Below are 114813 nucleotides of genomic sequence, written 5' to 3'. Positions count from 1 at the left end.
CCGGGGTGGCCCGGGTGTCGTCGACCTGGAGGACCCGGCGGGCGATGAACCGGGAGTAGAAGCGGTAGCCGATCGCATACGAACCGAGGGCCGCCATGAGCAGCCAGACGGCCGAGATCTCCTCGCCCCGGGAGAGGGCGAGCACGGCCCAGCCGACCGCCCCGACGAGAGCGACGGCTATCCAGAGCGCGATCGATTTCGGCGACATTCGGGATCTTTCCGGCGCCCCGGGACCGGATTCGGGCATGACTGACGTAGACATGGCGGCTCCTGACTTCAACGGATGTGCTGCGAGAGAGGCAGAACGAAGGAAGGAAGAGGGGGTGGTGTGGGTGTGCGGCTCAGCGATGTCGGTCCGGACGCGGCCCGTCCGGGTGGCGGCGGTCCGGGCGATGGCGGTCCGTCAGCGCGTACGCGGCGAGCAGGCAGAGGCCGCATCCCGGGACCCAGGCGAGCTGGTACCAGTAGAAGAACGGCGTTCCCGCGAGCCGTGGCTGCGCACCGGCGTACCAGGGGACCCACAGCAGTCCCGCGGCGGGGGCGAGCAGCAGGACGGCGGTCGCGACGCGCCGTAGTCGCTGGTGAGCGTGGTGTGCCATGGGCTCTGCTCCTCTCCCGATCGCTGTGGGTCTGTGCAAGAGTTGCCCACCCGGCGGATTCGGTTGACAGCGCATTTCAGAAAGAATCCCCGAAGATTTCCCGCCGATTCGTGTCATCCGAACCCGCCGTCCACGCAACCAACACGCGAGGGCCGAGGTACAGCCGGGACCCAGGCACACCAAGGACGGTGACCCATGGCGGACGCTGCCATGACCGCGACGTTCCTCGCCGTGATCGGCGGAGCGTCGCTGCTCGCCGTCACCGCGCGCCGGCTGCGCCCCACCGACCGGCTGCCCTCGCTGGAGGGCTGGGCGCTGGCCGACCGGGGCCTCGGCCCGGTGTGGACCTGGCTGCTGCTCGGCGGCACGATCTTCACCGCGTACACCTTCACCGCCGTACCGGGGCTGGCGTACGGCAACGGGGCGCCCGCGTTCTTCGCGGTGCCGTACACGGTGATCGTCTGCCCGCTGGCCTTCGTCCTGCTGACCCGGCTGTGGGAGGTGGCCCGGCGGCACGGGTACGTGACCGCCGGGGACTTCGTGCGCGGCCGGTACGGGTCGGCGCCGCTCGCCCTGGTGGTGGCGCTGACGGGGATCCTGGCGACGATGCCGTACCTGGCCTTGCAGCTGCTCGGCATAAGGGCGGTGCTGACGGCCGGGGGACTGTATCCGAAGGGCGCGGCCGGTGACCTGGTGATGGTCGCGCTGTTCGCGGGGCTCGCCATGGCCACGTACCGGCACGGGCTGCGGGCGCCCGCCGTGATCTCGGCGCTGAAGGCGGTGGCCGTGTTCGTGTCGCTGACCGCCGTGTGCTGGCTGGTGCTGGAACGGTTCGGCGGTCCGGGCGCGGTCTTCGAGGGTGCGGCACGACGGCTCGGTGGCACGAGCGTCGAGGACTCCGCGCTCCTGCTGTCCCCCGGACAGCAGCCCGCCTACGCCACCCTCGCGCTCGGCTCGGCGCTGGCCCTGCTGATGTACCCGCACGTGCTGACCGCCGGGTTCGCCGCCGACGGGCCGCGCACGGTCCGCAAGGTCGCCGTGGCGCTGCCCGCCTGGACGGGGCTGCTGGCCCTCTTCGGCTTCCTCGGGGTCGCGGCGCTCGCGTCGGGGGTCCGGGCGCCCGAGGGCGGTGCCGAGGCGGCCGTACCGATGCTGGTGGACCGGTTGATGCCGGGCCCGCTGGCCGGACTGGTGTTCGGCGCGATCGCCGTGGGCGCGCTGGTCCCGGCGGCGGTGATGTCGATCGCCGCGGCCACCGGCTTCGTCCGCAACGTGTACGTCGAGTACTTCCAGCCCACCGCCACGCCCAAGCGTCAGGTGCGCATCGCCAAGGTGGTGTCGCTGACCGCGAAGGTGGGGGCGGTGGCCTTCGTCTTCGGACTGCGCGACCAGGACGCCATCAACCTCCAGCTGCTGGGCGGGGTGTGGATCCTGCAGATCTTCCCGGCGGTGGCGGTCGGCCTGTTCACCGGGCGGCTGCATCCCCGGGCGCTGCTCGCGGGGTGGGGCGTCGGCATGGTGACCGGCACCTTCCTGGTGGTGCGCGAGGGATTCTCGTCCATCGTCCTGCTGGGCGGCGGCTCGCTGGAGATCTACGCCGGCCTGCTCGCCCTCCTCCTCAATCTGACCGTGGCCGTGCTCGGCACCACGGTCCTCGAACGGCTCGGTGTCCCGCGTGGCGCCGACGCGACCGACCTACCGTCCCGCCTGACCGTCAGGCGGCGCCCCGAGACGGGAGCGAGCAACCCGTGAGACGCAGACCGCACATGCGTATACCGGTCACCCCGGCGGCCTCCGCACCGCTGGCCTCCGCCGAGCCGCTGGGGCAGGTACCGGCTCCGGCCGCCGCCGAACCCCCGGCCCCCCGTGCCGAGGCCCTGTTCCCCCGTCCGGCGCCGGGCCCGGACTCGCCGGCCGCGAACCCCGCGCTGCCACCGGGTGCGCTCGGGGACCCCGCCGACGTGGAGCGCGAGGCAGGTGTCGCCCGGCTGTTCGAGCTGCACTACTCCTCGATGCTGCGGCTCGCGGTGCTGCTGGGCGCCGACGACCCCGAGAACGTGGTGGCCGAGGCGTACTACCAGATCTACCGCAAGTGGCGGCGCCTGCGGGACGCCGAGGCTGCGGAGGCCTACCTCCGCTCCACGGTCTGCAACCTGACCCGGATGCGGATACGGCACCTCCAGGTCGCCCGCAGACATGTGGAGACACCGGTGGTGGAGGAGCCGGTCGCCTCCGCCGAGAGCACCGCGCTGCTCCACGACGACCAGCGGGTGCTGATCGGCGCGCTCCAGCAGCTGCCCGCCCGGCAGCGGGAGGCGCTGGTGCTGCGCCACTGGCTCGGGCTGAAGGAGAGCGAGATCGCGGCCGCGATGGGCATCTCCTGCGGCTCGGTCAAGACCCACACCGCACGCGGCCTCGCCGCCCTCACCCAGGCGATGGAGGCCCGGCGATGAACGACACCACCGGCAATGACACCACCGGTCACAACACTGGTCAGGACCGCACCGAACGGGAACTGGCCGCGGCGCTCGCCGCGCTGGCGGGCGGGGTGCACGCCGCGCCCGATGCCTACCGCACGGCTCGCGGGGACTGGCTGCGCCGGGAACGCCGCCGCCGACTGGTCCTGGCCGTCCTCGTCCTGGTCGTCTTCACCCTGGCCACGCTGCTCGGCCTCTGGGTCCTCAACCAGGCACCCTCCGGCTCCGGGGTGATCTTCTCGGGGGTGGGAGGGACGACGGCGGGCACCGGGCCCGGATGACAGGGGCGCGTCATCGCAGGGGGTGCCATCACCGTGCGCGTCCGCGGGTCGTGTGTGGCTGGTCGCGCCCACGCGGCGGAGCCGCATAGCGACACAGCCCCGCGCCCCTGGAAGTAGGGCTTCGCCCTCTTTCCTGCGGGACTGATCACCCCCCGCCCCGGGAACCCGCATCTCGTGCATCACCACATCGAGGACTACGCCCTGATCGGTGATCACCAGACGGCCGCGCTGGTGAGTCACCACGGTTCCATCGACTGGCTCTGCCTGCCGCGGTTCGACTCGGCCGCGTGCTTCGCCGCGCTGCTCGGTGACGAGGAGAACGGCCACTGGAGGATCGCGCCCGGCGAGGGCGGCGTCTGCACCCGGCGGTCGTACCAGCACGACTCGCTCGTGCTCGACACCGATTGGGAGACGGACGAGGGCGCGGTACGCGTCACCGACCTGATGCCGCAGCGCGACCGCGCCCCCGACGTCGTACGGATCGTGGAGGGCCTGTCCGGCCGGGTCACGATGCGCAGCACCCTGCGCCTGCGGTTCGACTACGGCTCGGCCGTTCCCTGGATGCGCCGGTCGGACGGTCACCGGGTGGCGGTCGCCGGCCCCGACTCGGTGTGGCTGCGCAGCGAACCCCGGGTGCGGTCGTGGAGCGAGGACCGGGCCACGTACGCGGAGTTCACGGTGGAGCCGGGCGAGCGGGTCGCGTTCGTGCTGACCTGGCACCCCTCGCACGAGCCCCGCCCCCGCCTGGTCGACCCGTACGAGGCATTGCGGTCCAGCCTGCACGACTGGCGGGCGTGGGCGGCGCGCTGCCGGTACGACGGCCCGCACCGGGACACCGTGGTCCGCTCGCTGATCACCCTCAAAGCCCTCACCTACGCCCCGACCGGTGGCATCGTCGCGGCGGCCACCACCTCCCTGCCCGAGGAGCTCGGCGGCGTCCGCAACTGGGACTACCGGCACTGCTGGCTGCGCGACTCCACCCTCACCCTCGGCGCGCTGCTGTCCTGCGGCTACCAGGAGGAGGCCGAGGCCTGGCGCGACTGGCTGCTCCGCGCGGTCGCGGGCGACCCGGCCGACCTGCAGATCATGTACGGCCTCGCCGGTGAGCGCCGGATCCCCGAGTACGAACTGCCGTGGCTGTCCGGCTACGAGGACTCGCGCCCGGTCCGGATCGGCAACGACGCCGTCCACCAGCTCCAGTTGGACGTGTACGGCGAGGTCATGGACTCCCTGTTCGTGTCCCGGCGTTCCGGGCTGCCCGGCAGGCCGGACATGTGGCGCATGCAGTGCGCGTTGATGGAGTACCTGCGGACTGCCTGGCGCAAGCCGGACGAGGGGCTGTGGGAGGTGCGTGGGCCGCGCCGTCACTTCACGCACTCCAAGGTGATGTGCTGGGTCGCCGCCGACCGGGCCGTGCGCACCCTGGAGGACGACCCGACCCTGGACGGCGGGGACCTCGAAGGCTGGCGGGCGCTGCGCGACGAGATCCACCGCGAGGTCTGCGAACGCGGCTACGACGCCGACCGGGGTACGTTCACCCAGTCCTACGGCTCCCGCGAACTGGACGCCGCGCTGCTGCTCATCCCCCTCATGGGCTTCCTGCCGCCGGACGACCCCCGGGTCGTCGGCACGGTCGACGCGATCCGCGAGGAGCTGTGCCACGAGGGGTTCGTCCGCCGATACAGCGCCGACCACCTGACCGCGGCGACGGGCTCCGTCGACGGGCTGCCGGGCGGCGAGGCCACGTTCCTCGTCTGCTCGTTCTGGCTGGCGGACGCACTGCACCTGACCGGCCGCACACGGGAGGCGCGCGAGTTGTTCGAACGGCTGGTGGGGTTGGTCAACGACGTGGGCCTGCTCGCGGAGGAGTACGACCCCGTCGCGGGCCGGCAGCTGGGGAACTTCCCGCAGGCGTTCAGCCACGTCGGACTCGTCGGCACCGCCCTCGCCCTCCACGACGGGAAGAAGGCAGGATAGGGGCCATGGATCTTGGGCTGAAGGACCGTGTCTACATCGTCACCGGGGCGACCCGGGGGCTGGGCAACGCGGTCGCGCGGGAACTCGTCGCCGACGGCGCGAAGGTGGTCGTCACGGGCCGCGAGGAGGAGAGGGTGGGTGCGGCGGCCGCCGCGCTCGGAGCGAACGCGGTGGGGGTGGCCGCGGACAACGCGGCCCCCGAGACCGCCGGGCGGCTGATCGCCGCCGCCCGTGAGCACTTCGGACGCTTCGACGGCATCCTGGTCAGCGTGGGCGGACCGGCGCCGGGGTTCGTCGCCGACAACACGGACGAGCAGTGGACCGCCGCGTTCGAATCGGTCTTCCTGGGGGCGGTGCGCCTGGCGCGGGCCGCGGCCGAGGAGCTGGGCGAGGGCGGCGTCATCGGCTTCGTGCTGTCCGGGTCCGTGCACGAGCCGATCCCCGGGCTGACCATCTCGAACGGGCTGCGGCCCGGGCTCGCCGGGTTCGCCAAGTCGCTGTCCGACGAGCTGGGGCCGCGCGGTGTCCGTGTGGTCGGCCTGCTCCCGGCCCGTATCGACACGGACAGGGTGCGCGAGCTGGACGGCATGTCGGCCGATCCGGAGGCGACGCGGGCGGCGCACGAGTCGCGGATCCCGCTGCGGCGGTACGGGCGCCCGGAGGAGTTCGGGCGCGCGGGGGCCTTCCTGCTCTCTCCCGCCGCTTCCTATCTGACAGGGATCATGCTGCCGGTCGACGGCGGGATGCGGCACGGATTCTGACCCGCAGCCGGGGCGGGCCGCCCGACCGGCCCACCGTCAACTCACCCTCTCCGCACGGTGTTTGGCCCCGCGCAGCCGGACCTCCGCCGGCAGCGCGTCCAGTCCCGCCGACTCCCTGGCGTGAGCCAGGGCCTCCGTCGTCAGCGTGTGCAGGGCGTCCCCCGGGTTCAGGTGGGGCTGGAGGAGGAGGCGGACCCGGGCCTCGGGCGCGTTGCGGCGGCCGGTCAGCCGGGCGTGGGCGCGTTCGACGCCGTCCGAGTCGGCCGCCTCGGCGGTGAGGACGCCCTCCAGCGCGCGCCCTCGCAGCAGTGCGCCCTCGCCGTCACCCGTGTCGACGAGCACCTCGGCGAGACGGTGGCGGCGCAGCAGGACCGTCAGCCACCACAGGGCGAGCAGGACGAGGACGGCGAGCACCGCGATCACGGTGGGCCACCACCAGCCGGAGTCGCGCCAGCGCGTCCGGTCGGCGTCGCTGAGCAGCACGTCCCCGCGGCCGTCGTACGGCCACCAGGAGGGCGGGTTCACGCCGAGCCCCACCGTGAGGACGGCGCCGCCGACCACGACCAGCACCAGCCCGACGAGTCCGAGCAGTACCCGGTTGACGATCCTCAGCATCGCGCGTCACCCCTTCCGGCCGGGGCGGCGGACATGCACCGAGAGCGCCGGGGGCCGGGACAGGCCGAGCCCCCGGATGCCGTCGGCGAGCGTGACGTCCAGGTCGGCCCGTACGTCGTCGAGTTCCCGGAAGTGGGACACCGCGCGGACGTCGACCCGCTTGCGCCCGGCCCGGACCCGCACGGACTGCACGCCGGACACCTCCATGGCCCGGTCGCGCAGGGCCAGCGCGGCGGCGCCCCGGTGCAGCCCGGCCCGTACGTGGGGGTGGACGCGGCGCATCGGCAGGACGTCACGCAGCCCGGGGGTGGCGGCCAGGACCAGCAGCCAGAGGCCGAGGAGCACGGCGACCGCGGCGCCGACGAGCACCCAGGCGTCGTCGAGGGGCCGCTCGGCGAGTTCCCGGGCGAGCGAGCGGCGCCACGCCATGGCTGGCCGGTCGGCACGGACGGCGACCACGTCGTACAGGAGGAGACCCGCGCCCGCGAGGAGCAGTACCGCGAGGACACCCGCGGGGACTCTGCGCGCGGACCAGAAGCGCCGCTCGCCGCCGTTCTCGCCCTTCTCGCCGTCCGGGGCGGGCGGCGGGTGGTAGGCGGAGGCGGACGCGGACTGGTCCGGATCGCGGCCGGCCGCCTTCTCGCCGACGGCCGCGTCGATCGGGTCGCCGCCCCGCTCCTCGGGCTGCTGCTCGGCGGTCCTCTCCGCGGCCCCGTCCGTGGCCTTTTCCGTGGCCTTCTCGATGACGGGTAGTCGTCGCGTGGTGCCTTCGGTGCGTTGGGGTTCGCTCATCGCGTCCTCCCCTGTGCCACGTCGTGTGCGTGTGCCAGGTGCAGCCGTTCCACCTGGACGGCCACCTCCGTCACGCGCATTCCCGCCAACGTCCCTACCCGCTCGATGACATGGCGACGCACCGCAGCGCACTGGCCACCGATGTCCGAGGGGTAGGGAAGCCCGAGCGTGACGCGGACGCGCGCGGTCTCATGAAGGACGACCACGGTGGCGTTCGGGGGCGCGGAGGCGGGCGCCGGCGCCTCCAGTGCCTCGCGCGCCGCCTGGGCGGCGATCTTCGCGACCACCCGGTCGGCGATCCGGGTCGCCCCGCGTTCACCGGGCGCGACGGTGCTCGTCTCCCGCGTCTTGGGGGGATGTCCGCCGTCCACCGGGTTCATCGGCGTCGGTCGTCACGCGGGCGGAAGAAGTCGCCCAGCTCCAGGTCCCCCTCCAGGAACCGGCCGACGACGAAGCCGACGGCACCCAGCGCCGCCACCAGCAGGAAAGCCCCGAATCCGCCGAAGTATCCGGCGAAGCCCAGCGCCATCCCGGCGATCATGCCGATCACGGCCAAGCTCATGCTGCGCTCCTAGCGACTCGGAGACTCCTGACACCGGACGAACGGGCTTCGAGGCACCTGTGCGGTGAGGGCGGAAGCTCCCCTCACCGCAGCCGGGACTCCGGCTCCTCGTCCTCCTCGTCCGGCAGCTTCACATCGCTGACGGCGATGTTGACCTCGACGACCTCCAGGCCGGTCATCCGCTCGACGGCCGCGATGACGTTCTCGCGCACATCACGGGCCACATCGCTGATGGACACCCCGTAGTCGACGACGATCTCCAGGTCGAGCGCGGTCTGCACCTCGCCGACCTCGACCTTCACACCCCGGGTCACGGACTTGGCCCCGCCGGGGACCCGGTCGCGCACGGCGCCGAAGGTCCGGGACAGTCCGCTGCCCATGGCGTGGACGCCCACCACCTCCCGCGCGGCCATCCCGGCGATCTTCTCCACGACGCCGTCGGCGATGGTGGTACGCCCCCGTTCCGCCGGATCACCGCCGCCGCGCCGCGTAGCCCTGCGTCCGACCTGCGTCGGCTCCTTGGTGGTGTCGGGCCCTTCCGTCCGGTTCCGCTCCGTCATGTCAGTCATGCCGTCAGTCCCTTCCGGTCGTCCCCCTCAAGCCCACAGTAAGCGCGGTTGCGGCACCGCGCGCCGGGGATGCGGCAGGCTGGAGGAATGACGGCTGACGGTTGGACGCAGGCGGTGCGCCGACAACTCGGGCTCGGCCGCGTACTCCCCCTGGGCGGCCCGCACGACGGCGCGTGGATCACGGAGAGCGCGGCGGGGACGACCCTGCGCCACGCGGCCGCGTCCCTGCGCGGGCTGACCCTCGGCGCACTCCGTATCTCTCCCGTCGACGCCGGTGAGGAGCCGGGTGGGGACGGGAGAGGCTCCGGGCACGAGACGGCGGTGCCGCGGCCCCCGAGTGCCCTGCCGCCCGGTCCGCTCCGGGTCACGGCCGACCTCGGGGCCACGGCGGGCCCGGCCGCCGAGCCCCTCCCGGCCACGGCGGCCCGGCTGCGGACGGCCCTGTTCACGGCCGCCGGGGAACGCCTCGGGCTGGCGCTGGCCGAGGTGGATCTCCGGGTGACGCATCTGGTGGAGGAGGACGCGGGGGTGTCCGATCCACTGGAGGCCGACGCGGCGCCGTCCGGCCCGGCGCCCGAACCGTCGCCCACCGCTGCGGCCGTGCCGACGGGCGACGACGAGGAGTCCCGGGTGGCCGCGGCGGCGCTCACCGTCCCGGGCGTCGCCCGTCTGACCGCCGGCCTCGGGGATGACGGTGTCCCGGCCGGGCTCGGCGGCCTCGGCGGTCTCGGCCGTGCGGTCGACATCGCCGCCGGGCCGGCTCTCCCCCGCCGCCATGTCCGCGTGGAACTGGCGGTGACGGGGGAACGACGTGCCCTGGACGTGGCCCGCGGGGTACGGGCGGCGGTGAGCGACGCGCTGCCGGACCACCCGTCGGTGGCGGTTCTCATCACGGCGGTCGACACCTGATCCCGCGTCCCGCGCCTGATCCCGCATCCCGCGCGTCCCGCATCGGACGGTCGGCTCGTGATCTCTGATCGGACGGTCGGCGTGTGCGCCCGAAGCGCGGCGGTCGGCCCCTGAGCCCCAGGGGCCACCGACCGGCTACTCGCCGATTCCCGCGAGGTCCCGCAGGCGTCGGGCCTGGGCCGCCCGCTCCGCCGCCCGCTGTTCGTCGTAGTCGCGGCCCTGGGCACCGCGCAGCAGCGCCTTGGTCTCGACGACCGCGTCCCGGGGCGCGGTCACCAGCGCCCCGGCGAGGTCGCGCACCGCGTCGTCGAGCTGGTCGGCGGGCACAGCGAGGTTCGCAAGGCCGATCCGCTGGGCCTCGTCCGCCTGGACGAACCGTCCGGTGAGGCAGATCTCCAGCGCGCGGGCGTACCCGACGAGGCTCACCAAGGGGTGTGTCCCGGTGAGGTCGGGCACGAGTCCCAGGCTGGTTTCGAGCATGGCGAACTGCACGTCGTCGGCGACGACGCGCAGGTCACAGGCGAGAGCAAGCTGGAAGCCCGCTCCGACGGCGTGTCCCTGCACGGCGGCGACGGACACGATGTCGTTGCGCCGCCACCAGGTGAACGCCTCCTGGTACTCGGCGATGGTCGCGTCGAGCCCGGCGTCGTCACGACGCGCGAGCTCGATGAACGACGGCTCCCCTTCGATGCCTTCGGGCGTGAACATCTGCCGGTTGAGTCCGGCGGAGAACGATTTGCCCTCGGCCCGCAGCACGACCACGCGGACGGAGCCCGGCACCGACCGCCCGGCCTCGGTGAGCGCCCGCCACAGGGCGGGGCTCTGCGCGTTGCGCTTGGCCGGATTGGTCAGCGTCACCGTGGCGATGGCGTCGTCGACGGTGAGCCGTACGCCGTCCTTGTCGAGCAGCGGTTCGAGCGAAGCCATGGTGCGCCTCCGATGGGTGCGGTCAGCAGAGCGATGGAGCATCACTAAGTGACTGCACAGTAACCACCCGGTCGATCAGCCGACCGACCGGGTGGCCACCATCGAAGCCGATGGGCCGCCCGGCGTCAGGCCGACGCGGCCTTCTTGCCCCGCGTCGCGCCGCCACGCCCTCGGAGCGTGACGCCCGACTCGCTGAGCATCCGGTGTACGAAGCCATACGAGCGGCCGGTTTCCTCGGCCAGCGCCCGAATGCTCGCACCGGAGTCGTACTTCTTCTTCAGGTCTGCCGCGAGCTTGTCGCGCGCGGCGCCGGTAACCCGGCTGCCCTTCTTCAGAGTCTCGGCCACCCGGTCCTCCTCATGGGAAGTGCGCTCTGGTCTCCTCATGATCACCCCTCCGGGGCGGGTTGGCCACCCATTCGGCAAGGTCCGTGCGACAAGGTTGTGACGACAGGAGCGCGTCCCCACGAGCGGAATCTGCGATTCCGCCCGGTCGTGTCCGTACGGCCGAACGGGTTGTTCCGTGAAGCCCCAGGTCAGAGACGCACGACGGCCGAGCCCTTCGCACAGAAGGGCTCGGCCGTGAAATCGATGTAGGACACACCTCGGTACGAGGAGATCTCACACAGATGATGGATCACCGATGGGCCGAATGATCCAGCGGCAGTTGATCAACGCATTGGATCAACGCATTGGATCAGGCGAGTGCGACGAGATCCGCGTAGTCCGCGCCCCACAGATCCTCGACACCGTCCGGCAGCAGGATGATCCGCTCGGGCTGGAGCGCCTCGACCGCCCCCTCGTCGTGGGTGACGAGGACGACCGCGCCCTTGTAGGTGCGCAGGGCGCCGAGGATCTCCTCGCGGCTGGCGGGGTCGAGGTTGTTCGTCGGTTCGTCGAGCAGAAGGACGTTCGCGGAGGACACCACCAGGGTGGCGAGCGCGAGACGGGTCTTCTCGCCGCCGGAGAGGACCCCGGCCGGCTTGTCGACGTCGTCGCCGGAGAACAGGAACGAGCCGAGCGTCTTGCGGATCTCGACCAGGTCCAGGTCGGGCGAGGCGGAGCGCATGTTCTCCAGGACGGTGCGCTCGGGGTCGAGGGTCTCGTGCTCCTGGGCGTAGTACCCGAGCTTGAGGCCGTGGCCCTCGATCACCTGGCCGGTGTCGGGCTTCTCGACGCCGCCGAGGAGGCGGAGGAGGGTGGTCTTGCCCGCGCCGTTGAGGCCGAGGATGACGACCCGGGAGCCCTTGTCGATGGCCAGGTCGACGTCCGTGAAGATCTCCAGCGAGCCGTAGGACTTCGACAGGCCCTCGGCGGTGAGCGGGGTCTTGCCGCAGGGCGCGGGCTCGGGGAAGCGCAGCTTGGCGACCTTGTCGGAGACCCGGACGGCGTCCAGGCCGGCCAGCAGCCGGTCGGCACGCTTGGCCATGTTCTGCGCGGCGACGGTCTTGGTGGCCTTGGCGCGCATCTTGTCCGCCTGCGAATGCAGGGCGGCGGCCTTCTTCTCGGCGTTCTGCCGTTCGCGCTTGCGGCGCTTCTCGTCGGCCTCGCGCTGCTGCTGGTAGAGCTTCCAGCCCATGTTGTAGACGTCGATCTCCGCGCGGTTGGCGTCCAGGTAGAACACCTTGTTGACGACCGTCTCGACCAGGTCGACGTCGTGGGAGATCACGATGAAGCCGCCGCGGTAGGTCTTGAGGTAGTCGCGCAGCCAGACGATCGAGTCCGCGTCGAGGTGGTTGGTCGGCTCGTCGAGGAGCAGGGTGTCGGCGTCGGAGAACAGGATCCGGGCCAGCTCGATACGGCGGCGCTGACCACCGGAGAGGGTGTGCAGCGGCTGGCCGAGCACCCGGTCGGGCAGGTTGAGCGCGGCGGCGATGGTGGCGGCCTCGGCCTCGGCGGCGTACCCGCCCTTGGTGAGGAACTCCGTCTCCTGGCGCTCGTACTGCTTCAGCGCCTTCTCCCGGGTCGCGCCCTGGCCGTTCGCGATCCTCTGCTCGTTGTCGCGCATCTTGCGGATCAGTACGTCGAGGCCGCGCGCGGAGAGGATGCGGTCACGGGCGAGGACGTCGAGGTCGCCGGTGCGGGGGTCCTGCGGGAGGTAGCCGACCTCGCCGGAGCGGGTGATGGTGCCGCCGGCCGGGATGCCCTCGCCGGCCAGGCACTTGGTGAGGGTGGTCTTGCCGGCGCCGTTGCGGCCGACCAGGCCGATGCGGTCGCCCTTGGCGATACGGAAGGTGGCGGACTCGATCAGAACGCGTGCACCGGCGCGCAGCTCGACGGCGGAGGCGGAGATCACGGACAGACTCCAGGGCGGATTGGGTGGCGGGTGTGGGCGGCTGAGGACGTTCCCGCCGTCTAATGCGCGAGGAGAATGGCCATGGGCCGATTCTAACTGGGGGCAGCAAGCGGTTTTCCGCCCGCGCGACAAGGGATCACGTGGTCTCGGTCACCGGACCCCCCTCCGCGTCCGCTGGGCGGGGCGATGTCAGTGGCGGGTGCAAAGCTGGGCAGTGGGTCCTTTTCCGGACGACAGACACAGACGAGGATGTGATCGGTATGACGGGCAAGGGCGACGGACGCCCGAGCATCTGTCCGACGCTGCTCTACGCGGACGCCCGGGCCGCCGTCAGGCAGCTCACGGAGGCGCTGGGCTTCACCGAGCTCTCGGTGTACGAGGGCGAGGACGGCATCGTGCGGCACGCCGAACTCACCCAGGGCAACGGCGCGGTGATGATCGGTTCCAAGGGCAGCGGCAGCGTCTTCGACGGCGCGATGAAGGGCGCGGGGCCCACCGGCGTGTACGTCGTCGTGGATGACGTGGACGCCCACCACCGGCGGGCCGTGGAGCACGGCGTGGAGATCCTGATGCCCCCGACGGACCAGGACTACGGCTCCCGGGACTACATGGCCCGGGACGCCGAGGGCAATGTGTGGAGCTTCGGCACGTACGCCCCCGAGACCGGCGGCTGACGCCCTCAGGCCCCCTTCCGGGTCAACTGCCCCCGGTGTGCACCTGGAAGGCGGCCCGGCGCACGGCCTTGGCGAGGGCCGGGTCGGGGTGGGCCGCGGCGAGAGCCACCAGGACCTGGACGGTGCGGGGGTGGCCGACCGCACGGACCTCGTCGAGCAGCGCGGGGACCGTGGGCTGCACGGCGGACTCCAGATGCCGTACGAGCAGGGGTGCCTCGCCGTGGTCGGCGACGGCGGCGGCGGTGTCGACCCAGAGCCAGGTGGACTCCTCCCGGGTGAGGACCTCGTGCGCGTCCTCGGGGTCGGCGCCGTCGTGCTCGGCGAGCCACAGCAGGGCGTAGGGGCGCAGCGGGGTCTCGTCGGCGACGGTGCGGACGTCGGGTTCCGCGGGGGCGCCCACGACCCTCAGGGCCTCGAAGGCGAGGCCCCGGATGAGGGCGTCCTCGCCCCGGGCGGCGTCGATGAGTTCGGTGACGGCGCCGCCGACGGGGCGGGCGGCGAGCCAGGCGCGGTATTCGGCGCGGGCCGCGTTCGGGCGGAGCTGGGCACAGCCTCTGAGCATGTCCTCGGCGGAGACCTCGATGTTCCCGGCGGGGCTCTGCGCGGCGACACAGATCTGTTCGAGTTTGACCCAGACCGCCCAGCTGCCGAGCGGGGTGAGGGTGGCCTGGCCGTCGCCGTAGGTGAGGGCGCCGACGGAGGCGAGGGCGCGCAGCGACCAGTCGAGGAGCGGGGCGAGGGGGGTGTCCTCGGCGGTGGGTTCCGCGCCGGGCTCGGGCTGCGGCCCGTAGGGGACCTCGCAGCGCTCGGTGCGCAGTTCGGTGACCCGCTGTTCCAGGAGGTCGAGGAGCTGCTCCACGGGGACGGGCCCGGCGGAGAGCTGGAGGAACGAGAGGACCTGGGGCATGGCCGAGACGACCTCGGCGACCGCCGCCGGCTCCCGGTCCTCGGGTTCCGGGTAGGCGATGGACCAGGCGTCGAAGAACGCGACCCAGCCGCGGAGTACGGCGCTGTCGTCGCGGTTCCAGGCACGCAGGCGCCAGCCGGGGCGTGCGCTGTCGCCGTGCACCTCGACGAGTCCGGCCAGGCGCGCCGTGTCCCAGTCGTGGCGGACCTGATCCGGGGTCAGCCCCAGGTCGGCGGCGGCCCGTTCGGCGGTCGCGACGGAGAGGGTGCCCTTGCCGTCGGGGCTCGCGCCCTCGCGGCCGGGGCGCAGCGCGGCATCGGCCCAGCGGGCGACGCGGGCCGCGTCCGACAGGACGGCGCGGGCCATGCGGGCGAGTTCCACGGGCGGCGGTGTGCCCTCCGGGGGCCGGGGAGCCGGTCGGCGGCGCTGGGTCACTGCTGCTCGGGGAGCGGCGGCCAGGGTTCGCGGGCCGACGAGTCGGAGCCTGGAGTCGCGCGGATTACGGGACGTCACGGGGGCAGTCTTCCGGTTGACGGTCCGAAAACCCAAACGGAATGTCACAGCGGGCGACAGGGGTGGCCAACGCACGGGTTCTCCCAGGGGCCCGCACCGAGGCGGATCGCCTTGGTGCGACGCTAAACGGAATGTGGCGTACCTCTCCCTGACGGTCCGGCCGGGGCCTTCCCCGGGTCCCGCGCCGACCGTGCCGTGGACGTGCCTCGGCGGACCTACATCAGGGGGGTGAGGAAGCGGCGGAGCGCCTCTTCGTAGGCCTCGGGGTCGGCGTTCCACATGGCGCCGTGCGGGGCGTGGCGGACCGTGCGGAGGCTGACCCGGTCGGGGCGGCGCGCGGCGAGGCGCCGGGAGGGGCCCCAGGGGGCGACGGTGTCGTCGGGGCCGTGGAAGAGCAGGGTCGGGGTCCTGAGCCCGGAGGCGTCGGAGCCCTGGTCACCGGAGGCGACGCGCAGTCCGGTGCGGCCCTGGGCGGCGCGGACCGCGAGGGGCAACAGGGCACCGGGGGTGCGGCGGGCGGCCGCGAGGGCGCGGAGGGTAACGGTCCAGTCGAGCACCGGTGAGTCGAGGACGAGTCCGGTGACGCGGTCGCGCAGCGCGGAGCGGGTGGCGGCGTGCAGGGCCATGGTGGCGCCGGTGGACCAGCCGAGCAGCACGACCCGTTCGGCGCCGAACCGGACGGCGTGGCGGATGGCGGCGTCCACGTCGCGCCACTCGGTCTCGCCCAGGTGGTTCAGGCCGTCCGGGGAGCGGGGGGCGCCCGGGTCGCCGCGGTAGGCGAGTGTGAGCACCGGGAAGCGGTGGCGGTGCAGGAACTCCAGGAGGTTCAGGGGGTGTTCGCGGGTGGTGCCCAGGCCGTGCACGGCGATCACCCAGATGTCCCGGTCCGCGGGCGTGAACCAGGCGGGCAGGGTGCCGAGTTCGCCGGGGATCTCGACGTCGTCGTGGTCGAGGCCGAGTGCGGTGCGCGGGTCGCCGCGGTGGAGGGCGGGGGTGAGCCACACCTTGTCGCCGGGCTCCAGGGTGCCGTGGGTGACACGCTCCAGGCGGCGTACGACCGTGTCGGGGGCGTGCGGGGCGCCCTCCAGGACGGCGCCGACGACGGCGTGGGAGTCGCCACCGGTGAGGCCGTAGGTGCCGGGGCGCCGGGAGGCGAAGGCGCGGGTCAGGGCGATGCGGCCGGCGGCGGTGGCGTGCACGGTCAGCCGGGGTTCCGTGGGCAGCGGTTCGCCCGGCGGCGCCTTCAGCGCGACGTCGCTCGCCAGCCGGCCCGCTGCGACACTGGCCGCACCGGCCGCGAACGCGACCCCGACCGCGGCGACCGCCGCTTTGACTGCACCCACGCCTCCAGTGTCCTGGCCGCCCCCGCCTCAGGCCAGTGGGCACCGACACCGGAGTGACCGGGGTGGCGGGTGCGGGACCTGAGGCGGACCTGATACGCGCATGCACCCGCGTGCTCGGGTGCCTCCGGCTTCCCGGCACCGGTCCACGGGGACCGGACGCGGGCCGGCAGGTGCTGGTGGTCTAGGCCCTGTCGTCACATTCCCGTCGTCGCCCGAAGGGCGGCCCCGCGGCGTCGTGGGGGTACCTCCCGGTCGAGCGCAGCCGAGACCGGGGGAGCGTGCTCTCGGCGTGCCGGGCACTGACCCGCGTACCGGACGTACTCGGGTCGGCGCCCGGTGCGTCGAGAGCACGTGCAGGGCGCCGCGGGGCAGGCGGGAATGTGACGACAGGGCCTAGGAGACCGCTGAAGATCTTGCTCTGGCCGCCCGACTCACCCTGGATTGCCGGTAAATGTCAATTGCCATCAAGTAGGGCAAGCCGGGCGCATTTTCAAGATCTTCAGGACGCTTCTAGCGCGGCTGGCCGTAGTCGTGGAGGTGGGTGGCCGCTGTCGCCAGTTGGGCGGGGGTCAGGAGGTGAGGAGTGCGGCCCGGGACCGAGGACGCCGTCAGCCAGACTCTGGACATCCATTCGAGCTGGGCCGTGCGGTCGTAGGCCTCGGAGAGCGTGTGACCGTAGGTGATCGTGCCGTGGTTCTGGAGGAGACAGCCGGTGCGCCCTGTCAAAGCGCGGAGCATGTTCTCGGCCAACTCCGGGGTGCCGTAGGTCGCGTAGGGGGCGACCCGGACCGGTCCGCCGAGGGCGGCGGACATGTAGTGGATCAGCGGGAGCTCGCTCACGAGGGTGGAGACGGCCGTCGCATGGACCGCGTGGGTGTGGACGACGGCCCGCGCATCGGTGGTGTTGTGGATCGCCAGGTGCATGGGGAGCTCGCTCGTCGGGCGGAGCGTGCCGAGGACCTGCCGGCCGGAGAGGTCCACGCCCGTCACATCGTCCGACGTCAGACGGTCGTACGGCACTCCCGTCGGGGTGACCAGGACGGTGTCCCCGACCCGCACGGACACGTTCCCGGAGGTGCCCACGACCAGGCCGTCGGCCACCGTCCGGCGGGCCGTCCCGACGAGGTCGTCCCACGCGCGCGCCACGTCCTCCGGCACTCCGCCCCGCCGCGCCTCCCACACGCCCCGTGGACCTTCGACCGCGTCGCCCCGCTCGCCGCGGGCGTTCCCGTTCCCCTGCTGCTCGACCATGCCGCGATCCTGCCAGGCGGCGGGCGACGGCGGGCCGCGGCCCGGCGGAGGGCCAGGCCTGCATGCGCAGCGGGGCGCGGCCCGGCGATGGGTTCATATGCGCACAGGTCATGGGGAGTTGGGATTGGCCGGTGATCGACCGGGATCCAGCGATCTTCCAGTAATCTCCGGGTGTTTTGTCACACAAACGCCATTCCGGGGGGAAGTATGGCCACCGATCCCAAGTCGTCCCGTCTCCGCAACCGCGTGTTCGCCGCCTCCGTCGCGGCCCTGGCCCTGGGGGGAACCGCGCTCGCCGAGCCGCCCGCCTCGGCCGCCGCCAAGCCCAGGGGGCACGACGTCTCCTCGCACCAGAAGACGGTGGACTGGTCGAGCGCGAAGTCGAAGGGCGCCCGGTTCGTCTACGTCAAGGCGACCGAGTCCACCACCTACCGCAACCCGCACTTCGCCCAGCAGTACAACGGCTCGCGCGAGGCGGGCCTGATCCGCGGCGCGTACCACTTCGCCCTGCCCCACCGGTCGTCCGGGAAGACCCAGGCCCGCCACTTCGCGGGCAACGGGGGCGGCTGGCGCGCGGACGGCTGGACGCTGCCGCCGGCGCTCGACATCGAATACAACCCGTACGACCGGAAGAGGAAGCGCTACGGCCTGAGCGACGACGCCATGGTCGGCTGGATCCGGTCGTTCAGCGACGAGGTGAAACGCCTCACGGGCCGCCGTCCGGTGATCTACACGACCACCCACTGGTGGAAGACCTGCACCGGCAACAGCCCGGCCTTCGGCGGGAACCACGCGCTGTGGCTGGCCCGGTACGACTCCGCCGGGGCGGGGGAACTGCCCGCGGGGTGGAAGTTCTGGACGATCTGGCAGTACGACAACGGCAGCGGGAACCTGCCGGGTGACCAGAACCTCTTCAACGGGTCCACGAACCGACTGAAGGAGTTCGCCCGGGGGTAGCGGACCCCGGTGTTCCGCCTCCGTTCGAGGGCCGGACCGCCGCTCCGCGTAGCCCCGGTCTCCCGCCGGCCGATAAGCGGAGTGGCGACACCTCGTTCATTACACCCGTACGCCTGCCTCAGTTCATCTTCCGTTCACCCAGGTTGCCTACGGTCCACATGCCACTGACGTCCGAAAGAAGCCCGGGTAAATGGAAAACTTCTCGCTGATCCTCGCGATCGTGGTCATCACCGCGCTCGCGTTCGATTTTACGAACGGTTTCCACGACACCGCCAACGCGATGGCCACCACCATCTCGACCGGCGCCATGAAGCCCAAGGTCGCGGTGGCCATGTCCGCCGTGCTCAACCTTGTCGGCGCGTTCCTGTCCATCGAGGTCGCCAACACCATCTCCAAGGGACTCGTCGACGAGTCCGGGATCCAGCCAGAGGTCATATTCGCGGCGCTCGTCGGCGCCATCCTCTGGAACCTGCTGACCTGGCTGGTCGGGCTCCCGTCCAGTTCCTCGCACGCCCTCATGGGCGGTCTCGTCGGCGCCACCATCGCCTCGGTCGGCCTCGGCGGTGTGCACGGCGACGTGCTCGTCACCAAGGTGCTGATCCCCGCCGTCGCGGCCCCGCTGGTCGCCGGCATCGCGGCGATGCTGGCCACCCGGCTGACGTACAAGCTCGGACAGCACACGAGCGAGAAGGCCTCCGGCAAGGGCTACCGCGCCGGTCAGATCGCCTCCGCGGGCCTGGTCTCCCTGGCCCACGGCACGAACGACGCCCAGAAGACGATGGGCATCATCACCCTCGCCCTGGTGGCCGGCGGCGCCCTCGCGCCCGACTCCGACCCGCCGGTGTGGGTCATCGTCTCCGCGGGTCTCGCCATCGCGCTCGGCACCTACCTCGGCGGCTGGCGCATCATCCGCACGATGGGCAAGGGCCTCACCGACCTCCAGCCGCAGCAGGGCTTCGCTGCCCAGACCAGCGCGGCCACGGTCATCCTGGCCTCCTCGCACCTCGGTTTCTCGCTCTCCACGACGCACTCGGTCTCCGGTGCGGTGATGGGCGCGGGTCTCGGCCGCAAGGGCGGCGTGGTCCGCTGGTCCACCGCCACCCGGATGTTCGTGGCCTGGGGTCTGACCCTGCCGGCCGCCGCGCTGGTCGCCGCGCTCGCCGAGTGGGTGACGTCGTTCGGCAGCTGGGGCACGGCCGTCGTCGCGGTCTTCCTCGTCGCCTCCAGCGCCGCGATCTGGGTGATCTCGCGCCGCGAGGTCGTCGACCACACCAACGTCAACGACACCGAGGAGCCGCCCGGTGTGGTGACCACGGCGATGGCCGCCGTGACACCGCCGCCCGTCGGCACCGTGACCGAGGAGCTCTCGGCGACCATCCCGGTCCCCGCGGCCGAGACCACGGCCCCGGCGAACTCGTCCACGCCGACGCCCGCCGTCTGAGCCCCGCGACCTCCCGAGGAAGAACACCACCATGCACATCGACTGGGCAGCCCTCGGCTCCGTCTTCGGAGTCAGCCTCGTGGTCACCGTGGCCCTCGTCGGCCTCTTCACCCTGGGGATCGTCGGCCTCTCCAAGCGAGAGGCGGCGACCGCCGCCGGCACCTCGCCCGCGCTCGCCACGACAGCGGCCTACGCCTGCTTCGCGGCCTGCACGGCGGCGGTGGGTTTCGGGATCTACCTGATCATGGCCTGAGGCCCCGGCACCCCCTCCCACCTCGCACGACACACACAGACAAACCCCTCGTACCGTTTGACCCGGTACGAGGGGTTTGTCTATTGTCCAAGCAAACTGTGACCCTCGTCGAAATGACACATGTCATTCAGGAGGTGGCTGTACGACGATATCCCAATCGGCGTAAGCTATCAGATACATGCCGTTTCGACGATGGCCACCCGACAGCTGAACAGGGGAGCGCCATGCCCAGGGACATCGATCCGAGCCTGAATCGACGCAGGCTCCGAGTCGAACTGCGCAAAGCCCGCTACAAGTCCGGGTTGACCAAGCAGCAGACCGCGGACGCCCTGGAATGGTCCCTGTCGAAGATCATGCGCATCGAGGCCGGCACGGTCGGGGTCAGCGTCACCGATGTCCGGGCGCTCATCCAGCAGTACGGGATCACGGACCCGGCGCTGGTCGGTGAGTTGGAGGAGGCCGCGCGAGGCTCGAAGGGGCCGTCGTGGTGGGCCCCTTGGGGCAACCTGGTCTCCCAGCCGTTCGCCCAGTACCTGGGCTACGAGGGGGCGGCGACCTCCATCCGCATCTACAACCCCATCGTCCTCCCGGGCCTCCTGCACACCGAGGACTACGCCACCGCCCTCCTCTCCCCCACCTCGGAACCCACCGCCGTGCGACGGTCGGTGGAACTCCGTCTCGCCCGGCAGGAACGGCTGATCGACTCCGACGCCGGGCCGCGCGTCGACATCGTCCTGGACGAGGCCGCCGTACGGCGGGTGATCGGCGGCCCGCGGGTCATGCGGCACCAGCTGGACCACGTGAAGGCACTGGCCGGACGGCCCCGGATGGGCATCCGGCTGCTGCCGTTCTCGGCCGGGGCACACTTCAGCACCCTCAGCCCGTTCATCCTGCTCGGGTTCCGGGACGACGACGACCTGCTCTACCTGGAGGGCCCCAACGGCGGACTGTCGAACCGCGAGGACCTCGACCTCACGGTCCGCTACCAGGAATGCTTCGCGGACATCAGCGACCACGCGTACGAAGGCGACCGGATGATCGAGTTCCTCGACACGGTCAGGGAGAGCCTGGACAACGACTGAGCACCGGGCCGGGACGCCCGGCGGAATCGGGGGGAGGGCCCATGGCGGTCTTCGGATGGCACGAGTGGTGGAGGCGGCTGACGGCGCGCCGCACCGGTCCCGGCGACGGTGAACCGGACGGCGCCGCCCCGGCCGACCCCCCGGAGGCCGGCGGCCCGGCGCCGCTGGACGACTGCACGCTGAAGGCGTACGCCATGCAGGAGGCGGAGTGGGCCGAGGCCCTCATCCGGGTCGAGAGCGCCCGGGTCGACGGCGAGATAAGGCTCCTGTCCGCCCGCCTGTTGCTGGGCACGTTCTGCGCGAGCGTCCTGCTGCTGAGCATCGCCGTGGCCGGTCGGGTCGTGCCCACGACCGGGTTCGGCGCCGCGGCACCGCTCACCACGGCGATCACCGGAGCGATCGCCGCCGCTCTGCTCACCTCGCTCGCGGCCGGTCTGGGCAAGGTGCTGCGCGCCCGCGCCGACGCGGCGCGGCCTCTCGGCCTCAGCGCTCCTCCGGGCCCCGCAGCCGAGCCCCGACCAGAGCCCGGTCCAGGGCCCTCAGCCGCTCCGTGACCGGGGTGAGCCCCCACCACAGGCCGGCCCCGGTGGCCAGGAGGGCGGTCACCGCCAGCCAGACGACACCCCGCGCCTCCGTCCCCGGCACCAGCAGGGCGGCGAGAGCTCCCACCCCCACGGCGAGGACTCCGGCGACCGTGCTGAAGAGCACCAACGGGGCGGCGGCGGACAACAGTGTCCGCCGATCCCTCGATGCCCGCGCACGCGCCGAGGCGGATCCCTTGGTCCGATCTTCCATCGCGTGTACCTCCCGTCCCCCGAACGGTTCTTCAAGAGCCGTCCGCACCCGGGTCCACAAGCCCCGCCAGAAAACCACACCACGCGGTGTGACGGAAGGAGAGCACAGCGTTCTTCTTCCAGTTCGAGTCACGCACCAGAACCCAGCCCTCCCCGAAGCACGCCTCCACGCACACGGTGGTGTCGCCCGAATAGCTGCTCTTGATCCAACTCCGCGCCGAGGACTCCCTGTCGAGCACCCTGACCTCCACCTCACAAGTCAGCGCGCCGACACGCGTCCACCGCGACGACCCGAGCGCCGTGTCCAGCCGCTGCCGCTCGTCGGCGCTCAGTCTTCGTACTGCCGTTCCCTCAAGTGTTCCCGCCCGACACCGCGGAAATGAGCGCAGAAAGAGCCGATTCGGGCGTCTGGCGATATTTCAGCGATGTGGGGCTGAGCACACCCCTGCGCCGCAGGTCAACAGCAAGTTGACGGGTCTTCCGGGAGCGTGGTGGACTGCCGGGGCCATCTACGACGGCAGGAGAGGAAGCCGGTGCGAGTCCGGCGCGGTCCCGCCACTGTCACCGGGGAAGAACCTCCCGGGAGCCAGGAACTCTCGCCGTCGGTCTCGTCGAACCAGGGCGTGGACACCCTGAGTGAGGACATATCGCCATGCGCGGCTGCCGTCTGAGTCCCCGTACCGGGCCCTCGTCCGATCTCGCGATCGGCTGAACCCGTGCGTGCCGATCGCGTGTTCGCGTACGGCGCCACCGCCGGAATCCTCGGTGACCTGCTGCTCGGCGATCCTCGCCGGGGGCATCCGGTCGCCGCGTTCGGGCGGGCCGCCGGTGCCGTGGAGCGGGTGCTGTGGCGGGACCACCGAGGGTGGGGCGCGCTGCACACCGCCGTGTGCGCGGGTGGCGCCGTGGCGCTCGGGGCCGTCGCCTCGTCCGCCGTGCGGCCCTCGCGTGCCGCCTCCGTCGCGCTGACCGCCGCCGCCACCTGGGCCGTGGTCGGGGGGACTTCGCTCGGACGGGAGGCCCGGGCGATCGGGCGGTCCCTGGAGGCGGGGGACGTCGACGGCGCGCGGGACCGCCTGCCGCATCTGTGCGGACGGGATCCCCAGGCGCTCGACGCGGACGGGATCGCGCGGGCGGTCGTGGAGTCCGTCGCCGAGAACACGTCGGACGCGGTGGTGGGGGCGCTCGTGTGGGGAGCCGTGGCGGGTGTGCCCGGACTGCTGGGGTTCCGGGCCGTCAACACCCTGGATGCCATGGTCGGCCACCGGTCGGAGCGGTACCGGCGGTTCGGATGGGCCTCCGCGCGGCTGGACGACGTGGTGGGGTGGCCGGGAGCACGACTGACGGCGGTGCTGGCCGCGGCCTCCGGCGGGGACGCCCGGGGGGCCGTACGGGCCTGGCGCGCCGACGCGCACAGACATCCGAGCCCCAACGCGGGGCCCGTGGAGGCGTCGTTCGCGGGGGCGCTCGGAGTACGGATGGGGGGCACGTTGTCGTACGGGGGGCGGGTCGAGCATCGACCTGTGCTCAATGGGGAAGGACGCGCCGTCGAAGTGGGCGACATCGAGCGGGCCGTGCGGTTGTCAAGGCGGGTCGGATGGCTGGCTCTGGGGATCGGTGCGGGTGTGTCGCTGCTGCGGTCGAGGAGGCAGGGATGAGTGGCGGGCTGTTGGTCGCCGGGACCACCTCCGACGCCGGGAAGAGCGTGGTCACCGCGGGGATCTGCCGGTGGCTGGTGCGCCGGGGCGTCAAGGTCGCGCCGTTCAAGGCGCAGAACATGTCGCTCAACTCCTTCGTGACGAAGGAGGGAGCCGAGATCGGACGGGCGCAGGCCATGCAGGCCCAGGCCTGCCGGGTGGAGCCCACCGCGCTCATGAACCCCGTGCTGCTCAAGCCCGGTGGCGAGCGCAGCAGTCAGGTGGTGCTGCTGGGGAAGTCCGTGGGCGAGATGAGTGCGCGCGGCTATCACGGAGGGCGGCAACAGCGGCTGCTCGGAACCGTGTTGGACTGCCTCACCGAGCTGCGGGGCACGTATGACGCGGTGATCTGCGAGGGGGCCGGCTCTCCGGCCGAGATCAATCTGCGCCGGACCGACATCGTCAACATGGGAATCGCCCGGAACGCCGGGCTGCCCGTGCTCGTGGTCGGGGACATCGACCGCGGTGGGGTGTTCGCGTCGTTCTTCGGGACCGTCGCGCTGCTCTCCCCCGAGGACCAGGCCCTCGTCGCCGGGTTCCTCGTCAACAAGTTCCGGGGGGACGTCTCCCTGTTGGAGCCGGGGCTCGACATGCTGCGCGGGCTCACCGGGCGGCCGACGTACGGGGTGCTGCCCTTCCGGCACGGGCTCGGCATCGACGAGGAGGACGGGCTGCGGGTCTCGCTGCGGGGGACGGTGCGGGAGTCGAACGTCGCGCCGCCCGTCGGGGAGGACGTGCTGCGGGTCGCCGTGTGCGCGGTGCCGTTGATGTCCAACTTCACCGATGTGGACGCGCTCGCCGCCGAACCCGGTGTGGTCGTGCGGTTCGTGGACCGGGCCGAGGAACTGGCCGACGCCGATCTCGTCGTCGTCCCGGGGACCCGGGGCACGGTCCGGGCGCTGGAGTGGCTGCGGGAACGGGGACTCGCCGAGGCGCTGCTGCGCCGGGCCGCCGAGGGGCGGCCGGTCCTCGGCATCTGCGGGGGCTTCCAGGTCCTCGGGGAGCACATCGAGGACGACGTCGAGAGCCGCCGGGGGCATGTACCGGCGCTCGGGGTGCTTCCCGTCCGGGTGCGGTTCGCCCCGGAGAAGACGCTCACCCGGCCCGTCGGGGAGGCCCTCGGGGAGCGGGTCGAGGGGTACGAGATCCATCACGGGGTCGCCGAGGTGCTGGGCGGCGAGCCGTTCCTGGACGGGTGCCGGGTCGGGCAGATCTGGGGCACGCACTGGCACGGGTCGCTGGAGTCGGACGGGTTCCGGCGGGCCTTCCTGCGCGAGGTGGCCGCCGCCTCGGGGCGCCGGTTCGTACCGGCCCCGGACACCTCGTTCGCCGCGCTGCGCGAGGAGCAGCTCGACCGGCTCGGCGACCTGATCGAGGAGCACGCGGACACGGACGCGCTGTGGCGGCTCATCGAGTCGGGTGCGCCCAGCGGGCTGCCGTTCGTTCCGCCGGGGATGCCGGGATGAGGGCGCCGCCGTCTCCGGCTGTCCCCGCAGGGGCGGGGAGCACACCAGAACGCCGCCCATGCGCGGGCTCATCGCCGGGCCATCCCCGCTCAGGCAGGGAGCACAGCACCAGGTTGACCGCGCACGAGCCGTCGAGCCGCCCGCATCTCACCCATTCACCCGTAGGAGGGCCCACCGCGTGAGCACGCACTTCCCCTTCACCGCCGTCGTCGGGCAGGGCGACCTGCAACTCGCCCTGCTCCTCAATGCGATCAGCCCGCGCATCGGCGGTGTGCTCGTGCGCGGTGAGAAGGGCACCGCCAAGAGCACCGCCGTGCGGGCGCTCGCGGCGCTGCTGCCGGAGGTGGAGGTCGTCGTCGGCTGCCGGTTCTCCTGCGACCCCGTGAAGCCGGACCCGGCCTGTCCGGACGGGCCGCACGAGCCGGCGTTCGAGACCCGGCCCTCCCGCATGGTCGAGCTGCCCGTCGGCGCCTCCGAGGACCGGCTCGTCGGCGCCCTCGACATCGAACGGGCGCTCTCCGAGGGCGTGAAGGCCTTCGAGCCCGGTCTGCTCGCGGACGCGCACCGGGGCATCCTCTACGTCGACGAGGTGAACCTGCTCCACGACCACCTCGTCGACCTGCTGCTCGACGCGGCCGCGATGGGTGCCTCGTACGTGGAGCGCGAGGGCGTCTCCGTACGGCATGCCGCGCGGTTCCTGCTGGTCGGGACGATGAACCCCGAGGAGGGCGAGCTGCGGCCGCAGTTGCTCGACCGGTTCGGGCTGACCGTGGAGGTCGCGGCCTCGCGGGAGCCGGACCAGCGGGTGGAGGTCGTCCGGCGGCGGCTCGCCTACGACGACGATCCGGCCGGTTTCGCGGCCCGTTGGGCGGACGAGGAGGCCGACGTACGGCAACGGATCGTCGCGGCACGGGAGTTGCTGCCGTCGGTGGTGCTGGGCGACGGGGCGCTGCTGCAGATCGCGGCGACCTGCGCGGCCTTCGAGGTGGACGGGATGCGGGCCGACATCGTGATGGCCCGGACGGCGACCGCGCTGGCCGCGTGGGCCGGGCGGACCGAGGTGCTCGCGGAGGACGTGCGCCGGGCCGCGCTGCTCGCGCTGCCCCACCGCAGGCGCAGGAACCCGTTCGACGCGCCCGGGCTCGACGAGGACAAGCTCGACGAGACGCTGGAGGAGTTCGCGGAGCCGCCGCGGAACTCGAACGGCCCGAGCGACTCGAACGACCCGAACGACCCCGACCACTCCGGTGACCCTGGCGACTCGCCGGACGAGGATCCGGACCCCGGGCCGGACGGGCCCGGTGGCGGCGGACGGCCGCCCGCTCCGGAGTCCGACGGGCCGCAGGGCGGCGAGGGTGGCACGCCGCCCGAGTCCGGCGAGGGTGTGCCGGCGCAGGCTCCGGCCGCCGGGGAGCAGTCCGCCGTACGGGCCGCCGAGCCGTTCCGTACGAAGGTGCTCAGTGTGCCGGGGCTCGGGGAGGGTGCCGCCGGGCGGCGTTCGCGCGCGCGGACCGAGCACGGGCGCACGACCGGGGCGCGCAGGCCCCGCGGCACGCTGACCAAGCTGCATCTGGCGGCGACCGTGCAGGCCGCCGCCCCGCATCAGCGGACCCGGGGGCGGTCCGGACCGGGGTTGGTGGTGCGCCGGGACGATCTGCGGCAGGCGACCCGGGAGGGGCGCGAGGGCAATCTCGTGCTGTTCGTGGTCGACGCCTCCGGATCGATGGCGGCCCGGCAGCGGATGGGCGCGGTCAAGGGCGCGGTGCTGTCGCTGCTGCTCGACGCCTACCAGCGGCGGGACAAGGTGGGCCTGGTGACGTTCCGTGGGTCGGCCGCCGAGGTGGCGTTGCCGCCGACCTCGTCGGTGGACGCGGCGGCGGCCCGGCTGGAGTCGCTGCCGACGGGCGGGCGGACGCCGCTGGCGGCCGGGCTGCTCAAGGCGCACGACGTGCTGCGGGTGGAGCGGCTGCGGGACCCCGCGCGCCGGCCGCTGGTCGTGGTGGTCACCGACGGCCGGGCGACCGGCGGGCCGGAGCCCGTCGCGCTCGCCGGGCGGGCGGCACGGCTGTTCGCGGCCGAGGGCCTCGCGTCCGTGGTGGTCGACTGCGAGACGGGCCACGTCCGGCTGGGGCTCGCCGGGCGGCTGGCGGGTGAACTGGGCGGTACGGCGGTGACGTTGGACGAGCTGCGGGCGGACTCCATCGCCGGGCTGGTACGGGATGTGCAGGGAACGCAGGGGACTTCGAGGAGGGCCGCGTAATGCCGCAGGGACAGCCGAGTGTCGTACCGGACGATGGTCTGACGACGCGTCAGCGCAGGAATCGTCCGCTGGTGTTCGTGCACACGGGCATCGGCAAGGGGAAGTCCACGGCCGCGTTCGGGCTCGCACTGCGGGCCTGGAACCAAGGGTGGCCGATCGGGGTGTTCCAGTTCGTCAAGTCGGCGAAGTGGAAGGTCGGCGAGGAGAACGCGCTGCGGGTGCTCGGGGCGTCCGGTGAGGGCGGGTCCGTGGACTGGCACAAGATGGGCGAGGGCTGGTCGTGGGTGCAGCGCGACGGTCAGATGGACAACGAGGACAAGGCCCGCGAGGGCTGGGAGCAGGTCAAGCGGGACCTCGCGGCCGAGACGTACAAGCTGTATGTGCTCGACGAGTTCGCGTACCCGCTGCACTGGGGGTGGATCGACACCGACGAGGTGATCGACGTGCTGCGCAACCGGCCCGGGACCCAGCACGTGGTGATCACCGGGCGGAACGCGCCCGAGAAGCTCGTCGACTTCGCGGACCTCGTGACCGACATGACGAAGGTCAAGCACCCCATGGACGCGGGCCAGAAGGGCCAGCGGGGCATCGAGTGGTGACATCGTGACGTCCTACACCTCGGTTCCCTCCGTGCCCCGGCTGGTGATCGCCGCGCCCTCGTCGCGCAGCGGCAAGACCACCGTGGCCACGGGGTTGATGGCCGCGCTCACCGAGCGGGGGCTCGCCGTGTCCCCGCACAAGGTGGGGCCGGACTACATCGACCCCGGCTACCACGCGCTCGCGAGCGGGCGGGTGGGTCGGAACCTCGACGCGTACCTGTGCGGGCCCGAGCTGGTCGCGCCGCTCTTCGCGCACGGCGCGCGCGGGTGCGACATCGCCGTCGTCGAGGGTGTGATGGGGATGTTCGACGGCGCCTCGGGGCAGGGTGAGCTGGCGTCCACCGCGCATGTGGCGAAGCTGCTGCGGGCGCCGGTGGTGCTGGTCGTGGACGCGTCGTCGCAGTCGCGGTCGGTGGCGGCGCTGGTGCACGGGTTCGCCTCCTGGGACCCCGAGGTGCGGATCGGGGGCGTGATCCTCAACAAGGTCGCCTCGGACCGGCACGAGGAACTGCTGCGGGACGCCCTGGAGTCGACCGGTGTGCCCGTGCTGGGGGTGCTGCGGCGGGCCCCGCAGGTGGACACGCCGTCCCGGCATCTGGGACTGGTCCCGGTCGCCGAGCGGCAGGCCGCCGCGTTGGAGGCCGTGGCGGCGATGGCCGCGCAGGTACGGGCCGGGTGCGACCTGGAGGCGCTGGTGGCGCTCGCCCGCAGTGCCGGGGCGTTGTCGGGGCCGGCGTGGGAGCCGCCCGTCGCGGCCACGGGCCGAAGGAAGGTGGTCGCCGTGGCCGGCGGGCCCGCGTTCACCTTCTCCTACGCCGAGCACGCCGAGCTGCTGACCGCCGCCGGTGCCGAGGTGGTCGTCTTCGATCCGCTGCGCGACGAGCAACTGCCCGACGGGACGAGCGGGTTGGTGATCGGCGGCGGGTTCCCCGAGATGTACGCCGCCGAGCTGTCCGCCAACGAGCCGCTGCGCAAGGCCGTCGCCGAGCTGGCGTTCGGCGGGGCTCCGGTGGCCGCCGAGTGCGCCGGGCTGCTCTATCTGTGCCGGGAGCTGGACGGGCGGCCCATGTGCGGTGTGCTCGACGCGACGGCGCGCATGGACGAGCGGCTGACCCTCGGGTACCGCGACGCCGTCGCCGTGGGCGACAGCGTGCTGGCCCCTGCCGGGACCCGGATGCGGGCCCACGAGTTCCACCGGACGGTCGTCGAGCCGGGGGCCGGGCCCGCTCCCGCCTGGGGCATACGGTCCCCTCGGCCGCGGGTCGAGGGCTTCGTGCGGGGAGGGGTGCACGCGAGCTATCTGCACACGCACTGGGCGGCGGAGCCGGGGGTCGCACGGCGGTTCGTGGAGAGATGCCGGGTGTCGTGAGCGGTCGGTCGGGGGTTGTGAGCGGTTCGTCGGGTGGTGCTCCCGGTGGCCCGTCCCGTTCACTCCGCCACGCCCACCACCATCCAGATGAAGGCCGCTCCGGCGACCGTGCACAGCAGGGTGGAGTGGGCCGGGTGTTCGTGGTGGGCCTCGGGGAGGATCTCGGCGGCGGCGAGATAGAGCAGGGCACCGCCGAAGAAGCCGAGGTAGCAGCCGAGCGGGCCCTCCGGGATCGTGAACAGCAGCGTGGAGGCGGCTCCCGCCACCGGGGCCGCCGCGTCCGCGAACAGCATCGCGAGCGCACGGCGGCGGGCGTTGCCGTACACGCTGGTGAGTGTGTACGTGTTGAAGCCGTCCGCGAAGTCGTGGGCGATCACCGCGAGGGCGACGGCGATGCCCATGCCCTCGCCGATCTGGAAGGCCGCGCCGATCGCGACGCCGTCCATGGCGCTGTGTCCGACCATCGCGGCCGCGGCCGTCAGACCCACCTGGGGTGTACGGCCGTTGTGCTCCTCCGCGCCGTGTGCCGCCTGGCGGACGGCCAGCAGGCGTTCCACCAGGTGGGCCAGGAGGAACCCGGCGACGAACAGCAGCAGCGCGGCGGGGACGCCGAAGATCTCGTCGCCGGCGGCCTCCAGTGCCTCGGGAAGCAGGTCGAGGCCGACCACGCCCAGCATCAGGCCGCCGGCCAGGCCGAGCACGAGGTGACGGCGGTCCGTCACGCGTTGTGCCGTCCAGCCGCCGAGCAGGGTCATCAGGAACGCGCCGAGTGCCACGAAGACCGCCATGGGTCTTTGCTACCGGATGAGTGGACGGTGTCGGCTGCGGCGCCCCGGGTGAGTGGGGAGCGAGAGGGTCCGGTTTTGGCCGCGGGTCGATGGGGGCCGGTCGCGCAGTTCCCCGCGCCCCTGGAAGACGGGGGCGGCTGTGCTTGAGCATGTGATTGACGCGCCCAGGGGTGATGCGGAGTGCGCGGGTCGGATCTCGGGTGCGGGTTCCTGGAGGCCGGTCACGCAGTTCCCCGCGCCCCTGGAAGACGGGGGCGGCTGTGGTTGAGCTTGTGAGCGGCTCTCTCGTAGTGGGTGTGGGGGCCTCCGCGGGGGTGTCCGTGGTGGAGGTTCTCGGACTGGTCTCGGGGGTGTTGCGGGATGCCGGGCTGTCGGTCGAGGCCGTCGTCGCGCTGTCCACCGTCGATGCCAAGGCCGGTGAACCCGGCCTCGTCCAGGCCGCCGAGCGGCTCGGGGTCCCCCTGGTCACCCACTCCGCAACCGAGTTGGCCACCGTGACGGTGCCCAACCCCTCCGACGTCGCCCTCGCCGCCGTCGGTACCCGGTCCGTCGCGGAGGCCGCCGCGCTCGTCGGTGGGGGAGAACTCCTCGTGCCGAAGCGGAAGTCGGAGTCGGTGGACGGGCGGGCGGGGCGGGTGACATGTGCCGTCGCGACGGCGAACCCTGGCTTCACCGGGCCCGGTGGGAGTCGGCATGATGATCGTCGTAGCAGTGGCCGCGGTCGTCGCGAGACATGATGAACGTGTGACCGCCGCCGACCCGCCCCGAACGCCCCCGTGTCCCGACCGCCCCCACCCACACCCTTATTCCGACGCTCGCCCCCTCCCCCGCCCCCACCGCTTCCGAGGAGACACCGTGACCACCCCGCCGCCCGCCCTGCTCATCACCGGTCATGGCACCCGGGACGACGCCGGGGCCGAGGCGTTCCCCGCCTTACTGCGCGAGCTGGGGCGCCGCCACCCCGGGCTGCCTGTCGGGGGCGGCTTCGTCGAGCCGTTCCGGCCGCCGCTGAGCGAGGCCGTGACCGGGCTGGTGGAGCACGGCGTACGGCGGTTCGTCGTCGTCCCGCTGGCGTGGGAGACCGCCGGGCGCGCGGACGCGGACGTGGAAGCGGCGCTGGACCGCGTACGGGAGCGGCACCCGGAGGTGTCGTACGGCCGCGGCCGTCCCCCGGGTCCTCACCCCGCGCTGCTGAACCTGCTGGAGCGGCGGGTCGAGGAGGCGCTGGGGTCGTCCGCGCCGAGGACCCCGGGCGACCGGGCCGAGGTGACCGTGCTGCTCGTCGGGCACGGGTCCACCGATCCCGAGGCCAACGCCGAGGTGCACAGGGCGGCCCGGTTGTTGTGGGAGGGGCGCGGGTACGCGGGTGTGGAGACGGCGTTCGTGTCGTCGGCGGCGCCGGACGTGCCGAGCGGTCTCGACCGGTGCGTACGGCTGGGCGCGCGGCGGATCGTCGTCCTGCCGTACTTCCCGCTCGACGGCGGGCCGGCGGACCGGGTGCGGCAGCAGACCGAGGGCTGGTCTGCCGCGCACCAGGAGATCGAGGTACGGTCGGCCGATGTCATCGGACCGGAGCCGGAGCTGCTCGATCTGATCGTGGAGCGGTACCGGGAGGCGCTGGAGGGCGACCCGCACATGCATCGCGATTCCCACGACTCCACCGTGCCCGGAGGCACTCCGCCCGGCGGCGGGAACAGCCCGGGGCTGCCGCGCCAGCCACGCGTCCGCCCGGACGACGACGGGTACGACGGTCACGATCATCACCACTGGGGACACACGCACTCCCATGCACACTGAATCCGACTCCGGGAGCAGGCACGGCCTGCGAAACGGACATGACGACTCGCGGAACACGGGCCAGGACCTGCCTGCCGCCGGTCATGACCTGCGGCATCACGGCGACGCCGAGGTGCGCGACGACGGGGCGAAGCTCATCGACCTCGCCGTGAACGTCCGGGCCGACACGCCGCCCCTCTGGCTGCGGGAGCGGATAGCCGGATCGCTGACCGGGCTGGCCGCCTACCCCGACGGTCGGGAGGCGCGGGCGGCGGTGGCGGCCCGGCACGGGCTGCCGGTGGAGCGGGTCCTGCTCACCGCGGGCGCCGCCGAGGCCTTCGTCCTGCTGGCCCGTGCCCTGAGGGTTCGCCATCCGGTGGTCGTGCACCCGCAGTTCACCGAACCCGAGGCCGCGCTGCGGGACGCCGGGCACACCGTGGACCGGGTGCTGCTGCGGGAGTCGGACGGCTTCCGGCTGGATCCGGCGGCCGTGCCGGAGGACGCGGACCTGGTGGTCGTGGGCAACCCGACCAATCCGACATCGGTGCTGCACCCGGCGGAGTCCCTCGCCCGGCTCGCCCGGCCGGGGCGGACGCTGGTGGTCGACGAGGCGTTCATGGACGCGGTGCCGGGTGAGCGCGAGGCGCTGGCCGGGCGGACGGACGTGCCCGGCCTCGTGGTCCTGCGCAGCCTCACCAAGACCTGGGGGCTGGCCGGGCTGCGGATCGGCTACGTCCTCGCCGAGCCCGGGACGATCGCCGGGCTGGAGCGCGCCCAGCCGCTGTGGCCGGTGTCCACGCCCGCCCTCGCGGCGGCCGAGGCGTGTGTCTCGGACCGGGCGCTGGCGGAGGCCGCCGAGGCGGCGGGTCACGTCGTCGCCGACCGGGCCCATCTGGTCGCGGGGCTGCGGGAGTTCGCCCCCGACGGCCTGGTCGTGGCCGAGCCCGCCGAGGGCCCGTTCGTGCTGATCCGGCTGCCCCGCGCGACCGCCGTACGACGGCATCTGCGCACCCTGGGCTACGCCGTCCGGCGCGGTGACACCTTCCCGGGGCTGGACGACGCGTGGCTGCGCCTGGCGGTCCGCGACCGGACCACGGTCAACGGGTTCCTCCAGGCGCTGGACCGGGCGATGACGCTGGCGGACCGCTGAGCGGAGGGACTCAGCGCTCCGCCCGCGCGGTGGCCGGGTGGTTGCGGTGTCAGGGCGTGGGCAGGGCGAGGGTCGGCACCCGACGAGCTGTGCTCGCAGTGCATCTTGACGCCCGTCCCGTGGGCGAAGTCCTGCCACTTACCGCGCCCGAACGACGTGTTGGCGCCGTCCGGGACGGAGGGCTTCGCGACGCAGGCCCAGACGTGGAGCATCAGGCAGCCGGTCTTCTTGTCGCGCGTTCCGGCAGCCGAGGGGCCCGGCCGCGCAGGCTTTGCCCCAGTGTCAGTGGGGCCGTCGCCGAGTGGTGCCCGAACGTCCCCTCGGGTGGCCCGGCGTCGTCGGCCACGGCCCAGCACCCATCGCGTACGGGCGTGCAGGCCGGGACGTGGACACGGTGCACCCGCACCTCCCAGGGGCCGTGCACCACGCCGACCGTCTCGAATCGGAGTGAGGGGAAGTCAACACGTTTCCATAAGCCGGTCAACAGCTCCGGCAGAGACGGGAGTTGCACCCGGTGACCGGATCCGGTGCGCCCCGCTGCCGCAGCTTCACACCGTCTCACCCGTCCGTCCAGGAGTTCTCCGCAACGTTCGCAGTCCGGAATTCACCCCTCTATTTGACATGCCATTGACACGACTTTGGGGGGCCTTGGTAGACAGTTGCGCCCGGCGATTCCTGTGCGACCCCTGTGCTCACGGGGAACAAGGAGCCCTTCATGGCAGCCTTAGACCACACCCGCGTCCGTATCCGCCTCCGCCGCGTCCGCCTCCGTCGTTTCCGCCTCCGCGCCGCCCTGGTCGGCACCGTGGCCACGGCCCTGATCATCGGCAGCGCACCGGCCACCCCCGCCAGAACCGGCGAGGCGAGACCCGCCGCCGCGGCCGAACCCGACAGCAGCGACCCCCTCGAGGGCTGGAGACCCGCCAGCGAACTCGCCGAGGACGAGGACGACCCTGGCCTCCTCGATCGTCTCTTCGGTGACGACGAGGACGGCGAGGACGGCGAGGAGATCGACCGAGGCGACGACCACAAGCCGCCCCGCATCCGGCTGGATCGTTCCCGGGGCTCGTCCTCCCTCACCCACCGGGGCGTCTCGGGCGACGCCGACGGTGTCCGCATCGCCGCGCCCCGCACCACGCACGCCACCGGCGCCGACCTCTCCTGGAGCGCGTACCGGGGCAAGGACCTGCGGGAGTACGAGGTCCACCGCGCCACGAAGAAGGACTTCACCCCGACCGACGAGACCCTCCTCGCCCCCGTCGACCGCGACACCCGCACCTTCGCCGACCGCACCGCGCCCCCGGCGCTCGACGACAAGGGCAAGAGCAAGACCTACCACTACCGGATCGTCGTCCGCACCCAGCAGGGCAGGCTGCTGGCCGGCCCCGCCCGCACGGTCGAACTGCCGCCGCCGGGCCAGGTCGCCGAGGGGGCGAAGCTGCTCGCCGCCCCCGAAGGCGAGACCTACTTCCTGCCCTACACGCCGGCGCGGATGGTCCCCGGCGAGAAGGCCACCGTCGAGGCGACTCTCACCAACACCACGGACACGGTGTGGAAGAAGGGCAAGCACGTCCTGTCGTACCGCTGGTACCTGGACGGCAAGGACGTCACCAACCTCCTCAACAAGGACGCGACCGGGCTGCCCGAGGACGTGGCACCCGGTGAGACGGTCACCTTCGACGCGGAGTTGAAGGCCCCGGTACTGGTCGACCCGCTCGACAAGCGGCTGACGTTCGGCCTGGAGTGGGACCTCAGGGACAGGACCACCGGCGACTGGCTGTCCGAGACGGACGGGGTGCCGCCCTCCAAGCACCAGGTCACCGCCGAGTACCCGACCTCCGACCAGCTCGGCCTGGAGGACTTCCACTCCTACGCCGGCAAGAACACGGGCGCGGGCTCGGCGCTGATGAGCAACCTTCACGCGGGCAACGCGGTGTGGTCGTACAACGCCTTCTCGAACCCGTCGCTCGGCTTCTCGACCTTCCTGCGGCTGGCCTACAACTCGCAGGACGCGTCCAGCACTCCGGCCGGATACGGCTGGTCGCTGCAGGCGTCCTCGCCGGTCCGGCTGGGCACGCCGCTGGACTTCCACCCGGCCGCACTGCTGCCCAAGCAGATCACGCTGACCGACGGCGACGGCACCAGCCACGTCTTCAGCAAGAACAAGAAGGGTGAGTGGGACTCCCCCGCCGGCGTCCACTTCCGGGTCAGGCAGCTGGAGAAGGACTGTCTGCTCCACCCCCACCAGCGCGAGGCCTGGGAGTTCCTGCGCCCGGACCGCACCCGGTTCCTCTTCGACTGCCAGGGCTACCCGAGCGCCCAGGTGGACAAGAACGGCAACCGGATGGAGTTCACGTACGAGGAGCGGCTGCTCGGGCACCCGTCGAAGCTGCTGAAGTACGTCACCGACGCCGAGGGCCGGCGCACGCTCACCGTCGACCACTGGGAGAAGGGCGAGGCGTACTCGTACGTCGACAAGGACGGGAAGGTGAAGGAGGGCAAGCACCTCCTCAATCCGTTCATCATCGACAAGGTCCGTTCGGTCACCGACGTCTCCGGGCGCCGGGTCGACCTCACCTTCACGGAGAAGGGCCTGCTGGCGCGGCTGACGGACGGCGCGAACGCGGCCGAGAAGCTGCGCAAGGTCTTCACGTTCCAGTACGGCAAGGAGTTCGACCACCCCGGCGTGAAGCTGGTCGAGGTCACCGACCCGCGCGGCAACTCCTCGAAGGTCGACTACGTCGGCCCGCACGACGACAAGGACCAACTGCACTACCTGGGGTACACCAAGGCGGTCACGGACCGGCTCGGCGGTGTGACCGCCTACCGCTACAAGGACCCCGACGGCCATGACGGCAAGGGGACCGAGACGGTCGTCACCGACGCCGAGGGCAACCCCAGCACCCAGCGGCTGGACGGCTACGGCCGGCCCGTGAAGCTCACCGACGCCAAGAAGCGGACCACGAAGCTGGGTTGGGACGCCGACAACAACGTCACGCGCCTGGAGGAGAACAACGGCGCCGCCCGCACCTGGACGTACGACCCGAAGACGGGCTATCCGCTGGCGAGCCGGGACGCGGAGTCGGTGAAGAACGACCGGCCCGCCGCCACGCTCGCCTACGCGACCGGGGAGAACGGCTACATCGCCGACCTGGTGCGCCGGGTCTCCCCGGAGGGCCGTACCTGGCTCTTCGGCTACGACGCGCGCGGCAACATGACCTCGGTCACCGACCCGAAGGGCGTGGCGAGCGAGCCCGCGGACGACTACACCTCCACCAACGCCTACGACGCCCGGGGACGGCTCGTCTCCGCGACCGACGCGAACGAGCACACCACGAAGTTCGAGGACTACGACCCGTCCGGCTATCCGCGGGTGATCGTCGACGCCCTCGGCAACCGCACGCTGACGACGTACGACGTACGCGGCAACGTCACCGAGGTCGAGGAGGCCGACGGAGCGACGACCACGCAGACGTACGACGTGTTCGCGCGTCCGCTGGAGAACCGCAGGCCGAAGGACCAGCAGGCGGGCGAGTTCATCGTCACGCCCGCGCCGAAGTACGACGCCAACGACAACACACTCGTGTTCACCGCCCCCAACGGGGTGTCGAGCAGCAGCGAGTTCGACGCCGCCGACCAGCTGCTGAAGTCCAGCCAGCCGGGTGACGAGGAGGGCGCGCCCGCACGGGTGTCGACCTTCACGTACGACAAGGTCGGCAACCAGCTCACCTCCACGGAGCCCAAGGGCAACCTGACCGAGGAGCCCGGCGACTTCACCTCGACGACGCGGTACGACGAGGTGTACCAGCCGATCGAGGCGGTCAACGCGGCGGGCAGGCGCGCTTCCGCCGTCTACAACGACGTCGGTGACCTGGTGAAGGTCGTCGACGCCCGCAAGAACGAGACCGAGGACCCCGACGACTACACCACCAGGTTCCGCTACGACCTCGACCACCGGCTCCTGGAGACGACCGACGCGATCGGCAAGTCGACGACGAGCACCTACGACTGGGACGGTCTGACGACCGCCACCACGGACGCCGAGGGCAACCGCACGGAGCTGGTCATCGACGCCCGCGGCGCCCTGGCCGAGGCACGGGTCCCGCACGACGACGGCGTGGTGCGCAAGACCCGCTTCGAGTACGACGAGGTCGGCAACCGGACCCGGGTCGTCACCCCGCGCGGCATGGAGACCGAGGACCCGAAGGACTTCGCCTCCGAGACCGTCTACGACGAGCTGAACCGCGTCAAGGAGACCCTGAGCCCCTTCGACCCGGACGACGACCGCTACAACACCCCCGACCGTACGACGTACGAGTACGACGCGCTGAGCCGGGTGAAGAAGGTCAGCGCCCCGCCGTCCGAAGGACAGAGCGTCCGCAACGAGACGGAGTACACCTACTTCGACACCGGCTGGATCAGGACGTCGGTCGACGCCTTCGACATCAAGAACTCCTACCGGTACAACGACCTCGGCCAGCAGATCCAGAACACCCTGAGCAGCGCGGGCGACGCAGTCTCCCGCACCCTCGACTCCTCCTTCTACCCGAGCGGCGCCCTCAAGTCCCGCTCGGACGACGGGGTCCCGGTGGGCCTCCAGGTCGCCCTGGTCGACAACAGCGACATCAACAACACGGCGCAGCAGGGCACATGGGCCACGGTCGACGCCGAGGGCTCGTACGGCTACGACGCGCAGACGCACGCGGCCGGTGCGGGCGAGGACCGCTTCGTCTGGCAGCTGACGATCCCGCAGGCCGGCGACTACACGGTCTACGTCCGGTACCCGAAGGTCGACGGCGCGGCGAAGGACGCCGCGTACGAGATCAAGCACAAGGACGGCACCGAGACCAAGACCCTCGACCAGAGCGAACTCCCCGGTGAGTGGCGCTCCCTGGGCAAGTACGCCTTCGCCGAGGACACAGGTCAGGCCATCACCCTCACCGACAAGGCGACCGGCACGGTGGTCGCGGACGCGGTGCGGCTGGTCCGCGACTACGAGGGCGACACCGACAACGAGAAGAAGGACTTCTCCTACCGCTACGACGCCAACGGCAACCAGATCGAGATCGTCGACAACAGCCCCGGCGTCGAGACCGACCGCTACACCCTGGCCTACGACGAACTCAACCAGCTCACCGAGGTGGTGGAGCACGACGGGGACAGTGTCCGCGACACGACGGCCCTGACGTACGACGCCAACGGCAACACGCTGACGACGACCCACGACCTGACCTGGAGCAAACTGGACTACGACGAGCTGGACCGGGTCGAGCGCATCACCAACGCGGCGTCGCCGACGGCGGACGACCGCCAGGTGACCTCGGTGGAATACACGGCCAGGGGCGAGCTGGCGAAGCAGACCAAGCCGAACGGCAACGTCCTGACCGTCGACTACTACCTCGACGGCGCGACGAGGAAGACCACGGAGCGGCAGTCCGACGACACCCTCGTCGCCGAGCACGCCCTGAAGTACAACGCCAACGGCCACAAGGTCGAGGACGTCCTGAAGCTGATGGACGCCGACGACCACGGCTCGACGATCGACAACACGTACGCGTACACGTACGACCCGCAGGACCGCATCGCCAAGGTCGCCAAGACCGGCGACGACGAGAAGACGGAGGAGTACCGGCACGACGCGGCCGGCAACGTGGTCCGGCAGACGGTCGACGACACGACGACGACCCACCGCTACGACCGCAACCGCCTCCTGACGTCGACGGAGGACGGCGCGTCGTCGACGTACAACTACGACCCGCTCGGCCGCCTCGACACCGTCTCCTTCGGCGGCGAGACGATCCAGAAGTACCGTTACGACGGCTTCGACCGTCCGGAGTCGATCACGTCGGGCGCCGGTGACGCGGCGCGGACGACCCGTCTGACGTACGACGCGTTCGACCGCACCGTGAAGGAGTCGGTCGGCAGCGGCGACGACGCGAAGACCACGCTCTTCACCTACCTGGGCATCACCTCGAACTCCCTGAGGGAGGAGGTGACGGACGAGGGCGTCACGTCCTTCCAGTACGCCTCCTGGGGCCAGAAGCTCACCCAGATCAAGGACGAAGAGGACAAAGAACCGGAGACCACGCAGTACCTCTACCACCCGCACGGCGACGTGGAGGCGCTGACGGACAAGGACGGCAACACCAAGACCACGTATGGCTATACGGCGTACGGCAAGAACGACACGGCCCAGTTCACGGGCGCGGACAAACCGGGGGCGGGCGGGGAGGCGGCGGAGCCGTACAACGCGTACCGCTTCAACGCCAAGCGCTACGACACCGCCTCCGGCACGTACGACATGGGCTTCCGCACGTACGACCCGGGGCTGAACCGCTTCCTCACCCGTGACATGTACGGCGGGGCCCTGGCCGACATGGGCCTGACGATGGACCCGTACACCGGCAACCGCTACGCGTTCGCCGGCGGCAACCCGATCTCCTTCATCGAGATCGACGGCCACCTGTTCGGCCTCTCCTGGTCCGACATCGGCCATGCGGCGCTGGATGTGGTCGGCCTGATCCCGGTCGTGGGCGAGGCCGCGGACCTGGCCAACTGCGGCTGGTACGCGGCCGAGGGCGAATACGTCGACGCGGCCCTGTCCTGCGCCTCGGCGATCCCGTTCGCGGGGTACGGGGCGACGGCGGCTAAGGCGGCGCGGTACGGCGACAAGGCGCTGGACGCCATCGACACGGCGAGCGACACGGCCCGCGCGGCGGACAACGTGGCGGACGCGGGGCGGGCGGCGGACCCGCCCCCGACGGGCGGCACCCCGGACGCCCCGGCGACGCCGAAGGACCCCGCGCCGGCCGACCCGGCACCCGCCCCGGCTCCAGCGGCCCCGAAGGCCCCGGACGCGCCGCCGGCCTGCAAGAACAGCTTCGTCCCCGGCACCGAGGTCCTAATGGCCGACGGCACGACGAAGCCGATCGAGGACATCGAGATCGGCGACAAGGTCACGGCGTCGGACGTGGAGACGGACGACACGCAGGCGCGGACGGTCACCCGCACGATCACGGGCGACGGCAAGAAGCACCTGGTCACCCTGACTGTCGACACGGACGGCCGGGCAGGCGACGAGACGTCCACGATCACGGCGACGGAGAACCACCCGTTCTGGCTGCCCGACGTGGGTCAGTGGGTCGAAGCCGGCGACCTGGAGCCCGGCCAGTGGCTCAGCACGGGCAGCGGCAGCTGGATTCGCATCACGGCTGTCAAGGAGCGGAAAGCACAGGCGACCGTCCACAACCTGACCGTCGAAGGTCTCCACACTTACCATGTGCTGGCGGGACGGACTTCAGTCCTCGTCCACAACTGCGGAGGACTCGACGATGCCGCTCATGCACGGATCCAGGACTCTCTGGGGAACGACATCGCCGACGGAGTCGACTACAACCTCCAGCGCATGTGCCCGACGTGCAACTCGGCCAGTGATGCCGCCGATCACACTCTCCAGGGAATCGGTGCCAACGCGGACCGCTTGGCCCAGTACCTGGCGGGTCAGCGCAATCTGGGTATGACACACGTCGACCGGAGGAAGCCCGGGACGACCGCACGGCGCGACGAGAGCACAGTGGACGCCAACGGTCGAGGCGTCACGATCGTCCAGAACTCCTACATGGTGCACGCCTACCATCAGTCACTGGACGAGTTCAACAGCATCTTCAACATACTGAGGTGAGATCGGATGTACCGCAGAGTCGGCCTCAGGAGTTCGGACGACGGGTACCTCCTCTCCCTCACACCGACTCAGTTCGAGCTGGTCAGGAGGATTCTTCTCGATCTATACGGCGGTAGTCACGCTCCGGAGGTGATTGCCGTCGTGGTCGGCGAAGCCTCGGCGGAACTACTCGAACTGAGGGGGCGGGAGACAGATTTCCAGGCCCGAAGGAATATCGAGGTGCACGTGAGCCACTCCGACCTTCGCATCCTGTACGGCGCCTTGGCATTCGCCTTCTTGAATCGCTCGTCGGAAGAGGCGTTTCACCACAGATACGGCTTCTACAGCGAGAACGTGCAGGCTGTGGGATGGGCGATCTGTGCGGCGCTTCAGAAGACAGGGAGCCCGGCCCCCTGAGGTGAGGTCCCGCCGGAGGTGATCCGGCAGGACCTCAGCCGACAACCCGCCCGTTCAGCACCACCCTCGACGGGGCCCCCAGCACGCGAACATCCGTGCGGGGGTCCCGTTCGTACACCACCAGGTCCGCCGGGGCGCCCTCGTCCAGGCCCGGGCGGCCCAGCCACTCGCGGGCGTGCCAGGTGGTCGCCGCGAGGGCCTCCACCGGTGGGATTCCGGCCGTGACCAGTTCGGCGACCTCGGCGGCGACCAGGCCGTGGGCCAGGGAGCCGCCCGCGTCCGTGCCGACGTACACCGGGATGCCCGCATCGTAGGCGTTGCGGACGGTGTCGTAGCGGCGTTCGTGGAGGCGACGCATGTGCGCGGCCCAGTTCGGGAACTTGGTCTCGCCACCCGCCGCCATGCTCGGGAAGGTGGCGATGTTGACCAGGGTCGGAACGATCGCGACGCCCCGGGAGGCGAAGAGGGGGATCAGGTCGTCCGTCAGGCCCGTCGCGTGTTCGATGCAGTCGATGCCCGCCTCGACGAGGTCGCGGAGGGACGACTCGGCGAAGCAGTGCGCCGTCACGCGGGCGCCCAAGAGGTGCGCCTCCGTGATCGCCGCCTCGACCGCCTCGCGCGGCCAGCAGGGCGACAGGTCGCCCAGCCCCCGGTCGATCCAGTCCCCGACCAGCTTCACCCAGCCGTCCCCGCGCCGGGCCTCCTGGGCGACGTACGCGACCAGTTCGTCCGGCTCGATCTCGTGGGCGAAGTTGCGGATGTAGCGCCGGGTGCGGGCGATGTGGCGGCCGGCCCGGATGATGTGCGGCAGGTCGTCGCGGTCGTCGATCCAGCGGGTGTCGGAGGGGGAGCCCGCGTCGCGGATGAGGAGGGTGCCCGCGTCCCGGTCGGTCAGCGCCTGTTTCTCGGCGACGTCCTCCGGGACCGGGCCGTGCGGGCCGAGGCCGACGTGGCAGTGCGCGTCGACCAGGCCGGGCAGGGCCCAGCCCTCGACGGTGCGGATGTCCTGGGCGCCGGCCGGGCGGTCGTACGACACCCGGCCGTCGATCACCCACAGCTCGTCCCGGACCTCCTCGGGTCCGACCAGGATCCGGCCCTTCACATGCAGCACCGCGCGCTCGCTCATGCACCGCACCTTAAGTCAGCGCGCCGGTACCCCAGAAAGGGACGCCCTCCTCACTCCTTGCCGCCCACCTGGTCCGACGTCTCCTCCTCCACCTCCGCCATCGCCGGGTCCAGGAGGCGGGAGAGGAAGTGGCGGGTGCGCTCGTGGCTCGGGCTGCCGATGACCCGGGCCGGGGGGCCCTCCTCGACGATCACGCCGTCGTCCATGAAGACGACGCGGTCGGCGACCTCGCGGGCGAAGGTCATCTCGTGGGTCACCACCATCATGGTCATGCCCTCCTGCGCCAGCCTGCGCATGACCGCCAGGACGTCACCCACCAGTTCCGGGTCGAGCGCCGAGGTCGGCTCGTCGAAGAGCATCACCTCGGGTCCCATCGACAGCGCGCGGGCGATCGCCACGCGCTGCTGCTGGCCGCCGGAGAGGGAGGCGGGGTAGGCGGCCGCCTTCTCCGACAGACCCACCCGGGACAGGTTCTCCGCCGCGACCTTCGCCGCCGTCGCCTTGTCCCGACTGAGGACCCGGCGCTGCGGCAGCGTGAGGTTCTCGGTCACCGTGAGGTGCGGGAAGAGGTTGAACTGCTGGAAGACCATGCCGATCCGGCGGCGTACGGCGTCGATGTCGACGTCGGGGTCCGTCAACTCCGTGCCGCCGACGAAGACCTGGCCCTCGGTGGGTTCCTCCAGGAGGTTCACGCACCTGAGCAGGGTCGATTTGCCGGAGCCGGACGGGCCGATGACACAGACCACCTCGCCCCGCCCGATCTCCAGGTCGATGCCCTTCAGCACCTCGTTGTCGCCGAACGACTTGTGCAGACCGCGTACGTGGATCTCGGGCCGGTTCATTTCACGGCCTCCTGGGCCTTCGCCTCCATACGGCGTACGACGAAGCCGAGCGGGATGGTCACCAGCAGGTAGCACAGGCCGGCGACCAGGATCGGCGTGGAGTTGGCGGTGGTGCTGGCCAGGTCACGGCCGTACTTGGACAGTTCGCGCTCCTCCAGGGTGACGCCCAGGAAGAGGACCAGCGAGGAGTCCTTGAAGAGCAGGACCAACTCGTTGGTGAGCGGCGGCAGGATGATCCGGAACGCCTGCGGGATGATGATCGAGACCATCGCGCGGGCGGGCGAGAAACCCAGCGAACGGGCCGCTTCCATCTGGCCCTTGGGAACCGCCTGGATGCCCGCCCGGATCGTCTCCGCCATGTACGCGGCGGCCACCAGACCGAGCGCGAGCGCCACCTTGCCGTACGTGCCGCCGGGGATCTCCGTGCCGGGGAAGGCCAGCGGCACGGCGACGCCGATGAAGATGAAGATCAGCAGGGCGGGCAGGCCCCGGAAGATCTCGATGTACACGCCGGCGAACCAGCGGTACGGGCCCACCGACGACAGCCGCATCAGCGCGATGACCATGCCGAGGACGAGTCCGAACACGAAGCCGGACAGCGTGTACAGCACGGTGTTCTTCAGGGCCAGCGTGATGACGTCGGGGAACATCTGCTCGGCGATGTCCCACTGGGCGAACTGGTTCTTCAGCCGGGCCCAGTCCGCCGACACCACGAAAGCGACGACGGCGGCGACGAACAGCGCGTACTGCGCGCCCCGGGAAAGGGCGCGCTTCTGGCTCCGGCTGAGCCCCCTCTTCTTCGGCTGGAGCGCTGTGTCCGAGTCGGTCCCGCTCATGAGGCCGACGGGGCGACCGAGGCGGCGCTCTCGTCGTACGGGCCGATCCACTGCTCGTACAGGTCCTTGTACGTGCCGTCGGCCTTGGCCTCCGCCAGCGCCTTGTCGATCGCCGCGAGGAGCTTGGCGTTGCCCTTCTTGACCGTGAAGCCGTACTCCTCACCGGTGTTGATCTGCTCGGCCACGGTGTAGGCATCGGCGAGGGTCGCGTCCTTGAGCCAGCCCTGGACCACCGGGTAGTCGATGACGACGGCGTCGACCTGGCCGGCGCGCAGGCCGTTGAGGACGGCGTCGGAGGACTCGAAGGAGACGGGGTCGAGGCCCTGGCTCTTGGCGTAGTCCTCGCCGGTGGTCTGTGCCTGGGTCCCGACCTTGTAGTCCCCGTCGCCCTTGAGGTCCGCGAAGGAACGGATGTCGGCCTTCTTGGCGGCGAGAACGGCCTGCGTCGCCTCGAAGTAAGGGTCGGAGAAGTCGACGTTCTTCTTGCGCTCGTCGGTGATGGTCATGCCGGCCGCGGCGAGGTCGCACTGTCCGGAGTTCAGGAAGGCGCCCGTCTTGAAGTTCTCGAACGGGGTGTCGAGGATGTCCTGCTTCACCCCCAGGTCCTCGGCGACGAGGTCGATCAGGGAGACGTCGAAGCCCTGGACCTTGCCGTCGATCTCGGACTGGAACGGCGGGTACGGCAGGTGGGTGCAGGTCGTGAGCTGACCGGCCTTCACCAGTTCGACCCCGCCGGCCGCGGTCTTGGTGGCGCCGCTGCCGCCGTCGTCCGAGGAACAGCCGGCCACGAGCAGCAGTCCGGCCGCGGCGGTGGTGGCGGCCAGGATGCGGGTCCGGCGTCCGGGGACCGAGTTCACGGGGAGACCTCCTGTAGGGAAACTGAGACAACCGATGATAAGGAAATCTTTGGCCTGCTCAAACTATTCCGATGCCTACCGACCCGTCTGACCTCAGATGTCGCCGGTGAGGGGCGCCAGGTGCCGTCGGTACCCTCGTCACCATCTACCCCGTCAGTGAAGAGAGCACCCCGTGACACACCCGTTTCTGGATCTGGCCCCGCTGAGCGCGTCGCACTTCGCCGCGATCGAGGACCGGGTGGCCCGGCTGCTCTCCACCGAGCAGGACGTCGTGATCACCCAGGGCGAGGCGCTGCTGCCGCTGGAGGGCGCGATCCGCGGGGCCGCCGGGCCGGACACGACGGCGCTGAACGTGATCACCGGTCCGTACGGGCAGACCTTCGGGAACTGGCTGCGGGACTGCGGGGCGACGGTCGTCGACCTGGCGGTGCCCTTCCACACGGCGGTGACGGCCGGTCAGATCCAGGACGCCTTCGCCGAGCACCCGGCGATCGACTTCGTGTCGCTGGTGCACGCGGAGGCGGCGACCGGCAACACCAACCCCGTGGCGGAGATCGGCGAGGTGGTCCGCGAGCACGGTGCCCTGTTCTACCTGGACGCGGTGGCCTCCGTCGGCGCCGAGCCGGTGCTGCCGGACGCGTGGGGAGTCGACCTGTGCGTCATCGGGGCGCAGAAGGCGATGGGCGGGCCTGCCGGGGTCTCCGCGATCTCCGTGAGCGAGCGGGCGTGGGCGCGGATGGCGGCCAACCCGCGGGCGCCGCGCCGCTCGTACCTCTCGCTCCTGGACTGGAAGGAGCGCTGGATCGACGGCGGTCGCCGGGCCCTCCTGCACGCGCCCGCCCAGCTGGAGATGCTCACCCTGGAGGCCTGTCTGGAGCGCATCGAGGCGGAGGGGCTCGACACCGTGATGTCCCGGCACGCGTCCGCCGCCGCGGCGACCCGGGCCGGGGCGCTCGCGCTGGGTGGGGGTCTGGAGCCGTACGTGCGCGAGGCGGCCGACGCCGCGCCGGTCGCCACGACCCTGCGGTCGCCCGCGGGGGTCGACGCCGCGGAGCTGGTCGCCAAGGCGCTCGCCACGGACCCGGCGCTCCCGCTGGCCGCCGGTGGCGGGCCCCTCGCCGCGGAGATGATCCGCGTGAACCACTACGGCCCCGACGCCACCCCGGGCGTCGTGCACTCCGCCCTCGCGGGACTGGGCGCGGCCCTGGCGGAGTTCGGCGCGAGCGTGGACCTGGAGGGGGCCCGGCGGGCGGCGGCGGAGGCCTGGGCGTAGGGAAGCGCTTTTGCCGGGGGAATTGCGTCGGCTTTCGCAACAGGAATACAGTGGGATTCACAGAACAGAATCCCGTATTCTTCTGCCCGCTCTTCTCTCGTCTAAACGCAAAGATTTCACGGACACCTGCGGGCCCGATTCGAGCAGAAGTCGTGAGAGTTACGCACGTGTGACCGACTCCACAACCCGCCCGTTTTGTGCGGTAATTTACGGGCGAAACCTACCATAACGACTAGGCACGCCGCAGGCCTTCACGCCCGCGTGATAACACGAGAACGGCCCATATGTAACCCCGCGCGGCGATGCAATTCGAAATTCCCATGGGTAAATTCAAGCCCCATGACTGCCGCACAAGCAGAACCACTGACGGAAATCGCGGAAGGGATTCGGATCGATCGCCCGGACGTGTCGGACGGCGCGTCGCTCTGGCGCATCGCCGGCGAGTCCGGAGCCCTGGACCTGAACTCCTCGTACAGCTATCTCCTGTGGTGCCGGGACTTCGCGGACACCTCGGCGGTGGCGCGGGACGAGTCCGGGGAGCCGGTCGGGTTCGTGACCGGGTACGTGCGGCCGGAGCAGCCGGACACCCTGTTGGTGTGGCAGGTGGCCGTCGACGAGGCGCACCGGGGGCTCGGGCTCGCGGCCGCGCTGCTGGACGGGCTCACCGCCCGGGTCGCGCGACGGCACCCGCTGACCACCCTGGAGACGACCATCACCCCCGGTAACACCGCCTCCGAGCGCCTGTTCGCCGCGTTCGCCGAGCGGCACGGCGCGAGCGTCGAGCGCACGGTCCTGTTCGAGGCGGGGGACTTCCCGGACGGCCCGCACCAGCCCGAGGTGCTCCACCGCATCGGCCCGCTGACCCCCTGAGGGCCGCCGCCCGGCCGGGTCCCCGCCTGACCGGCGTCTCCGCCCGTCCGGGGTGTCCGCCCGACCGGAGGCACCTTCTCCACTCCCTCACTCCCCCCTTCTCCCCTCACCCCTCCACGCACCGAGGAGCGATTCGACGTGACCATCACCCAGCCCGACCTGAGCGTCTTCGAGACCCTGGAGTCCGAGGTGCGCAGCTACTGCCGCGGCTGGCCCACCGTCTTCGACCGCGCGCAGGGCAGCCGGATGTTCGACGAGGACGGCCACACGTATCTGGACTTCTTCGCCGGCGCCGGTTCACTCAACTACGGCCACAACAACCCCGTGCTCAAACGCGCCCTCATCGACTATCTGGAACGGGACGGCGTCACCCACGGGCTCGACATGTCGACGACGGCCAAGCGGGCGTTCCTGGAGTCCTTCCAGAACCTGGTGCTGCGGCCGCGCGACCTGCCGTACAAGGTCATGTTCCCGGGGCCGACGGGCACCAACGCGGTGGAGTCCGCGCTGAAGCTGGCGCGGAAGGTGAAGGGGCGCGAGGCCATCGTGTCGTTCACCAACGCCTTCCACGGTATGTCGCTCGGTTCGCTCGCCGTCACCGGCAACGCCTTCAAGCGGGCCGGGGCGGGGATCCCGCTGGTGCACGGCACCCCGATGCCGTTCGACAACTACTTCGACGGCACGGTCGAGGACTTCCTGTGGTTCGAGCGTCTTCTGGAGGACCAGGGCTCCGGGCTGAACAAGCCCGCCGCGGTGATCGTGGAGACCGTGCAGGGCGAGGGCGGCATCAACGTCGCCCGTCCGGAGTGGCTGCGCGCGCTCGCCGAGCTGTGCGAGCGGCAGGACATGCTGCTCATCGTCGACGACATCCAGATGGGCTGCGGTCGTACGGGCGCCTTCTTCTCGTTCGAGGAAGCCGGCATCACGCCCGACATCGTCACCGTCTCGAAGTCGATCAGCGGCTACGGGCTGCCGATGTCGCTCTGCCTGTTCAAGCCGGAGCTGGACATCTGGGAGCCCGGCGAGCACAACGGCACCTTCCGCGGCAACAACCCCGCGTTCGTGACGGCGACGGCCGCGCTGGAGGCGTACTGGGCCGACGGCTCCGCCATGGAGAAGCAGACCCGCAAGCGCGGTGAGCAGGTCGAGCAGGCGCTCATCTCCATCACGGAGGAGAACCTCGCCGACGTGAAGGAGTACCGGGGCCGCGGCCTGGTGTGGGGCATGGAGTTCCACGACAAGGAGCGCGCAGGCCGGGTGGCCAAGCGGGCCTTCGAACTCGGGCTGCTGATCGAGACGTCCGGCCCGGAGAGCGAGGTCGTCAAACTGCTGCCGGCCCTCACCATCACTTCCGAGGAGCTGGACGAGGGCCTGCGCGTCCTCGCCCGCGCCGTCCGGGAAACCGTCTGAGCAACCGTCCGGGCAACCGCCCGAGACACCGTCAGAGAAGGCTGAGAAGGAGGCCTGGAACCACCGTGATCGTCCGTTCTTTCAAGGATCTGGAAGGCACCGACCGGCACGTCAAAGCCGCGTCCGGCACGTGGGAGAGCAAACGCATCGTCCTCGCCAAGGAGAGGGTCGGTTTCTCCCTGCACGAGACGGTCCTCTACGCGGGCACGGAGACGTCGATGTGGTACGCGAACCACATCGAGGCCGTGGTGTGCGTCGAGGGCGAGGCCGAGCTGACCGACAACGAGACCGGGCGCACGTACACGATCACGCCCGGGACCATGTACCTCCTCGACGGGCACGAGCGGCACACGATGCGGATCAAGGAGGACTTCCGCTGCATCTGTGTGTTCAACCCGCCCGTGACCGGACGGGAGGACCACGACGAGAACGGCGTCTACCCGCTGCTCACCGAGCCCGAGGAGGTCTGACATCACCATGACCACGACCACCACGATGAACACGGCCACCACCGTCCCCGACCTCTACCCCAGCCGCGGGGCCACCGAGGTCACCGTCCCGCGTCAGGACCCGGTCGTCTGGGGCTCCCCCGGCACGCCCGGCCCCGTCTCCCTCGCCGAACTCCAGGCGTACGAGCGTGACGGCTTCCTCCCCGTGGAGCAGCTGATCGAGCCGGACGAGGTCGCCGTGTACCGGCAGGAGCTGGAGCGGCTCGTCGCCGACCCGGCGATCCGCGCCGACGACCGCTCGATCGTCGAGCCGAAGTCGCAGGAGATCCGGTCGGTCTTCGAGGTCCACCGGATCAGCGAGCTGTTCGCGCAGCTGGTGCGGGACGAGCGGGTCGTCGGGCGGGCCCGGCAGATCCTCGGCTCGGACGTCTACGTCCACCAGTCGCGGATCAACGTGAAGCCGGGCTTCGGCGCGTCCGGGTTCTACTGGCACTCCGACTTCGAGACCTGGCACGCCGAGGACGGGCTGCCGAACATGCGGACGGTGTCCGTCTCGATCGCGCTGACCGAGAACTACGACACCAACGGCGGTCTGATGATCATGCCGGGGTCGCACCGGACGTTCCTCGGCTGCGCGGGCGCCACCCCGAAGGACAACTACAAGAAGTCGCTGCAGATGCAGGACGCCGGCACCCCGTCCGACGAGGCGCTCACGGCCATGGCGTCCGAGTACGGCATCAAGCTGTTCACGGGCAAGGCCGGTTCGGCGACCTGGTTCGACTGCAACTGCATGCACGGGTCCGGCGACAACATCACACCGTTCCCGCGCAGCAACGTCTTCATCGTCTTCAACAGCGTGGAGAACGTGGCCGTGGAGCCGTTCGCCGCGCCGGTACGGCGGCCGGAGTTCATCGGCGCACGGGACTTCACCCCGGTGCGATGAGCCCACCGTCCCCCTGACGGGGCCGGGCGGTCGCCACCCCTGAGCGACCGCCCGGCCCCTTCCGCATGCCTACGGGGCGCGTACGTCCACGAGCCCTAGAGCCAGGCCAACGACGCCGCCCGCTCCAGTACGTTCCGTGCCGCGCTCTCGTCGCCCGTGATGGCCCTCGGTACCTCCTCCGGGGTGTGGCGGCCGCCGACGAGGAGGCAGAAGTCGACCGGATCCAGGCTGAGTTCGGCGTGCACGGGGCCCGTGTCGTCGCCGAGGATCCAGCTGGTGCAGGTGGGCCCGGTGACCTCGAAGAGGACGGGCGGCGCGTCGTGGAGGGCCAGACCGAGGATGCGGACGGCCAGCCGGACCAGGGACCACAGATGCTCGGCGGGGGGCGGCGGCACGGGGAGAGCGAGGGCCCGGCCGATGTCGTCCGTGTGGATCCAGGCCTCGAAGGCGCGGATCACGAAGTGGTCGGCGACCGGCAGCCGCAGGCCCAGCACCGTGACGGGGCGGGCGGCGAGTTCGGGGTCGGCGGCCTCGGGGGTGGCGAGCAGCGCGGCGGCCTGCGCGGCCCACGTGGCGACCGTCTGCGCGGGCGTGCGCCGGTGCTCGTGGGCGATGACGTCGGCGGTGCGCCGGGCCCAGGCGTCCCCGGCGGGGATCCCGTCCGGGATGTGCGAGACGGGCAGCCCTGTGTCGACGCCCAGGCATACGGCCAGGTGTTCGTCGGCGGCGACGAGGTGGGCGACGGTGGCGTGCGCGTCCCAGTCGTGCACGACCGGGACGCCCCAGCGGCCCTCCACCTCCGGTACCAGCGCCTGGAGTCCGGCCACGGCCGCGGCGTAGGGCGCCGCGTGATGGGCGATCTCGGCGGCCCGGGGGCGGCGGGAGCGGAGAGCGAGCGAGAGGACGCCGTCGGCGCCCGCGTCCACGCCACCGCCCGGGCCACCGGCCACGCCACCGCCCGGGCGCCCGTCCGCCGATCCGTCCAGCAGTCGTACCGTGTCGCGCAGGCGTTCCGCCTCTGCCGCGCACGACGGGCAGGCGGCCAGGTGCGGGGTGACTCTGCGCAGGTCGCCGGGCGGGAGCGCGCCGACGGCCCAGGCGGCCAGCAGCTCCCGCACGCCGTCGTGGTCGTTGGTCATCGCGCGCCGCCCTTTCGCCCTGCCACGTCCACGATACGCAGGTGCCGCGCGCTCCGGACGGTCCCGTGCGCCCCCATCACGCGCCCCTTGCCGCTGCCGGATCCGGTGGGTCCGCGAGGGACTCCGCCAGTTTGCGCAGCGCCGAGCGGAGGCGGGTCTTCGCGGTGCCCTCGGGTATCCCGAGCTCGACGGCGGCCTGGCGGTAGGTGCGGCCCGCGAAGTAGGCGAGGTGGACCACCTCCCGCTGGGGGCGCGGGAGTTCGGCGAGGGCGGTGTGCAGCTGCAGGGAGCGCTCGCGCTCGACGACCGCCTCGGCCGGGTCGGGGCCCGCGTCGGGGATGGCGTGCAGCGCCGAGTCGTCCGCGCGGACGTCCTTGCGGTGCCGGGCCTCGCCGCGCACCCAGTCCACGGCCCGCCGGTGGGCGACCATGGACAGCCAGGTGCGCAGCGAGCCCCGGCGCGCGTCGAAGCCGTACGGCCTGCTCCAGAGCTGGGCGAAGACCTCCTGCGCCACGTCCTCGGCGGCCGCCGGGCTGCGGGTGACCCGGACGGCCACCCGCCGGACGAGTCCCCCGTACGCCGCGTACGCCTCACGCAGCGCGGACTCGTCCCCGTACACCAGCCGCCGATGCAACTCCACATCGATGGACGGCTGTTCGAGCGTCGGCTCCACCGGCACCACCACCTAGTGATGCCCTTCCTAGCGTCCTGGGGCGGTCCGCGCCAGTGGGTCAGGGAAGTCGGCCGGACAGGGCGTCCAGAAGCCGGTCGACGTCCGCCGGTGTGTTGTACAGGTGGAAGGCGGCCCGCAGATGGCCCGCGCGATCGGAGACCTCGATCCCCGCGCGGCTCAACTCCGCCTGCCGCCGCCCGAGTCCGGGCACCGACACGATCGCCGACCCGGGCGCGGGCACCGGCTCGCGGCCCAGCGCGGCGAGACCCGCGCGGAACCGGTCGGCCAGCGCCAGGTCGTGGTCCCGTACGTTCGCCACGCCCAGCTCCTCGATCAGCGCCAGGGAGCGGCGGGCGCCCGCGTAGGAGAACAGGCTGGGGCTCTCGTCGAACCGGCGTGCGGAGCGGGCGAGTTCCTCGACCGGGCCGTAGCAGCTGTCCCACGGCTCCTCCCCCGCGACCCAGCCGGCGAAGACGGGGGTGAGCCCGCCGAGGTCCTCCGGAACGACGAGGAAGGTGACTCCGCGCGGGCACAGCAGCCATTTGAAGGCGACGGCGACGACGTAGTCGTACGCGTCCGCCTCGATCGGCAGCCAGCCGGCCGACTGCGACGCGTCGACGAACGTACGCGCTCCCCGCTCCCGGGCCGCCTCACGGATCGCGTCCAGGTCGGCGACCCGGCCGTCGGCGGACTGCGCGGCGCTCACCGCGACGAGTGCGGTGCCGGGCCGCACCGACTCGGCGACGCGCTCCAGCGGCACCTGGCGCACCTTGAGGTCGCCGCGCACATGGAAGGGGTTCACGAGGGACGCGAACTCGCCCTCGGCCGTCAGCACCTCGGCTCCCGCCGGGAGCGCGGCGGCGATCAGACCGCTGTAGACGGCGACCGAGGCCCCGGCCGCCACGCGGCGGTCCGGCACCCCGGTGATCCGGCCGAACGCCGCCCGCGCGGCCTCCACGTCGGCGAACATGTCCTGCGCCTGCCCGGCGGCCACGGACTCCACGGCCGCCTGCATCGCGTCGACCGCTCGGGCGGGCAGCAGGCCCGTACTGGCGGTGTTCAGGTAGGTGTTCTTCGGGACGAACTCGGCACGCACGAGGCTCTCGAAGGTTTCCATGGGACCACTGTGGGGCCGGGCGCATCCCACGTCCATTGAGAAGTTTTGCGCCCTGTCCCCAAGCAACGCTTATGTATGGCGTCTGACCTGCGCCGCCGCGTCCCCTTTAGGGGCGCGGGGAACTGCGCGAGCAACCACAACGGACCCGCGGCCCGCGAGCCACCGCACTCCTACGGCGCTGCCCGGCGCCCTCTATTGAGGCACCGCACACCCCTCCGGCCCACAAGCCTCCGCGCCGTCCGCCGCCACGACAGTGAGCGGCGCGGGCCGCTCTCCCCACGCCTGGGCGAGTGCCTTCTCGAAGACCTCCGCGGGCTGCGCCCCGGACACCCCGTACTTCCGGTCCAGCACGAAGAACGGCACTCCGTTCGCGCCGAGCGCAGCGGCCTCCCGCTCGTCCGCGCGGACGGCGTCCGCGTAGGCGTCGGGGTCGGCCAGCACCTTGCGCGCGGCCTCCTCGTCGAGCCCGGCCTCGACGGCAAGTTCGATCAGGTAGTCGTCCGCGTCGGCGTACACGGACCGCTCCTCGGCGAAGTTCGCCCGGTAGAAGGCCTGGAGCAGTTCGCTCTGCCGCCCCTGTTCCTTGGCGAAGTGGATCAGGCGGTGCATGTCGAAGGTGCTGCCGTGGTCACGGCCCTCCGCCCGGTAGGCGAGCCCCTCGGCCGCCGCCTGCTCCCGCAGGTTGTGCTCACCGGCCTGGGCCTGCGCCCGGCTCATGCCGTACTTCTTGGCGAGCATGGTGAGCACGGGCTGGATGTCGTCCTTGGCGCGGCCCGGGTCGAGCTCGAAGGAGCGGTGCACCACCTCGACGCCGTCACGGTGCGGGAAGGCCGCGAGCGCCTTCTCGAAGCGGGCCTTGCCCACGTAGCACCAGGGGCAGGCGATGTCGCTCCAGATCTCGACGCGCATGGTTCAGCTCTCTCCAGGTCGTACGGGACGGAGACGCCCTCCGCCTCCACCGTGGATGAACGTTCAAGCAGCGCGGCTCATTCCCGGCCGAGGGTCTTTCGCCCCCGCCCCCCTACCCGTCCCGTCCCGCCCTCAAGGGGCTGCGCCCCTTCGCCCCCCACAGCGCGCCTCCGGTGGGACTTCTCGCGCAGTTCCCCGCGCCCCTTTCGGGGCGCGGCCTCAGCTGCCGTTCCTCAGGTCCTCCGGCCAGTTCGGGCGGAACTCGATCTCGTCGTAGGTGACCACGCAGCCCTCCCCCATCGGGGACTGCGTCATGAAGCCGATCAGGGCGGCGCCGCTCTCCCGCTCGCCGGCGAGGGTGAAGAGGCGGACGAAGGTCCACCGCTTGCCGTCGCGGGAGGCGTGGAAGGCGAAGGCGCGCCCGGTGCGGCTGACCCGGAGCCAGACCGAACTTCCCTCGACGGTGAAGGAGTTGGCGTCGTCCGAATGCCCCCGGGTGACCACCGTGCACACGGTCGGCACGTCGGGGGAGTTCTCCAGGCAGAGCTTCGCCCAGGCCCGCTCCCCCACGTGCACGTACAGCACGCCCGCGTCGAACCCGGCGGCGAAGCCGACGGTGACGCGGGCGATCAGCTGGAAGTCCCCTTCCGGCGATCCCAGCAGCCGGGGCGCGTCCGATTTCGGGTCGAGCCCCTCGTCCGTGGGCGGCACGAACCGGTCCTGCCGGGCACCGGCCCATCCGGTGAGCACCCCGTCCTCGTAGGACCAGTGCCCATCGGGGCCATATGTGCGAAGGGGGAAGGGGAGTTCGGGAATCTCGACGTCCATCGGGGGATTCTCGCAGCTCCCGGCCCACATCAGCAGGCTTTTTGGGAGCGCGGGGCTGCATCGATAAGCGGCTCCGCCGCGGGGCGCGAGCAACCACGACGCTCGCGCAGCCCGGACCCGATCCGCGCCCCTGCCTACGGCGCTCCCGCAGAGGGCTAGCGCTCCAGAACCCCGTTGAACCGCCGCGGCAGCCCCAGCGGGTTCTCGTCCCGCAGCTCCGGCGGAAGCAGCGCCGAGGGCGCCCCCTGGTAGGCGACCGGCCGCAGCCACCGCTCGATGGCCGTGCCGCCCACCGACGTGGACGTCGACGTGGTCGCCGGGTAGGGCCCACCGTGGTGCTGGGCCGCGGCCACGGCCACACCCGTCGGCCAGCCGTTCACGAGCACGCGCCCGGCCAGCGGCGTCAGCTCGGCCAGCAGTTCCGGCCCGCGCCCGCCCTCGGCCGCCTCCTCACCCGACACGTGCACCGTCGCGGTGAGGTTGCCCGGCAGCCGGGACAGCACCGACTTGGCCTCGTCCTCGTCCTCGTAGCGGGCCACGACCGTGAGCGGCCCGAAGCACTCCTCCAGGAGCAGGTCGTGCTCGCCCTCGGCCGCCAGCCTGCCGGCCGGGACGGTCAGGAACCCGGGGCTGACGGTGTGCTCGCCGCCCGCGCCGGCGGTCACCGGCGACTCGACGTCCGGCAGCTCGGCGCGCTCGGCGACACCGGCGAGGAAGTTGTCACGCATCCGGTGGTCCAGCAGGACCCCGGAGTCGACGTCGCTGACCGCGTCGGTGAGCGACTTGAGCAGCCGGTCGCCGGCGTCACCGGCGGGCGCCAGCACCAGGCCCGGCTTGACGCAGAACTGGCCGACACCGAGCGTCATCGACCCGGCGAGCCCGGCGCCGATCGCCTCCGCGCGCTCGGCGGCGGCGGCCTCGGTGATGAGGACCGGGTTCAGGGAGCCCAGCTCTCCGTGGAACGGGATCGGCACGGGGCGCGCGGCCGCCGCGTCGAAGAGGGCACGGCCGCCGCGTACCGAACCGGTGAAGCCGGCGGCGGTGACGAGCGGGTGCTTGACCAGCTCGACGCCCGCCTCGAAGCCGTGCACGAGGCCGAGGACGCCCTCGGGGATGCCGTGCTCGGCGGCGGCCCGGCGCAGCACGATCGCGACCAGCTCGGACAGGGCCGGGTGGTCGGGGTGGGCCTTGACGACCACCGGGCAGCCGGCGGCCAGCGCGCTCGCCGTGTCACCGCCGGGAACGGAGAAGGCGAAGGGGAAGTTGGAGGCCGAGTACACGGCCACGACGCCGAGGGGGACCTTGTAACGGCGCAGGTCCGGGATGGGCGGGGTGGCGGTGTCGTCGGGGTGGTTGATCACCACGTCGAGGAAGGCGCCCTCGTCGACGATGTCGGCGAAGGCCCGCAGCTGGTAGCAGGTGCGGGCGAGTTCGCCGGTGAGCCGGACCGGGCCGAGCGCGGTCTCGGCGTCGGCGACCTCGACGAGCTGGTCCTTGGCCGCCTGGAGCTGGTCGGCGGCGGTGCGCAGGAAGGCCGCGCGGACCGTGCGGTCGGTGAGGGAGGCACGGGCGGCGTGCGCCGCGCGGACGGCGGCGTCGACCTCCTGGGCTGTGGCCTCCACCGCAACCTGCTCGCGCTGCTTCCCGGTACGGGGGTCGACACTCCAGACTGGTGCTGCTGCCACCGCGGGTTCCTCCACGTATTTCTGGGTCGATTCCCAGGGGTATATCTGGGTCATTCACCAGCGGCGTTCGATATGCTGAACACCGTCCCTGATGATGAATATTCTGTCGGAGACTATATCTTCAGCTTCTCGCCGAACGAAGGGGTCAAGGGCGATGTCGGCAGTGGAGACGGGCGGCGGGGCACAGGTCAAATCGGCGGTAAGGACCGTTGAGCTGCTCGAATACTTCGCCGGGCGCCCCGGTATGCATTCCCTGGCGGCGGTCCAGGAAGCCGTCGGATATCCCAAGTCGAGTCTCTACATGCTCCTGCGCACCCTTGTGGAGCTGGGTTGGGTGGAGACCGACGCGACCGGCACGCGGTACGGCATCGGCGTGCGGGCGCTGCTCGTGGGCACGTCGTACATCGACGGCGACGAGGTGGTGGCGCTGGCCCGGCCGACGCTGGACCGACTGTCGGACGACACCACGGAGACGATCCACCTGGCCCGGCTCGACGGCACCAACGTCGTCTATCTGGCCACCCGCCAGTCCCAGCACTATCTGCGCCCCTTCACCCGGGTCGGCCGCCGACTGCCGGCCCACTCCACCTCGCTCGGCAAGGCGTTGCTGGCCACCCACACCGACGAGCAGGTCCGCAAGCTGCTCCCGGAGACCCTGCCCGCGCTGACGGAGCACACGATCACCGACCGGGAACAGCTGATCGAGGAGCTGCGCCAGATCCGCGAGCAGGGGTTCTCGGTGGACCGCGAGGAGAACACGCTGGGGCTGCGCTGCTTCGGGGTGGCGATCCCCTACCGCACCCCGGCCCGCGACGCGATCAGCTGCTCCGTCCCGGTGGCCCGGCTGACCCCGGCGCACGAGCAACTGGTCAAGGACGCCCTCTTCGACGCCCGCGACCGGCTGACCCTGGCGACCCGCAGACTCTGATCCGGCGCCGGGCGACCCCGCCCGTCGCGCCGATGGCAAGCCCGGTTTCATGAAGACCCCATGAGAAGACCGGGCGAAGGGAACGACTGATCGCATCCCGCTCGTCCTTCCGGGTGCGATGAACAAGACGATCAGGCGCTCCGCCGTCTTCACCCTGCTGCTCGTGCTCGCCCTGTTGGTCAGGGCGACATGGGTGCAGTTCTACGAGGGGACGGCGCTCGCGGACGACCAGAACAACCGGCGCAACGCGATCCGGATGTACGCCGACCCGCTCGGGAACATCATCGTGGCGGGCGACTCGATCACCGGTTCGGCCCGCACCGAGAACAGCGACCTCGCGTACAAGCGCACGTACAAGGACGGCGAGCTGTACGCGGCGGTCACCGGCTACGCCTCGCAGGCCTACGCGCCCACGCAGCTGGAGGGCGTCTACCAGGATCTGCTCGACGGCACCGACCTGCGGCTGAAGACCGTGATGGACACGGTCACCGGGCAGCACGCCGAGCCGGGCAATGTGATCACCACGATCGACCCTGCCGTGCAGAAGGCGGCGTACGACGCGCTCGGCGACAAGAAGGGCGCGGCCGTCGCGATCGACCCGAAGACGGGCAGGATCCTCGCGGTGGTGTCGACACCCTCGTACGACCCGTCCGCGCTCACCGACGCGGGCACCGCCGGTACGGCGTGGAAGAAGCTCAACGCGGACCCGGACAAGCCGCTGACCAACCGGGCGCTGCGCCAGCCGCTGCCGCCGGGGTCGACGTTCAAGCTGGTCGTGGCGGCGGCCGCGCTGGAGGACGGGCTGTACGGCTCGGTGGACGAGAAGACGGTCAGCCCGGACCCGTACACGCTCCCGGACACCGAGACGGAGCTGTCCAACGAGAACCCGAGCGCGCCCTGCGAGAACGCCACGATCCGTACGGCGCTGCAGTACTCGTGCAACAACGTCTTCGCGAAGATGGCCGTCGACCTCGGTCAGGACAAGGTGCGGGTGACCGCCGAGAAGTTCGGTTTCAACGACCAGGCGCAGGACGTGCCGGTGCGGGCGTACGAGAGCGTCTATCCCTCGGGCATGAACAGGCCCTCCACGGCTCTGACAGGCATCGGTCAGTACGACGTCACCGCGACGCCGCTCCAGATGGCGATGGTGTCGGCGGCGATAGCCAACGGCGGTGAGCTGGTCGCGCCGCACATGGTGTCGCAGATCACCAACGGCGGTGGCGACGTCCTGGAGGACTACGACTCGGGGGCGGACTCGAAGGAGATCATGAGCTCCGACACCGCCGAGCAGTTGCAGTCGGCGATGCGGACGGTCGTCGAGGACGGCACCGGCACCAACGCGCGCATCAGCGGGGCGACGGTGGGCGGCAAGACAGGTACGGCCCAGCACGGCGAGAACAACAGCAAGACGCCGTACGCCTGGTTCACGTCGTACGCGAAGGCCGACGGCAAGGAGGTCGCCGTCGCGGTCGTCGTCGAGCAGTCGAACGCGGCGCGCTCGGAGGTCAGCGGCAACGGGTTGGCCGCGCCGGTCGCGAAGGCCGTGATGGAGGCGGCGTTGAAGGGCTGAAGGACCACGGGTCCACCAGGAACCACCTGAATAGGAAGGGCCGCCCTCACTCCCCCCGGAGGGCGGCCCTTCGCCTTCGGCTTCGGCTACTTCACGCCGAACAGCTGCTGGATCGGGTTGATCGCGAAGTACACCAGGAACAGCGCCGAGGTGGCCCACAGCAGCCAGTGGATCTCCTTCGCCTTGCCGAGGACCGTCTTGATGAGGACGAAGGCGAGGAAGCCCGCGCCGATGCCGTTGGTGATGGAGTACGTGAACGGCATCACCGCGATGGTGAGGAACGCCGGGATGGCTATCTCGTACTTGTCCCAGTCGATGTTCTTGACCTGGGTCATCATCAGGAAGCCGACGGCGACGAGCGCGGGCGCGGCGGCCTGCATGGGGACGATGGTCAGCAGCGGGGTGAGGAAGAGCGCCACCGCGAAGAGGCCGCCGGTGATCAGGTTGGAGAGGCCGGTGCGGGCGCCCTCGCCGACGCCGGCCGCGGACTCGATGTAGGAGGTCGCGGAGGACGAGGAGGAGGCGCCGCCCGCGACGGCCGCCGCACCGTCGATGAGGAGGACCCGGCCGAGGTTCGGGACCTTGCCCTCCTCGTCGAGCAGGCCCGCCTCGGCGGTGATGCCGACGACCGTGCCCATGGTGTCGAAGAAGTCCGAGAGCAGCAGGGTGAAGATCAGCAGGACGACCGTGATGACGGTGGTCTCCCCGAACGAGCCGAAGAGGCTGAAGTCACCGATCAGTCCGAACTCGGGGGCGGCGACGATGTCGTCGGGGACCTTCGGGGTGGTCAGGCCCCAGCTCTTGATGTCGGCCACCGAGTTGATCACGATCGCAACGACCGTCATCGTCAGAATGCTGATCAGGATGGCGCCCTTCACCTTGCGGGCGAGCAGCGCGACGGTCAGCAGCACGCCGGCGCAGAAGACCAGGATGGGCCAGCCGGACAGCGCGCCGCCGGCACCGAGCTGGACCGGCACGGTGGTGTTCGCGATGTCCGGGATGCGGGTGACGAACCCGGCGTCCACGAAGCCGATGAAGGCGATGAACAGGCCGATGCCGACGCTGATCGCCTGCTTCAGCGGCTGCGGAATGGCGTGCATCACGGCCTCGCGCAGGCCGGTGACCACCAGGACGCAGATCAGCAGGCCCTCCAGGACGACCAGGCCCATCGCGTCGGACCAGCTCATCAGCGGGGCTATCTGGAAGGCGACGACCGCGTTGAGGCCGAGGCCCGCGGCGAGCGCGAGAGGAAGGTTTCCTCCGACGCCCATGATGATCGTCATCACCGCGGCCACGAGGGCGGTGGCGGTGACGAGTTCGGCGCCGTCGAGGGTGTGGCCGTACTTGTCCTTCGCGCTGCCGAGGATGATGGGATTCAGGACAAGGATGTACGCCATCGTGAAGAACGTGGCGAAGCCGCCGCGTATCTCACGGGCGAAGGTGGACCCCCGGGCGCTGATCTTGAAGAAGCGATCGACGCTGTTCGCCCCGGGGGGCTCGACTGCGGGTCGGTCGGCCACCTTCTGTGCGTCGGACATGAACGGTGCTCCTAGTGACATGCGTGGACTACGCGCGGATGCTGGCTGGATTGTTCCCCTGTTGAACCCGATTCAGGTTTTCTCCGTGTTACGGAATCGGAGTTCTCCCTGCAAGACGGCGTTCGAAGCCGCGTACGAACCCCCTTCACGATCACTGCTACTCTTCCGGATCTCGTCGGGGGTCGACCCCGGACGATCACATGTCATCCACATGACACGCACAGCCAGCCGGCTCGGCTGCTGTGGCCGCAGCGAGAAGAGAGGTCCCCGTGGGCACAGTCGTCGACGACGCAGCCTCCGTGGAGTTCCACGCCTTCTTCGAACGGCACTATGCCGAACTGTCGCGCCTCGCACACCTGTTGACGGGTGAGGCGGATGCCGCCGACGACCTGGCCGCGGACGCGTTGCTCGCGATGTGGCACCGCTGGGACCGGGTCCGCGCGGCGGACCATCCGGTGGCGTACGCCCGTGGCGTCGTCGCCAATCTGGCCCGCACCCGGATCCGCAGCGCGGTCCGTGAGCGCCGCAGGGTCACGCTGTTCTGGTCGCAGCGCGAGGAGAAGACCGAGAATCCCGATGTGCCCGGCGCGGTCGACGTCCAGTCGGCGCTGCGCAGGCTGCCGTTCCGCAAGCGGGCCTGTGTGGTCCTGCGCCACGCCTTCGACCTCTCGGAGAAGGACACGGCGCTCGCCCTCGGCGTCTCGGTCGGTACGGTGAAGAGCCAGACGTCCAAGGGGATGGCCGAGTTGCAGAAGCTGCTCGGCACCGAGGACGCGCCGCGGCGGATGCACGCGGGCATCGCGGGCGGGGGCGCCACGAAGCCGCGCGTGACCCGCGCGGGAGTGACCGGCACCGGAGGAAGGGACCGATGAGGGACGTGCACGAGGAGCTGCGCGCCCGGCTGCGCGAGTCGGCCGAGACGCACGAGCCCGACCGCGCCCGCATCCTGGCCCGGATCGAGCGCGGTATGGCCGCCCCCGAGGAGCGCCGGAGCCGCGGGGCGACCCGGCCGCCGCTGTGGGGCTGGGTGCGGGTGGTCACCGCCACGGCCGGTGTCGCGGGTGTGCTCGCGGTCGGCGGCTACGCGGTCGCCTCCGCGGTGAAGGGCGAACCGACGCCCCCCGCCGACCGGACGGTCGTGGTCTCCCCGACTCCGGTCGACTCCCCCGGCGCGACCAGCCGCGCCCCGCTCCCGCCGGACCGCCCGACCCCGAGCGCCGACGGGAAGCGCGAGGAGAAGCCCGGCTCGACGCCGTCGAACAGCCCGTCGCCCAAGGGCACGCCGGTGCCGAAGCTGCCCACCTCGAACAGCGAGGAGGACGGGCCGCTCCGGTCCGACGGCGCGGTCGACCCGCACAGCAACGATTTCTGGGCGCAGAGCAACCTCACCCTGAGGACGAGCGAACAGCTCACCGAGCTGACCGTCCAGCTGAGGATCGCCCAGACCGGCGGGGTCTCCTCGTCCGGTGCCTGGCGGTCGTTGCCGGAGCAGGACTTCGACCTCACGGTCGAGGAGGGCGACGGGTTCCTGGTCTACACCTGGGTGCTCAAGGACGGACGCACGGTCCCGAAGGGCGAGTTCGTCTTCGCCGGGCAGTACAACCATGAGCGCGGCGGCCGTGACGCGAGTGACGACCGCTACACGATGACCGCGAAGGCGGGCGGCGAGGACCTCACGGTCGGCGGCGGCTTCGAGGCCCAGGACAAGGACGACGACTCCCCGGACGAGAGCGACTCGTAACTCGAGGTCGAGGTCGAGGCGAGGGCGATGCACGGCTCGAAAAAGTTCCGCAGGCGCGGCAACCCTTTCTCCGCCGGTGGCGACCAGTAGGCGCAAGAGTCACCACCAGCGAGGAATCGGGTACATGACCGCACCTGCAGAACAGCGCGTCCGGCACCGCCGTCGGGTCACCGGCCGGCGGGCCGTGATCGGGTCGGTGGCCGCCCTCGCCCTCACGGGCGGGGTGCTCGCCACGACGTCGCTGCTGTCCTCCGCCGGCGCCGCCGCCACCTGGCCGACGGCCAAGGGCAGCAAGGCCGTCTCCTCGACGATCGGGGTGAAGGGCACGTACGACGGCAGGCTGAGGAAGTTCTTCGGCAAGGGCGCGCTCGGCGACGGCAGCCAGGACGAGGGCCGGGACCCGATCTTCGAACTGGCGGACGGCGCCGTGCTGAAGAACGTGATCATCGGTGTACCGGGGGCGGACGGCGTGCACTGCAAGGGCAGCTGCACCCTGAAGAACGTCTGGTGGCTGGATGTCGGTGAGGACGCGGCCAGCTTCAAGGGCACGTCGTCGAAGGCCGTGTACAAGGTCGTCGGCGGGGGCGCGAAGAAGGCCTCGGACAAGGTGTTCCAGTTCAACGGCGCCGGGAGGCTCAGCATCACCGGGTTCCGGGTGCAGGACTCCGGCAAGCTGGTGCGCTCCTGCGGCAACTGCAAGAAGCAGCACAAGCGCGCGATCGTGCTCAGCGACATCGACGTCGTGGCGCCCCTGAAGGCGATCGTCGGCGTGAACGCCAACTACGGCGACACCGCGACGCTGTCGAGGATCCGCGTCCACGGTGACCCGAAGAAGAAGGTCAGGACCTGCGTGCGCTTCAAGGGCAACAGTTCCGGCAAGGAACCGACGCAGATCGGTGTGGGTGCGGACGGAACCACCTGCAAGTTCTCGTCATCTGCCATCACGTACAACTGAAGCCTCCCGTGCAGACAGGATTCCTGGCTCAGGCCGCCGTCTGGAGCAGCGGAAGTCTTCGACGGCGATGGCGTCGTGGCCGCGGACGACCTTCTTGGCCCACTTGCGGCCGGTGTCCTCGAACATGCCACGCCCCCGCAACCGTCACCTGCACCATTTCGCCCCCCACGGCCCCGGGCCGGCAGCGGTACGGGCGCTCCGCACCCTCACAACTCACTCCCGCGCAGGCCGCCGCCGCGCACACCCTGCGGATCGGTGTCACGGACGCGTTCGCGGGCGGGCGACCGCGGGTATTCATCAATGACCGGGTCCCGCCGGTCCCGGCGGCCCCGAAACAGCCGTCCACCCGTTCGCTCACCACGGGTTCGTACCGGGGAACAACCACACCTTCCTCTACAGCGTCCCTGCAAGTGCAGGGAAGTCGAACACCAGTGAGTACAACGTACTGATACTCGACATCGTCAGTGGTTCGAGCGGCACGGGCTTCGTCAGCCCGGGTACCTCGTTCGACTGCGTGGACCTGCTGGCCTGAGCCCCCCTCGGCCGGCAGCAGGTGCCGACCTGAGCCCCCCTCGGGGTCGGCACGAAAAACGCCCCCCGCCGGTGACGACCGGCGGGGGGCGCCTTCTTCTCGCCCCGTCTGTTCTCGCCCCTCCCGGCGTCTCGCCCTTTCCTGGCGTCTCGCCCCGCGCGGCAGGTCAGTTCATCGTCGCGCCGATGGACTTGGAGCCCGTGGTGAGGAACGTCGTGATCGGCAGGGAGCCGTCCGTCCGCCGGGCCGCGTACGCGGTGGCCGCGTCCTCGGACCGGAAGGCGGGCGCGGTGATGCCGCTGTCCCAGTTGTTGGCAGCCGAGACCGTGCCCGAGCCCAGCTTCGCCTCCCCCGTCCCGTTGCCCACCGCGAGGTTCCGCGCCAGCCGGGCCTTGCCGGTGGCGAAGTAGAACCCGTTCCCCTTGTTGGCGTAGGCCGTGTTGCGGTTCACCAGGATCGCGCCGGTGTTGGAGTTCTCGGTGAACCCGTGCAGCGTGTTGTCCCAGGCCGCGTTGTTGTTGACGGAGTGCGCGACCGAGGCTCCGCCGCCGCCCAGCTTGAACCCGTTGCCGTTGCCCTCGAACGCGGGGTCCTTCCAGCGGTTCCTGCCGTTGCCGAAGGCCCAGGAGTGGTCGACGGTGACGGGCGAGGAGAACTGCCAGAGGTCGAGCCCGTCGTCAGCGTTGCCGTACAGGCGCGCCCCGGTGATCCTGTTGCCGGTGCCCGAGCCGAACTTCACGGCGATGCCGTCGGCGTTCTGGCCGTGGTTCGCGGCGTCGTAGTTGCCGTGACTGTCCAGGTTGCGCACGAGGTTGTCCGTGGTGCCGTCACCGCGCAGGGTGAAGCCCGAGTCGCCGTTGTTCGCGGTGACGAGGTTCTGGAAGACACCGCCGACCGAGGACGTGGCCACGAAGCCCTGGGCCGGGGAGTTCTGGAAGGTGAGTCCCGAGACGGTCCAGTAGTCGCCGTAGATCCCGGCGAGCCAGGAGCCGGCGGGCAGTGCGGACCCGTCGACCTTGACCTTCTCGCCGCCGTACGCGGTGAGCGTGATCCGGGCCGAGGGGGTGCCGTTCGCCGTGGACTTCAGGGTCTTCGTCGGCTTGTAGGTGCCGCCGCGCACCTGGATCGTCGTACCGGCGACGGCGTTCGCCACGGCCGACTCCAGCGCGGCGGTGCTGGAGACCGTGACGGTGTTGGCGGCGGCCTGGGCGCCGTCGTGCGCGAGGCCGAGGTAGACGCCGCCCGCCCCCGCGGCGACGGACACGGCGGCGGCGATCGACAGGGTCCGGGTTCTACGGTGGCGTCCGTAGGTCTGACGCACGGGGTTCCTTTCGCAGGGGACGCGTCTTCGGGAGACGAGGAACGAAGCGGGCCGGAGGGCCCACCCCGGCCCGCTTCTGATCACTGGTCGCCGCCGGCCGGGAAAGGGTTGCCGCGCCCCGCCAAATTGCTCGAAAGTTTCGCTGGGAGTCTTCACACGCACACCGATTGACGCCCTGAACCGCACTGGTGAGACTCCGAGGGGTTACTCGGCACACAGAAACCGTCAGACTCCCACAGGATGTGTCATGCGCCCCACCGCCCGTACGCTCCTGCTGCCCCTCCTGGCCCTCGTCCTCGGCCTCATGGCCGCCCCACCGGGTGCGGCCCAACCGGCACCCGAGCCCACGCACCGGTCCGTGCACAAGCCCGGGAAGAAGCCCGGGAAGAACCCGCAGTACGCCGGCTATCTCTTCGCCTACTTCACCGGCGAGGGCACCGCCGACGGCGAGCAGATCCGCTACGCCCTCAGCCGCGGCGACGACGCCCTGCACTGGCGGGAGTTGAACGCCGGGGAGCCGGTCCTCACCTCGACGATCGGCGAGAAGGGGCTGCGCGACCCGTTCGTGATCCGCGCTCCCGGGGGTGACAAGTTCTACATGATCGCCACCGATCTGCGGATGTACCGCAACAGCAGCGGCAGTTGGGACCAGGTCCAGAGACACGGCAGCAAGTCGATCATGGTCTGGGAGTCCACGGACCTGGTGCACTGGACCGACCAGCGGCTGGTGAGGGTCTCGCCCGACAACGCGGGCAACACCTGGGCGCCGGAGGCGTACTGGGACGAGAGCCGCGGTGAGTTCGTCGTGTTCTGGGCGTCGAAGCTGTACGCCGACGACGACCCGGGCCACACCGGCTCCACCCACAACAAGATGCTGTACGCCACGACGAAGGACTTCCGCGCCTTCGGCGAGCCGAAGGTCTGGAACGACCCGGGCTACTCGGTCATCGACTCGACCGTGGTGGAGCACGACGGCACGTACTACCGCTACACCAAGGACGAGCGGGACCCCACCTCCTCCAGCCCCTGCGCCAAGTTCATCACCGGTGAGAAGTCGACGTCGCTGACCTCGACCAGGTACGACTTCGTGGCGGACTGCATCGGCGACGGCGCGATGGCCCGCGGCGAGGGGCCGACGGTGTTCAAGTCGAACACCGAGGAGAAGTGGTACCTGTTCATCGACGAGTACGGCGGCCGCGGCTACCTCCCCTTCGAGACGACCGACCTCGGCTCCGGCCGGTGGACCCCGTCGACGAACTACCAACTGCCCGCCAGCCCCCGACACGGCACGGTCATCCCGGTGACACGGCGGGAGTACGACCGGCTGCTGGCCGCGTATCCGGTGACCCCGGCCTCGGTCGTGGACGTGACGGCGAAGGGCCAGCAGGGGTACGCGGTCGTCACCGAGGCCTCGTCCGAGGTCGTCCTGCCGATGGCGCCCGGCGCGAAGCTCTCCCGGCTGGCGCCGAAGCTGTGGCTCGGTGAGGGCGCGTCGGTGAGCCCGAGGCCGGGAACCCGCCGCGACTTCCGTAAGCCGCAGAAGTACACGGTCACCGGTGCCGACGGCACGAAGCGCGTCTGGACCGTGGAGGCGGTGCCGACCCCGGCGTAGGTCAGGCCGGCACGCCGCCCGTGGTCCGTTCGTCGGTCACCGTCAGCAGCAGGTCCGCCCTGAAGCCGGTCCCTCCGACCTCGAAGGCCCAGGTGCCGGGCCCACCCTTGTCGGTGGGCCGCATCGGCCACACCTCCGCGATCTGCCTGTCCTCCGCGGCGGCGTGCCCTTCCTCGGTGCTCACTCCCGGCGCCAGGTAACGCTCGGTGGTGTGCAGATACAGCGACCACGCCCCGGAGTCGCCGGGCACCGCCTGGACGTAGTACTGCTTGCGGAAGACTTCGTTGTCGGAGAATCCGATACCGAGGCTGTCCCGCTCGTACACATGGACGCCGAGGCGGAGGACCACCGACCGGTCCCCCGCGCCCTCGGGTTTGGCGGCGGCATCGACCCAGCCCTCCCAGATCAGCCGGTTCCCGTCCGCCCATCCGGTGGTGACGTCACCCGGCGCCGAGAGAGGCTTGCTCAACTCCTCGGCGAGATCGGGCAGTTCGTCGGTGAGGTCGTCCTTGCGGAAGGGGCCGTAGTAGTTCTCGGCCTCGCTGCTCTGGTGGCACAGCTCGAAGTCGACGAAGCGCGGTTTGACGGACACCCCGAAGTAGAACTCGCTGCGGCCGAAGAGGTCCCGGCCCCGGGTCACCTCGGCCCGGTCCAGTCGCAGCTGTACATGGTGCGTGCCGTGGAAGAAGCGCATGGCGATCTCGTACGCCTCGCGCGAGGTCACCAGCGAGTCGTTGCCGCCGTGGCATTTGTGGACGAAGGTCCGGGGCGCGCCCGGGATCTGGGCGGAGGACTGCTTGACCAGGCCGTCGCTGCGGTTGTAGGTGAGCGTGCCCTCGTCCATCAGGCCCGCGATGCGATTGCCCAGGGTGGCGAACTTGGCTCCGTAGGAACGGTAGTCCGTGCCGACCACCGTCAGGATCCTCCTGACGGGGAACGGGATGGCCCGGATGTCCGTGCGGTCCGGGTCGAAGGCGGCGATCTCGTCCGCGACCGCGCCGGGCAGGCACTTGACCAGCGCGTCGGGCATGTACTGGAACGCGATCCCCCGGTGCGGTGTGCCCAGGGTGACGATGCGGTGGACGACGTCCGCGCTCTGCTCCCCCAGGCGGCTCAGGGCGGCCCGGGTGACGAGGCCGCCCATGCTGTGCGCGACGATGTCCACACCGGTGAACTCCTCGCCCGGCCGCATGCCGTGGCGGATGATCTCGATGAGCCTGACCAGCCCTTCCCCGAAGCGGTCGATCTTCCGGGGGACGAGGTCGTAGTAGCGGTAGATCCACAGGGTTCCCATGGCGCCCTGGGCGAGCACCTCGCGCGCCATGGGGACGTCCACCACCATCGTGCCGGTGAGCAGGTGCTCCGGCCATCCGTCGCGCTCGCCCGGTCTGGGTTTCTGCTCCTCCTCGTAGTAGCCGACCACGTTGGTGGCGTCCCGGTACGGGTGGAGCGTCGACTTGAGGGCGCGCAGGACGAAGCCCTCGTAGATGAAGTTCTCGCCGTAGCGCTTTTCGTAGACGCTGCCGTTGTTGAATCCCTGATACGCGTCACGCCGCTCGTCCGACACACCAGGTCCGCCGAATCCGCGAATCAGGATCAGCGGGCGAGGACTACCGACCACGAGGACCACTCCACTCAAGTGCGCATGCGCTGTTCGTCGCGCAACACTGTGTGGGGTCGCACCCGCTCCGAGTCGAGAGAATCGTTTTGCCCGGCGTGCCGGAGAGCTGCACGCCGGTCAGTTCATGGTCGAGCCGATCGTCGTACTGCCCGTGGTGAGGAAGGTGGTCGCGGGCAGGGCGCCGCTCGACGAACGGGCGTTGTACGTCGAGGAGGCGTCGGTGGAGCGGAACGACGGGGTCGAGACGCCGGAGTCCCAGTTGTTGCCGGACGACACGACCGACGAAGCCTTGTTGACGGGGCCGCCGCCGTTGCTCACGGCCAGGTTCTTGCCGAGACGGGCCGCGCCGGTGGCGAAGTAGTAGCCCCACTTGGCGTTGGCGTAGGCGGTGGTCCGGTTGATGACGATGGCGCCCTTGTTGCTGTTCTCGGTGAAGCCGTTGCCCGCGTTGTCCCAGGCCGCCGAGTTGTTGACGACATGGGCCACGGTCTCGCCGTCGCCGCCGAGCTTGTAGCCGTTGCCGTCGCCGGCGAACGCGGCATCGCCCCAGCGGTTCTTGCCGTTGCCCATCGCCCAGGTGTGCTCGACGGTGACGGGCGAGGAGAAGGACCAGAAGTCCAGGCCGTCGTCCGCGTTGTTGTAGAGACGGGCCCCGGTGATGAGGTTGCCGCTGCCGGAGCCGAACTTCACCGCGATGCCGTCGGCGTTCTCCCCGTGGTTGGCCGGGTCGTAGTGGCCGTAGGAGTCGATGTTGCGGACGGTGTTGTTGGTGGTGCCGTCGCCGGTGAGCGTGAAGCCGGAGTCGCCGCCGTTGATGGTCCTGATGTTGTCCCAGACCGTGGAGGCGCAGGACTGGCAGACGACCGCGCTGTCCGGGGAGTTCTGGAAGGTGATCCCGGAGACGGTCCAGTAGTCGGCGGTCAGCTTGAAGATCCAGTCGCCGTCGGGGAGGTTCGAGCCGTCGATCTTCACTGTCTCCGAGCCGTACGGCTGGAGGCGTATCCGGCTGGACGAGCTGCCGTTGGCCGTCGACTGGAGGGTCGCCGTCGGGTAGTACGTGCCGCCGCGCACCTGGATGACGGTGCCGGGGGTGGCGTTCTTGATGGCGCTGGACAGGGCCGTGGTCGTGTCGACGACCACGGTCGCGGCGTGCGCCCGGGTGGGGAGGACGGCCAGGCCGGCGCCGAGCGCCAGGGCCGTGCTCAGGACGAGAGCGGTGCGACGAGACATGGGGAGCGGTTCCTTTCCCGTGCGGGTGGGGGGATGGTTCACAGGACGGCGTCGAGCCAGTCGAAGACCTCGTCCTGCTGGGGTGCGGTGAACACATGGCCGAGGTCCGGCCGGATACGCAGGTCCAACCGCTCCCCGGCGTGGCGTGAACGCCAGACGGCGCGCAGCTTCTCGTGCGCGACCCGGACGCCCTCGCTGGTGAAGAGGGGGTCCTGGCCGCCGTGGAGGAACAGCATCGGCTTGGGGGCGCCGATGCTCGCCACGTCGGGGAAGTCGAGGTACCGGGCGAGCCCGGGGTGGAGCATGTAGTAGGAGGACTGGCCGCGCAGGATGTTGTTGCCGGGGACCATGACGTCCTTGAGGCCGGTCATCCAACAGATGCTGACCGCGGCCGCGATGTCGTCGCTGAGGGCGGCCGTCTGCCAGGCCCTGAACGCACCCATGGAGAACCCGAGGGCCGCGACCCGGTGCCGGTCCACCCGGTCGAGGCCGGCCAAGAAGCCCGCCGCGCGCACGTCCTCCCTGGCCATGAGCCCGGCGAGGGAGGAGCCGAGGTGGTAGAGGTTGCTCGCGAGGGCCTGTTGCTCCTCGTAGGTGACCGGGCCCCGGTCGCTCCAGCCGAGCGCGTCCACGGCGAGGACGACGTAGCCGCGCCGGGCGAGTTCGTCGCCGACGAACCGGCCGCTGAAGTACCGGTCGGCCCAGGCCCGCGCGGAGGCGAGCCTGCTCTCGTCGAACCACGGCCGGACCAGTTTCTCCTTGCCGATGTCGAACTTGGCGCCGTGGTCGTGCAGGAGGAGGACGGCCGGGAACGGTCCGGTGCCGTGCGGGGTGAGCAGGGCGCCCCGGACGCGGCCGTACCGGGTGAGGGAGAAGGCCACCGACTCGCGGCTGTAGCCGTCGCCTTCGTCCCGTTGTCCGCCGTACTCGGGCGCGTACGGGGTGTCGTCCCGGGCGACGAACAGATGCTCCTCGACCTTGGCGCGGGCCGCGCGCCGCCAGGTGCGGAAGTCCCGGATCGGTGAGGTGCCCCAGGCGAGCGGGAAGCGGAGCTCGTCCTTGAGCAGGGGGTGGAAGTCAGGGAGGGCACCGGGCAGGGCGGACCCGGCGGCGGCCGCGGGCTCCGCCCCGGCCGCCGCGGCCGTTCCGGCGCCCGTGAACGCCGCCGCCCCCGCGCCCACGACGAAGGCGCGGCGCCCCACGGGCCGTCGGGTCCCGAGCGGATCCGGGGCGCCCGCCGGTTCACCGGCCGGCACAGGGCCTCCAGTCCCCGAGGTAGGTCCTCGGTGTGTGCTCCCTGGCCTCGGCCGCCGTCAGCCGGGGCCGGTTCTCCGGCACGGAGACGACCGCGCCCGGACCGGAGTTGGCGTACTCGCGGAGGCGCATGGTCTGCCAGGGGTAGGCGTCGCGCATGTTGGTGTAGGGCGCGACGGCGTCGATCCCGGGGCCGATCCAGGTGTCCCGCACGACCAGCGACGGCCAGGCGGTCGTCTCGTACGAGGGCACCCAGGGTCGGGCGATCTTGTACGCGGCGTCCTCGGCGCCGGAGGTGATCCGGCCGCGCAGGGCGAGGAAGCCGTAGAGGTTGGCGCGGGCGGTGGCGGGGGCGAAGACCATGCCCTTGGGGGTGAAGGTCACATCTCGCTGGAGGGTGCGGAAGTGGCAGGAGTCGAACACGGCGCGGGCCCGCCCGAACACGAAGTCGACATCACCTTCGATGTAGCAGTGCCGGTAGTACTGCCGGTCGAAGGCGTCGAGCGCGGTGGTGTCCGCGAACAGGGTGTCCTGGTGGGCGAGGAACCGGACGTTCTCGAAGTGCGAGCGGTCCCCGGTGACGTACGCGGCGACCGCCTGGGTCCCGGTGATGTCGGGGTGGTCGGCGCGCAGCCAGTCGTTGGCGAGGGTCAGGTCGCGTACGGTCAGGCCTGGCGCCGCCGAGGTGAAGGTGGCGGAGCCCGCGGTGCCGTACGTGCCGCCCTCCGGCCTGGGGGTGCCGTTGGCGCGGTCGAAGACGATCACGGCGGCGCGGGGGTCGCGGGACGCGCCCCGCAGTGTCAACTCCCGCTTGTCCGCTGGGATGTTGACGACCTCGCGATACGTCCCCGGGTGGACGACGATCGTCCACCCGGGCCAGGTGACGGCGTCCACGGCGGCCTGGACCGATCCTCCGGGCCGGACGTGCAGGACCCGGCGGCCGCCATGGGCGAGGGCGGGGGCCGCGCCGGCGGCCACCAGGCCGCCGGCGATTCCGCCGAGCAGGGTGCGTCGGCGCATCTCAGCACCTCTCCCACGGGGTCCAGTCGCCGAGGTACGCCTCACGGGTGGCGGAGGCAGCCTCGGCGGCCGTGAGCTGGGGCCGGTTCTCCGGGACGGAGACGACGGCGCCGGGTCCGGTGTTGCGGTACTCGGCGAACCGCTGGTCCTGCCAGGGGAAGCCCGACGACATGTCGGTGTAGGGCGCTACCGCGTCGATCCCGGCACCGAGGCGGGTCTCGCGCACAGTGAGCATGGGACGGGCGGTGGTGTCCGAGCTGGGCACCCAGGGCCGGGCCAGCTTGTAGTGGGCGTCCGGTGCCTCACTGGTGATCCGGCTCCGGGTCACCAGGTAGCCGCGCGGGTTGGCGCCCGCGGTGGAGGGCGCGAAGACGAACCCGTAGGGCGCGGAGGCCAGGTCGGTCCTGGTCAGGGTGTGGAAGTGGCAGCGTTCGAAGACGGCGGTGGCCCGTCCGAAGACGAAGTCCACGTCCCCCTCGGCGTAGCAGTCGCGGAAGTACTGCCGCGCGAAGGTGCCGAGCGCCGTCGAGTCGGCGTACAGGGTGTCCTGGTGCCCCAGGAACCGGCAGCGCAGGAACGCGGACCGGTCGCCCTGCACCTTGATGGCGACGGCCTGGGTGCCGCTGATCCCGGGGTGGTCGGCGCGCAGCCAGTCGTTGGCGAAGGTGATGTCCCGCGCGGTGAACCCGGCGGCCTGCACCAGGGTGGTGGCGGACCCGGTGGTGCCGTAGGTGCCGCCGCCGGGCTTGGGGGTGCCGGCCGCGTTGTCGTACACGACCACGACGTCCTGGGCGTCCCCGGAGGCACCGATCCAGGTCATCTCCGTACGGGCGACGCCGACGGCGACGGTCTCGCGGTAGACGCCGGGCGCGACGACCAGGGTGTATCCGGTGCCTCCCCCAGTGCTGAACGCCTGGGAGGTACCCCCAGCGGCGGTGACGGCGGCCTGGACGGTGGTGAAGTCGCCGGCACCGCCGGCATCCACGTACAGGGTCCGCTCGTCGAGGCGGGCGGCCGGCGATCCGTACCGTCCGAAGACCCGGCGGCCACGGGCGGCGCGGTCGGCCCGGGCCGCCGGTGCCGCTTGGGCCGCTCGGGCCGCTCGGACCGGGGTCGCGACGGCGAGCGCGAGCGCGGTCCCGATCCCGGCGGCCGTCAACGACCGTCTGCTCGGCCCCGGTTGGCGCCCGATCATCAGCAGACCTTCCCGGCGCCCGCGCGGTTCGCGACGACGCCCGGCACGGCGCGCGGCGAGTCGACCTTGGTCCGCAGGGTGGGCATCCAGCCGGCGCCCGACCGGAGGAACTCCGAGGGGATCTCGGCGTTGTGGACGGCGATCAGGTCCGTCAGCCTGCCGTTGACGTAGTTGTTCTCGGCGGTGAGCGGGGAGTCGTTCCACCTCTTCAGGGCCTTGCCGACACTCGCGCCCGACGGCAGCGTGATCGCGTTGTCGCTGGCGTGGAGCTGCGAGGAGAGGCCGACACCGAAGAGGTAGTAGTCGTCCTTCTGCTCCTCGGTCACCACGTAGTGGTTGTTGTAGACGTCGACCTGGCCGAACCGCACACGCGGGGAACGCTGGAGGATCCCGTCGAAGCGGTTGTGGTGCAGGGTGACCTTGAGCTTGCCCGAGTCGAGGGCGGCGGTGCCGTCGCTGTTGCCGATCAGCATGTTCTTGTCGTGGTCCTGGAAGCGGTTCCAGGAGACGGTCACGTAGTCGGAGCCGCGCACGATGTCGGTCAGGCCGTCGTGCTGCTGGAAGACCTTGCCGAAGTAGACCGGCCGCTCACTGTCCGGGTAGCGCCCGTCGGTGAAGGTGTTGTGGTCGAGCCAGACGTGGTCGGTGCCGAAGACGACCACGGCGTCGTACTCGCTGTTCCAGTTGCCGGTGTTGTCGTCGTCGGTCGGGTCCCACTTGGGGAAACAGTCGAGCGGCGCCTCGATGGTGAGGTTGCGCATGATGACGTTCGAGACGCCCTTGATCTGGAGGCTGCCGCCGAGGATGCCGGAGTTCTTGCCGACGCCGACGATCGTGGTGTTGGACGGGATGTCGGCCTTGATCGCCGAGTCCTGGTTGGCCATGGACGCGACCCGCGCGTCCTCCTGCGGCCCCCTGGCGACCTGGTCGTTGCCGTAGACGGCCGGGTCGTAGTCCTTGAGGTACTGCTGGAGGTCGTAGCCGTCGGTGACGAAGGCCTCGCAGCCCTCGGAGACGGCGTCGATCATCCCCTTCACCTTGATGATCTTCGGCGCGTCTCCACCGTCTCTCAGCGCGGCCTTGAACTCCGCCCAGGTGGTGACGGTGTAGACGTGCTCGGCGTCGGCGGCGGACCCACCGGTGGTGCCGCCCTCGGCCGACCCCCACCCGTCACCGGCACCGAGGACCTGCCGCCCGAGGTCACGCACCTGGGCCTGGGCGACGCCGGTGCCGGTGACCCCGAGCACGAGCGCGGTGCAGCCGACGACGGATGTCATGACATGGGCATGCCACATACGAGGACGCATGGATGCGGTTCCTTTCGAAGCAAAGGGGGATGATGCGCCCCTTCAGGGGCGCGGGGAACTGCGCGACCAGCCACAACGGACTCGCAGCCGAAAACCGGCCTGAAAGCGGAGCACTACGCTTCCGGCCAGGTGATCCACGACTCCGGGATCTCCTCGCCCAACCGACGAACATCCCGCGGCGAAAGCACCCGCCGACGCAGCAACTCACCCACCACTAGCCGGGCCACGGCCACGGCCCCCGGCGGATTGAAGTGCGTGTTGTCCTGCTCGGTCGCGGTCCAGTTGAAGTACTTCTTGGTCTCCTCGACCCCGAGTCGCTGCCACAACGCGATGGACAGCGCCTGGATGTCGAGGAGGGCGACACCCTCCTCCGCGGCGAGAGCGATCGCCGCTGCCGGATAGTCGCCGTGGGTCGGCACGGCGTTGCCGCTCGCGTCGAACTTTCTGCGCTCGACGGAGGTGGCGAGCACCGGCCGGGCGCCCCGCGCCCGCGCACCGTCGATGTACTGGCGCAGGTAGTCCTGGTACGTCGTCCACGGCTCGGTGTACCGCGTGGGATCGGCGATCTTGGAGTCGTTGTGCCCGAACTGGACGACCAGGAAGTCCCCGGGCCGAATGTCTCCGAGGATGACGTCCAGGTGTCCCTCGTCGATGAAGCTCTTCGAACTACGCCCGTTCACGGCGTGGTTGGAGACCGCCGCCCCTTGCCGGAGGAAGAACGGCAGCACCATCCCCCACCCGGTCTCGGGCGCGGCGTCGGCGTACTTCTGCGCGGCGGTGGAGTCGCCGGCGAGGTAGAGGGTGCGCTCACGCCGGGCCCCGCCGGGCGAGGCCGCGGCGGACGCGGGCCCGGTGGCGGCTACGGCGAGCGGAACGGCGGCGAGCGCCGCGGTGGTGACCTGTCTACGGGTGAGTGACACGTGCGGGTGCCTTTCCAGTAGGGTCCCGCGCCCCTATAGGGGCGCGGGACTGTCACATATGCGGCTCCGCCGCGTGGGCGCGATCAACCACAACGAACCTTCGGCCGGACACGAACGGACCGGCCCGAGTTCTCAGCCCTTCTTCTGCTCGTTCCACTCCGCCTGAGCCTCGTTCAGCTGCTCGGCCATCGTGTCCAGGAACTCCTTCGCCGTGCTCTTCCCGTCCATCACCTTCTGGAAGGCCGGCTCGTTGTCGGCCTTCGAGATCGTGTTCCAGTCCGGCAGGTAGTACGGCAGCTGCACGATCGTCGTCGACCCGTCGGTCAGCGCGGCGGCGGCCAGCTTCGTCGGCTCGGCCTCCGAGATCCACGTGTCCTTCGCGGCGTCGTTGTTCGACGGCACCTGCCCGGCCGACTTGTTGAACTTGGAGTTCTCCTCGTGCGACGTGGCGAACTCGATGAACTTCCAGGCGGCTTCCTTGTTCTTCGAGCTCTTGAACAGACCGAGCCCGTCGACCGGGTTGGACACCTGGACCCGCTTGCCACCGGGCCCGGTCGGCTGCGGGATGCCGCGGAACTTGTCGCCGAACGCCTTCACATGGTCCTGGTAGGAGCCCAGGTTGTGGTTCAGCATCCCGATCGTGCCGGAGTCGAACTGCGCGACCATCTTGGTGAAGTCGTTGTTGAGGTCGGCCGCGGGCGTGACCTTCTTGTAGAGGCCGACGTACTCCTCCAGGGCCTCCACGTTCTTCGGGTCGTTCACGGTGGTCTTCTCACCGCTCGCGTCCCAGAACGAGGTGATCCCCGACTGCCCGTACATCGCGTCCAGCGCCTGCGCGATGGAGCCGGCGCCACCGCGGATGGTGTAGCCGAACTTGTTCTTGTCCTTGTCGGTGAGCTTCTCGGCGGCGTCGTAGAACTTGTCCCAGTCGGTCGGCTCGGGCAGGCCCGCCGCCTTGAACAGGTCGATGCGGTAGTAGAGGACACCGTTGTTGGCGGAGGTCGGGATCGAAAAGAGGGCGTCGCCGCCGCCGGCGGACTTCAGCGACTCGACCATCGACTCGTTGAGCTTGCCGCTCAGGGAGGACTTGGAGAGCCGGTCGTCGAGCGGCTCCAGCGCGCCCTGCGCGGCGAATCCCGCGGCCATGGCCGCGCCGATACCGCCGACGTCCGGGAGGCCGCCGCCCTGGATGGCCGTGTCCACCTTGGACTGGTACTCCGTGGCGGCGATCCCGACGTACTGGACGTCGATGTCCGGGTGGGCCTTCTCGAAGTCGGCGATGACCTCCTTCCAGATCTCGGTGCGGACACCGCCGTTGTTGTCCCAGAAGACGATCTCGCCCTTGCCGCTGCCCTCGGAACCCTTGTCCCCGCCGGTGCCGCTGCCGTCGTCACCGCAGGCGGTGGCGGTCAGGGCGAGGACGGAAACGAGGGCGACGGCCGCGGCGGCACGCCTGCTTCTGCGATTGCTGATCTTCATCGAACGGCTCTCTCTTCTGGATACGAGGGTTATGAAGTTGCGGGGGGTCTGTGCTGTATCCGGGAACGGGCCCAGCGGTCGGCGCCGGCGTGCGGGCGATGCGATGCCCAACCGTCCGTCCCCGCGAGGTACTTGGTGACCGTGTGGGTAGATGCGTCGGCGCGGTCGAGCTGCGGCCGGTCGGTGGTGACGCCGGATCCCGGCCCGCACCTCCGGTACTCCGTGAACCGCGTGTCCTTCCAGGAGAAGCCGATCATGTCCGTCCACGGCGACGACTCGATCGCGGCGGACAACCCGCAAGGGCAGCTGGGCGACGGCGTGCGGCTCCCCGCCCGGGTGCCAGGGCCGGTCGAGGTGGTGCGTCCGGGCGGGTTCTCCCTCCACCCGGAAAGCGCTTGCTAAGGAGGTGCGTCATTGCGGCTCCAAACAGGCGTACGAGTTACGCGGAAGGGGTGATCCTGAACTGCGTGAACGTGGCCGCCCCGGCGTGGCCCCCGCCGGTGGGCGCGACCGCGAAGAGGCCGAGCAGGGCGCCGACCCAGCGCCAGGGGGTGGCGGCGAAGACCTGTCCCGAGGGCTGCCACCCCTCCCCCACGTCGTAGGAGAACCGGCAGCGCGCCCCGGCCGAGGTCTCGATCCGCAGCCGGGCCCGCCCTCCGGGCGCCGGGCGCGCGTCATCGGCGTCCCGTTCCCGGCCTGCGACGGTCTCGGCGAACCGGTGGACGAGGTGCACGGTCCCCTCGGCACCCCGCTGGAGCCCGATCCAGCGGAAGGCGTCCCCGAGCACCGCGAGCCCGGCACGCGCCCCCGGTTCCTCGCTGTCGAGCCTCAGCTCCACCTCGACGACGGCGGGGATCCCCGGCAGCCGCTGTGTGAGCACATTCGCCAGTTTCCGCAGGTCGTGCGCGTGCACGGAGCGCACGCACGTGAGCCGCAGCCCGTCCCCGGAGTGCTGGGTGGCCCAGCCGTCCTGAGGGTTCGCGGTCCACTGCCACTGGCGTCCGAAGCGGCCGCCGGGGAAGTCGTCGTCGGTCGCGGGCGCGGTCGGCGGCTGGGCCGGCAGCGCCGGCTTGCGGTGGACGGCGACCGGGGCGCCGTCGTCGCCGATCACCGGCCAGCCGTCCGAGTGGTCCCAGCGCATGGGCTGCAGGTGGACGACCCTGCCGTACGCGCCCCGCTGCTGGAAGTGCAGGAACCAGTCCTCGTCGGCCGCCGTGCGCACCCAGCCGCCCTGGTGCGGCCCGTTGACCTCGGTGTCCTTCTGCTCCAGGACGATCCGTTCCTCGTAGGGCCCGAAGAAGTCGCGGGAGCGGAAGGCGCCCTGCCAGCCGGTCTCCACGCCTCCGGCGGGGGCGAGGATCCAGTACCAGCCGTCGTGGCGGTAGAGCTTGGGCCCCTCCAGGGTGAACCAGCCGGAGAGCCGGTCGGCGTCGACGATGATCTTGCCCTCGTCGAGCAGCCCCGTCCCGTCGGGCCGCATCCGGTGCCCGGTGAGCCGGTTCTTGACGCCGGAGCGGGACTTCGCCCAGGCGTGCACCAGATACGCCTCGCCGGTCTCCTCGTCCCACAGCGGGCAGGGGTCGATGAGCCCCTTGCCCTCCTTGACCAGGTGCGGCCGGGTCCAAGGGCCCCTGATCCCGGGGGCGTTGACCTGGAAGATGCCGTGGTCGGGGTCGCCCCAGAAGATCCAGAACCGGTCGTCGAAGTGGCGCAGCGAGGGCGCCCACACCCCGCAGTCGTGGCGCGGGGTCCTGAACTCGGCCGCCGGTTCCAGGAGTTGCAGCGCGTGGCCGACGAGCGTCCAGTTGACCAGGTCCCGGGAGTGCAGCAGGGGAAGGCCCGGGGCCCGGCCGAAGCTGGAGGCCGTCAGGTAGAAGTCGTCGGCCACGCGCAGGACATCGGGGTCGGACCAGTCGGCGTCGAGGACCGGGTTGCGGTAGGTACCGTCTCCCCGGTCGGCGGAGAAGGCGGGTGCGCTCACCGAGGTGGTCACGCGCTCACCGCCTTCCGTACGAGGGCCGCGGCCCCGACCCGGTCGAGGGTGCCGTCGGCGACGACGGTGACGACCCGGCGTACGGCCGTCCCACCCGGCTCGATCGCCAGGCGGTCGGTGTGGGCGAGGGAGGAGCCGACGCCCGGGTACTCGTCGGCGCGGACGAACCAGGGGTCGCGGCGGGTGGTGTCGGTGGCCCCGGCGAAGACGAGCGTCCAGGTGTCCCCGGCCAGGGCGAGCCAGTCGGCGCGGCTGCCGTGGACCTCGGTCTCGCCCTCCGCCCCGGCCGTGAAGACACGGGGTGCGGCGGCCCCCTTGCGGGCCCGCCAGAAGAAGCCGCCGTACGCGGCGCCGGGGCGACCGTTGGTGGCGGGGCTGCCGATCGACACCGGGGCGTCGGTGATGTTGGTGAGGGAGAAGGTGAAGTCCAACGCCCAGGCGGAGTCGGTCAGTTCGGTGGCCGCGACGGTACGCCGCTCACGCAGTATCTCGGTGCCGGACGCCACCCAGCGCAGCTCCTCGACGAAGCCGTCGGGGTCGCGCAGCTGGAAGGCGGTGTGGCGCTGGTAGCCGTGGTTGTCGAGTTCGGTCGGTCCCTGGTCGCGGACGTAGGTGCGTCCGCCCCAGAAGTTGTGCCCCTCGACGTCGGGAACGGCGACACCGACGCCGAGGTGGTGGAGGTGGTCGGCGGGACTCAGCTCGGTGACCGCCGTACCGGACAGGGTGGTGACGGGATGCAGACAGGGGCGCGGGGAGAGGTGTGCCGGCACTTCGGGCCGGGTGAGGTAGCGGCCCACGGGGCGGCCCGCCACGCGCAGGACCAGGGAGTCGTCGGTGATCGTCACGTGCTCACCTCTTTCGCCGGTGGTTCGGGGAGCGCCCAGGGCGCGCCGAGTTCTGAGTAGAGGGCGAGGTCGTCGGCGGCGGCCGCGACCAGGCCGTCGATGCCGTCGACGACCCGGCGGTCCTCGTCGGGCAGCCGGTGCCAGGCGTCGGCCGGCAGCGCGACCGGGTCCGGGGCGACCCGGATCGCCTCGACGACCTTCATGAACGCGCCGGTCACCTCCGGCGGGGCCAGCAGGTCGGTGCCGTCGACGAGATGGTCGACGAGGTTCTCCAGCAGGTCGGTGCGGCCGTACTCGATCTCCTCCGGACCGTGTCCGGCACGCTGGACGAGCACGCGGTCCTGCTTGTACCAGAAGGTGATCCGACCGCTGGTGCCGTGGACGACGTTGTACGGGTCGTCCGGGTCCTCGGCGCACAGCGTGGCGGCCACGGTGACCCGGCCGCCGTCGGCGGTGGTGATCCGTACGCAGGAGGTGTCGTCGGACTCGATGTCGTTGGCGCGCAGCAGCTCGGTCTCGATGGTGGCGACGTCCTCGGCACGGGGCGCGCCGGCGAGCGCGAGCCCGGTGGCGACGGCGTGCGCGAGGGGGTTGGTGAGCGCCCCGTCGATGACGTCCACGCCGTTCAGGCGCCGCTTTCCGGCCCAGGGCGCGCGCTGGTAGTACGCCTCGGCGCGGGCCCAGGCACCGGCGCCTCCGACACCGACGACCTCACCGATCAGGCCGTCCGCGACCATCTTGTGGATGGCGGGCAGGGCGTGCGAGCCCAGCGACTGGAATCCGATCTGGCAGACCACTCCGGCCGCCGCCACCCCGTCGGCCATCCGGCGGAACTCGGCGTACGACGGGGCCGGCGGCTTCTCCAGCAGAATGTGGACGCCCCGCTCGGCGGCCGTCAGTGCCAGGTCGGTGTGGGTGGGGATGGGCGTGCAGATCACGGCGATCGCCGCGTCCGTGGAATCGAGGAGCGCCCCGAAGTCGGCGGACTGCTCGGGCGTGCCGAGTCCGTCGGGGATCTCGTCCGCGCCCAGCGGCGTCAGTTCGCAGATGCCGGCGAGCCGGACGATCCCCTTGTCCGCCATCCGACGGATGTTCTCCAGGTGCCAGCGGCCGTGGCCGCGGGCTCCCGCGAGGACGAGCGGAAGCGGGTTCTCGTACGTCGTGGTGTTCATCGGATCCTCCCGGCGCCCGCGCCGCGTGCCACCTCTCGGTCGGCCTTCCCGGCGCTGTCGATCTTTTGGTGCAGGGTAGGCGTCCAGCCGACGACGGCCGCGAGAGTGTCTCGGCTGATGTCGCGGCCGGTGTCCTGCCCGGCGCCCTGGGCCTCGGCCCCGGCCGGGGTGGTGAGCAGAACGCCCAGGCGCCCGAGCACGACGACCGGTTGGACCTTCCTCATCCCTTCACCGCCCCCGCACTGAAGCCCGTGATGAGCCACTTCTGGATGAAGGCGAAGACGATGACCACCGGGACGGCGGCGATGATGCCGCCGGCCGCCAGTGCGCCCAGGTCGACGCTGTCCGCGCTGAGCAGGGTGTTCAGGCCGACCGGGATGGTCTGCTTCTCCTGGTTGCTGAGGAACATCAGGGCGAACAGGAAGTGGTTCCAGGAGTGCACGAAGGCGAAGGAGCCGACGGCGATCAGACCGGGCCGCAGCAGCGGCAGCACGACCACCCGGAACGCGGTGAACCGGTTGCAGCCGTCGACCCAGGCCGCCTCCTCCAGGGAGTACGGCACGTTCTTGATGAAGTTGCTGATCAGGATGATCGACAGCGGCAACTGGAAGACCGTCTCGGCGAGGATGACACTGCCGAGCGAGTTGATCATCCGCAGCTCGGCGAAGATCTGGAACAGCGGGACCAGGAGCAGCGCGCCCGGCACGAACTGGGAGCAGAGCAGCGCCAGCATGAACCCGCGCTTGATCTTGAAGTCGAAGCGGGCGAGGGCGTAGCCGCCGGCCAGGGCGACGAGCGTGGTCATCAGCAGGGTGACGACACCGACGAGCACGCTGTTCTGGAAGTAGGTGCCGAAGCTGCGTTCGTTCCACACCTTCTCGAAGTGCTCGAAGGTGATCGGCCAGGGCACGAGCGAGGTCGAGCCGGGCCTGCGCAGCGCGAAGAGCAGGATCCAGTAGAAGGGGACGAGGGTGAAGACCAGGTAGATCCCCAGCGGCAGGTAGATCTGCCAGCGCGGTACCTCGTCCCAGGCGCGGCGGACCTTGCCGGGCCGCTGCGGAGGCTCCTCGGCCGCGGGCGCGGACGTCACCGGTACGGTCCTCTCGGCGTCCTTGGTGATCACTTGGACTCGCCTCCGAACTTGCTCAGCCGCAGATAGACCATCGAGCAGAAGAGCAGGATCACGAACGCGACCGTGGTCAGGGCGGACGCGTAGCCGAAGTTGTGGGCGTCGACGGAGGTGTTGGCGATGTACAGCGGGAGGGTCGTGGTCACTCCGGCCGGTCCGCCGCCCGTCAGGGTGTACAGCAGGTCGACGTTGTTGAACTCCCACACCGCGCGCAGCAACGTGGAGAGGATGATCGCGTCCTTCAGGTGCGGCAGCGTGATGTGCAGGAACTGCCGGATGCGGCTCGCGCCGTCGACCTCGGCCGCCTCGTACAGGTCCTTCGAGACGGACTGGAGGTCGGCGAGGATGAGGATCGCGAAGAAGGGGACCCCGCGCCACAGGTCGGCGACGATCGCCGCCGAGAAGACGGTGGAGGTGTCGGAGAGCCAGCTGGTGCCGTACTCCCCGACGCCCATGTCCGCGAGGTAACGGGTGATGCCGGTCTGGGAGTTGTAGAGGAGCACCCAGATCGCGGAGGTCAGCACGCCCGAGACTGCCCACGGGGAGAAGACCAGGGCGCGGCCGACGGCCCGGCCGACGAAGGTCTGGTTGACGATGAGCGCGAGGGCGAGACCGAAGAGCAGTTGCAGCGAGACCTCGACGATCACCCACTTGGCGCTGAAGACGAGGGTGTCCCAGAAGAGGGGGTCCTCGGTGAAGGCGTGGACGAAGTTCTCGAAGCCGGCGAAGCCGTTCCGCCAGGGTTTCGTGGGGTTGTAGTGCTGCAGGCTGTAGTAGAAGACGCTGATGACCGGGTAGGCGATGAAGCCCAGCATGAGCAGGGCGGCCGGGGCGATCAGCAGGTACGGCAGCCTGCGCGGGGTCGTGGAGGCACGGCGCGCACGGCTCCGCCGGGGTGGCGTGGGGGGTTTCGCCACGGCTGCGGCTTGGGCCATGACTGGGGCTCCGTTTCTGGGTACGTCGTGGTGCGTTGTCGCGCAGGAAGCGCTTTCCCCTTGTGCGTGCGTGCGCGGTACGGGACGCCTCTTGGGGTGCGTTGGCGGGTGCGGGTGCGTTGTGGCTTGTCGCGCGGTTCCCCGCGCCCCTGAAAGACCTGGGGCGCGGGTCGGTCGGGTTGTTCAACCGGCGTACGGGTCCGGGACCTTGCCCGGTCTGGCCAGGAACTCGAAGTCGCAGCCGGTGTCGGCCTGGGTGATCTGGTCGTTGTAGAGGGCGCCGTAGCCGCGTTCGTAGCGGGTGGGCGGTGGCGTCCACTCGGCCCGGCGGCGCTCCAACTCCTCTTCGTCCACGTTGAGTTGCAGGGTCCGGGCCTCGACGTCGAGGGTGATGGAGTCGCCGGTGCGGACCAGGGCGAGGGGCCCGCCGACGTACGACTCCGGTGCGACGTGCAGGGCGCAGGCGCCGTAGCTCGTGCCGCTCATGCGGGCGTCGGAGATCCGCACCATGTCCCGGACGCCCTGCTTCAGCAGATGATCGGGGATGGGCAGCATCCCGTACTCGGGCATCCCCGGACCGCCCTTGGGCCCGGAGTTGCGCAGCACCAGGACGGTGTCCGCGGTGATGCCGAGCGACGGGTCGTCGATGCTCCGCTGCATGGTCCTGTAGTCGTCGAAGACGACCGCGGGGCCGGTGTGCTTCAGCAGGTGCGGCTCGGCCGAGATGTGCTTGATGACCGCGCCGTCCGGACAGAGGTTGCCCCGCAGGACGGCGACCCCGCCCTCGGCGGCGACCGGGTTCTCGCGGGTCCGGATCACGTCGTCGTCGTGCACGAGCGCGCCGTCGAGCTGTTCGCGCATCGTGTCGTACGAGACGGTCGGCCGGTCCAGGTGCAGCAGGTCGGTGATCCGGGACAGGAACCCCGGGAGGCCGCCCGCGAAGTGGAAGTCCTCCATCAGGTACGTCTGCCCGCCGGGCCTGACGTTGGCGAGCACCGGGACCGTGCGGGCGATGCGGTCGAAGTCGTCGAGGGTGAGCTCGACGCCCGCGCGGCCGGCCATCGCGATGAGGTGGATGACCGCGTTGGTGGAGCCGCCGAGTCCGAGGACGGTGGTGACGGCGTCCTCGAAGGCGTCGGCGGTGAGGATGTCGCTCAACTTCCGGTCGCTGTGGACCAGTTCGACGATGCGCAGACCGGCGGCGGCCGCCATGCGGTCGTGGCCGGAGTCGACGGCCGGGATGCTGGAGGCGCCCGGGACGGTGACCCCGAGGGCCTCGGCGGCGGCGGTGAGCGTGGAGGCCGTGCCCATGGTCATGCAGTGCCCCGGCGAGCGCGCGAGACCGGACTCCAGCTCGGTCATCTCGCAGTCGCCGATGAGCCCGGCGCGCTTGTCGTCCCAGTACTTCCACATGTCGGTGCCGGAGCCCAGGACCTCGCCTCGCCAGTGCCCCGGCAGCATGGGCCCGGCGGGCACGAACACGGTCGGCAGGTCGACGGAGGCGGCACCCATGAGCAGCGCGGGCGTGGACTTGTCGCAGCCTCCCATCAGCACGGCCCCGTCGACCGGGTAGGAGCGCAGCAGCTCCTCGGTCTCCATGGCGAGCATGTTGCGGTAGAGCATGGGGGTCGGCTTCTGGAAGGTCTCGGAGAGGGTCGAGACCGGGAACTCCAGCGGGAATCCGCCCGCCTGCCAGACCCCCCGCTTGACCGCCTGCGCGCGATCCCGGAGGTGCACATGACAGGGGTTGATGTCCGACCAGGTGTTGAGGATCGCGATGACCGGCTTGCCGAGGTGCTCCTCGGGGAGGTAGCCGAGCTGGCGGGTACGGGCCCGGTGGCTGAAGGAGCGCAGGCCGTCGGTGCCGTACCACTGGTGACTGCGGAGGTTCTCGGGCTTCTTCCTGTCGACGGGCTTGTTCATATCGACCATCCGGCGGCTATGACGGCGACCTCGGCGCGTTCGTCCTCGGGCAGTTGTCTGCTGGGGGCCCGGACGTCACGGCGGCACAGGCCGAGGGAGGCGAGGGCCTCCTTGACCACGGTGACGTTGTCGGCGGAGCCGTTGGCGGCGCGCAACTCCTCGAAGCGGCGGATCTGCTCCCAGACCTTCATGGCGGCCGGGAAGTCACCCGATCGAAGCGCTTCGATCATGTTCAGCGAGACGGCCGGGGCGACGTTCACCAGTCCGGAGGTGAAGCCGGTGGCGCCGGCCGAGAAGTAGGAGGGCGCGTACGGCTCGGCGAGTCCGGCCACCCAGACGAAGCGCTCCAGGCCGGCGTCGCGGGCGAAGGCGGCGAAGCGGGCGGCGTCCGGGACGGCGTACTTGACCCCGATGACGTTCGGGCAGGCGTCGGCGAGTTCGGCGAGGCGTTCCCCGGTGAGCTGGGCGTTGCGGATGTAGGGCACGACGCCCAGTTCGGGTACGGCCTCCGCGATCGCCCGGTGGTAGTCGACCCAGCCGCTCTGCGAGACATAGGGGTGGACCGGCTGATGGACCATCACCATCTGGGCGCCGATCGTGCGGGCGTGCTCGGCGGAGGCGATCGCGGTCGGGATGTCGTGTCCGACGCCGACCAGGAGCACCGCGCGGTCGCCGACCTCGTCCATGGTCAGCTCGGTGACGAGGCGGCGCTCGTCGGGGGTGAGCGCGTAGAACTCGCCGGTGTTGCCGTTCGGGGTGAGAGTGGTGATGCCGCCGTCGAGCAGCCGACGCAGCAGGGCCCGGTGGGCGTCCTGGTCGACGGTGCCGTCCTCGGCGAACGGAGTCACCGGGATGGCCACCACGTCGGCCAGGGCCGTCCGTTGGGTCTCGAACGTCACGCTGCTCATGGATGACCTTCCTCTGCAAGGAGTTCTTGGAGGACTGCGGAGGGCCGGCGTGGCCGCCGCGTCGGGCGGCTCCGCCGTGCCTCGTGGACTCGGGGGCTTACGGGGCCGGTGGGCCCTGTGCTTCCACTCGGGCCTCCGGGAAGGCCCGCTCGACGAACGAGGCGATGTGCGCGTACAGCGCGGCGGCGGCGCCGTCCGCGTCGCCGTCGAGCGCGAGCCGCAGGATCTCCCGGTGCTCAGCGGCCTCCCGCTCCCAGGAGGGGTCGGCGGCCCAGGCGACGGCCGAGACCAGGGCGGCCTGGTCGCGCACCTCGTCGAGCATCCGGCCGAGCAGCGGATTGCCGCACGGTACGTACAGCGCGCGGTGGAACTCCCGGTTGACCAGCGAGCGTTCGGCGGTGTCCGTGGCCTCGTCGGCCCTGGTCAGCGCGTCGCTCGCCGCGTCCCACGGGGCACCGCGCCGCACCGAGCGGCGCAACGCCTCCGGCTCCAGGAGCAGCCGTACGTCGTAGACCTCGCGCGCCATGTCCGCATCGACCATGCGCACCGTGACGCCCTTGTACTGGCTCATCACGACGAGCCCGGTCCCGGCCAGTGTCTTCAGGGCCTCGCGCACGGGCGTCTTCGACACCCCGAACTGCGCGGCCAGTTCGGTCTCGACCAGGGCCTGACCGGGCGTCAGCTGCCCGGTGAGGATGCGGTGCTTGATCCCCTCCAGCACGAACTGCGTGCGGGACGGGATCGGCGTGGGCACAGAGGTCATGCGCGCCTCTCGCTCTCGGATCTCACATATCGCGTCTCATATATGACGTACGAAGTACGACGCGTTGAAGGTAGGAGGGGGCCCGTGCTTCGTCAATGCTTCTGACAGAAGAAGATGTGCGCGCGGTCACATGATCTTGGGTGCCACACCGTCGATACCGGTGTCACACGATGTGGGTGTCCCCCACCCGCGCGCTCTCGGTGGGACCGCCGAAGACCACCGCCGCCCGCCCGGTCGCCCCCTCCGGGGTGAGCGTGGGCCCCACATGGGTGATCAGCAGCCGGCCGGCGCCCTTGGCGTACCGGCCCGCCTCCTCCGGGGTGAGATGCACCTGGGGTTCGCCTTCGCGATGCGTGTCGACGTCCGCCTCGCACAGGAACAGGTCGGCGCTGCCCGCGAGCGCGCCCAGCGCGTCGCACGGCCCGCTGTCCCCCGAGTAGGCGAGGACCCGCCCCTGGCACTCGGCCCGCAGGCCGTACGCCTCCACGTCGTGGACGACGGCGCGGGCGGTGAGCGTGAGGTTCCAGTGCCGGACGGTGTGGCCGTCGTACAGGGGGCGGAAGTCGAAGACCCCGTTCAGGGAGGCGGGGTCCGACCGCCCGAGGAACCCCGCGACGCGGGCGGCGCAGTCGCCGGGCGCGTAGACCGGCAGCGGCGCCGGGAGGGTGAGGCCGCCGTGGGCGAACCCGTACAGCGCGGCCACAAGATCCGCGCTGTGGTCGGCGTGCAGATGGGAGATCCAGATGGCCGTGAGCCGGGTGGGGTCCGTGTGCCGCTGCAATTCAGCGAACGTGCCGAAGCCCGCCTCCACCCATATCTCGGCGCCGCCGCCGCGCAGCAGGTACCCGGAGGCGGGCCTGCCCGGGCCGGGGTGCGGTGAGGCGGTGCCGAGGACGGTGAGGCTCAGGGGCATGCTCGGGAGCGTACGGACGCGGACGGGGGCGTGCGCCGGGTTTGTGCGTTCTTTCGTGGGTTGCTCATGGTGTTGCTCGCAAGGTTGCCGCTATGGCTTCCACTTCGGATCGCGTCCGCTCAGACCGATCACACGGTCGAGCAGCGGCTCGTCGTCCGGGACGGGCATCACGGGGCCGAAGATCTCGCCGCGCGAGGGGTCGTCGACCGACGCCTCCAGGAAGGCGTGCGTCGCGGTGAGGGCCGGCGGATCGGCTTCGTACGGCTGCCCGGTCGCCCGCGCGAGGTCCCAGCCGTGCACGACGAGTTCGTCCGTCGCCACGGCCCCGGCGACCGCCCCCGGCAGCGACACCCCGCCCGCCCGGGTCTCACCCGTCCAGGCGGCCGGGTCCCGCCAGGCTTCCGCCAGTTCGTCGAGCACCTTCGGCAGAGCCTCGCGCCAGCCGGGCCCGATGTCGGGCAGCGCGGACTGCGGGTCGGTGTCCGTCGTCGGCCCCAGATCCCTGCGGCCCGCGTCCCGGAAGGCGATGGCGAGGCCGAGGAGATGCCCGAGGAGGTGGCGCACCGCGTACTCGGGGCACGGGGTGGGGGCGGCGAGCTGGTCGTCCCGGACGGCCGCGACGAGCCGGGCGACGAGGCGGGTCTGCGGGCCGAGGTCGAGGGGGATAGGGCCGTGGTCGGTCATGCGGTACTCCTTCACAGGTCTGTCCTCGTGCGTGGTGCGTGGTTCGGGGGTCGGGGGTCGGGGGTCGGGGTTCGTGTTCGGTAGACCCCCGGCGTCCCGAGAACTCATCGCCGACGGAGCAAACACCTTTCCCGGTGACGTTTCCTAGGGCATCCGCCCGATCCGTGCGCCGGGTCCTTAGCACCACGCTCACCAGCCATGACATCGACTGCATCGACGACGTGGGCGGTGGGACGGGTGCTGCGGGACCGCGACGCGGGGCTGTATCTGGCCGCGGTGGTGGTCTCGGGCCTGGGTTCGTCCGCGCTGTGGCTGGTCGCGGGGGTCTGGGTCAAGGACCTCACCGGCTCGGACGCGCTGGCGGCGCTGTGCGCGTTCGCCCTGTGGGCCCCGCTGCTGGCCGGCCCCCTGCTGGGCGCCCTGGCGGACCGCCCCCACCGCCGCGCCCTCCTCATCACCACCGACCTCGCCCTGGCCGCCCTCCTCCTCAGCCTCTTCACCGTCGACGCCCCGGGTGACCTGTGGCTCCTCTACGCGGTCCTCCTCGTCTACGGCGCGGCGGGCGTCGTCCACGACGCGGCGGAGTCGGCCCTCGTCGCCACCACCGTCGCCCCCTCCCTCCTCGGCGACTTCAACGGCCTGCGCATGACGGCGAACGAGAGCATGAAGCTGCTGGCTCCCTTGGCGGGGGCGGGCCTGTACGCGGCGTACGGCGGAGCGACGGTGGCCCTGCTGGACGCGGTGACGTTCGTGGCGGCGGCGGGGTTGTACGGCTCGGTACGGGAGAGTGCCGGCCGCGCCACCCGCACCGACCCCATCGCCGAAGTCGACCCCACCGCCCGAACCGCTCGAACCGACCCCACCGCCCGAACCGCTCGAACCGTCCGCTCGTCCCGAACCGGCCGCACATCCGCAGGCGCCCGGTACCTGCTGGCCCACGCGCGCCTGCGTCCGCTCGTCCTGGCCGGGGGCGTGACCATGCTGCTGTCCGGCATCAACGGCTCCCTCGTCTTCGCGGTGGTGGAAGCCCTAGGCCGCTCCCCCGCCTACGCCGGCCTCCTCCACGTCGCCCAGGGCGCGGGGTCGATCGCCGTCGGCCTGACCACCGGCCCCCTCCTGCGCCGCCTCGGCGAACGCCGCTTCGCCGCGTACGGGATCGCCCTGACAGGGGTGGCCGTGGCACTGCGCGCCTCACCGGAGGACACCGTGGCCCTCGTGTGCGGCGCGGCGATCGGCGCCGGGCTGCCGTGCGTCCTCGTCGCCACGCTCACCGCGGTCCAGCGCGACACCCCACCCCACCTGCTGGGCCGCGCCACGGCCACCGCCCAGACCCTGCTGTTCGCCCCGACAGCGGTGGGCATGGCGATCGGCGCCGCCCTGGTGGGACCGATCGACCTGCGGGTCCTGGCGGTGTCGGTGGGGGGCGTCTGCCTGCTTCCCGCGGCCGTTCTGCTGCGCCATCGCTGACCCCTGGGGGACCCTGTACGCATGGGCAAGGTGATCTGCGACATCACGATCTCGCTCGACGGCTACTCGGCGGGGCACCACCAGACCGAGGAACGCCCGTTCGGCGACGACGGCGGCGACGGCTCCGGCGCCGCGCTGCACGCCTGGATGTTCGACGCTCCCGAGGAGAACCGGGCCGAGATCGACCGGTTGAACACCGCCGGGGCCTTCGTCATGGGGCGCAATATGTTCGGCCCGGTGCGCGGCGCGTGGGACCGGCCGTGGAACGGCTGGTGGGGCGACGATCCGCCGTTCCACGCCCCGGTGTTCGTCCTCACCCACCACCCGCGCGACCCGCAGCCGATGGACGGCGGCACCACGTTCCACTTCGTCACCGAGGGGATCACCGCAGCGCTGGACCGGGCCCGCGCGGCGGCCGGCGACGGCGATGTCACGGTCATGGGCGGCGCGACCACCGTCAACCAGTACCTGACCGCCGGCCTCGTCGACGAACTACGGCTCCACATCGCCGCGTTCACGCTCGGCTCCGGCACCCGACTCTTCGACGGCGTCCCCCCACTGCCCCTGAGACAACTGACCGCCCGCCCGACAAGCCTGGTCACCCACCTGACGTACGCGGTGCTGCGCTGAGACGGGAGGGCGCGCCGCAATCCACCCGGCCCCCGGCTCACCCCACCGCGGTCAGTCTCCCCGTACCGCCGTCAGCGCTTCCCTCACCGCCGTCAGGTCCTGGTCCGAGGCCAGGCCCGCGTGATACAGGCGGAGTTCCGTCGCGCCCAGTTCCGCCGCGCGGCCCGCGTCCTCGGCCAGGGTGACCGGGCTGCCGCCCATGCCCGACACGATGCCGAAGTTGGCGGCCAGGACGGCGCCCTCCGCACCGGCCTCGGCGAAGGCCGGCAGCAGTCCCGGGCCGCCCGCACACGGGACGACCACGCCGTCCGCCACGCCGAGAATGTGCGCGGGATCGACCCCGGGGTTCGCCCCGCAGTGGTACGTCACCGGGTCCGCGTGCAGCAGGATCTGGAACCCGGCGGGCGCGGCGGCCCGTACCGCCTCGACCGCCGCCTCCTGGAGGGAGCGGGCGATCGCCTCGCGCCACACGCGCGTGGCCGCCGCCCGGCCCGCGCCGAGCAGCTTCTCCACGGCCGGCCAGCCCTCGTCGACGGCCTCCCCCCGCCACAGCGGCTCCAGCGCGTCCCGGACGGCCGCCGCCAGCTCCTCGGGGTCCTGCCCGGCGTCGGCGTAACCGGCGCGGCAGGTCACGCAGAAGCAGAGCGACATCAGGTACTGCCCGGCGTCCCCGAGCCCGACGCCACCCGTCTTGTCGTGGGCGTGGAGGTGGGAGGTCCCGTACCAGCCGAGCGACTCCAGTTCCGTGCCGCGGGCGCCCGGCCGGACCGCCGCCTCCACGGCCAGGTCGACGAGGTACTCGCGGGTCGCCTCCTGCGCGACGCACGGGGCCCACGGATACCGGTCGCCGTAGGCGTTGACCACGGAGGTCGAGGGGTGCTCGGCGCCGAGCCGGGAGTTGTGGGCGAGGACGACCCAGGTGTGCACCTCCAGCCCGGCGTGCGCGAGTGCCGTCGCCGCCTCGCCGAACGCGTCACCCGGCGCCCAGTCCCCCGCCGGGTAGGGCCGCAGTGTCCGGCCCTCCCAGCGCGCCCCCGGCGGGTACAGCACGGCCGCGTGCTCGGCGGTGACGATACGCTGCCGGGGGTGGCGGGGGGTGAGCGCGCGGGTGGAGTGGTACGCGGAGGCGAGCGTCACCTGTCGTACGCCCAGCCCCGCGATGCGTTCCGCGGCTGCCGGGTCCCCGTTGACGTCCCACGGGTAGACGAACGTCGACGCCTTCACATGTCCTCCTGGCACTCTTCCAGCAGCGCGTGTCCGCGCTCGATCAACGGGCCCAGTTGTTCGACGTGTTCCTCGGCAGGCTCGTGCAGCGGCGGCCGTACCCCGCCCACGTCCAGTCCCCGTAGCCGTACCCCGGCCTTGACCAGTGACACGGCATAGCCCCGGCCCTTGGCGCGAAGCTCGACGAAGGGCCGGTAGAACCCGTCCAGGAGCCGTTCCACGATCGCGCGGTCACCGGCTTCGAGCGCCCGGTGGAAGGCGAGGGCGATCTCCGGGACGAAGCAGAAGACGGCCGACGAGTACAGGGGGACCCCGACGCCCCGGTACGCGGGCTGGGTGAGCTCGGCGGTCGGCAGGCCGTTGAAGTAGAGGAAGTCGGCGGTGGCCGGGCCCTCGGCGCGTACCGCGCTGACGATCCGTGTCATCAGGTCCAGGTCGCCGACGCCGTCCTTGAGGCCGACGATCCCTTCCGTGCGGGCCAGTCCGACGACGGTCTCCGGGGTGAGGACCGCGTTGTCGCGCTGGTAGACCACGACCGGGAGGGAGGTCGCGGCGGCCAGTTCCCGGTAGTGGCGCAGCAGCCCTTCCTGGGCGGCCACGACGAGGTACGGCGGCAGGGCCAGCAGGCCGTCGGCGCCCGCCCCCTCGGCGAGGCGCGCGTAGCGCACGGCGAGGGCGGTGCCGTAGCCCGCGCCGGCCACCACGGGCACCCGGCCGGCCGTCTCCGCGACGGCGGCCCGGACGCAGCTCTGGAACTCCTCGGGCGTGAGCGCGTGGAACTCGCCGGTGCCACAGGCGACGAAGACGGCGGCCGCCCCGGCGTCGACGCCCTGACGGACGTGCGCGCGGCAGGCGTCGAGATCGACCGCGCCGTCCGGGCCGTAGGCCGTGACGGGGAAGAACAGCGGTCCGCTGGGGACCCTGAGCCGGGCGGTGAGAGGGGCTGACGTCACGGGGCGCTCCCAAGTCCGAGCCGAAGTCGACCGTCGAGTCGGCTTCGACGCGCATGTCCATGTCGCTGATCAGTGTTTACATTTCTGAACAAGAGCACGCTAAGGCGCCCTCGCGACGCCGGTCAAGCCGGACACCCGCCGCCGCACCAGCGATTTCCCGCCCTCGCGCCGCACTTGACGCCCGCGACCGCACTCCCTAGCGTGTCCATGAATGTGAATATCGGACGCCCATGTGCACGGCTGGCGATGCAAGGAGGATCCACGGATGCCCGCTCCCCGCACCGTTCTGCTCACCGGCGCCGCCGGTGGCCTCGGCACCCTGATGCGGGACCTGCTCCCGGCATACGGCTACGAACTGCGCCTGATGGACCTGCTGCCCGTCGAGGACGCGCCGGACGCGATCACGGCCGACCTCGCCGACCGGGAGGCCGTGCGCGAGGCCGTACGGGGCGTCGACGCGATCATCCACCTCGCGGGCATCTCGCTGGAAGCCTCCTTCGAGAAGATCCTCAAGGCCAACATCGAGGGGACCTACCACCTGTACGAGGCCGCGCGCGCGGAGGGCGTGCCCCGGATCGTGTTCGCCTCCTCCAACCACGCGGTGGGCTTCACCCCCCGCCCCCGGGACGGCGACCCGCTGATCCCGATCGACACCCCGCACCGGCCCGACACCTTCTACGGCCTGTCCAAGTCCTTCGGCGAGGACCTGGCCCAGCTCTACTGGGACAAGCACGGCCTGGAGACGGTCTCGGTGCGCATCGGCTCCTGCTTCCCCGAACCCACCAGCGTCCGCATGCTCTCCCTGTGGATGAGCCCGGCCGACGGCGCCCGCCTCTTCCACGCGGCCCTGACCGCCGAGCACGTCGGCCACACCGTCGTCTACGGCTCCTCCGCCAACACCCGCCTGTGGTGGGACCTCTCCACCGCCCGCGCCCTCGGCTACGAACCGCAGGACGACTCCGAGCCGTACGCCGAGAAGCTCATCGCCGAACAGGGCGAGCTGTCCCCGGGGAACGAGGCCCACGCCAACCTCGGCGGCCACTTCGTCAACGATCCCCCGATCTGGCCGTACTGACCGGACCGGCGAGGACCCAAAAGTTGTCACGGGTTGTCAAGGGTTCTGGGTTCGTACGTCGTACGGGTAGGGCCATATGACGTACGGAAGGAGCGGGCGGGCACCGAACGGGCCCGCCCGCTCCCGCATTCGGGCACGCCCGTTGCCCGATGCCACGTCCGCCCCAGGTCCGCCACGGGCGGTGGCCACCCGAAACGGTCAGGGACGGGCAGCATCGGACCCGTGACAGGCCTGGTCGGCGCCGCGCACCCGCTGTAGAACTTCCCCCAAGGCCCGCAGCGGGCCCGAACGGGCAGCACTACGGCGAGGAGGGCAGGTGTCGGCCATGAGCGCGGAAGAAAGGCAGCGCGAGATCGTCAGGGCCGCCCGCAGCAACGGCGCGGTCGACGTCGCCGAACTCGCGGTCACACTGGGCGTCGCCAAGGAGACCGTACGGCGTGATCTGCGCGCCCTGGAGGACCACGGCCTGGTCCGACGTACGCACGGCGGCGCGTATCCCGTGGAGAGCGCCGGTTTCGAGACGACGCTCGCCTTCCGCGCCACCAGCCACGTGCCCGAGAAGCGCCGGATCGCCGCCGCGGCGGCCGAACTGCTCGGCGACGCGGAGACCGTCTTCGTCGACGAGGGCTTCACCCCGCAGCTCATCGCCGAGGCGCTACCCCGGGACCGGCCGCTGACCGTGGTCACCGCCTCGCTCGCCACGGCGGGCGCCCTCGCCGAGGCCGGCAACACCACCGTGCTGCTGCTCGGCGGCCGGGTGCGCCCCGGCACCCTCGCCACCGTCGACCACTGGACGACGAGGATGCTGGCCGGCTTCGTCATCGACCTGGCGTACATCGGCGCCAACGGCATCACCCGCGAACACGGCCTCACCACCCCCGACCCGGCCGTCAGCGAGGTCAAGGCCCAGGCGATCCGCGCCTCCCGGCGCACGGTCTTCACGGGCGTCCACACCAAGTTCGGCGCCGTCAGCTTCTGCCGGTTCGCCGAGGTCAGCGGCCTGGACGCGATCGTCACGAGCACGCTGCTGCCGACGTCCGAGGCCCACAGGTACTCGCTGCTGGGGCCCCAGGTCATCCGCGTCTGACCCCGGCCCCGACCGACTCCACGGCCCCCGCCCTCCCCTGCCTGCCCGCACAACCTCCCCCTACCTCCCCCTACCTTCACGTGCCCCTTATCTCCCCATACGTCCAGGAGCGATCCATGCGAATCCCGAGCCGACGGAGGCCGCGCGCACTCGCCGCGGTCGCCGCAGGGACGCTGCTCGCCCCGCTTCTCTCCGGCTGCTGGACCGGGGCGGGCGGGGCGGGATCCGGCGGCGACGCCATCAACGTACTGATGGTCAACAACCCGCAGATGCAGGAGCTGCAGAAGCTCACCGCCGCGCACTTCACCAAGGAGACCGGCATCAGGGTGAACTTCACCGTGCTGCCGGAGAACGACGTCCGCGACAAGATCAGCCAGGACTTCGCCAACCAGGCGGGCCAGTACGACGTGGCCACCCTCAGCAACTACGAGATCCCCGTCTACGCACGCAACGGCTGGCTGGAGGAACTGGACCCGTACGTCGCGAAGGACCCGGCCTTCGACCAACAGGACATCCTGAAGCCGATGCGCCAGTCCCTGACCGGCGACGACGGCAAACTCTACGGAGAGCCGTTCTACGGCGAGTCGTCCTTCCTGATGTACCGCAAGGACGTCTTCGCCGAGCGAGGGCTCACCATGCCCGAGCACCCCACCTGGCAGGAGGTCGCCGACCTCGCCGCGAAGGCCGACGGGGCCGAGGACGGCATGAAGGGCATCTGTCTGCGCGGACTGCCCGGCTGGGGCGAGGTCATGGCGCCCCTCACCACCGTCGTGAACACCTTCGGCGGCACCTGGTTCGACAAGGACTGGAAGGCCCGGCTCGACTCCCCCGAGTTCGAGAAGGCCACCAGGTTCTACGTCGACCTCGTGCGCGAGCACGGCGAATCCGGCGCCGCCCAGGCCGGCTTCGCCGAGTGCCTCAACAACATGACCCAGGGCAAGGTCGCCATGTGGTACGACGCCACGTCCGCCGCTGGTTCCCTGGAGGCGGACGACTCCCCGGTCAAGGGCAGGATCGGCTACGTACCGGCGCCGGTCGAGAGGACCGAGTCCTCCGGCTGGCTCTACACCTGGGCCTGGGGCATCCAGCAGGCCTCCCGCAACCCCGACAAGGCATGGAAGTTCGTCTCCTGGGCGTCCGGCAAGGAGTACGAGGAACTGGTCGGCGAAGAGATCGGCTGGTCGAACGTCCCCGCCGGCAAACGGGAGTCGACGTACGCGAACCCCGACTACCGCAAGGAGGCCGCCGCCTTCCAGGAGATGACCCGCGAGGCCATCGAGGGCGCCCGGCCCACCGACCCCGGGGTGCAGCCGCGCCCCGCGCCCGGCATCCAGTTCGTCGGCATCCCCGAGTTCACCGACCTCGGCACCAAGGTCTCCCTGGAGATCAGCGCGGCCATCGCCGGACGCCAGTCCGTCGCGTCGGCCCTCAAGAAATCGCAGGAGCTCGCCGAGCAGATCTCCGAGGAGTACGAGGGACGATGACCGCGACCACGACAGCGCCGAGGGCGGCGACCCCCATACGCACCCAGGGCACACCGAACGCCCGGCTGCGCGCCTGGGCCACCCGCGCCCCGCTCCTGCCCGCCCTGATCTTCATGATCACCGTGACCCAACTCCCGTTCGTGGCCACCCTGGTGATCTCCCTCCTCGACTGGAACTCCCTCTACCCGGACGCCCGCTCCTTCGCCGGCTTCGCCAACTACGGCGAGGTGCTCACCGATCCCGACCTGCGCCGCTCGGTGTGGACGACGATCCTGCTGACGGTCGCCGTGGTCCTCGCCAGCCTGGTCCTCGGTCTGCTGCTCGCCCTGCTGCTGGACCGGAGGTTCCGGGGCCGCGGCATCGTCCGCACCCTGCTCATCGCCCCCTTCCTGGTGGTCCCGGTGGCGGCCGCCCTGCTCTGGAAACATGTGCTCTACAACCCCGAGTACGGCCTGTTCAACGGGCTGTTGCACTACGTGGGCGGCCCCCAGCCGGACTGGATCTCGGACACCCCGCTGCTCGCGGTCGAGGCCTCCCTGGTGTGGCAGTGGACGCCGTTCATGATGCTGATCCTGCTGGCGGGACTGCAGTCCAGGGACCACCAGCAGATCGAGGCCGCCCGGGTCGACGGGGCGAGCGACTGGCAGATCTTCCGCCATCTGACGCTCCCGCACCTGCGCCGCTACCTCGAACTGGGCGCCCTGCTCGGCTCGATCTACATCGTGCAGAACTTCGACGCGGTCTTCACGATCACCTCGGGCGGCCTGGGCACCGCGAACCTGCCGTACACCGTCTACCAGACCTTCTACCAGGCCCACGAGAACGGCCTCGCCTCGGCCGCCGGGGTCCTGGTCGTCATCGGCTCGATCATCATCGCGACGTTCGCCCTGCGCGTGGTGTCGTCGCTGTTCCGCGAGGAGGTGTCGCGCGGATGAGCGACACGACGACAGACATACGCGACACGACGGCGGATGCGCAGGGCACGGCGGCAGCCGCGCGCCGCACGACGAGGCGGACACGACCGGCGCGTGCCCGCGGGGCCCGGGGCGCCGGCCTCGGGGTGGCCGCCTGGCTGCTCGGCCTCCTGTTCTTCCTCCCCATCGCCTGGATGGCCCTGACCTCGCTGCACTCGGAGCCGGACGCGGCGACCAACCCGCCGTCCTGGGCGGCCTCCCTCACCCTCGACGGCTACCGCGAGTTCTTCGGCGTGGACGGCGGGGCCAGCCCCTGGCCGGCCCTGATCAACTCGACGGTCGCGTCCCTCGCCTCGACCCTGCTGGTCCTGCTGCTCGCCTTCCCGGCGGCGTACGCGCTGTCGATCCGCCCGGTGAAGAAGTGGACGGACGTCCTGTTCTTCTTCCTCTCCACGAAGATGCTGCCGGTGGTGGCGGGTCTGCTTCCCCTCTACCTCTTTGCGAAGAACACGGGCCTGCTGGACAACATCTGGCTCCTCGTCCTCCTCTACACCTCCATGAACCTGCCGATCGCCGTCTGGATGATGCAGTCCTTCCTCGCGGAGGTCCCGGTGGCGGTGATCGAGGCCGCGCACCTGGACGGCGCCCGGCTCCCCACGGTGCTGGCCCGGGTGGTGGCGCCGATAGCGGCCCCCGGCATCGCCGCGACCGCCCTGATCTGCTTCATCTTCAGCTGGAACGAGCTGCTGTTCGCACGGGTGCTGACCGGCGTCGTCGCCGAGACCGCGCCCGTCTTCCTGACCGGCTTCATCACCAGCCAGGGCCTGTTCCTGGCCAAGGTGTGCGCCGCTTCGCTCGTGATCTCCCTGCCGGTGCTCGCCGCGGGGTTCGCCGCCCAGGACAAGCTGGTCCAGGGCCTCTCCTTGGGAGCCGTCAAATGAAGGCCGCCGTCATCGAGTCCGTGGGCAAGGCCGTCGTCGCCGAGGTCCCGGACCCGACACCGGGACCCCGCGAGGTCGTCGTCGAGGTCGCCGCGTGCGGTCTGTGCGGCACCGATCTGCACATCCTCCAGGGCGAGTTCGCGCCGAGGCTCCCGATCGTGCCGGGGCACGAGTTCGCGGGCGAGGTGGTGGGCGTGGGCAGCCGGGTCACGGAACTCTCCGTGGGCGACCGGGTGGCCGTCGACCCGTCCCTGTACTGCCACGAGTGCCGCTACTGCCGGACCGGCCACAACAACCTCTGCGAACGGTGGGCCGCGATCGGGGTCACCACGGCCGGCGGCGCCGCGCAGTACGCAGTGGCGCCGGTGGCCAACTGCGTCCGGCTCCCGGAGCACGTCCGCACCCAGGACGCGGCCCTGGTGGAACCGCTGTCCTGCGCGGTACGGGGCTACGACGTCCTGCGCGCCCGCCTCGGCGCCCATGTCCTCATCTACGGCTCCGGCACGATGGGCCTGATGATGCTGGAGCTCGCGAAGCGGACGGGCGCGGCGAGCGTGGACGTGGTCGACGTGAACCCCTCCCGGCTGGAGACCGCCCGCCGGCTGGGCGTCTCGGCGTCCGCAGCCGGCCCCGACGAACTGGACCGCCCGCAGGGCTGGGACGTGGTGATCGACGCGACGGGCAACGCCGCCGCCATCCAGGACGGCCTGGACCGGGTGGCCAAGGCCGGCACGTTCCTCCAGTTCGGAGTGGCCGACTACGCGACCCGGGTCACGATCGACCCGTACCGCATCTACAACCAGGAGATCACCATCACCGGCTCCATGGCCGTCCTGCACAGCTTCGAACGCGCGGCGGAGCTCTTCGCGGGCGGCGTCCTGGACCCGGACGTCTTCATCAGCGACCGGGTACCGCTGAAGGAGTACCCCCAGGCACTGGAGCAGTTCGCGTCGGGGGTGGGCAGGAAGATCGTGGTGGTGCCGTAGAGCCGGGTGCCGGGGGGCGGCCGCGGGCGGCCGGGCGCTCCGTCGGGCGACCGAAATTCGCTGGGCCGTCGCCGCTGCCACCCCTACCATCCGGGACATGCCACGCCCCAGCGGATTCACCTACACCGAGCACTCCGACAACACCGTGACGATCGACCACCACGGCCGCGCGGCCACGACGCTGCGCGGCCCACGAGCCGCCCGGTTCCTCGCCGAGGTCGCGGCGGGCGACCCACAGCTGGTCATGGCCCGCTGGACCGGGAACTACCGACGGGGCAACGAACGCACGGCCCGGGAGCACCCCCGCAACCGCCGCTGACCCGAACGGCCGCCCGGCACGCCTGGGTAAGGGAACGGTAAAGCGGCTTGAATCGTTCACCCGGCATGACCGCTATGACCCCCGGCTCGAACATCCCGCTGCCCGTCACCCGCGTCGCGGTGGACGTCGCCGCGCCCGTGCGGCTCGACGTCTCGGGCCTGCTGCTCACCGCCGACGGCAAGGTGCGCTCGGACGACGACTTCATCTTCTACAACCAGCCGAGCGGCCCGGGCGTGACGTACCGCTCCGGCGGCGGCACGACCCCCGACTCGATCACGGTGGACACGACGGCCGTGCCCCCGGGCATCGAGAAGATCGTCGTCACGGCCAGTCCGGACGCGGCCGGCCAGACCTTCCAGGGCATCGAACCGACGGCCACGATCCGCGACGCGGCCAGCGGCGCGGCGATCGCCACCTTCACCCCGCCGCAGCTGGGCTCGGAGACGGCCCTGGTGATCGTGGAGGTCTATCTGCGCAACGGCGCGTGGAAGGCCCGCGCGGTCGGCCAGGGGTACGCGAACGGCCTCGCGGGCATCGCGACGGACTTCGGCGTCACCGTGGAGGAACCCGCCCCGGCCCCGGCCCAGCCCGTCGCCCCGCCCGCCCCCGCCATGCGGCCCCCGGCCGCCCCGCCTGCCCCGGCCGTGGACCCCCGCGTCGCCGCGCCCCCGGCGCCCCCCGCCCCTCCGGCCCCGCCCGCGCCCGGTGCCGGGAAGATCAACCTGGACAAGGGTCGCGTCAGCCTCCAGAAGAATCAGACGGTCTCCCTGGTCAAGGGCGGCCGCCCGCTCCTCTCGCAGGTCAAGATGGGCCTCGGCTGGGAGCCGGCGTACCGGGGCAAGGACATCGACCTGGACGCATCGGTCATCGCGTACGGCCCCCAGCGCAACCACATCGACAGCTGCTACTTCGGCAAGCTGTCCATCGTCAATGGGGCGATCAAGCACTCCGGCGACAACCTCACCGGTGAGGGCGGGGGCGACGACGAGGTGATCGTGGTCGACCTCGGCCGGCTCCCCCAGGAGGTCACCGGGCTGGTCTTCACCGTCAACTCCTTCTCCGGCCAGAAGTTCACCGAGGTCGCCAAGGCCTACTGCCGCCTCCTCGACGCCGCGACCGGCGAGGAGCTGGTCCGCTTCGACCTCACGAACGCCGAGGCCCAGACCGGCGTGATGATGGCCAAGATGATCAAGCAGTTCTCCGGCGAGTGGGAGATGACGGCGATGGGCGACTTCGTGAAGTCCCGCACGGTCAGGGGGATGGTGAAGCCGGCGGCCCAGGCGCTCTGAGAGCACATCCGCCCCGGCACACGACGCCGGGTGCCCCCAAGAGGGTGCGCCCGGCGTGTGCCGCGGCAGGACGACAGCGAGGCCGCCCGTCACTTCATCGGCGCTCCCGTCACCTGATGTCCGCCCGTTCGGCCGCCTGCTCGGCGAGGTGCTCCTTGACGGACAGGGGTACGGCGATGTCTTCCAACGACCGCCCCTCGGCCGCCACGCCCAGGACGGCCGCCACCAGCCCGCCGGTGATCATCAGGGCCGCTCCGACCGCGTAGCCGAGGAAGAGGTGGTGGGGGTCGGGGTTCGCGTCGTCGATCAGGGCACCGTAGAACAGCGGGGCGACCGCGCCGACGAGCTGCGCGATCGAGAAGAACACCGCGATGGCCTTGCCCCGCACCTCCAACGGGAAGATCTCTCCCACCGTCAGATATCCCGCGCTCGCCCCCGCCGAGGCGAAGAAGAAGACGATCACCCAGGCCGCGGTCTGGGTCGTCGCCGTCAACAGCCCGGCCCGGAACAGCAGTCCGCTGACGAGCAGCAGCGTCCCCGAGGCGAGATAGGTGCCGGCGATCATCTGCTTGCGGCCGACGATGTCGAAGAGCCAGCCGAGCGTCAGCGGACCGAGCAGGTTGCCCACCGCGAACGCCAGGCCGTACAGGGGGATGTCGGCGTCGCGGACGTCGAAGAAGACGCCGAGGACCATCGCGTAGGTGAAGTAGATGGCGTTGTAGAGGAAGGACTGGGTGACCATCAGGGTCAGTGCGTACACCGACCTCTTCGGGTAGTCGCGGAACAGCACCCGCACCAGCCGCAGATAGCCGGTGTGCCGGGCGGGCCTGATCTCCAGTGCCCGGCTCTCCGCGACGGGTTCCAGGGTGCCGCCGCGTTCGCGCACCTCCGCCTCGATGCGGGTGATGGACTCCTCGGCCTCGGCCGCGCGTCCGTTCATGAGCTGCCAGCGGGGGCTCTCCGGGAGGTTGCGCCGGACGAGGATGATCACCAGCCCGAGCACCGGGCCGATCAGGAAACCGATGCGCCAGGCGAGGCTCGGATCGTCCTGGAGGAACTGGTTGTAGACGGCCAGCTGAACGAGCGCGCCAACCACCGATCCGGCCCAGTACGTGCCGTTGACCCCGATGTCCACGCGACCCCGGTAGCGTGCCGGGATCAGTTCGTCGATGGCGGAGTTGATGGCGGCGTACTCACCGCCGATACCCATACCGGCGATGAACCGGGTGGCATAGAGGTAGACCACCCACCAGGTGCCCGAGCCGGCGGTCGCCGCCGTGAGGCCGCTGCCCACCAGGTAGACGGCGAGGGTGATCAGGAACAGGTTCTTGCGGCCGAACCGGTCGGTCATCCGGCCGAAGAACAGGGCGCCGACGACCTGGCCGACGAGATACACCGTCGCCGTGCCGGCGGACGCGGCCGCCGACAGGTTCAGTGTCTCCGGCCTGGTCAGGGACCCCATGACCAGGCTGGCCAGGGTGATCTCCAGGCCGTCGAGGATCCACGCCACCCCGAGCGCCACCACCAGCCGGGTGTGGAAGAGGGTCCACGGCAGACGGTCGATTCTCGCCGGGATCAGGCTCCGGACGACTCCCGGGGTGTCCGATCCGGCTGGTGCAGACGACATGGCCGCCTTTCTGGGTGTCGGGGCAGTGCGTGGTGGGTCGGGGTCAGCCGCCGGCCGCGCCCGGCTCGGGGGCCGTGGGCCGAGCCGTCCAGCGGAGTTTGACGTTGAGGTGGGCCGTGGCCTTGGCGCTGGCGATGACACCGCCGAGCTTGCTGTCGAGCGTGACGGCGAAGCCGACCTCCACCTCGTCGGGCCGCCGGCCGGCCTGCCGAAAGCCGTCCATCATCTCGGCCGCCGCGGCGGTCACCGGTGCCAGCGCCTCCCGCAGGCTCTGCTCGGCGGTCTGCAGCCGGTCGCCCAGTCCGACGGCCCCGGTACCGACACGGCTGTTGGCGGGCGCCACGGCGACGGTTGTTCCGTCGGCGAGGGAAAAGGTCACGACGTCTGACATGAGGGCCTTTCTCGGGCTCGGTTCAGGGGGCGGTGCAGAACTTGGCGGTGGTGTCCGGCCGCTCGGCGGGCTTCAGGTCGGCGCTGATCCTGTCGAGCGCCTTGAGGTGCTCGGCGAGCACCTCCTGTTTCCGGTCCGAGCGCAGGTGGACGAAGTAGTCGACGACCGCGCGGTAGAAGGCCGCTGCCAGCTCGGGGGCCATCGTGTCGGCGGCGCTGAAGCAGAGGGTGCGGGCGTCGTCCTGGAGGATCCCGGCGACGAGTCGCTGGGCGTCCCGGGGTTTCTCGGGCGGCATGACCCCCCGGACGGCGGAGAAGGCCGAACTGCCCTCGCCGCCGACCCAGCGGCGCTGGGTGGTCGCGTCGGCCAGATGGGCGACCAGGTTCCTGGTGTCCTCGTTCGCTGTGAACATGGCGATGTAGTCGGCCGACACCTGCACGGGCACGTCCTTCGCGGGGGCCGTGAACGCGTAGTTCTCCGCCACGAGGGAGGCGGTCGGAGAGCGCAGCGCGCCGAGCGCACCGTGCGCGAGGTCGCAGGTGCGGTCGACGCCGGACATCTCCATGGCGACGTCGGTGAAGTTCTTCACCGACGCGTCGCGCGAGGTGCCGCGAACCACCTCGCCCCACTCGCGCCACGCCGCGCTCATCCTGGGTGACTCCCACGAGAGCCGGCCGCGGAGCCATTCCTCGTACATCTCCTTCCCCCCGTCTCCGGAGAGCAGGATGTCGGCGATCCAGTCGGCGCCCGGCCAGCCCGATGTCGCCCCCGATTCCATCCCGAGGCACCAACTCCCGCCCGGGGCACCGTGCTCGGCGCGCACCGCCGACCGCCATACGGGGCGCGCCCCGACGACGGCGGGGTCGTACCAGATCAGGGACTTGACATCGACCTTGACCGGAACGGCCAGGAGGCCATCGCCCTTCGCAGGTGGCCTGAAGGGCTCCCGGAATCGGGACGCCGGAATGTTCTCGATGGGCTGCAGGACAGGCTCATAGCGCCGGATGGAGCCGAGGCTGGGGAGAACCACCAGATCGGGCCGGTTGGCCTTCTTCGCCGCGGAGTCGAGGTGCTGGTCCAGCGCGCGGGTGGCCTGGACCAGCACCTCGATCTCACCGTGGTCCTCGTCGTAGGCCGAGATGATCGACTGGAACGCGCTGAACTCGGCCCCTCCCCACGGCACCATGATCGTGACGGTGCGCCGGGGTTTCTCCGCGCAGCCGGAGAGGCCCAGCAACAGGCCGAGGGCCAGGGCACATCGAGCGAGCCGCGCCCCCATCGCCCTCATGACGCCGGGAACCGGTACTCGGCCAGACGCGGGCCGTAGGCGCGGTGCGCCAGCACGGCGGCGGCGGCCAGCAGGGAGAGCAGCACCGGCATGACCATCGCATAGCTCTGCTGGGTGAGAACGTGGCCGTCGCCGTACTGGGGGCCCTGGGCACAGACGAGGACCGCGACGGCGAAGGTGATCAGGAGCGAGGCGCCGAGCATCGGGCTCACCCACCGCCGGAAGTGCGTCGCCAGCACGCGTGCGGTGACCCAGGCCAGGATCAGCTGGACCAGCGCGGGTCCCAGCAACAGCGACAGCAGCACCGGAGGTTCCACCCAGTCGGGTCGCTGCCGCTGCGCCTGCGCCTTCTGGAAATCCCCGAGTGCGTCGAGGGCGGGGATCAGGCCGCCGGTGTAGGGCACCGCCACGCTCTCCCCGTCCGACTGGCGTCGATAGGTCTCGTCGTCGGCCTCCATGGCCTGTAACGCGGACCGGGCGACTTCCTGCCTGTGCTCCTCCCCGGCGGGGAAGCGGTCGTACTGCTGGGCGGCGATGTCCGCGAGGTGGACGCTGGTGGCCAACTGCCCCAGCACGAACTGGAAGTTCCGTCGTCCCTCCTTGCCCGTGGTGTTGCCTTCCATGGCCAGGGCGATGGCCGTGTTCGCCTCGCCGATCTTGTTCACGAAGCCCGACCCGGTGCCCGTGAGAATCACGTTGCCGTTCGCGAAGCTCAGCCTCAGCTCGTCCCTCGCCCGTTCGGCCGCGGTCGTCGCTCTGCGGATATTGCTCCGCGACTGCTCCGTCCTCTCCGCGGCAATGCTGTTGATCATGGCTTCCGTCCCCACCGCCACCACGGCCACGGCCACGAACGCGATACAGGCCAGCACGCCGTTCCGTAGCCGCCGCAGCACCTCGACCGGGTGCGCTCGGGCGTCGGACGACGTCGGTTCGTCCAGCCGTACCGTCATGACGCCCCCGCCCCCGTCCCCCGCTCCGCGTCCTCGCGGCTGTCGGGACGTGGGGGCGGCAGGGCGTCGACCGGTTCCCCCGGCCCGGTCGGCGCTGCGGCTCGGTACGTCGATTCGAGACCGACGCGCTGCATCTCGCCCCGGGTGACGTCGGGCCGCAGCAGGACCTCGCCGTGGTCGTCCCTGATCGCGACGCTCTCCAGCAGCCGTACGCGTGCGCTGTCGTCCAGGTCATGTGCGAGCGCCAGCGCGTGGCGCAGTTCCTGATGTGCTTCCAAGAGGTCCCCTCGTCCGTGGGCGTTGGCGCAGCCGCGCATGGCCAGGCCCAGTTCGTGCGCGTTCTCCGCGCGGGTGAGTTCCTCGGGCCGGGCGGGGAGCGGGTCCCGGGTCGTGTGCCGTCGTACGACCATCGCCCTGGCGTCCGCGCAGCGTGCGCGCTCACCGGTGGAGGTCTCCGCGAGGAGTTCGATATGGGCGGCGCGCAGTTCCTCGCCGACGGGCAGGGAGGGGGCGGCGAACCGCAGGGACAGCCGGTACTGCCGGTGCGCGGCGCCCCAGGAACCGAGGGGAATGTGCAGGAGGCCCCCGTCACGCTGCTGATGCCCCGTCAACTCGGCTTCGACCGGACGGATCTGGCGCACGGAGGCGAGCCGGAAGCGGCTGTCGAGCCGCAGGCCCAGGTAGACCCGGGGGACGACCAGACGCTGGGCCTGCCGTACCAGCGTCGTGAGGTCGTCCGTGAGGGAGCTCGCGTCGACGGCCCTCGCGCTGCCGTGCAGCGTCTGGGTGATGTGCAGCAGTTCGGTGTAGCTCCAGTCGTCGCCCAGTCCCCGCGCGTCGCACACGAAGCGGTCGGCGCAGCCGGCCAGCGCACGCTCCAGCTGCTCGGGGGTCTCGTGTTCGTTCCTGCCGTCGGTGTAGAGCGAGGCGTGGCGCACGGCCTGTGAGGGTGCCGACTCCAGCAGGTCGGCGGTGTGGGTCAGCCAGCGGCCGATCGCCGTACCCCCTTCGGCCCACAGGGCGCTGATCCGGCGCTTCGCGGCCTGTCTGGTCGCGGGGCCGGCGACGGCCAGCCCGTGCTCCGGCGGGGGCGGGAAGACGTTCCGGGCGACGTGGGTGCCGGCGACGACGCCGAAGTACGTGTGGTCCGGCAGGGCGTCGACGGCGGCGCAGACGGCCTGTCTAGCCGCCCCGATCTTTCCGGCGTCGGCCATCGAGAGCGAACAGTCCATCACGAGGACCTCGGCGAGCGGCACGTCGGCGGTCCGGCCCGCGACGGGCTCGCCGCGGACGGTGACCAGGGCGTCCGCCCGCTGCGCGTCGTGCGCGAGGTCACCGGCCACGTCCGTCTCGATGGTGAAGCGCAGCCCGGGTGTCGCCCCCGTGGCCGTCGTCCTCGTGTTCATGTCCCCCGAAGTCATGTCCCCCCAGCACAAGGCAGCCAAGGAGCCGCCGCTTGCACGATCTTTCTAGGTCGTCCGCCGTCTCCTGGGTGCGAGTCGGGACCAAGGCCACCTGATCGGGGGACGCAGGCGGTTCGCCAGGTCGACGAGATCCCGGTGGTCGTGCCGGTCCTCGGCGTACGGCGCCAGGTCCCGCACGGCTTCGGAGAGGCCCTGCGGCCGGCCCGACACGGCGTACTGCGCGAACGCGATCTCCGCCCGCACACCGAGCCGCTCGTTGTGGCCGATGACCAGATCCTCCAGTGCGCTGTCGGCCGACTCCACGTCGCCGGGGCCGAGTTCGAGCGGGGCTTTGGTAGTGGTCAGGGCGACCCGCAGGCGTACCGCGGCGATCCCCGCCGTCCGCTCGAAGCGGAACTCCTGTGCCAGCCGCTCCGCCGTGGCCACGGCGTCCGCGCGGTGCCCCTCCCGCAGCAGCACCCGGGCGAGGCCGAAACTCGCGGCGCCGAGCGCGGGAGCCGTGTGGACCACCGCCTCGTAGTACGTCCGGGCCGCCGCGAGCCGGTCGTCGCGTTCCGCGCAGAGTCCGAGGGCGAGCAACGGGACGAGTTCGCCCGGCAGCAGGTCCCGGACGTTCTCGAAGTGGTCGGCCGCGGCCCGTGGCCGGTCGTGGGCGAGGGCGACGAGACCGGCGTACCAGTGGTGCGGCCAGTCCCACTCGGGCAGGGCGGCGTCGGACAGGAGCCGTTCCGCCTCGGTCGTCTCGCCCCGCCGCAGCGCGTCGTGGCAGGCGTCCAGTGCGAGCCGGGCCCGGTCCCCGGTGCGCCGGTGGTAGGGGTCGGGGGGCGGGGGCGGCAGGGCCGCCATGATCTCCAGCCGGGTGGGCGGGGCGAAGGGTGCCCCGAGCCGGCAGGCTCCGTCCGGGGTTATGCGTGCGTCCACCCAGTGCCGGAGGGGGCGCGCCGCCCCGAGTCCTCCGTGCAGCGGCTCGGTCATGGATCCGAACTGCACCGAGACCCGCGCACACCGCCGGCTCCTCGGTGCTGCCGCCACGACCTGCCGGATCACACCGCTGAGCTGTTCCGCGAACTGGCGGGCGGAGGTGAAGCGGCGTTCCGGCGCATCGACGCGAGTGGCGCGGCGCAGCAACCGGTTCAGGGAGTCGACGGGGATGTCCTGGGGGCCGGCGCGCAGATGGCTCCGGCACACTTCCTGGAGCGTGCTGCCCAGGCAGTACAGGTCCAGGCCCGCCGTGGGGCGGTCGTGCTCGGGGTCGGGTTCGCCCGTGCCCGGGTGACGCTCCGGCGGGGCGTAGGTCGCGGTGAAGGCGACGAGCGGGTGGGTGTCCTTCATGGAGCGGACGGCGCCGAAGTCGATGAGACGCACCCGGTCGTGGGCGGCGGTGTCGCCCTTCTCGGTGAACCGGATGATGTTCGACGGCTTCACGTCGCAGTGCAGCAACTGGCGGGCGTGCAGGTAGTCGAGTGCCTGGAGGATGCGCAGGCCGTGTGCCAGGAGGAGCTCCAGCGAGTCGCCGTGCCGTGCGGCGAACCGTGTGCCGGGGATGTGTTCGAGGACCAGGTAGGGGCCCTGGGGCTCGTAGCTGAGAATGCGGACGATGCTGTCGTGGCGGAGTCCGACGAGCGCGTTGCGCTCCTCGCGGGCCGTCCTCGCGACCGACTCCTGCAGGACCTTGAGCACCACGTCCGTGTTGAGGTTGTGGTCGTGACAGAGGTACGCCTTCCCGAACGCACCGGCACCGAGCATCCGCTTGACGACGTAACGGTCGGCGAGGGTCCGGCCGTGCGGTCCCGAGGCGGGATCGGACGGAGCGCGGCAGACGGTGCAGTGGCCCGGGTCCTGGCCTTGGTGCCGGCCTCCCGGGTCTTCGTCCCCGCGGCCTGCGGCGCCGCAGGTCGGGTTCGGGCAGGGGTCGTGCTCCTCGGTGCCCGGTGTCGCGTCCCTGTCGGGCCGGTCCGCTCCCGGGGCGTCCGGTGCGGGCCGCGCGCACTCCGTGTCCACCAGGTCCAGTCCCCACCAGGGTGCCGTGGGAACCTGTTCGGCCTCTTCGGGGGCGCCGACCGCCGGGTCGTCGCCGGGGGACCGTCCGGCCTCCTCCACGGCGGTGGCCACCGCCACGCCGCCGGGTAGCTGTCCGGCCTCTTCCGGGACCACGACCGCCGCCGTACTTTCGCCGACGGGCCCGGGAAGCTGGGGCGGCTCGGGCGCCGGTATGGACGTCGGCGGCCCGAACCGGCGCAGCGGACGCAGGGCGCACACGCCGCAGAACCCGTGTTCGTCGATCGTGCCGACGCCGCAGTCGGACCGGTCACACCTCTCCACGGCTGTCCCTCCTGGCCTGCTCGATCCGCCGGTGGACCTCGTCCCGGTACTGTGCGACGGCGGTCCGCGCGGCCTTGAGGTCGACCGGCACGGTGCGCAGCGGTCCGGCCGCCGATCCGTACCGCGCGGCGAGGTCGGCGTCCTCGGCGCCGAACGCGTCCCGGGCCCGTACCCGGTGCACTTCCAGTTCGTGCAGGAGGTCGTCGTACCGGCCGACGAGCCGCCCCAGCTCCCGTTCGGCACCCGCCACCTCGCGCAGCGCCGAACGGGCCGCCGCGGCGATCGCCGCCAGTTCGGCGTGCGCGCCCGGGCCCTTCGCCACGGCGAGCCGCACGCGCAGTTGCGGGGCGCGGCGCGGCGGCAGCCGTGGCGAGCGGAGGAAGCTCAGCCCCCACCGCGCGTACAGGGTGGAGGCGTCGTCCTCCGCGCCGCTGAGCCGTTCGACGGTTTCACAGGCGTCCTCGCGCGGCACGGCCTCGGGCGGGCCCTCGTCCACGTGGTCGTCCATCATGTCCGAGCCGAGCGCGACCTCGTACGGCAGACCGGGCGGCGGCCCCGCGTCGAACCCGAGGACGAGCCGGACACCACGGGTCCGGGCCCGCAGCGCGAGCGGTCTCAGCAGGTCGCGCAGCAGCGACTCCGGCTCGGCGGAGCGGTCCACCCTGGCGAGGACGAGACAGACGGGAGGGGTGCGGTGCGTCAGCCGGTGCAGCAGGTCGGCGGCGTCGTGGGGGAAACCGAACCGGTCGGCGAGATAGTGCCGGACCTGTGCCGTCGTTCTGCCCCGGGCGTCGTACGCCGCGTCGACGGAACCGAGACGCAGGACGGTGTGACGCGGGGCCGTGGACAGTTCGAGATCCGAGATCGCGGCGCGTGCGACCGGGTCCGCGGTGCGTACGAGCCGTACCAGCCACGATGTGCCGGTCTCGGTGGCGCCGCCGGTCAGCACCACGGTGCCCGACCATTCGCCGCTGAGCAGACGGACGAGTTCCTGGGTGAGGGTGAGGCGCAGGGGGTCGTCCAGCCCCTGGTGCGGGGGTGTGGCGCCGGCCGGGAGCAGACAGGTGGTCGGCGCGCCCTGCACATACGGTTCGAGGCCGGGCAGATAGCCGCGCACGGTCTCGGTCGGGAGCATCCACGCGGCTCTGGCGTCACCGTCGACGAAGTCGGCCACCACGATGCCGACGACACGGCCGGCGAAGTCGCCGTCGAGGGCCACGACGCCCGAGCCGGAGAAGCCCTGTTCGATCCACGGCCGACCGCCGTGCACGGGGTTCAGCTGGGCCCACTCGCCCTCCCGGGAGCCGGAGCCCGCCATTTCGGCGTCGACACCGATGCCGTTCTCCTCCAGGCGCGGGAAGCCGTACACCCGCACCCTTCCGCCGGAGACGGGGGCCTGCCACAGCCGGGTGCCGCCGTCGCACGGCGCCGGGTCGTCGAGCCGGAGAAGGGCGACGTCGCCGCGTCGTGTGCGGTTGCGGTACACCCACTCGCCCGGCTCGATCCGTGCCGTGACGCTCCACTCCGGGCGGCAGACGGCGCTCGTGACGCGGACATGCGCGTCGGCGCTGTCCGGCGAGGCCCCGGCCTCGGCGACGACGTGCGCGCAGGTGAGCACGTGCCGACTGTCCAGGAGGACGCCGGCTCCACGGGGCCGACCGCTGTCGTCGTCCACTCTGACGCGCCAGGGATTCTCACCGTGGCGATGCCGCTGCATGCGGTCACCCTGCCACGGGCGTGCCCTTCCGCCCTGGCGTCGCGTCCCTCCTGGGCCGTCGCACGGCGCTGCCCCGCAGAAGTGGACTGACGTCCGAGGGGTGACTGTCGCGCGGAGCGTGGACGGGAGGGACGCGGCAGAACGGGGCCGGGTCCGCCCCCGCGCGGTCAGGTCATCGCGCAGGGCGTCACTGGATGACCCCGCTGTACGCGTTCAGCGCCGGCTGCCCGCCCAGGTGCGCGTAGAGCACGGTGGAGTCCGCGTCGATCTCGCCGCGCTCGATCAGATCGACCATCCCCGCCATGGACTTGCCCTCGTAGACGGGGTCGGTGACCATGCCCTCGGTGCGTGCCGCGAGTTGCATGGCGACGAGGGTGGCGTCGTCCGGGACGCCGTAGATCCCGGCGTGGTACCGCTCGTCCAGTTCCACGTCGGCGACGGTCAACTCTCGCTTGAGACCGATGAGTTGCCCGGTGTTGTGCGCGATCCGCGCAATCTGCTCACGGGTGCTGTCCGGCTTGGCCGAGGCATCGATGCCGATGACTCGGCGCGGCCGCCCACCCGCCTCCTCCAGCGCGGCGAAACCGGCCACCATGCCGGCCTGGGTCGAGCCGGTCACCGAGCACACGATCACCGTGTCGAAGAAGACGCCCAACTCCCGCTCCTGCTCGGCCACTTCGTACGCCCAGCCGGCGAAGCCCAGGCCGCCGAGGGGATGGTCGGAGGCACCGGCCGGGATGGCGTACGGCTTGCCGCCACTCTCCTCGACCTCCCTGAGCGCCAGTTCCCAGCTCTCCTTGAAGCCGATGCCGAAGTCGGCCCGGACGAGCCGTACGTCGGCGCCCGCCAGGCGGCTGATCAGGATGTTGCCGACCTTGTCGTAGACGGCGTCCGGCCAGTCCACCCAGCTCTCCTGCACGAGCACGCACTTGAGCCCGGCGCGCGCGGCCACGGCGGCGACCTGACGGGTGTGGTTGGACTGCACACCACCGATGGAGACGAGGGTGTCGCAGCCCTGCGCGAGCGCGTCGGCGACCAGGTACTCCAGCTTGCGGGTCTTGTTGCCGCCGTAGGCGATACCGGAGTTGCAGTCCTCTCGCTTGGCCCAGACGGCGGCGCCGCCCAGATGGGCGGTCAGCCGCTCCAGCGGGTGCACCGGTGAGGGCCCGAAGAGGAGCGGATAGCGCTCGAAGGAAGAAAGGGACACGGGTCCTCCCGGGGATGTCCTTGGAGTGGGTCAGTGGTCCGCCGCGTCGGCGGCTTGCTGGTCGACGGCCTCGGCCCGGGGTCCGCCTACTCGCCCGGCTGCCTCGGCTTGCTCGGCTTTTTCGCCCTCGTCGCTCTCGTCGCCCTGTTCGCTCTCGTCGACGAGCGCGGCCAGGCCGTGCCAGATCTCCGCCGTCACACGGACCGCCTCGTCGGTCTCGCCGGCCGCGCAGGCCTCGATCAGCTGCTCGTGCAGTCCGGCCGAGCGGCAGTTGCCGCCCTCGCCGAAGCGCCGGCGCTCCAGACGGCGGATGAGCGGGGTGTAGCGGGCGATGGTGGCGGCCGCGGCGTGGTTGCCGCTCACCCGGACTAGGACGTCGTGGAGTTCGTCGTCGGCGACGAGGGCGGCGTCCACGTCGCCGGTGCGGACGGCGGCGGCGAACCGCTCGTTGGCCGAGCGCATGGTCTCGACGTCCGCCGCGAACAGCCGGGGCACGGCGGCCCGGGTGGCCAGTTCGTGCATGGCCCCGACGACGGCCGCGGCGTCCCGCACATCGGCGGCCACGACGGGCGTGACCCGCGTGTAGCTCTGCGGCTTGCTCTCCAGGAGCCCCTCGTCCACCAGCCGCGAGAACGCCTCCCGCACCGGCGCCCGGGACAGCCCCAGCAACTCCGCGAACTCGGCGTCGCGCACCACCGCGCCGGGCTCGATCTCCCCGGCCACGATGGCGTCCCGGATGGCTTGGTAGGCACGGTCCCTGAGCAGGGTTCGCCCGACCGGTCGTATGGCCTCCATGAACTGAAATGTTAGATGTCAGTACGGGCTACGAACAAGAGTGTGGCCCGTGCCCCCACTGGGACACGGGCCACACTCACCTCGTCGGCCAGCGGCCGAGGGTCACTCCACCGCCCACGGCCAGTCGGCGTCCCGTGCCGCCTCCAACAGCGGAACCATCCGGAAGGCGGCGTCCGAGAGACCGCCGAAGGTGTGCCGGTTCGCCTTTCCCGAGGGGCCGTGGCCCGCCCGGTACCCTGCGAGGTTCCAGGTGTAGACCGGGACGTCGGCCGGCACCTGCGCGGTCGGGTCGCCGTAGTGGCTGTAGGTGGCCTGTTCGTCGGTGACGATCAGCACCCGGTCGTGCTTCTTGTAGTGGCGGCGGACGGCCTCGGCGGTGTCGGTGCCGCCCAGGTCGCCGAAGCGGCCGATGATCTTCAGCACAGACTCGCCCGCGCCGAACCTCACCGCCCGGCTCGTGCTCCCGAACTCGACGAGATCCGCGTCGGCCGCCCGCAGCGCGAGCGCCGTGCCGAAGACCGCCGCCGCGTCGGCGTACGTGAGCGACGAGCGGTCGGTCAACCGCGAGTAGAACATCGAACCCGAGCGGTCGACCAGGACCAGGGTCCGGCCCGGGAGCGCGGGGACGTTGGCCAGCGAGTGGCCGAGCGCCTGCTCCAGCGGGTACGCCCAGCGCAGCGAGGGTACGTGCCGGTACGCCGAGAGGTAACGGAACGGGAACTGCCGCGACCGCGCGACCTCCGCCGGGTCACTGATCCGCGCCGCCACCTGGGCCGCGACCTCGTCGGAGACGCCCGCCTCGTCGAAGTTCCGCAGGTTCCTCACCAGAGCCATGGCCCCCATGGACGCAATGACGGCCTCCCAGGCCGCCTTGTCCATCGGCCCCTGCAGCCAACCGGCCAGCGCCTCCCAGGTGATGCCCGCGTCCGCGAGCCGCTGGGCGCCCCCCGAGCCGGTCACGACCCTGCGCCGCTTCGCGGGCCGCAGCTCCATCAGGTCACGGTGTGCCGCGAGCACGGGCAGCGACCTGGGCACGACCGCCGTGTCCGGGTTGTGGCGCCGGTCGAGGGCGTACTGGAACAGGTCGCCCTGCCACGGCTTGGCCGGGTCCGGCGCCGCGTGCACCAGGTTCAGGATGTCACCGAAGCGGTAGCCCTTGGACGCGGTGTCGTACTTCAGCAGCGACTTGGGGTGGTAGAGCCGTCGTACGGCGTCGGCGACTCCCCGCTTCACGGGCTTGGGCAGGGCGCGCCCGTACCGCGAGGTCCAGTAGGCGAGCAGCTCGCCGGGCTCGTCCGGGCGCCGCAGGACCGAGTCGACGACCTGGCGGTTGGTGGGCCCGTCGGTGACGCCCGCGTCGAGCCGTGCCTTCACGTACTCGGCGGCGCCCACGATCGAGGCCGTACGGAGGTTTCCCTCCCCGCGCAGCCAGCCGAGCAGGCCGGCCGTCCACACCGGGTCGGTGACGGCGAGTCGGCGTACGAGCGCGGCGAACCGGTCGTCGCGGTCCTCGCCGCTCTCGTAGAAGGTCTTCTGCGCGACGAAGTTGGCGAGCGAGAGCAGGAACAGCTCCGAGCGCTCGTCCCGCTCACGGCCCCGGCCGCCCTCGTACGTACGGAGCACTCGCCCCGTCGAGGTGACCCGGGAGGTGGGCTGCGCCTTGCCTGCCTTCGTGTTGAATCGCGCCATGATGAATCCCCCGAATTCTTCAGCACTTCGGACTTCGTGCGTGGAATTCCTGTTCCGATACCGGGTTTCGGATATCGACCTTCAGATGTCTGATTTCTGGGGGAGGCGCGGCAGAGGGAAGGGGCCCGAGGTCGAATTCGGCGACGGCGCTTATCAACTGGCGCGTCTTCCGTTCCGCCACACCGACCCTGGGTCGATGACGGGATTCGAACCCGCACGAGGAGTCGTCCCCACCAGTTCCCGAAGTATCCGCTGCCTTCGCACCGGGCACCCACCATCTGCCGCGCCTCCCGAGATCGTGTCGCACCGGGAGGTGCGTAAAGCTTTGGGTGTCCAGAGATCGAAGCCGGCGGAACCGACGTAGGTGCTCTAACCCCTGAGCTACACCGGCGAGTTGGTACCGGTGGCGGGACTCGAACCCGCGGCCGCCCCATTATGAGTGGAAGTAGGTCCTGCCTTCGCACCTGGACAGGCACCACTCTAGGAGCCGGGCCACGGGCCGGGCCAACTAATTAATCCACCGCTTCCGCCGCTTCCAGGGCCCGGTGATGGCGAGCAGGATTCCCGGAGTCTGGATGTTGGCGTAGAGGGTCTTTCCGTCGGGCGAGAAGGTGACACCGGCGAACTCGCTGTACTCCGGCCCCTCGTCGGTGCCGATGTTCAGGTCGTTGCGGGCGATCGGGTCGGTACGGCCGCTGTCGGTGGCGCCGAACAGGTGCTGGACGCCTTCGCCGTCCTCGGCGAGGGCGATGCCGCCGTGCTGTCAGGCGCCCCCACCCCCCGACCCCATCTGCGACCGCGCCTTGAACGCCGCCTTCCGGGCCTCCTTCGCCACCTTCTTGTCGGGGTGGATCCTCCCCATCGCCTCCAGCACATCCGGCGTCGCAGGATGATCCACCCGCCACGCCGCCGCGAAGAACGACCCGTGCTGCGCGGCCAACCCCTCCATCAGCGCCCTCAGCTCCGCCGAGTTCCCCTCCGCGGCCAACTGCGCGGCAACCGTGTCGATCGTGAGCCAGAAGACCATCGCCTCGGACGGCGCCGGCACATCCCCCGCCCCGCGCTCGGTCAGCCACACCCGGGCGAGCCCGCCCAGCTCGGGGTCGTCCAGCACGTCCCGGAGGGCCGGCTCGGCCACCGCCCCCACGAGGGACAGCGCCTGCTGACAGCGCAGCCGCCGCAGCGGAGCACCCGCGTCGGACCCGCGCGCCGCGGCCAGCAGCTCCCGCGCCGCGTCCAGCGACTCACGACGGGCGAGCCACTGCTCGGTCTCGGCCTGGGCCGCCGCGGGCGGAAACGCGGCGGTGCCGTCGAGCAGCACGTCCGCGCCCTTGTCGACGAGGTCCCCCACGGCGGGCGCCACCACGCCGGCCTCCTGGAGCCGCGCCCGTACCCCGTACAGCCCGAGCGGGGTGAGGCGGACCAGGC

Annotated in this window: 101 protein-coding genes, 6 pseudogenes and 1 riboswitch (2 of these 108 cut by a window edge); of the genes and pseudogenes, 45 read left to right on the top strand and 62 right to left on the bottom strand. The window is 71.3% G+C overall.

Going from position 1 to position 114813, the window contains the following annotated elements; genetic code table 11:
- Together P8T65_RS37020 and P8T65_RS37015 are read right to left on the bottom strand one after the other, a co-directional pair.
- Positions 1–262, bottom strand: the 5' portion of a protein-coding gene (locus P8T65_RS37020; RefSeq protein ID WP_316729617.1) for a carbon starvation CstA family protein. It extends 1889 nt beyond the left edge of the window; 262 of the gene's 2151 nt are visible here — the first part of the coding sequence; its start codon is at positions 260–262; the stop codon falls past the left edge of the window.
- Positions 263–341: 79 nt separating this feature from the next.
- Positions 342–599, bottom strand: coding sequence for a DUF3311 domain-containing protein (locus tag P8T65_RS37015; RefSeq protein WP_230214288.1), 258 nt, complete (start codon positions 597–599; stop codon positions 342–344).
- 195 nt (positions 600–794) lie between these two features.
- On the opposite strand from P8T65_RS37015, the gene P8T65_RS37010 reads away from it, so the two are divergent.
- The 5 genes from P8T65_RS37010 (at position 795) to P8T65_RS36990 (ending at position 6095) form a co-directional block, all read left to right on the top strand.
- A complete protein-coding gene (locus P8T65_RS37010) occupies positions 795–2351 on the top strand; it encodes a sodium:solute symporter (RefSeq protein ID WP_316729614.1) in 1557 nt (518 codons plus the stop codon).
- Positions 2348–3052 carry a SigE family RNA polymerase sigma factor gene (locus P8T65_RS37005; RefSeq protein ID WP_316729613.1) on the top strand — a complete coding sequence of 235 codons (705 nt, stop codon included), beginning with the start codon at positions 2348–2350 and terminating at the stop codon, positions 3050–3052. Before P8T65_RS37010 ends, P8T65_RS37005 begins: the two co-directional genes overlap by 4 nt.
- Positions 3049–3357, top strand: coding sequence for a hypothetical protein (locus P8T65_RS37000; RefSeq protein WP_316729611.1), 309 nt, complete (start codon positions 3049–3051; stop codon positions 3355–3357). Before P8T65_RS37005 ends, P8T65_RS37000 begins: the two co-directional genes overlap by 4 nt.
- Before the next feature lie 174 nt (positions 3358–3531).
- Positions 3532–5334, top strand: coding sequence for a glycoside hydrolase family 15 protein (locus P8T65_RS36995; RefSeq protein WP_316729610.1), 1803 nt, complete (start codon positions 3532–3534; stop codon positions 5332–5334).
- Between the two features lie 5 nt (positions 5335–5339).
- Positions 5340–6095: an SDR family oxidoreductase gene (locus P8T65_RS36990; RefSeq protein WP_316729609.1), complete on the top strand. Its 756-nt coding sequence runs from the start codon at positions 5340–5342 to the stop codon at positions 6093–6095.
- A gap of 36 nt (positions 6096–6131) precedes the next feature.
- Here P8T65_RS36990 and amaP read toward each other — a convergent pair whose 3' ends face one another.
- The 5 genes from amaP to P8T65_RS36965 all read right to left on the bottom strand — a co-directional run bounded on the left by amaP (position 6132) and on the right by P8T65_RS36965 (position 8633).
- Positions 6132–6710 carry an alkaline shock response membrane anchor protein AmaP gene (gene amaP / locus P8T65_RS36985; protein ID WP_316729608.1) on the bottom strand — a complete coding sequence of 193 codons (579 nt, stop codon included), beginning with the start codon at positions 6708–6710 and terminating at the stop codon, positions 6132–6134.
- 6 nt (positions 6711–6716) lie between these two features.
- Positions 6717–7502: a DUF6286 domain-containing protein gene (locus tag P8T65_RS36980; protein ID WP_316729607.1), complete on the bottom strand. Its 786-nt coding sequence runs from the start codon at positions 7500–7502 to the stop codon at positions 6717–6719.
- Positions 7499–7882 carry a hypothetical protein gene (locus P8T65_RS36975; RefSeq protein ID WP_316729605.1) on the bottom strand — a complete coding sequence of 128 codons (384 nt, stop codon included), beginning with the start codon at positions 7880–7882 and terminating at the stop codon, positions 7499–7501. Before P8T65_RS36975 ends, P8T65_RS36980 begins: the two co-directional genes overlap by 4 nt.
- On the bottom strand, positions 7879–8064 hold the full coding sequence (locus tag P8T65_RS36970) for a hypothetical protein (RefSeq protein ID WP_316729604.1): 186 nt from the start codon (positions 8062–8064) through the stop codon (positions 7879–7881). The genes P8T65_RS36975 and P8T65_RS36970 overlap by 4 nt, the downstream gene beginning before the upstream one ends.
- 83 nt (positions 8065–8147) lie before the next feature.
- Positions 8148–8633: an Asp23/Gls24 family envelope stress response protein gene (locus P8T65_RS36965; protein WP_316729603.1), complete on the bottom strand. Its 486-nt coding sequence runs from the start codon at positions 8631–8633 to the stop codon at positions 8148–8150.
- An 87-nt stretch (positions 8634–8720) separates the two neighbouring features.
- Here P8T65_RS36965 and P8T65_RS36960 point away from each other — a divergent pair, with 87 nt between their 5' ends.
- Positions 8721–9542, top strand: coding sequence for a nucleopolyhedrovirus P10 family protein (locus tag P8T65_RS36960; RefSeq protein ID WP_316729601.1), 822 nt, complete (start codon positions 8721–8723; stop codon positions 9540–9542).
- A gap of 135 nt (positions 9543–9677) precedes the next feature.
- Here the strand turns inward: P8T65_RS36960 and P8T65_RS36955 are convergent, their stop codons facing one another.
- The 3 genes from P8T65_RS36955 to abc-f all read right to left on the bottom strand — a co-directional run bounded on the left by P8T65_RS36955 (position 9678) and on the right by abc-f (position 12764).
- Positions 9678–10469 carry an enoyl-CoA hydratase/isomerase family protein gene (locus P8T65_RS36955; RefSeq protein WP_184895719.1) on the bottom strand — a complete coding sequence of 264 codons (792 nt, stop codon included), beginning with the start codon at positions 10467–10469 and terminating at the stop codon, positions 9678–9680.
- A gap of 125 nt (positions 10470–10594) precedes the next feature.
- Positions 10595–10816 carry a helix-turn-helix domain-containing protein gene (locus P8T65_RS36950; protein WP_006123601.1) on the bottom strand — a complete coding sequence of 74 codons (222 nt, stop codon included), beginning with the start codon at positions 10814–10816 and terminating at the stop codon, positions 10595–10597.
- A gap of 349 nt (positions 10817–11165) precedes the next feature.
- Positions 11166–12764, bottom strand: a complete 1599-nt coding sequence (gene abc-f, locus P8T65_RS36945) for a ribosomal protection-like ABC-F family protein (RefSeq protein ID WP_184895717.1) — start codon at positions 12762–12764, stop codon at positions 11166–11168.
- Between the two features lie 260 nt (positions 12765–13024).
- Here abc-f and P8T65_RS36940 point away from each other — a divergent pair, with 260 nt between their 5' ends.
- The gene (locus P8T65_RS36940) at positions 13025–13438 is read left to right on the top strand and encodes a VOC family protein (RefSeq protein ID WP_316729578.1); all 414 of its coding nucleotides are present in this window, start codon (positions 13025–13027) and stop codon (positions 13436–13438) included.
- A gap of 22 nt (positions 13439–13460) precedes the next feature.
- On the opposite strand, the gene P8T65_RS36935 is transcribed toward P8T65_RS36940, so the two are convergent.
- The 3 genes from P8T65_RS36935 to P8T65_RS36925 form a co-directional block, all read right to left on the bottom strand.
- A complete protein-coding gene (locus tag P8T65_RS36935; protein ID WP_316729577.1) occupies positions 13461–14858 on the bottom strand; it encodes a hypothetical protein in 1398 nt (465 codons plus the stop codon).
- 215 nt (positions 14859–15073) lie between these two features.
- Positions 15074–16201, bottom strand: coding sequence for an alpha/beta fold hydrolase (locus P8T65_RS36930; protein WP_316729575.1), 1128 nt, complete (start codon positions 16199–16201; stop codon positions 15074–15076).
- Positions 16202–16711: 510 nt separating this feature from the next.
- Positions 16712–17452, bottom strand: a complete 741-nt coding sequence (locus P8T65_RS36925) for a class II aldolase/adducin family protein (RefSeq protein ID WP_316729573.1) — start codon at positions 17450–17452, stop codon at positions 16712–16714.
- A 207-nt stretch (positions 17453–17659) separates the two neighbouring features.
- Here P8T65_RS36925 and P8T65_RS36920 point away from each other — a divergent pair, with 207 nt between their 5' ends.
- From P8T65_RS36920 to P8T65_RS36900, 5 genes are all read left to right on the top strand, one after another.
- Positions 17660–18409, top strand: a complete 750-nt coding sequence (locus P8T65_RS36920) for a lysozyme (protein WP_316729572.1) — start codon at positions 17660–17662, stop codon at positions 18407–18409.
- A 190-nt stretch (positions 18410–18599) separates the two neighbouring features.
- Positions 18600–19850 (top strand): anion permease, encoded by a 1251-nt coding sequence (locus P8T65_RS36915; protein ID WP_316729570.1) that lies wholly within the window; start codon positions 18600–18602, stop codon positions 19848–19850.
- 31 nt (positions 19851–19881) lie between these two features.
- Positions 19882–20103, top strand: coding sequence for a hypothetical protein (locus P8T65_RS36910; RefSeq protein WP_316729569.1), 222 nt, complete (start codon positions 19882–19884; stop codon positions 20101–20103).
- Positions 20104–20327: 224 nt separating this feature from the next.
- Positions 20328–21185 (top strand): helix-turn-helix transcriptional regulator, encoded by an 858-nt coding sequence (locus P8T65_RS36905; protein ID WP_316729568.1) that lies wholly within the window; start codon positions 20328–20330, stop codon positions 21183–21185.
- 41 nt (positions 21186–21226) lie between these two features.
- A complete protein-coding gene (locus P8T65_RS36900; RefSeq protein ID WP_316729567.1) occupies positions 21227–21739 on the top strand; it encodes a hypothetical protein in 513 nt (170 codons plus the stop codon).
- Here P8T65_RS36900 and P8T65_RS36895 read toward each other — a convergent pair.
- Entirely contained in the window at positions 21669–21914 is a 246-nt protein-coding gene (locus P8T65_RS36895) for a hypothetical protein (RefSeq protein WP_217185561.1), read from the bottom strand. The two genes, P8T65_RS36900 and P8T65_RS36895, sit on opposite strands and share 71 nt — an antisense overlap.
- A 97-nt stretch (positions 21915–22011) precedes the next feature.
- The gene (locus tag P8T65_RS36890; RefSeq protein ID WP_217185535.1) at positions 22012–22218 is read right to left on the bottom strand and encodes a DUF397 domain-containing protein; all 207 of its coding nucleotides are present in this window, start codon (positions 22216–22218) and stop codon (positions 22012–22014) included.
- A gap of 244 nt (positions 22219–22462) precedes the next feature.
- Positions 22463–22595, top strand: a riboswitch (cobalamin riboswitch).
- Positions 22596–22695: 100 nt separating this feature from the next.
- On the opposite strand from P8T65_RS36890, the gene P8T65_RS36885 reads away from it, so the two are divergent.
- The 5 genes from P8T65_RS36885 to P8T65_RS36865 all read left to right on the top strand — a co-directional run bounded on the left by P8T65_RS36885 (position 22696) and on the right by P8T65_RS36865 (position 29370).
- On the top strand, positions 22696–23637 hold the full coding sequence (locus P8T65_RS36885; protein ID WP_316729565.1) for a cobalamin biosynthesis protein: 942 nt from the start codon (positions 22696–22698) through the stop codon (positions 23635–23637).
- Positions 23634–25142 carry a cobyric acid synthase gene (locus tag P8T65_RS36880; RefSeq protein ID WP_316729564.1) on the top strand — a complete coding sequence of 503 codons (1509 nt, stop codon included), beginning with the start codon at positions 23634–23636 and terminating at the stop codon, positions 25140–25142. Before P8T65_RS36885 ends, P8T65_RS36880 begins: the two co-directional genes overlap by 4 nt.
- Positions 25143–25320: 178 nt before the next feature.
- The gene (locus tag P8T65_RS36875; RefSeq protein ID WP_316729563.1) at positions 25321–27402 is read left to right on the top strand and encodes a putative cobaltochelatase; all 2082 of its coding nucleotides are present in this window, start codon (positions 25321–25323) and stop codon (positions 27400–27402) included.
- Entirely contained in the window at positions 27402–28001 is a 600-nt protein-coding gene (gene cobO / locus P8T65_RS36870) for a cob(I)yrinic acid a,c-diamide adenosyltransferase (RefSeq protein WP_316729562.1), read from the top strand. Before P8T65_RS36875 ends, cobO begins: the two co-directional genes overlap by 1 nt.
- A gap of 4 nt (positions 28002–28005) precedes the next feature.
- Complete coding sequence (locus tag P8T65_RS36865) at positions 28006–29370, top strand: cobyrinate a,c-diamide synthase (protein ID WP_316729561.1); 1365 nt, start codon at positions 28006–28008, stop codon at positions 29368–29370.
- 59 nt (positions 29371–29429) lie between these two features.
- Here P8T65_RS36865 and P8T65_RS36860 read toward each other — a convergent pair whose 3' ends face one another.
- On the bottom strand, positions 29430–30158 hold the full coding sequence (locus tag P8T65_RS36860; RefSeq protein ID WP_316729560.1) for a ZIP family metal transporter: 729 nt from the start codon (positions 30156–30158) through the stop codon (positions 29430–29432).
- A 281-nt stretch (positions 30159–30439) separates the two neighbouring features.
- Between P8T65_RS36860 and P8T65_RS36855 the strand changes: the two are divergent.
- The 5 genes and pseudogenes from P8T65_RS36855 to P8T65_RS36835 all read left to right on the top strand — a co-directional run.
- Positions 30440–30808 (top strand): annotated as a pseudogene (locus P8T65_RS36855) (cobalamin biosynthesis protein); the annotation flags it as partial.
- A gap of 205 nt (positions 30809–31013) precedes the next feature.
- Positions 31014–31955: a sirohydrochlorin chelatase gene (locus tag P8T65_RS36850; protein WP_316729559.1), complete on the top strand. Its 942-nt coding sequence runs from the start codon at positions 31014–31016 to the stop codon at positions 31953–31955.
- Positions 31945–33084, top strand: a complete 1140-nt coding sequence (cobC, locus tag P8T65_RS36845; protein ID WP_316729558.1) for an Rv2231c family pyridoxal phosphate-dependent protein CobC — start codon at positions 31945–31947, stop codon at positions 33082–33084. Before P8T65_RS36850 ends, cobC begins: the two co-directional genes overlap by 11 nt.
- A 715-nt stretch (positions 33085–33799) precedes the next feature.
- A complete protein-coding gene (locus P8T65_RS36840; protein ID WP_316729557.1) occupies positions 33800–40765 on the top strand; it encodes a polymorphic toxin-type HINT domain-containing protein in 6966 nt (2321 codons plus the stop codon).
- A 6-nt stretch (positions 40766–40771) separates the two neighbouring features.
- Positions 40772–41161, top strand: a complete 390-nt coding sequence (locus tag P8T65_RS36835) for a hypothetical protein (protein WP_316729556.1) — start codon at positions 40772–40774, stop codon at positions 41159–41161.
- Between the two features lie 34 nt (positions 41162–41195).
- Here P8T65_RS36835 and P8T65_RS36830 read toward each other — a convergent pair whose 3' ends face one another.
- Genes P8T65_RS36830 through P8T65_RS36815 form a run of 4 tightly spaced genes read right to left on the bottom strand, consistent with a single transcriptional unit; the run spans position 41196 to position 44822 of the window.
- Entirely contained in the window at positions 41196–42287 is a 1092-nt protein-coding gene (locus tag P8T65_RS36830; RefSeq protein WP_316729554.1) for an amidohydrolase family protein, read from the bottom strand.
- 50 nt (positions 42288–42337) lie between these two features.
- The gene (locus P8T65_RS36825) at positions 42338–43129 is read right to left on the bottom strand and encodes an amino acid ABC transporter ATP-binding protein (protein WP_316729552.1); all 792 of its coding nucleotides are present in this window, start codon (positions 43127–43129) and stop codon (positions 42338–42340) included.
- Positions 43126–43965, bottom strand: coding sequence for an amino acid ABC transporter permease (locus tag P8T65_RS36820; protein WP_316729550.1), 840 nt, complete (start codon positions 43963–43965; stop codon positions 43126–43128). Before P8T65_RS36820 ends, P8T65_RS36825 begins: the two co-directional genes overlap by 4 nt.
- Positions 43962–44822 (bottom strand): transporter substrate-binding domain-containing protein, encoded by an 861-nt coding sequence (locus P8T65_RS36815; protein WP_316729548.1) that lies wholly within the window; start codon positions 44820–44822, stop codon positions 43962–43964. Before P8T65_RS36815 ends, P8T65_RS36820 begins: the two co-directional genes overlap by 4 nt.
- 172 nt (positions 44823–44994) lie before the next feature.
- Between P8T65_RS36815 and P8T65_RS36810 the strand changes: the two genes are divergently transcribed.
- The 5 genes from P8T65_RS36810 to thpD all read left to right on the top strand — a co-directional run bounded on the left by P8T65_RS36810 (position 44995) and on the right by thpD (position 49767).
- Positions 44995–46095 carry an aminotransferase class V-fold PLP-dependent enzyme gene (locus P8T65_RS36810; protein WP_316729547.1) on the top strand — a complete coding sequence of 367 codons (1101 nt, stop codon included), beginning with the start codon at positions 44995–44997 and terminating at the stop codon, positions 46093–46095.
- 339 nt (positions 46096–46434) lie between these two features.
- A complete protein-coding gene (ectA, locus tag P8T65_RS36805) occupies positions 46435–46965 on the top strand; it encodes a diaminobutyrate acetyltransferase (RefSeq protein ID WP_316729546.1) in 531 nt (176 codons plus the stop codon).
- Between the two features lie 138 nt (positions 46966–47103).
- On the top strand, positions 47104–48375 hold the full coding sequence (ectB, locus tag P8T65_RS36800) for a diaminobutyrate--2-oxoglutarate transaminase (RefSeq protein ID WP_316729545.1): 1272 nt from the start codon (positions 47104–47106) through the stop codon (positions 48373–48375).
- A 65-nt stretch (positions 48376–48440) separates the two neighbouring features.
- On the top strand, positions 48441–48845 hold the full coding sequence (locus tag P8T65_RS36795; RefSeq protein WP_184895678.1) for an ectoine synthase: 405 nt from the start codon (positions 48441–48443) through the stop codon (positions 48843–48845).
- A gap of 7 nt (positions 48846–48852) precedes the next feature.
- Positions 48853–49767 (top strand): ectoine hydroxylase, encoded by a 915-nt coding sequence (thpD, locus tag P8T65_RS36790; RefSeq protein WP_316729544.1) that lies wholly within the window; start codon positions 48853–48855, stop codon positions 49765–49767.
- 95 nt (positions 49768–49862) lie between these two features.
- Here the strand turns inward: thpD and P8T65_RS36785 are convergent, their stop codons facing one another.
- The 6 genes from P8T65_RS36785 to P8T65_RS36760 all read right to left on the bottom strand — a co-directional run bounded on the left by P8T65_RS36785 (position 49863) and on the right by P8T65_RS36760 (position 56118).
- A complete protein-coding gene (locus P8T65_RS36785) occupies positions 49863–50906 on the bottom strand; it encodes a zf-HC2 domain-containing protein (RefSeq protein ID WP_316729543.1) in 1044 nt (347 codons plus the stop codon).
- A 76-nt stretch (positions 50907–50982) separates the two neighbouring features.
- A complete protein-coding gene (locus tag P8T65_RS36780; RefSeq protein WP_316729542.1) occupies positions 50983–51591 on the bottom strand; it encodes a sigma-70 family RNA polymerase sigma factor in 609 nt (202 codons plus the stop codon).
- Between the two features lie 46 nt (positions 51592–51637).
- A complete protein-coding gene (locus tag P8T65_RS36775; RefSeq protein ID WP_316729541.1) occupies positions 51638–52696 on the bottom strand; it encodes an aminotransferase class V-fold PLP-dependent enzyme in 1059 nt (352 codons plus the stop codon).
- A gap of 192 nt (positions 52697–52888) precedes the next feature.
- The gene (locus P8T65_RS36770) at positions 52889–53605 is read right to left on the bottom strand and encodes a DsbA family oxidoreductase (RefSeq protein WP_316729539.1); all 717 of its coding nucleotides are present in this window, start codon (positions 53603–53605) and stop codon (positions 52889–52891) included.
- A gap of 219 nt (positions 53606–53824) precedes the next feature.
- Entirely contained in the window at positions 53825–54433 is a 609-nt protein-coding gene (locus tag P8T65_RS36765; RefSeq protein ID WP_184895668.1) for a DUF1349 domain-containing protein, read from the bottom strand.
- 155 nt (positions 54434–54588) lie between these two features.
- Positions 54589–56118: an aldehyde dehydrogenase (NADP(+)) gene (locus tag P8T65_RS36760; protein ID WP_230214350.1), complete on the bottom strand. Its 1530-nt coding sequence runs from the start codon at positions 56116–56118 to the stop codon at positions 54589–54591.
- 154 nt (positions 56119–56272) lie between these two features.
- On the opposite strand from P8T65_RS36760, the gene P8T65_RS36755 reads away from it, so the two are divergent.
- Both P8T65_RS36755 and P8T65_RS36750 read left to right on the top strand, forming a co-directional pair.
- Complete coding sequence (locus tag P8T65_RS36755) at positions 56273–57046, top strand: IclR family transcriptional regulator (protein ID WP_215454434.1); 774 nt, start codon at positions 56273–56275, stop codon at positions 57044–57046.
- Between the two features lie 118 nt (positions 57047–57164).
- A complete protein-coding gene (locus P8T65_RS36750; protein WP_316729536.1) occupies positions 57165–58616 on the top strand; it encodes a penicillin-binding transpeptidase domain-containing protein in 1452 nt (483 codons plus the stop codon).
- 86 nt (positions 58617–58702) lie between these two features.
- Here the strand turns inward: P8T65_RS36750 and P8T65_RS36745 are convergent, their stop codons facing one another.
- Positions 58703–60154 carry an NCS2 family permease gene (locus P8T65_RS36745; protein ID WP_316729535.1) on the bottom strand — a complete coding sequence of 484 codons (1452 nt, stop codon included), beginning with the start codon at positions 60152–60154 and terminating at the stop codon, positions 58703–58705.
- A gap of 269 nt (positions 60155–60423) precedes the next feature.
- On the opposite strand from P8T65_RS36745, the gene P8T65_RS36740 reads away from it, so the two are divergent.
- The 3 genes from P8T65_RS36740 (at position 60424) to P8T65_RS36730 (ending at position 62850) form a co-directional block, all read left to right on the top strand.
- Positions 60424–61026, top strand: a complete 603-nt coding sequence (locus P8T65_RS36740; RefSeq protein ID WP_316729534.1) for a SigE family RNA polymerase sigma factor — start codon at positions 60424–60426, stop codon at positions 61024–61026.
- Complete coding sequence (locus tag P8T65_RS36735) at positions 61023–61895, top strand: hypothetical protein (protein ID WP_316729533.1); 873 nt, start codon at positions 61023–61025, stop codon at positions 61893–61895. Before P8T65_RS36740 ends, P8T65_RS36735 begins: the two co-directional genes overlap by 4 nt.
- 124 nt (positions 61896–62019) lie before the next feature.
- Positions 62020–62850, top strand: a complete 831-nt coding sequence (locus tag P8T65_RS36730) for a pectate lyase (protein ID WP_316729532.1) — start codon at positions 62020–62022, stop codon at positions 62848–62850.
- 48 nt (positions 62851–62898) lie between these two features.
- On the opposite strand, the pseudogene P8T65_RS36725 reads toward P8T65_RS36730, so the two are convergent.
- Positions 62899–62970: pseudogene (locus P8T65_RS36725) on the bottom strand (RNA-guided endonuclease TnpB family protein); the annotation flags it as partial.
- An 89-nt stretch (positions 62971–63059) separates the two neighbouring features.
- Between P8T65_RS36725 and P8T65_RS36720 the strand changes: the two are divergent.
- Positions 63060–63382: pseudogene (locus P8T65_RS36720) on the top strand (polysaccharide lyase family protein); the annotation flags it as partial.
- A 166-nt stretch (positions 63383–63548) separates the two neighbouring features.
- Here P8T65_RS36720 and P8T65_RS36715 read toward each other — a convergent pair.
- A complete protein-coding gene (locus P8T65_RS36715; RefSeq protein ID WP_316729531.1) occupies positions 63549–64703 on the bottom strand; it encodes a right-handed parallel beta-helix repeat-containing protein in 1155 nt (384 codons plus the stop codon).
- A 247-nt stretch (positions 64704–64950) separates the two neighbouring features.
- Between P8T65_RS36715 and P8T65_RS36710 the strand changes: the two are divergent.
- Positions 64951–66306: pseudogene (locus tag P8T65_RS36710) on the top strand (glycoside hydrolase family 43 protein); the annotation flags it as partial.
- A gap of 10 nt (positions 66307–66316) precedes the next feature.
- Here P8T65_RS36710 and P8T65_RS36705 read toward each other — a convergent pair.
- The 8 genes from P8T65_RS36705 to P8T65_RS36670 all read right to left on the bottom strand — a co-directional run bounded on the left by P8T65_RS36705 (position 66317) and on the right by P8T65_RS36670 (position 76341).
- The gene (locus tag P8T65_RS36705) at positions 66317–67882 is read right to left on the bottom strand and encodes a hypothetical protein (RefSeq protein WP_316729529.1); all 1566 of its coding nucleotides are present in this window, start codon (positions 67880–67882) and stop codon (positions 66317–66319) included.
- Positions 67883–68053: 171 nt separating this feature from the next.
- Positions 68054–69166: a right-handed parallel beta-helix repeat-containing protein gene (locus P8T65_RS36700; RefSeq protein ID WP_316729527.1), complete on the bottom strand. Its 1113-nt coding sequence runs from the start codon at positions 69164–69166 to the stop codon at positions 68054–68056.
- A gap of 38 nt (positions 69167–69204) precedes the next feature.
- Entirely contained in the window at positions 69205–70368 is a 1164-nt protein-coding gene (locus tag P8T65_RS36695; RefSeq protein ID WP_316729526.1) for a dienelactone hydrolase family protein, read from the bottom strand.
- Positions 70369–70408: 40 nt separating this feature from the next.
- Complete coding sequence (locus P8T65_RS36690; RefSeq protein ID WP_316729525.1) at positions 70409–71440, bottom strand: pectinesterase family protein; 1032 nt, start codon at positions 71438–71440, stop codon at positions 70409–70411.
- Position 71441: 1 nt separating this feature from the next.
- The gene (locus P8T65_RS36685) at positions 71442–72635 is read right to left on the bottom strand and encodes a pectinesterase family protein (RefSeq protein WP_316729523.1); all 1194 of its coding nucleotides are present in this window, start codon (positions 72633–72635) and stop codon (positions 71442–71444) included.
- Positions 72635–73942 (bottom strand): pectate lyase, encoded by a 1308-nt coding sequence (locus tag P8T65_RS36680; protein WP_316729522.1) that lies wholly within the window; start codon positions 73940–73942, stop codon positions 72635–72637. The genes P8T65_RS36685 and P8T65_RS36680 overlap by 1 nt, the downstream gene beginning before the upstream one ends.
- A 113-nt stretch (positions 73943–74055) precedes the next feature.
- The gene (locus P8T65_RS36675; protein ID WP_316729520.1) at positions 74056–74862 is read right to left on the bottom strand and encodes a rhamnogalacturonan acetylesterase; all 807 of its coding nucleotides are present in this window, start codon (positions 74860–74862) and stop codon (positions 74056–74058) included.
- A gap of 132 nt (positions 74863–74994) precedes the next feature.
- Positions 74995–76341, bottom strand: coding sequence for a sugar ABC transporter substrate-binding protein (locus P8T65_RS36670; RefSeq protein WP_316729519.1), 1347 nt, complete (start codon positions 76339–76341; stop codon positions 74995–74997).
- A gap of 231 nt (positions 76342–76572) precedes the next feature.
- Between P8T65_RS36670 and P8T65_RS47470 the strand changes: the two genes are divergently transcribed.
- Positions 76573–76743, top strand: coding sequence for a hypothetical protein (locus tag P8T65_RS47470; RefSeq protein ID WP_399101705.1), 171 nt, complete (start codon positions 76573–76575; stop codon positions 76741–76743).
- Between the two features lie 37 nt (positions 76744–76780).
- On the opposite strand, the gene P8T65_RS36660 is transcribed toward P8T65_RS47470, so the two are convergent.
- The 11 genes from P8T65_RS36660 to P8T65_RS36610 all read right to left on the bottom strand — a co-directional run bounded on the left by P8T65_RS36660 (position 76781) and on the right by P8T65_RS36610 (position 87606).
- Positions 76781–78334 carry a family 43 glycosylhydrolase gene (locus tag P8T65_RS36660; RefSeq protein WP_316729518.1) on the bottom strand — a complete coding sequence of 518 codons (1554 nt, stop codon included), beginning with the start codon at positions 78332–78334 and terminating at the stop codon, positions 76781–76783.
- Positions 78331–79179: a PmoA family protein gene (locus P8T65_RS36655; RefSeq protein WP_316729517.1), complete on the bottom strand. Its 849-nt coding sequence runs from the start codon at positions 79177–79179 to the stop codon at positions 78331–78333. The genes P8T65_RS36660 and P8T65_RS36655 overlap by 4 nt, the downstream gene beginning before the upstream one ends.
- Complete coding sequence (locus P8T65_RS36650) at positions 79176–80351, bottom strand: Gfo/Idh/MocA family oxidoreductase (RefSeq protein ID WP_316729516.1); 1176 nt, start codon at positions 80349–80351, stop codon at positions 79176–79178. The genes P8T65_RS36655 and P8T65_RS36650 overlap by 4 nt, the downstream gene beginning before the upstream one ends.
- On the bottom strand, positions 80348–80575 hold the full coding sequence (locus P8T65_RS36645; RefSeq protein WP_316729515.1) for a hypothetical protein: 228 nt from the start codon (positions 80573–80575) through the stop codon (positions 80348–80350). Before P8T65_RS36645 ends, P8T65_RS36650 begins: the two co-directional genes overlap by 4 nt.
- Complete coding sequence (locus P8T65_RS36640) at positions 80572–81474, bottom strand: carbohydrate ABC transporter permease (protein ID WP_399101699.1); 903 nt, start codon at positions 81472–81474, stop codon at positions 80572–80574. The genes P8T65_RS36645 and P8T65_RS36640 overlap by 4 nt, the downstream gene beginning before the upstream one ends.
- Positions 81471–82415 carry a sugar ABC transporter permease gene (locus P8T65_RS36635; protein WP_316729514.1) on the bottom strand — a complete coding sequence of 315 codons (945 nt, stop codon included), beginning with the start codon at positions 82413–82415 and terminating at the stop codon, positions 81471–81473. The genes P8T65_RS36640 and P8T65_RS36635 overlap by 4 nt, the downstream gene beginning before the upstream one ends.
- Positions 82416–82598: 183 nt before the next feature.
- A complete protein-coding gene (gene araD / locus P8T65_RS36630) occupies positions 82599–84338 on the bottom strand; it encodes an L-arabinonate dehydratase (protein ID WP_316731843.1) in 1740 nt (579 codons plus the stop codon).
- Positions 84335–85246 (bottom strand): dihydrodipicolinate synthase family protein, encoded by a 912-nt coding sequence (locus P8T65_RS36625; RefSeq protein ID WP_316729513.1) that lies wholly within the window; start codon positions 85244–85246, stop codon positions 84335–84337. The genes araD and P8T65_RS36625 overlap by 4 nt, the downstream gene beginning before the upstream one ends.
- A 97-nt stretch (positions 85247–85343) precedes the next feature.
- Positions 85344–86009 (bottom strand): GntR family transcriptional regulator, encoded by a 666-nt coding sequence (locus P8T65_RS36620; protein ID WP_316729511.1) that lies wholly within the window; start codon positions 86007–86009, stop codon positions 85344–85346.
- A gap of 163 nt (positions 86010–86172) precedes the next feature.
- Positions 86173–86922: an MBL fold metallo-hydrolase gene (locus tag P8T65_RS36615; RefSeq protein WP_316729509.1), complete on the bottom strand. Its 750-nt coding sequence runs from the start codon at positions 86920–86922 to the stop codon at positions 86173–86175.
- Positions 86923–87012: 90 nt separating this feature from the next.
- Positions 87013–87606 carry a TIGR03086 family metal-binding protein gene (locus P8T65_RS36610; RefSeq protein WP_316729508.1) on the bottom strand — a complete coding sequence of 198 codons (594 nt, stop codon included), beginning with the start codon at positions 87604–87606 and terminating at the stop codon, positions 87013–87015.
- Positions 87607–87804: 198 nt separating this feature from the next.
- Between P8T65_RS36610 and P8T65_RS36605 the strand changes: the two genes are divergently transcribed.
- Positions 87805–89073 (top strand): MFS transporter, encoded by a 1269-nt coding sequence (locus P8T65_RS36605; RefSeq protein WP_316729506.1) that lies wholly within the window; start codon positions 87805–87807, stop codon positions 89071–89073.
- A 21-nt stretch (positions 89074–89094) separates the two neighbouring features.
- Positions 89095–89703: a dihydrofolate reductase family protein gene (locus P8T65_RS36600; protein ID WP_316729504.1), complete on the top strand. Its 609-nt coding sequence runs from the start codon at positions 89095–89097 to the stop codon at positions 89701–89703.
- Between the two features lie 51 nt (positions 89704–89754).
- Here P8T65_RS36600 and P8T65_RS36595 read toward each other — a convergent pair whose 3' ends face one another.
- Both P8T65_RS36595 and P8T65_RS36590 read right to left on the bottom strand, forming a co-directional pair.
- Positions 89755–90927: a hypothetical protein gene (locus P8T65_RS36595; protein WP_316729503.1), complete on the bottom strand. Its 1173-nt coding sequence runs from the start codon at positions 90925–90927 to the stop codon at positions 89755–89757.
- Positions 90924–91880: a 5-dehydro-4-deoxyglucarate dehydratase gene (locus P8T65_RS36590; protein ID WP_316729502.1), complete on the bottom strand. Its 957-nt coding sequence runs from the start codon at positions 91878–91880 to the stop codon at positions 90924–90926. The genes P8T65_RS36595 and P8T65_RS36590 overlap by 4 nt, the downstream gene beginning before the upstream one ends.
- 265 nt (positions 91881–92145) lie before the next feature.
- Here P8T65_RS36590 and P8T65_RS36585 point away from each other — a divergent pair, with 265 nt between their 5' ends.
- The 8 genes from P8T65_RS36585 (at position 92146) to P8T65_RS36550 (ending at position 99975) form a co-directional block, all read left to right on the top strand.
- Positions 92146–92955, top strand: coding sequence for an NAD(P)-dependent oxidoreductase (locus P8T65_RS36585; RefSeq protein ID WP_316729501.1), 810 nt, complete (start codon positions 92146–92148; stop codon positions 92953–92955).
- A gap of 325 nt (positions 92956–93280) precedes the next feature.
- Entirely contained in the window at positions 93281–94042 is a 762-nt protein-coding gene (locus P8T65_RS36580) for a DeoR/GlpR family DNA-binding transcription regulator (RefSeq protein WP_316729499.1), read from the top strand.
- A 116-nt stretch (positions 94043–94158) separates the two neighbouring features.
- Complete coding sequence (locus P8T65_RS36575; protein WP_316729497.1) at positions 94159–95526, top strand: sugar ABC transporter substrate-binding protein; 1368 nt, start codon at positions 94159–94161, stop codon at positions 95524–95526.
- Positions 95523–96461: a sugar ABC transporter permease gene (locus P8T65_RS36570; protein WP_316729496.1), complete on the top strand. Its 939-nt coding sequence runs from the start codon at positions 95523–95525 to the stop codon at positions 96459–96461. Before P8T65_RS36575 ends, P8T65_RS36570 begins: the two co-directional genes overlap by 4 nt.
- Positions 96458–97381, top strand: a complete 924-nt coding sequence (locus tag P8T65_RS36565) for a carbohydrate ABC transporter permease (RefSeq protein ID WP_316729495.1) — start codon at positions 96458–96460, stop codon at positions 97379–97381. Before P8T65_RS36570 ends, P8T65_RS36565 begins: the two co-directional genes overlap by 4 nt.
- Positions 97378–98367 carry a zinc-dependent alcohol dehydrogenase family protein gene (locus P8T65_RS36560; RefSeq protein ID WP_316729494.1) on the top strand — a complete coding sequence of 330 codons (990 nt, stop codon included), beginning with the start codon at positions 97378–97380 and terminating at the stop codon, positions 98365–98367. The genes P8T65_RS36565 and P8T65_RS36560 overlap by 4 nt, the downstream gene beginning before the upstream one ends.
- A 97-nt stretch (positions 98368–98464) precedes the next feature.
- Positions 98465–98686: a hypothetical protein gene (locus tag P8T65_RS36555; RefSeq protein ID WP_316729493.1), complete on the top strand. Its 222-nt coding sequence runs from the start codon at positions 98465–98467 to the stop codon at positions 98684–98686.
- Between the two features lie 74 nt (positions 98687–98760).
- Entirely contained in the window at positions 98761–99975 is a 1215-nt protein-coding gene (locus tag P8T65_RS36550) for a TerD family protein (RefSeq protein ID WP_316731842.1), read from the top strand.
- Between the two features lie 109 nt (positions 99976–100084).
- Here P8T65_RS36550 and P8T65_RS36545 read toward each other — a convergent pair whose 3' ends face one another.
- The 12 genes and pseudogenes from P8T65_RS36545 to P8T65_RS36490 form a co-directional block, all read right to left on the bottom strand.
- Positions 100085–101602: an MFS transporter gene (locus P8T65_RS36545; protein WP_316729491.1), complete on the bottom strand. Its 1518-nt coding sequence runs from the start codon at positions 101600–101602 to the stop codon at positions 100085–100087.
- Between the two features lie 43 nt (positions 101603–101645).
- On the bottom strand, positions 101646–101993 hold the full coding sequence (locus P8T65_RS36540) for a CU044_2847 family protein (RefSeq protein ID WP_316729489.1): 348 nt from the start codon (positions 101991–101993) through the stop codon (positions 101646–101648).
- A 22-nt stretch (positions 101994–102015) separates the two neighbouring features.
- Positions 102016–103272, bottom strand: coding sequence for a hypothetical protein (locus P8T65_RS36535; protein WP_316729487.1), 1257 nt, complete (start codon positions 103270–103272; stop codon positions 102016–102018).
- 5 nt (positions 103273–103277) lie between these two features.
- Positions 103278–104231, bottom strand: a complete 954-nt coding sequence (locus P8T65_RS36530) for a hypothetical protein (RefSeq protein WP_316729485.1) — start codon at positions 104229–104231, stop codon at positions 103278–103280.
- Positions 104228–105637: a vWA domain-containing protein gene (locus tag P8T65_RS36525; protein WP_316729484.1), complete on the bottom strand. Its 1410-nt coding sequence runs from the start codon at positions 105635–105637 to the stop codon at positions 104228–104230. Before P8T65_RS36525 ends, P8T65_RS36530 begins: the two co-directional genes overlap by 4 nt.
- A 63-nt stretch (positions 105638–105700) precedes the next feature.
- Complete coding sequence (locus tag P8T65_RS36520; RefSeq protein ID WP_316729483.1) at positions 105701–107977, bottom strand: tetratricopeptide repeat protein; 2277 nt, start codon at positions 107975–107977, stop codon at positions 105701–105703.
- Positions 107964–109694 (bottom strand): serine protease, encoded by a 1731-nt coding sequence (locus P8T65_RS36515; protein WP_316729481.1) that lies wholly within the window; start codon positions 109692–109694, stop codon positions 107964–107966. Before P8T65_RS36515 ends, P8T65_RS36520 begins: the two co-directional genes overlap by 14 nt.
- Before the next feature lie 187 nt (positions 109695–109881).
- Complete coding sequence (locus P8T65_RS36510; RefSeq protein WP_316729480.1) at positions 109882–110901, bottom strand: 1-aminocyclopropane-1-carboxylate deaminase; 1020 nt, start codon at positions 110899–110901, stop codon at positions 109882–109884.
- A 156-nt stretch (positions 110902–111057) separates the two neighbouring features.
- Positions 111058–111696: pseudogene (locus tag P8T65_RS36505) on the bottom strand (GntR family transcriptional regulator); the annotation flags it as partial.
- Positions 111697–111798: 102 nt separating this feature from the next.
- Positions 111799–113385, bottom strand: coding sequence for a TROVE domain-containing protein (locus P8T65_RS36500; RefSeq protein WP_316729479.1), 1587 nt, complete (start codon positions 113383–113385; stop codon positions 111799–111801).
- Between the two features lie 508 nt (positions 113386–113893).
- Positions 113894–114145 (bottom strand): annotated as a pseudogene (locus P8T65_RS36495) (alkaline phosphatase PhoX); the annotation flags it as partial.
- Between the two features lie 3 nt (positions 114146–114148).
- Positions 114149–114813 carry the final stretch of a hypothetical protein gene (locus P8T65_RS36490; protein ID WP_316729477.1) on the bottom strand. It continues 877 nt past the right edge of the window, so only the last 665 of its 1542 coding nucleotides appear in the window; its start codon lies off the right edge, out of view; its stop codon occupies positions 114149–114151.

It is taken from the genome of Streptomyces sp. 11x1 (assembly GCF_032598905.1).
In the GTDB taxonomy this organism is placed as follows: domain Bacteria; phylum Actinomycetota; class Actinomycetes; order Streptomycetales; family Streptomycetaceae; genus Streptomyces.
This window is presented reverse-complemented; position numbering and strand designations above follow the sequence as displayed.

Bases quoted from the DNA above. Each gene is read 5' to 3' on its own strand.
- P8T65_RS37015 (WP_230214288.1), bottom strand. From the start codon at position 599: ATGGCACACCACGCTCACCAGCGACTACGGCGCGTCGCGACCGCCGTC.
- P8T65_RS37010 (WP_316729614.1), top strand. From the start codon at position 795: ATGGCGGACGCTGCCATGACCGCGACGTTCCTCGCCGTGATCGGCGGA.
- P8T65_RS37000 (WP_316729611.1), top strand. From the start codon at position 3,049: ATGAACGACACCACCGGCAATGACACCACCGGTCACAACACTGGTCAG.
- P8T65_RS36990 (WP_316729609.1), top strand. From the start codon at position 5,340: ATGGATCTTGGGCTGAAGGACCGTGTCTACATCGTCACCGGGGCGACC.
- amaP (WP_316729608.1), bottom strand. From the start codon at position 6,710: ATGCTGAGGATCGTCAACCGGGTACTGCTCGGACTCGTCGGGCTGGTG.
- P8T65_RS36980 (WP_316729607.1), bottom strand. From the start codon at position 7,502: ATGAGCGAACCCCAACGCACCGAAGGCACCACGCGACGACTACCCGTC.
- P8T65_RS36975 (WP_316729605.1), bottom strand. From the start codon at position 7,882: ATGAACCCGGTGGACGGCGGACATCCCCCCAAGACGCGGGAGACGAGC.
- P8T65_RS36970 (WP_316729604.1), bottom strand. From the start codon at position 8,064: ATGAGCTTGGCCGTGATCGGCATGATCGCCGGGATGGCGCTGGGCTTC.
- P8T65_RS36965 (WP_316729603.1), bottom strand. From the start codon at position 8,633: ATGACTGACATGACGGAGCGGAACCGGACGGAAGGGCCCGACACCACC.
- P8T65_RS36960 (WP_316729601.1), top strand. From the start codon at position 8,721: ATGACGGCTGACGGTTGGACGCAGGCGGTGCGCCGACAACTCGGGCTC.
- P8T65_RS36955 (WP_184895719.1), bottom strand. From the start codon at position 10,469: ATGGCTTCGCTCGAACCGCTGCTCGACAAGGACGGCGTACGGCTCACC.
- P8T65_RS36940 (WP_316729578.1), top strand. From the start codon at position 13,025: ATGACGGGCAAGGGCGACGGACGCCCGAGCATCTGTCCGACGCTGCTC.
- P8T65_RS36925 (WP_316729573.1), bottom strand. From the start codon at position 17,452: ATGGTCGAGCAGCAGGGGAACGGGAACGCCCGCGGCGAGCGGGGCGAC.
- P8T65_RS36920 (WP_316729572.1), top strand. From the start codon at position 17,660: ATGGCCACCGATCCCAAGTCGTCCCGTCTCCGCAACCGCGTGTTCGCC.
- P8T65_RS36915 (WP_316729570.1), top strand. From the start codon at position 18,600: ATGGAAAACTTCTCGCTGATCCTCGCGATCGTGGTCATCACCGCGCTC.
- P8T65_RS36910 (WP_316729569.1), top strand. From the start codon at position 19,882: ATGCACATCGACTGGGCAGCCCTCGGCTCCGTCTTCGGAGTCAGCCTC.
- P8T65_RS36905 (WP_316729568.1), top strand. From the start codon at position 20,328: ATGCCCAGGGACATCGATCCGAGCCTGAATCGACGCAGGCTCCGAGTC.
- P8T65_RS36900 (WP_316729567.1), top strand. From the start codon at position 21,227: ATGGCGGTCTTCGGATGGCACGAGTGGTGGAGGCGGCTGACGGCGCGC.
- P8T65_RS36880 (WP_316729564.1), top strand. From the start codon at position 23,634: ATGAGTGGCGGGCTGTTGGTCGCCGGGACCACCTCCGACGCCGGGAAG.
- cobO (WP_316729562.1), top strand. From the start codon at position 27,402: ATGCCGCAGGGACAGCCGAGTGTCGTACCGGACGATGGTCTGACGACG.
- P8T65_RS36860 (WP_316729560.1), bottom strand. From the start codon at position 30,158: ATGGCGGTCTTCGTGGCACTCGGCGCGTTCCTGATGACCCTGCTCGGC.
- cobC (WP_316729558.1), top strand. From the start codon at position 31,945: ATGCACACTGAATCCGACTCCGGGAGCAGGCACGGCCTGCGAAACGGA.
- P8T65_RS36840 (WP_316729557.1), top strand. From the start codon at position 33,800: ATGGCAGCCTTAGACCACACCCGCGTCCGTATCCGCCTCCGCCGCGTC.
- P8T65_RS36835 (WP_316729556.1), top strand. From the start codon at position 40,772: ATGTACCGCAGAGTCGGCCTCAGGAGTTCGGACGACGGGTACCTCCTC.
- P8T65_RS36830 (WP_316729554.1), bottom strand. From the start codon at position 42,287: ATGAGCGAGCGCGCGGTGCTGCATGTGAAGGGCCGGATCCTGGTCGGA.
- P8T65_RS36825 (WP_316729552.1), bottom strand. From the start codon at position 43,129: ATGAACCGGCCCGAGATCCACGTACGCGGTCTGCACAAGTCGTTCGGC.
- P8T65_RS36820 (WP_316729550.1), bottom strand. From the start codon at position 43,965: ATGAGCGGGACCGACTCGGACACAGCGCTCCAGCCGAAGAAGAGGGGG.
- ectA (WP_316729546.1), top strand. From the start codon at position 46,435: ATGACTGCCGCACAAGCAGAACCACTGACGGAAATCGCGGAAGGGATT.
- thpD (WP_316729544.1), top strand. From the start codon at position 48,853: ATGACCACGACCACCACGATGAACACGGCCACCACCGTCCCCGACCTC.
- P8T65_RS36785 (WP_316729543.1), bottom strand. From the start codon at position 50,906: ATGACCAACGACCACGACGGCGTGCGGGAGCTGCTGGCCGCCTGGGCC.
- P8T65_RS36775 (WP_316729541.1), bottom strand. From the start codon at position 52,696: ATGGAAACCTTCGAGAGCCTCGTGCGTGCCGAGTTCGTCCCGAAGAAC.
- P8T65_RS36770 (WP_316729539.1), bottom strand. From the start codon at position 53,605: ATGCGCGTCGAGATCTGGAGCGACATCGCCTGCCCCTGGTGCTACGTG.
- P8T65_RS36765 (WP_184895668.1), bottom strand. From the start codon at position 54,433: ATGGACGTCGAGATTCCCGAACTCCCCTTCCCCCTTCGCACATATGGC.
- P8T65_RS36755 (WP_215454434.1), top strand. From the start codon at position 56,273: ATGTCGGCAGTGGAGACGGGCGGCGGGGCACAGGTCAAATCGGCGGTA.
- P8T65_RS36750 (WP_316729536.1), top strand. From the start codon at position 57,165: ATGAACAAGACGATCAGGCGCTCCGCCGTCTTCACCCTGCTGCTCGTG.
- P8T65_RS36745 (WP_316729535.1), bottom strand. From the start codon at position 60,154: ATGTCCGACGCACAGAAGGTGGCCGACCGACCCGCAGTCGAGCCCCCC.
- P8T65_RS36735 (WP_316729533.1), top strand. From the start codon at position 61,023: ATGAGGGACGTGCACGAGGAGCTGCGCGCCCGGCTGCGCGAGTCGGCC.
- P8T65_RS36730 (WP_316729532.1), top strand. From the start codon at position 62,020: ATGACCGCACCTGCAGAACAGCGCGTCCGGCACCGCCGTCGGGTCACC.
- P8T65_RS36700 (WP_316729527.1), bottom strand. From the start codon at position 69,166: ATGTCTCGTCGCACCGCTCTCGTCCTGAGCACGGCCCTGGCGCTCGGC.
- P8T65_RS36690 (WP_316729525.1), bottom strand. From the start codon at position 71,440: ATGCGCCGACGCACCCTGCTCGGCGGAATCGCCGGCGGCCTGGTGGCC.
- P8T65_RS36685 (WP_316729523.1), bottom strand. From the start codon at position 72,635: ATGATCGGGCGCCAACCGGGGCCGAGCAGACGGTCGTTGACGGCCGCC.
- P8T65_RS36680 (WP_316729522.1), bottom strand. From the start codon at position 73,942: ATGCGTCCTCGTATGTGGCATGCCCATGTCATGACATCCGTCGTCGGC.
- P8T65_RS36670 (WP_316729519.1), bottom strand. From the start codon at position 76,341: ATGAAGATCAGCAATCGCAGAAGCAGGCGTGCCGCCGCGGCCGTCGCC.
- P8T65_RS36650 (WP_316729516.1), bottom strand. From the start codon at position 80,351: ATGAACACCACGACGTACGAGAACCCGCTTCCGCTCGTCCTCGCGGGA.
- P8T65_RS36645 (WP_316729515.1), bottom strand. From the start codon at position 80,575: ATGAGGAAGGTCCAACCGGTCGTCGTGCTCGGGCGCCTGGGCGTTCTG.
- P8T65_RS36635 (WP_316729514.1), bottom strand. From the start codon at position 82,415: ATGGCCCAAGCCGCAGCCGTGGCGAAACCCCCCACGCCACCCCGGCGG.
- araD (WP_316731843.1), bottom strand. From the start codon at position 84,338: ATGAACAAGCCCGTCGACAGGAAGAAGCCCGAGAACCTCCGCAGTCAC.
- P8T65_RS36625 (WP_316729513.1), bottom strand. From the start codon at position 85,246: ATGAGCAGCGTGACGTTCGAGACCCAACGGACGGCCCTGGCCGACGTG.
- P8T65_RS36620 (WP_316729511.1), bottom strand. From the start codon at position 86,009: ATGACCTCTGTGCCCACGCCGATCCCGTCCCGCACGCAGTTCGTGCTG.
- P8T65_RS36615 (WP_316729509.1), bottom strand. From the start codon at position 86,922: ATGCCCCTGAGCCTCACCGTCCTCGGCACCGCCTCACCGCACCCCGGC.
- P8T65_RS36610 (WP_316729508.1), bottom strand. From the start codon at position 87,606: ATGACCGACCACGGCCCTATCCCCCTCGACCTCGGCCCGCAGACCCGC.
- P8T65_RS36605 (WP_316729506.1), top strand. From the start codon at position 87,805: ATGACATCGACTGCATCGACGACGTGGGCGGTGGGACGGGTGCTGCGG.
- P8T65_RS36600 (WP_316729504.1), top strand. From the start codon at position 89,095: ATGGGCAAGGTGATCTGCGACATCACGATCTCGCTCGACGGCTACTCG.
- P8T65_RS36585 (WP_316729501.1), top strand. From the start codon at position 92,146: ATGCCCGCTCCCCGCACCGTTCTGCTCACCGGCGCCGCCGGTGGCCTC.
- P8T65_RS36580 (WP_316729499.1), top strand. From the start codon at position 93,281: ATGAGCGCGGAAGAAAGGCAGCGCGAGATCGTCAGGGCCGCCCGCAGC.
- P8T65_RS36575 (WP_316729497.1), top strand. From the start codon at position 94,159: ATGCGAATCCCGAGCCGACGGAGGCCGCGCGCACTCGCCGCGGTCGCC.
- P8T65_RS36570 (WP_316729496.1), top strand. From the start codon at position 95,523: ATGACCGCGACCACGACAGCGCCGAGGGCGGCGACCCCCATACGCACC.
- P8T65_RS36565 (WP_316729495.1), top strand. From the start codon at position 96,458: ATGAGCGACACGACGACAGACATACGCGACACGACGGCGGATGCGCAG.
- P8T65_RS36560 (WP_316729494.1), top strand. From the start codon at position 97,378: ATGAAGGCCGCCGTCATCGAGTCCGTGGGCAAGGCCGTCGTCGCCGAG.
- P8T65_RS36555 (WP_316729493.1), top strand. From the start codon at position 98,465: ATGCCACGCCCCAGCGGATTCACCTACACCGAGCACTCCGACAACACC.
- P8T65_RS36550 (WP_316731842.1), top strand. From the start codon at position 98,761: ATGACCCCCGGCTCGAACATCCCGCTGCCCGTCACCCGCGTCGCGGTG.
- P8T65_RS36545 (WP_316729491.1), bottom strand. From the start codon at position 101,602: ATGTCGTCTGCACCAGCCGGATCGGACACCCCGGGAGTCGTCCGGAGC.
- P8T65_RS36540 (WP_316729489.1), bottom strand. From the start codon at position 101,993: ATGTCAGACGTCGTGACCTTTTCCCTCGCCGACGGAACAACCGTCGCC.
- P8T65_RS36535 (WP_316729487.1), bottom strand. From the start codon at position 103,272: ATGGGGGCGCGGCTCGCTCGATGTGCCCTGGCCCTCGGCCTGTTGCTG.
- P8T65_RS36530 (WP_316729485.1), bottom strand. From the start codon at position 104,231: ATGACGGTACGGCTGGACGAACCGACGTCGTCCGACGCCCGAGCGCAC.
- P8T65_RS36525 (WP_316729484.1), bottom strand. From the start codon at position 105,637: ATGAACACGAGGACGACGGCCACGGGGGCGACACCCGGGCTGCGCTTC.
- P8T65_RS36515 (WP_316729481.1), bottom strand. From the start codon at position 109,694: ATGCAGCGGCATCGCCACGGTGAGAATCCCTGGCGCGTCAGAGTGGAC.
- P8T65_RS36500 (WP_316729479.1), bottom strand. From the start codon at position 113,385: ATGGCGCGATTCAACACGAAGGCAGGCAAGGCGCAGCCCACCTCCCGG.